Raw genomic sequence first — 112,104 nt, 5'->3', positions numbered from 1 at the left:
CGCGTTCAGCCAGCGAGCCTGATCGACCCTCCGGACGCGGTCTCCGACGTTGGCATCCTGCGCGTCCGTGGTGCCGAACTCGCGCCAGGGCGCGATTCCCTCGTCACGGAGGTTGATCAGGTTGCCCTCGTGATCCCGCAGCCACAGGCCGCCGGGCACCTGGGCCGGCGCATCCAGCAGCTTCAGCCCCATGCCCTCGATGTGGCGCTGCCACTCCGGCAGGGAGCCCGGTTCGACCGCGAAGGCCACGTGGTGGAGCCGCTTGACCGGCCCTTCCATGAGCACCGTCTGGTCCTGCTCCCGGCCGTCGCAACGGATCACGACCGCGTCGCCGCGTTCCACCGTCTCCAGTCCGAACGCGTTGTAGAAGCTCGCGCCCGTATCCAGCGAGGGCACTTGGAGTCCGTAGTGCAGGAGGCCTTTGACACGCAACATTCTGTACTCCTCATGGTTCCGGTGGATCCGCGTCCCTCACGCACCACACCTGGATAAGTGTGTACACCCTTCGAGCGCTGCGTCTAGTGGCGGAGCGGACATTTTGCACCCCTTGGCCGGTAGCCCACCCCTTCCGTGGACCAATGTGTATGCACTATGGTTCTGCTGCCCTCAGAGAGCCGCGTGTTGGAGGAACCCATGAAACGTCCTGAATGGTCACTGGTGCAGTACCGGGTCGACGACTCGGAGAAGCTCTCCGTCGGTGTGAGCGTCGGGGGGAGCGTCGTACCGGGGCCACCCGGGACGGAAGGTCTGTCTCTGATGGAGGTGCTGGGCCGATGGGACTCACTCGTCCCGCTCCTACGGGAATGGACTCCGGCGGCTTCGGACGTCATCGCCGAGGCACGACTCGCTCCCCCGCTCACCTACCCGGGCAAGGTGCTCTGCGCCGGCGCCAACTACTGGGACCACTGTGCCGAGATGGGCGTCGAGCCCCCTGACGAGCTGGGTGAGCCGTTCTTCTTCCTCAAGCCGCCCACGACGACCGTGACCGGACCGGGAGACCCTGTGCCGCTGCCGTCCTACCCAGGCGCGCGCGTCGACTGGGAGGCCGAACTCGCCGTCGTCATCGGCCGCAGCGGCCGCAATCTCACGCCCGAGCAGGCCCTCGATCATGTGGCCGGCTACCTGGCGGCGAACGACATCTCTGCCAGAGACCGGCTCACCGCCCCCAAGCCGGTGGGCAAACCGTTCACCTACGACTGGGTCGGCCACAAGGGCCAGGACGGCTTCTGCCCGCTCGGCCCGGGAGTCGTGCCCGCCTGGCTGGTCCCCGACCCTCAGAACCTGCGGATCCGGTTGAGCGTCAACGGTGTGGTGAAGCAGGACTCCTCGACGGCGCAGATGATGGTACCGATACAGGAAGTGGTCGCAGCGGCCAGCCGCCTCACCCGACTCGAGCCCGGGGACGTCATCCTCACCGGCACGCCGGCCGGCGTCGGCGCGGCGCGCGGGGAGTTCCTGACCGCCGGCGACGAGGTCGTCGTAGAGATCGAGCGGATCGGTCGCCTGGAGAACCCGGTGGTGGCGTCATGAACAGTACGGCTACTGAACTGGGCTGGCCGGACCTGCTGCCCGTGCCCGAGACGATGCGGGCCATGGTGTTCCACCGGTTCGGACCACCCGAGGTCCTGGAGCGGGCCACAATCGACGCGCCCCGGCCCCGCCCGGGCGAGGTCCTCGTCCAGGTCGCCGCGGTCGGCATCGGCCGACTGCTCGACCTCACGGCCCGCGCGGGCAACCACCCGTACGCCAAGATCCAGCCGCCCCACGTGCTGGGCGCCGACCATGCGGGCGTCGTCGCCGCCCTGGGAGACGGTGTGGACTCCGTGCGGGTCGGGGAGCGCGTGGCAGTATTTCCCGCAGTCGCCTGCGGCAGCTGCGCCTTCTGTGTGGAGGGCCGCGAGGAGGCCTGCCCCGACCTGGAGGTGATAGGCACCCACCGCCCCGGTGCGTACGCCCAGTACTGTGCGGTGCCCGCGCGCAACGTCCACCGGGTCCCGCAGGACATCCCCGCCTCGATGGCGGCATCCCTGGCGCTCGTGGGCGCGGTGGCCGCCAACCAGCTGACCCAGGCGGGGCTGCGCCCCGGACAGTGGGTACTTGTCCAGGGCGCCGCCTCCGCCCTCGGCTCCACCACCGCCGTCTACGCCCAGCATCTCGGCGCGAGGATCATCGCCACCTCGCGCTCGGCGGAGAAGCGCGAGGCTCTGGCCGCGGCGGGCGCCGAGCTCGTGCTCAACGCCAACGACCCGGACTTCGTGAACCGCGTACGCGAGGCCACCGGCGGTCACGGGGTGGACATCGCCGTGGACAACCTCGGTGACCCGGCGATCTGGGACGCCACCCTCGACACCCTGGCCCACGGCGGCACCGTGGTCACCTCGGGTGCGTTCCTCGGCGGCAAGGTTCAGGTCGATCTGCGGCGCCTCTACTCCGCCTGCCACCGCATCATCGGAGTACGCACCGGAAACGCCGCCGCGGTCAACGCACTGTGGACCGAGGTCGAGCACGGATTCCGCGCAGTCGTCGACCGTACGTTCCCCATCGCCCGCGCTGCCGACGCGCACCGCTACATGGAGGACGACAGCAACCTCGGGCGGGTGGCACTCACCCTGGGCCCCGGGGACTGGGACGCGTAAGGACCCCCGGCCGCGGACCGGACCTCAGGCCTGACCGTTGCCCGCGATCCCCAGCGCGGTGCGCGTGGCCGCCGGTTCGTACTCCGGGGCGATGTCCGCCAGCACGTTCAGAGCGGTGCGCGCGAGATGACGGGAGATCACGCGTACCGCTTCGTCCTTGTCGCTCCGACGCAGCGCCTCCAGCAGCGCCTCGTGCTCCGAGTGCGCCCGGGCCCATGAGTTGTGTATGCCCAGTTGCGCCAGTCGGATGTAGCGCTCGCTGTGCTCGCCGAGCGAGACGAGCATCCGCTGCAGATGCGGTGCCACCGACTGCGTGGCGATGCGGTGGAATTCCTTGTGTGCCGCGTGCCAGTCGTCCGGACGGTCGTCGACCGACAGTTCCTGCATGTGCTTCAGTGCTTCGCTCATGCGCTCCAGATCGCCGGGCGCGAGCGACTTGGCCGTCACACTCACAGCGAGCGATTCGAGCATGATGCGAGCCCCGTAGACCCCGTCCAGGTCCTCGGGGTCCACGGTCCGCACCCTCGCCCGCTGATCGGGCTGTGCGTCGATGAGCCCTTCTTCCTGAAGAAGCCGGAACGCCTCGCGCATCGGAGTGCGGCTGACGCCCAGCTTCCGCGCCATCTCGGCCTGGAGCAGCGCGGACCCCGGCGGCAGTGCACCGCTGAGGATCATCTCCCGCAGGCGTCCGTGAACGTCAAGGGCCAGTCGGCGTCCGCCTGGGGCCGACCCGGGTGTCCCTGCCGTCGGTTCGAACGTGACCTGCCGTGCGTCGCTGCCTTCGGCCGCCGACCGTGGTTCCTCAGGGGCCTCGCCCCTCCTCCTGCTCATACCCGGATTCTACCCAGGTGTATGCAGCTGCCGTACGCCGAAACCGGCAGGGAGAAGTCCCTGCCGGTTCGATCCCATGTCGACCGCTCCGGAATGAGGGCGCACTGTATCCACTACCGGAACATGAGCGACTGGAGCGGGCAGGAGGGCTGCCAGGCAGGAGTGAAGCGACGGCGCAGGTCGGCCACCGCCTGGAGGCGGCGCAGAGTCACGTCGGGCGAGGTGGACAGTCCCGCGGGCCCGAGGAGACCGGGTGCCGCGGCCCGGGCGGCACTCTCCGACAGGCCGTGCCGTACCAGCGCCGCTTCGATGCCCGACGCCCCCGAGGTCAGAAGCTCTGTCGTGCTCCGGCGGCAGACGTCCAGGTAGGCGCGGATGTGGCGGGTGGCGGCATCGGTGCGCGGCGCCACCACCACACCGGTGAGGATGTCGGGTACCACCTGGAGGTGGCCGCCGAGGCGCGGATATCCCTTCTCCGCGGCGAGGACGTCGAAGGGCGGATGGAGGGTGGTCCCGTCGACAGTGCCCGTCGGCAGTGCCTGGAACCTCTGCAAGGTGCCGCCCACCGGCACGAGTTGGCCGTCGGTGACCGGCGCGCCGGCGACGTCGGCGAGTACGGCCCGCAGGACGAACGCGAAGGCGCTCTGCGCGTTGTCGACTGCCCATCGATCCGTCGCCGCCGGGGAGCCGGGACGTCGATGCACGGCGAGTTCGCCCATGCCCTCGGCCTGGACGGCCACGGGGTCCCGCTTCAGCAGTCCGCGCAGGAGGTGGTCGGGAGAGGTGTGCATGAGGTCGTAGTCGCCGTCGTTCCAGCCCGCCATCTGCTGGTCGGAGGAGGCGACTTGGACGAGGTTCACCTCCAGTCCCGCTTTCAGGAAGTACCCGGAGTCGAGGGCGTTGTAGAGATGGACAGCACCCGCACCGGGGAAGATCCCCACGGTCAGCCGTCGCGTGACAGAGCCTTCTGAGCCTTGCATGAGACCGCTCCTTCGAGTCAGTGGAGATCGCCCGGCAGCCCGGCAGCCCCGTCTTCACCATCATGCAGCAGAAGTCCCAGATGTGCATACACCTTAGGTCACAGTGCTACATCAAACCGGACTTACAGAACTGTTTCTTGCACTCCACCCTTTACAGGCCCGTGACAGTGTGCACACTTAGCGGTGCGAGGCGAGCCCACACGATGTCTCCCGTACATCGAGGCGCCCCACCCGAGCGAGAGAACCCTCACCGAATCAGCAGAGCCATGTGAGAGGAACCGTCATGCACGAAGACAGCCGCAGAGGAAGTCGTGGCCATGCCACCTGGCCCCCCGTGACACTGCTGGTACTCGCGATCTGCGGGATCACCGTCACAGCCGACGGGTACGACGTCGTCGTCTACGGCGCGGTGATTCCGTCCCTGCTCCACGAACCCGGGTGGCACCTCACTCCCGCCGGTGCCGGTCTGATCGGTTCAATCGCCCTGGTCGGGATGCTCATCGGAGCCACGACCGTCGGCACGCTCACCGACACCCTGGGCCGGCGCAGGATGCTGATCGGCTGCCTGATCTGGTTCTCGGTGATGACAGGCCTGTGTGCGACGGCCACCTCTCCGGAGGTGTTCGGCCTCTTCCGCTTCCTCGCCGGCCTCGGCCTCGGCGGCGTACTGCCGACCGCGAGCGCGCTCGTGGGTGAGTACTCGCACCCCAAGACGCGCAACCTGGTCTTCGCGACCCTCTTCAGCGGCTTCCCCCTGGGCGGCATCATCGCCGCCCTCACCGGAATCTTCGCGCTGCCCCGGTTCGGCTGGCAGGTGATGTTCCTCGTAGGTCTCCTCCCGCTTCTCCTCGTCCTGCCCCTGGCCATCAGGTCTCTGCCGGAGTCGATCACGTTCCTCCGGGCGAAGGGGCGGCACGCCGAGGCGGACAGGATCGCCGACCGCTGGAGCATCACCTCGCCCGACGCGCAGCAAGGCGTCCCGGCGCCGGAGCAGACCCCGTCCGCTACCGACTCGGGCAGCATGTCGCCGGTACGCGCCCTCTTCTCGCGCAGCTACGTCGTGGCGACGGTGTGCTTCCTGGTGATGACGTGCCTGTGCCTGTTCATGATCTACGGCTTCAACACCTGGCTCCCGGAGATCATGCACCGAGCCGGCTACTCCGCGGGCTCCTCGCTCGGATTCCTCCTCGTGTTCAACATCGGAGCCGTCATCGGCACGCTCATCATCTCTCTGGCGGCCGACCGGTTCGGCTCCAAACCGATCATCACCACCACCTACCTCGTGTCCAGCGTGGCCGTCATACTGCTCAGCCTGCGGCTGCCCACGACGGTGCTGTACGCGGCCGTCGCACTGGGTGGCGTCGGGGCGATGGGCACGCAGTCGTTCGTCCTCGCCTATGTCTCCAAGCACTACCCGGCACGTGTGGGCGCCACGGCGATGGGCTGGACCCTGGGGTTCGGCCGCCTCGGTTCGATGCTCGCCCCGCCGCTGCTCGGGCTCATCATCGGAGCCGGGCTGGCGTTCCAGTGGAACTTCTACGCACTCGCCGTACCCGGCGTCCTCGGCGCCCTGCTGGTCGGGCTGGTTCCCCGCACACCGCAAACGGCCGCCGGCTACGGGGGTGTGGGAGGAACCGCTCGTCCGCTCGCGGGGCAGACGTGAGAAACGCACCTGGCGTGACGGCCGTTCGGCCGCCTCACCCTCGCCACCGATAGGACCGCGCATGCGGGCAGGGCCTCGGACGAGGCCCTGCTGCCGCCCTACTCGAGACCGTCGGCATCACGTACGCCGGTCTCGCAGCGCGGGGGCGGAAAGTGGCAAGCGCGCGGACGCGTACGTGCGTTGCGCCGTGGCGGACGCGTGCGTCCGGCTTGATCTCGGCGCCCCGATACGGTCCTGACGCCGGGGCACGCCGTCGTCGCGGCCGCCAAGGCAGAGGGCGATGACCAGACGGGCGAGCCGACCCGGGACGGCTGGATGAGGCTGCGGGAGACCGTGCACGTGTCGCCGGGTGTCGACCTCCAGGAGAGCACGAGCCTCTTTGCCTACGGCAACCGCAGGTGCTGCGCCGGCCGCCGGAGACGGGCATCGAACCGCACGCGCGCTTCGGTCACCGGGTCCGCTCGAGGACGGGGCGCGTCAGCGGACGCCTGCTGTGTCGAGCAGGGTCGTCACCGTGGGTGCGATGAGCCCGGTCAGGTTGTCGGCCTGGATTCCCGCACGGGCGCTGGCGCCATCGAAGATCATGATGAGCTGGCGGGCCAGCAGGTCGGGGTCGCTCGCACCGCCCTGTTCGGCCTCGGAGCGGAAAAAGCCGGTCAGGTCAGCTTTGATCCGGTGAGCCACCTGGCTCGCGGGGTGGGCCTGATTCTTGAGCTCGATCTGCACAGCCAGGTACCGGCAGCCCCGGAACTCGGGGAGACCCGCCTGCGACTCCACTCGCTCGAAGACGTGTAGGATCCGCTCGCGAGGTGAGCGGCCATCGTCCGCCGACGGCAGGAGCGAGGCCACGAAGTCAGCGGCGCGCTCCTCCAGGCTTGCGGCCAGCAGTTCGTCCTTGCTCTCGAACAGCTGGTACATGGAGCGCTTGGACACCCCCGCCGCCTTGCACAGCGCCTCGACGCCGATGCCGACACCGTCTCGGTAGGTAAGCGTGGCCGCTGCCTCCAGCAGCCGCTCTCTGGGACTTGGCTTCACTTTGGTGGTCATACCGCGAGGTTAACTCGCATCGGACGAAATAGAAACCGATCGGTTTCCAGAGAGTGTCGGGCAGGCGACCGGCGCTGTGTGGATGCCTAAGGGCACTCAGAGGCTCGGCGCGGCCGCGAAGAAGAGGCCCTCGCCGAGCCGTGACGCGTCGTACGCGCCGGTTCCGCCAGGCCGGGGCCGCGGTCTTCTCGGGCTCCGTCCCGACCGGGATGCGGTGCAGTCCCTTGCGGTCGTACCAGCCGGTCACACCGAAGCCGAAGAGGGCGGCCGCCGCGAGGCCGACGGCCATCATCACCCAGCCCCGGGTCAGACCGGCGTCGGCCTGGGCGTCGTAGTGGAGGATCGAGCGGATGCCGCCGGTGATCTGCCGCAGCGGCTCGAACTCCGCCAGGAAGCGGTAGAAGCCGGGCAGCGTCTGAAGCGGCGTGGTGGCGTTGGCCGTCGGCACCGCCATTCCGATGAAGACCAGAGTGACCACCAGCATGCCCGGCGTACCGAACACGGCGAGGAAGGTGAGGGCGCCGATCCCGGTGACGGCGATGGCGCACACCGAGTACAGCCACAGCAGCGGCAGGTGTGAGGCGTCCATGCCCATGAGACCCACTGCTCCCGCCATGACCAGCGTGCCCATCAGGAGGGACAGACCGGCCATGAGGGTGCCGGCGACGGCGAGGGTCTGCACCCGCGTGGCCCGGATCAGCGGGCGGTGCAGGCGCAACGCACGCCGAAGCCCTGGCCGTGCAGATCCGCGTCCTGAGCCTGCGGCATGCGGTGCTGACGGCTGTGGCCGAGCGCGGGCTCACTGCCGAAGAGACGGATCTCATGCACAAGCCGGCCCAGCTCTCCGAGGATGAGCGCCGACGTCTGATCGGGGACTTCCTCGATGCAGCCTTCGACAGTCCCGACACCGATGCCCGACAGCCCCCAGGCGGAGCAGCTCCGGGCGTGGGTGGAGTGGGCCGAACTGGCCACAGACCCGGATTTCCGCGCCGGCGTAAGGCGGTTGGCCGAGGACCACGCGGCCGAACAGGCGCAAGGCGACACCACGGGCCCGCACCGCGACCTCGGTGCAATCGTCCGTGACCGGGTCGCCCCCGCCCTGACGGCGGGCATCGCCCCGGCCTCGCACCAAGCTGATCCGATCGTTGCGGCGCTTGCGGCTCACAATGCACACACCCTTGGCCGCCCCGACGAAACCGAGCTGCGCCGCCTGCTGCTGGCCCGGTGGGAGAGTGTGGGCGACCCGCGCCGGGATCGGTACCTCGAGTTGCTCGCAGTGATCAACGGGCCTGCTCCGGAGAGCCTGGTGCCGCTGTTCAACTGGTCCATCGAGGCCGTGCGCGTCCGAGTGGAGCGGTAGTGGGCCGGGGCTCGTCGGCGTGGGGGCGGAGCACTGCCGCATACGATCGGCAAGTGAACGACCCTCGTCCTTCGTCCCTGGTGCGGGGAGGACGTTGCTGCCCTCGTCGACGTGATCCGGGATCCCGCATGTGTCGAGGCCGTACCCGCTCTTGTGCGCCACGCGGCACGAGGCCGGGCTGTCGACCTGGTGCAGGAGTTCCAGACGCTCCAGCGCGTCGCCTCGCATCGCCCTCGTTGTCAACGGTCGAGCCGGTGCGGCGCCGCCGTATTTCCCCCGCGAGGGTCATCTGCACGTACAGCGCAGGGGTGCCTGAGATCTCTTCGGTAAGGCTGCTCAGGCGGCGGAGTCCTCGGGGCGGCGGACCTCTGGGTGCACGCCGTCCGCCCACACGTAGACGTAGTCCCACCACGGACTACAGCCAACGGGCCATCCGTATCGGCAAGTTACCCGAACAGCTCCCTGACGAGCCGAAGTCAGGATCGCGGTGACCTGGTCACCGCGTGGCCTCGGCCCGGTCAGGGAGGAGGGCGAGGAGCTGTTTCGTGTGGCCGGGCAGTTCTGCCTCCGCCAGGCCAGTGACGATGTCGCGCAGCGCCATGGGCTGATCGACCAGGAGGGTGTCGTTGGACAGGAGCCGTGCGGGCGCTGGGGTACTGAGCTCGGCGTCGCTGAGCGCCGCGCCTCCGGCGAGTGCGCACAGGGCGGCTGCCTGGCCGCCGATGCGGTCCCTGAGCCCGGCGTTGCCGCCGGCGTGCGCGATGGTTTGCTCGATGGTCCAGGTGTCGAGGGCGATCCGGTTGTCGTACGTCGTGTTGGCGCCCGCTGCGATACCTGCGACGGCGGCGATGGTGGCGGCGCTGATGAGAGAGACGTGCGCCAGGATCTGGTCGGCGTTCCACTCGCCGTCCGGCGGGGCGGGTTTGGGGTCGTCGGCGTTGGCCACGGTGGCGGCTGCGTCGAGCAGTGCGCGGTAGGCGTCCTGGAGTGGGGCGGTGTCCAGCATGTCTGCACCTCTCTGTGCGGGCGTATGCGGGATGGACAAGCGGGCGGGGAGTCGCGGCTCACGTGTGGGCGGGGGACATCTCCCAGGGCGCCTGCGGCAGGACCTCGCCGGTCTCCAGCATCGACTTGAGGTTCGCCAGCACGGCCGGCCAGCCGGCCGAGATGCCGCCCAGCATCTCCTGGTTGGGGAGGTTCTCGTGGGTCACGGTGAGGCGGACGATGTCCTGATGCGGTTCGACGAGAAAGGTGACGACCGACGGCTCTCTCGGCGATTCCGCCTCGGGGGCGTCGTCAAAAGTGATGACCAGCCGGGTCGGGGGCTCGGTCTCCAGGACACGGCCCACCACGTCGATCTTGCCTGACCCGTCGGCTCGCCGGTGTTCCCAGGCCGAGCCCGGCTGCCAGTCGGAGACGTTGGCGTGCCCCCAGTAGCGCGCCGTCAGGTCGGCGTCGGTCAGGGCTTGCCACACCTGCTCCGCACTGGCGCGGATGTAGGTGACGTATACGTAGTCCGACACCGGTGTGGGTGCGTTGGTCATGGCGTACTCCTCTGCCTGGTGCTTGATGGCGCTGATCGCTTGCAGGCGGGGTCTGTCGAAGCCGGAGATCCAGCGTTCCTCCATCTCGTGGATCGGGGCCGGATTGAGGTAGTGCAGCCGCTCCCGGCCACGCCGTACCACGGTGACGAGGTTGGCCCGCACAAGGATGTCCAGGTGCTGCGTCGCCGACTGGCGCGCCATGCCGAGTCGCTCGCACAGTTCGCGCAGAGTCTGCCCGTTGTGCGCGCGTAGCCGGTCGAGCAGGAGCCGCCGGGTGGGGTCGGCCAGCGCCTTGAACACCGAGTCCATCGCTGTTGGTTCGAGGCTCACACTCCACATTATGCAGGTATTCACCTGCCTATCGTCAAGGGGCGAGGCCGGCCGCGCGAGCCGAGCGCAGCGATGTGCGCGGACGGCCGGGGCCGCACCCGATCCACGGCGCCCCCCCTTGGCAAATCCACGCTCACCGAGCCGGCCTCGGCAGGCGCCGAGGTGACCGGCCTCCCACTGCCGGCGGCCCGGCAGTTCGCCTCACCCCGGGACGCCGCGCTCGACCTGCTGCGCAGGATCGCCACTGCCGAACATGGCCTCGCCGTGTTCCTGCGGCAGCGGGTGTTCGGTGTGGGGCGCATGGCCCTCTCGAACACGGAGAAGGCGGCACGCACGGCCCGGCAATCATGCGACAGGGCGCCGGTCCGCGATCGTCCAGCAGTCCAAAAATCGCGCGGAGTGAGTGCTCACTCATTGACGGAGTGAGCACTCACTCCGTAACCTCGCAGTCATGACAGCACCCAAGGAGAACCAGACCACCCGCCGCCGCGCCCCCGCCATGTCGCCGGAGCAGCGGCGCTCGATGATCATCCAGACCGCGATCCCGCTGATCGCCGAATTCGGCGCCGCGGTGACGACCGCGAAGATCGCCCGCGCCGCAGGCATCGGCGAGGGAACGATCTTCCGGGTCTTCGCCGACAAGGACGAGCTGCTGCGGGCCTGCATGGCGGAGGCGCTCTCCCCCGAGCACGCGATCCGTGAGCTCGACGCGATCGACCTGTCCCAGCCGCTCCCCGACCGGCTCGCGGAGGCGGCCGAGGCGCTGCAGGCGCACCTGGCCAGGATGGGCGCGATCGCGGGCTCGCTGGGGCATGGTGGCGGCAAGCACCCCGGTACGGTGCGCGGCGCGGGCCGCACCGAGTCGACGACCCGTCTCCGCGCGGCACTCGCGGATCTGCTGGAGCCAGACAAGGCCGCCCTGCGCCGGCCGCCCGAGCAGATCGCGGCCCTGTTCTTCGGGCTGCTCTTCACCCAGCCGCGTACGGACGACGAGCCCGACCTCACCCCACAGGAGCTGGCGGAGGTCTTCCTGCACGGGGCGCTCTCCGAGGGCGCCAAGTGAGCGTGAGGAGAAGGCGCCTGGCGGCGGCGGCCCTGGCCGTCCTGGCCCCCGTCCTGGTGTGGCTGGTCGCGGACCCACTGCTGGGGCACCGGCTGCGGATCACCGATGGCGAGCAGACGCTCGACATCGGCGCCGTGCCTGTGGGCTTGCTCGCACTGCTCGCGTCGCTCTCCGGCTGGGGACTGCTGGCCGCCCTGGAGCGGTTCGGGGCGCGGCGGGCCCGCGCCATCTGGACCGGGGTGGCCGGCGCCGTACTGGCCGTTTCCTTCCTGCCGTTCCTCGGCGACGGCATGGACAGCGGCACCCGGGTCTCCCTCGCTCTGATGCACCTGGCAGTGGCGGCGGTGCTGGTGCCGGGGCTGGGCGGCTGGTCCCCCGGGGTGCGATCCGATACCGCTAAGGGGTGACTGCCAACACCAAGTACGCCGCGAACAGCACCAATACAACCGTTCGGGAGGGTGTGAGACCCCGGCGTGGACCGTGGGCGACGGCGTGTGGGTGCTGATCAGGCCGCTGCCGCCGCCGCGACCGGATCGGTCACCGGGCCCTCGCCCGATGGACGAGCGGCCGTAGGACTGCCCCACCATCGGCCGAGTCGCATCAGCGACATCCCCGGGTCGGCATTGTCGGATCGCCCAGGATTCGGGCCGGATCGCGCCCCAGGACCGGACGGGCGGGTGCAGCATCGGTCGGTTACGAGCAGGTCATTTGCCGATGCCTTGGGCGAGGAGACTCTCGGCGGTCTCCGCGATGGTGTCGTCGATGGGACGTGCCCGCCACCCGAGGAGCCGCTCCGCCTTGGCGCTTGTGGCGTCGAGATCCCGGCCGAGCTGGTGCCTGAGCAGTCGCAGTTCCGGGTTCACTGTGCTCAGGGCGCGTGCGAGCCATACGGGTAGTTCACGGGCCGGCGCCTTGGCTGCGCGCTCGCCCAGGCGGTCGCGCAGAATGCGCGCGCTCTCGACGACGCGCAGGCTGTGCCCGGCGATCGCGAGGAAGCGCTCGCCGGCAGCTGCGGGATCGGTCATCGCGCGCAGGTGCAGATCCGCGACGTCGCGCACGTCGACGAAGCCCATCCCGAAGGGAGGGCATGCAGGTACCCGCCCCTCGAGCATTCTGCGGACCAGACGCAGGGATGGCGGGTCGTCGGGGCCGAGCAGCGGCCCAAGGATGCCCACGGGATGAACCGCGGTCAGTTCCAGTCCGCCACCTTCTTCTTCGACGAACTGCCAGGCGGCGCGCTCGGCGAGCGTCTTGGACCGTTGGTAGGGCGGGATGTCGCTAGCGACGTTGGTCCAGTCCTCCTCGGTGAACGGGGTCGAGCGCCGGGGGTGCCCGATCCCGATGGCGCCGAAGGCGCTCGTCAGGACGACCCGACGCACGCCGGCGTCGCGGGAGGCGCGCAGCACTCGCACAACGCCCTCCCGCGCGGGGACCACGAGCTCGTCGTCGTTCGCCGGTGTATGGCGCAGGGTCGGCGAGGCGACGTGAAGGACGAAGTCGCAGTCGGCGACGGCGTCGTCCCAGCCGTCTGCGTGTTCGAGGTCGGCGCGTACGACCGTGAGGCGGTCGTCGTCGAACGGTGCGGCCGCGTGAAGCCAGGAGCGCAGTGCCGGCTCACGCTTCGGGTCGCGGACGGTGGTGCGGACGGTGTGGCCGGTGTCGAGCAGGGCCAGGACTCACCGGCTCCCGACAAGGTGAGGTCCCGTGGTCCGTTCAGACGCCCTCGAGAACAGGGCGCGCATCCTCGCTGCCGCGCGCGAAGCGCTCACAGCCGACGGCAACACGTCGATGAACCAGATCGCCCAACGGGCCGGAGTCGGCGCCGGCACCCTGTACCGCAACTTCCCCACCCGCGAGGCGCTGGTCCTGGCCGTCTACCAGGACGAGGTCGACCGCATCATCGGCACCGTGCCCGACCTGCTGGCCGGGATGCCACCGCTGGAAGCGCTCCGTCACTGGACGACCGATCTGGTCGATGCCATGCGCAGAAAGCACGGCCTCGGCGACGCCCTCAGCCCGAGCGCACACCTGGCGATCAGCGAGCAGAGCTACGGCCCCGTCATCGCGGCGATCACCGAGATCCTCGACGCGGGCAACAAGGACGGAAGCATCCGCGCGGACGCCGACCCCGGCGACTTCCTCCAGCTCACCGCCGCACTCTGGCGCGCCGCGTCCAGCCCCGAAGACCGGGCTCCCCGCATGCTCGCGCTCATCCTGGACGGACTCCGCACGCATCGATAGACGCCGCGCGCCCTTCGTGCGGGTGGCAGGCGCACGCCACTCGGCCAAGAGGACGGTGGCGTCCTCGTCGAGCCGACCGTGGGGTCTGGCGTTCGAAACGTTCGATCAAGATCTCGTCGAGCTACCGGAGAGAGGTCGCTCAGTCGGCGGCGCCCGCGATGTCCAGGAGCTGCTGGTGGAGTCGGGGACGGGCGAACAGTGCGGCTCCGGTGTCGGTCCGGTACTGGCCGGTGAGGTGGCTGAAGGTGCCGCCGGCCTCTTGGACGATGGGGATCAGAGGGGCGATGTCCCAGGGACCGGCTCCCAGGAGGAGGAAGGCATCCAGCTGACCGGCTGCGACGAGGAGGGCGCCGTGACAGGTGCCGGATCCGGCGGACGGTTTGCGGGGGTCCGGCGCGGTGGGGTCCGCTGCGGTCCAGTCGAGCAGCGGTCGGACCTGCGAGACGCCTCCGGCCAGTTTCGCGGCCACGATGTGTTCCTGCTGGTTCAGTCTGGACGGGGGCGGCCAGATGCCGACAGCTGCGTTATGAACACTTGCGCCGTCGGTGAGGACCAGCCGGTGCGCCGGTACAGCCGGCTCGGAGGGGCATGGCCCGGTCCAGGAGCCCGAGTCAGGCCTGGCCCACCACCGGCGGCCCAGAGCAGGGGCGGAGACCATGCCCAGGGTGACGCGGCCGTCCTCCTCGACAGCGATCAGTGTGCTCCACTCCGGTTCTCCGGCGAGGAAGCTCGCGGTGCCGTCGATGGCGTCGATGATCCAGCGCCGTCTGCCATGACCATGGGCGCCGAACTCCTCACCGATGAACGCGTCCTCGGGATGCTCCTGGCGGATCAAGGTGCGAAGGACGGTCTCGATCTCCCGGTCAGCGTAAGTGACCGGGCTCCCGTCGCTCTTGGTCCGGGCTCCGAAGGCGGCAGTCGAGAAGTAGCTTCGCGCGATGGCATCCGCTTGGTCGGCGAGGCAGTGGGCGAGTTCCAGGTCTGCCGGGTTCATCACGAGACTGCTCTTCCCACCCTGGTCCGCTGTTGAAGTGCCGGACAGAGCGTGCAGGTTGGCCGAGTGCCGGACCGCATAGTCGACTACCTCGGTCCGCTGCTGGCGCTCCTTGCCAGACTGACTGACGCGCTGACCCGACCGACCAGCACCTCGTCCCGCGGCGATCCGCCTGCACCGCACACTGCGGGACCGCGGGCTAGCGTTTGCCGACGGTGTAGGTCAGGTGGGTCACCCGGGACGATGCGTCAGTCCGGGTCTGTTCGAGGGCGAGGCGGTCCGGGTCCACGCGGTCGAACAGGCGGATGCCGGTGCCGAACAGCACGGGTGCGAGCGTGATCGAGAACTCGTCGATCAGGCCGCTGTCCAGGTACTCCTGGATCGTCTCGGCGCCGCCGGCGATGCGCACGTCGCGGTCAGCGGCTGCCTCGCGGGCCTGGTCGAGGGCGCTCTCGATGCCGTCGTTGACGAAGTGGAAGGTGGTGCCGCCGGGCCGCTCCCACGGGTCACGCCTGGTGTGTGTGAGGACGAACACCGGGGTGTGGAACGGTGCCTCCTCCGGCCATGCCGGCTCACCGGCGTCGAACATACGCTTGCCCATGACGCTCGCACCGGTGCGCTCGTACGTCGCCCGTGCGATGTCGTTGTCGAGTCCTTCCTCGCCGCCCTCGCCGAGCTTGAGGTTCTCCCGGAACCACCGTTGCGGGAACGCCCACGCCTGCAGTTCCGCCCACTTCGACATCCAGCGCCGGACGCCCGGGTCGTCCTGCTTGTCGGGTGAGAAGACGTCCTCGGGCGGCACGGGCTCGGGTGCCATGAAGCCGTCGAGCGACATCGTCACGCTGAAGAACACCTTCCCGGCCATCAGCTCTCCGCTCCCTTCGGGCTGGTCTCGTTGCGGTCGGCGTCGTTCCGGGTGAGTTCTGCGACGTAGGCCGCCAGGTTGCTCAGGGTCTGCCGACCACCCTCGATCGCGTGGTACTTCTCCACCGCCTCGTCGCGGAGTTCCTTGCTGGGGAACACCGTGCGCATCACGATCCGGGTCTCGTCGCCGGCCGGCTCGAAGGCCAGGAACGACTCGAAGGCGTTGGGATCGTCGCGGGACTCACCGTGCAGCAGCGCGATCCGCTCCGGCGGGACGATCTCCCGCCAGGTGATCCACTCCTGATAGTCGGTCCCGTCCGGCCCGTGCATCACGAAGTCCCAGGCCCCGTCGACGCGAAACTCGAAGGAACGCGTCGTGGTGGTGAACCCTTCCGGCCCCCACCACCGCGACAGGTGCCGGACCTGCGTGAACGCCTCGAACACCAGCTCCCGTGGGGCGCCGATGACCCGGGAGATCACGATCTCGCGGTCCGCGATGGTGTGGTCGGGCTCAGCGCCGCTACTGGTCGTAGCCATCCGTTGGTTCCTCCTGCCTCGCCTGTTCCAGGTCTCGCACGTACTCGTCCAGCCGGTCGAAGCTCTCGCTCCAGAACCGCTCGAAGCCGCCCACCCACTCGTGGACCGGCCGCAGCCCGCGGGCGTCCAGGCCGTACAGCCGCTGTTTGCCCGCCCCACGGACCCGCACCAGCCCGACCTCCCGGAGGACCCGCAGGTGCTTGGACGCCTGCGGCTGGGTCATCCCCAGGTCCCGCGCGAGGTCGGTCACCGGGCGCTCGCCGCTTCGCAGCAGCAGCAGGATCTCCCGCCGCTGCGGTTCGGCGATCGCGTTGAACGCGTCCGAGGTCGTCGCCGCTCGTGCCATGACGCCATCATATGCCCATATGGGCATGCGTCAATGATCCGTGGTCCGGCCGCACCACAGGAGGACTGTGTGACGAATGGCGGGCTGAAACCGTCAGGCAGGCGGAAAACCGCGACACGAGCCCCTCGGTCCTGATCGGGACAGGGCCGGCGGCCTGGTCCCGGCTCGGCCATGCCATGCGGGCCGATCAGCCGGCTCGCCATCGGTCACGGTGTCGCGTGCCGATCCCCCGCCCACCCAGGACCCGACCTCACCTACGAGGTCGGACCCTCCGCGCGTCTTCGGAGTCACTGCCGTCGGACGTCCGAGCCCGCATGCAGGCCGTCACCGATTCGGTCTCGTGCGCCGCGAAAGCCCCACAGCAGCCCGAGACCTGCGATCGCACGCAAGGCCGTGGATCACGCCGACACCGGTGCCGCCCCTTCAGGCGCGACCTGGTCGGCCACCACCCGTCGCCGCCGTACCGGAATGCCCATCGTCGGGTTGCCGACGCTCCAGGCCGCCCCCTTGCAGACCAGCTCCTTGTAGCGGGCCGCGAAGCGACCGGTCAGGGCGTGGTCCACGGAGCGGTCGTCGGCGGTGACGAACTGGATCAGGCCCTCCTTGCGGCCGAGAGAGATGCACTGGTTGAAGTAGCGCAGCGGAGCGCTCGGCAGCTTGCCGCCGGTCAGGCGGGCGGCGATGGAGTCGGCGGCCTGCCACGCCATGGGGGTGCCAGAGGCGCAAGACATGCGCAGCGGCTTGTCGCCGGCGCCCAGTGCGTGACCGGCGTCGCCGATCGCGTACACGTCCGGGTGCGAGACCGAGCGCATCGTCGCGTCGACCACGATGCGGCCGGTGTCCGCGAGTTCGAGGCTGGTGGCCGCGGCCAGCGGGTGCACCACGAAGCCCGTGGTCCAGACGGTGACGGCAGCCGGGAGGGTCCGGCCGTCCGCGGTCGTGACCTGGTCCGCCTCGACCGCGGTCACCGCGGCGTTCTCGTAGACCGAGATGCCGAGCCTGTCGATGACGTTGCGCAGGTGCGCGCGGCCCTTCGGGGAGAGCCAGTCGCCCAGTCCGGCGCGTGTGACGAGCCTGATGTCGAGGTCCGGGCGGGCCTCGGCCACCTCTGTCGAGAACTCCAGGCCGGTCAGGCCGCCGCCCACGACCAGGACCGTCTCGCCCTCGGCGAGCCGGCCCAGGCGCTCGCGCAGCCGGAGCGCGCCGGGGCGGCTCGCGATCTGGTGGGCGTGCTCGGCGACGCCGGGCACGCCGTTGTCGTTGCCGCCGCTGCCGAGGGCGTAGACGAGGGTGTCGTACGGCAGTTCCGCCGTCCCCTCGGCGCTCTCCACCGCGACCGCCTTGCGGTCCACGTCGATCGACGTGACCTTCGCGAGCTTCAGTTCGACTCCCGTGCCCGCGAACATCTCGCGCAGCGGGCGCGGCTTCAGGTCCTGGCCCACGGCCAACTGGTGCATCCGGACCCGCTCGACGAAGTCGGGCTCCGCGTTGACGAGGGTGATGGCGACGTCCTCACGGCGCAGCCGCTTGGCGAGTCGGCCTGCCGCGATCGCTCCGGAGTAGCCGGCGCCGAGAACGATGATCCGGTGCTGCATTTTCCTGCTCCTGTCTGCGCGGGTCCGGTGCCTTCTGGTCCGGTCACGCCCCTTGAACCGGGCAGCCAGCCGATTCCTGACAGGAGGCAAGAGTGACCTGCGTCACACAATGAGTTCAGAGGGCCTCGGTCAGGACCGGAGGACCGAATTCGCCCGCCGCCCAACGCTGCGTCGCCCGTTCCAGCTTGTCCGGGTTGACCTGGCTGCGGACCGCGACGATGCCCTCCTGTGTCCGCTCCAGGCACATGATGCCGAAGACACGGCCGTCAACCACCGCGACGACCGCAGGGCCGCCATTGACCGTGGCGGCGTAGAGGTCGGGGGAACCGCCGGCCAGGTTCCTCTTGGCCGGGGCCGGCTTGAACAGCCCGCGCAGGAACTTCGCCACCGCGCGTGCGCCCTCGAAGGCACTGGCCCGGGCCGGCACCTTGCCGCCGCCGTCGCCCACCGCGACGGCATCCGAAGTGAGCAGCTTGATCAACGGCTGGGTCTCACCACTGGTCGCCGCAGCGAGGAACTCCTCGACGATCCGGCGCACGGCCGCCTCGTCGATCTCGACCCGCGCCCTGCCCTGCGCCACATGCTTCTTCGCCCGGTGGAAGATCTGCTGGCTGGCCGCCTCGCCCAGGTCCAGGATCTCGGCGATCTCACGGTGGGAGTACGCGAATGCCTCGCGAAGCACATACACCGCCCGCTCGTTGGGCGAGAGCCGCTCCAGAAGAACCATCACGGCATACGACACCGACTCGCGCTGCTCGACCGTCTCCGCCGGTCCCAGCATCGGGTCCCCTTCGAGCAACGGTTCGGGCAGCCACTGGCCTACGTAGGTCTCGCGACGCGCACGGGCCGACGTGAGCTGGTTGAGGCAGAGGTTGGTGAGTACCTTGGTCAGCCATGCCTCGGGCACTTCGATGCGCCCGACGTCGGCCGCCTGCCAACGCAGATACGTCTCCTGTACGGCGTCCTCCGCCTCACTCGCCGAGCCGAGCATGCGGTAGGCGATTGCCTCGAGACGCGGCCTGGCCGCCTCGAACCGATCCACGTCGCTGAAGGTCAGGGCCATGCCGGGATCCTAACCGGCGGAGTGCGGTTTCTCGGTCGTACGGCCGTGCGGGACGGGCAGATCTGCAGGACTGCGAGGCTGCGGCTCTTCCCTGTACATGGTCCGCCCTGCCACCTTGCGATCCGGCCACTGTGCACCGGACATGGCAGCCATGACCTTGGCACCGAACACCAGAGACTGCTCGCGGGGAACAGCTGGCTCGGGTTGTCCGTAGTATCTCTATGCCAAGGCAATCTGTGGCAGTTACGGCATCGGCGCTGCCAGTGCAGCCCACGCTGCCCGGTTCAGCGTTGCGCTCCGCCTTTGCGTCACGGCCGCACACCGAGGAAAGGCCAGCATCATGTCCGAGAGCACGACCGACACCACGGGACTGACACACCAGTACAGCGCCCAAGTAGCCGCCGATCTCGAGACCAACCTCAAGGAGCAGGAACGCATCGGCGGTGACATCGCTGCCCTGCAGCAGCAGTTGGCCGCCCTGCAGCATGATCACAGCGTGCTGGTGAACATCCAGCAGGCGCTCGGCGTCACACAGACGACCAAGGAGCCCACGCCCGCGACGGAGACCGCCACGGTGCCGTCTCCCCGGCAGAAGGCCAAGTCCGCACCGCGCAGCAAGCAAACCGCACGGAAGTCCACCGCCGCGCGGGAAGGCACGACGGCCAAGAAGTCCACCGCCGCGCAGGAACGCCCGACGGCCAAGAAGTCCACCGCCAAGTCCGAGACGAAGGCGGCCCAGCCCACCTTGGTGGGGCTCATCCGCCATCACCTCACCGAGCAGGGCGAACCGCGCTCCGCTGCGGAAATCTCCGCCGCGCTCGGCCAGGCCCATCCCGAGCGCGACATCAAGACCAAGGTCGTACGCGTCACCCTCGAGGGGCTCGTGGCCAGGAGCCAGGCCCAGCGCACCAAGCAGGGTTCCTCCGTCTTCTACACCGCACCGGAAGCGGAGACCAAGCCGGGGGCCGAGGCTCAGCCCGAGGACACCAGCAGCTGAACTTGCCGGAGCGGGACGGCTCATGGGGGTGTGTCGCCGTATCGGGCGCGGGTCGTCCCCACCCCGCGAGTGCTGCGGAGCGGCCGGGGTCGGCCGGGCGGGGAAGGGTTCCGCGTCCCGGTACAGCCCGCCCGAGTCGCCGCGGGCGGCACAGCCTCGGTCAGTTCGGCGAGTCGGTACCCGGCTCGCTCTCCAACTGAGCAGCCATCCGCAGGCAGATGCCGGGCAGTTCCGGGGCGTTGCGGATCCGGTCCTCGGCGTCGATGCCGGCCACCCCTCCCGCCGTCCACTATGTCGCCAGCAGCCGCCTCGCCACCTCGCACTCCGGAGCCATGGTTCTCGGGGCGGCGCGCCGTACGGCCACCGTGGCTTGTTCGATCAAGGCCGACGCCAGCAGCCAGCGGACTCCCGCACCGGCCTCCACGAGAAAGCCGGCGTAGATCGCCATGCCCAGATGACCAGCCAGCGTCCCCCGGCGGGGTGCGCCGTTCACCATTGGTCATGTCCGCTCACCCCATCGGGCTCCAGCCGGGCATCACGAGCTGCGGTCGAGCCCGGTGCGGTTCCCGCGCCGCCCGTCGGCAAGGGCGTGGTCCAGGGTGTCGTGGACGGGCACCACGTCATCGAACGCGACAGTGCGCAAGACCGCGCGGAGCCGTCGGCGGGTGGCCACCACCCGGACGGGAACACCGCGTTCACCGGCCTGTCTGCGGAAGAAGCCTCGTCAGGGCACATCAGCAGTGTCTGTTCGCCGGCGACCGTGAGGTCGGGCCCCAAGAGAAGTCCTGGCCCTTGGTGGCAGCTCGCCGCGGCGCAGTCGGCCCGGGCGTCAGCGTCGTCGGGGTTGCCGCGGTCGCCTCTGCCACGGCACGCCGATCACGGGGCATCAACGACACTGCGGCAAGTGCCTCCGGTCCGGACGCCGAAGGGGGTGTCCCGGAGGGCGCCACCGTGCCACGGGCAGAGGCCATGGCGGCCCCGTTCAGCGCCTCCAGCACTGTCTTGTCCTGCTACGGCTGCCACAGCTGGAATCACTACAACCCGAGGCCGGTCACACGTGGAAAGCCTGCCGCCCCATCGGCCCAGTTCACTGTGCGCGGGCGACCACGGCTGCCGGTGCCGATGTCGACGAACCCCTCGCCCAGCCGAGAACCTTCTCCTCCCCGGGCACCGCGCCACGCAGCCTGTCGGTCAATCGCGACCCGCAAGACGAACTCCGGCCACGCCCTCACTGCTCGGGTTCCGCGCCGATGAGGACGAACGCCACCGTGGCCGGTTGCCCGCTGCGGTTGCGCCAGGCGTGCCGGGTGCCGTTCTGGATCACGATGTCGCCCGCCGAGAGCGGGGTGCAGTTTCCGTCATCGAGTTCGAGGACGATCTCGCCGCCGAGCACGATGCCGTAGTCCACGGTCGGCGTCGCGTGCATGCCGTCGGGCTCGATGAGTTCGGCGATACCGGGCGAGTCCGCCCGCTGTTCCCGGTCGAAGGCAACTGGGTCGAACGCCGGGTCGGTCAACGCGGCCTCCGGCGGGAAGGTCAGGATGATGAACCGGGTGCCGCCGGGCGCCGGAAGAAGAGTGGTGACCTTCGGTGTGGGATCCTCTCCCGTCCTGCTGACCGGTTCGCCGGGGTCGGTGGCCCACGGCAGTCGGGACACCCAGCCCGGCAGGCTGGTGAATTCCCGGCTGCGCGGGATGGGGCCGTCGCTGACGACGACCGACTTGCCCTTCTCGTCATGGCCGGTGACGACTCTGCGCATGGTCTCTCCTCCTTCGGTCTGCCGGATCCATCGGACGACCGGTCAGGCGGGTCGGTGGCGGTCGGTCTCGGCCTGGGGCTGGGTCTGGGTCTGGGTCCGGACCTCGGTCTCGGTCTCGGTTTCCGTCTCGGTCCGGGTCTCGGTCTGACCCTCCAAGGCAGTCACCCAGGCGTCCAGCACACCGGCCACCGTGGCAGCGGGCGCCCGCAGCAGGGCCGACGCCACCGTCCTGACGAACAGCCGGTGCCGGCCGTCCGTGAGGTACTCCACCGGGGACTTGCCGTCCACACGGGCGAGCAGCAGTGCCGGCAGCAGCGAGGCGGTCCGTGTCTCCAGGGACGATCGGGGTTCCCAGTCGACTTGCCGCAGGTACTGCTCGGCCAGCGCATGGGCGGACCCCAGGATTTCGGCGCGGCGATTTGGCACGACGAGACTCTTGAGGAGCAGGTGGTTGACGCAGAAGGCCAGATCGAAGGCCGGGTCGCCGTACCAGGCGCACTCGGCGTCCAGCAGCACGGGCCCCGACGGGCCGACGAGAATGTTCTTGGGGCTGACGTCGCCGTGCACCAGGGCGAGGCGGGTGCCGGCCGTGCGGTCGGCGAGGCTCTGGAGGATGTCGGCCAGGCCGGGGTGCGCCGCTGCGGTGGCCAGAAGGTACGGCTCGATGCGCAGGGCGTGGAAGTTGGTGTCCGTGGCGAACTCCGCGGCCAGGACCTTGTCCCCCGCGCTCGCCGCGTGCAGGGCGCCGAGGACCTCTCCGACGGCCGCCGCGGTCGCCACCTCCACCTCGCCGGCCAGGAGTTGGGACTTCCACATGGGGTACGCCTCGGCGGGCAGGTACGCCATCGCGAACAGGCCGGCTTCGGGGTCGTGTGCCAGCAGTTCGGGCACGCTGTCCGGCCGGTGCAGCGAGGCGAACCGCATCCACGCCCATTCGTAGGCGTTGCGTGACACCGGCGCCTCCCAGTCGGCCGCGACCCGCAGCCGGGCGAGGGCCCGCTTGACGCACAGGGAGCGCCCGGGCAGGTCCACCCGCCACAGGTCGGAGGAGACCCCTCCGGCCAGCGGCGTCCACTGCGCGGCTTCGCCGGGACGTGCGAGCTTGTGTGCGGTCAGGAAATCGGACAGGACGGGGTCCGGGTTCTCCGGCGCCGCTGTGGGGCTCATCGCCGGTCACCCGGTCCGGCAGGCAGGCCGCCGGGGTGGTTGCAGGGGTGTGCCGGGGCCTCGCCCGCCAGGATCCGGACGACCTCCTCGGCGGCGCGGCGGCGCAGTTCCGTGACCGAGGCGTCGGAGGAGAAGGCGACGTGGGGGGTGAGCAGCGCACCGGGCTGGTCCAGCAACCCGGCGGGGACATGGGGCTCGCTCTCCAGGACGTCGAAGGCGGCTCCGTCCAGCTGACCGCCGTCCAGGGCCTTGATGACCGCGTCGGTGTCCACCAGGCCGCCGCGGCTGACGTTGACCAGCAGCCCGCCCGGCTTCATCAGCGCCAGCTGATCGGCGCCGATGAGGTGGTGGGTGTCGGGTGTCAGCGGTACATGGAGGATCACTGCGTCGCTTCGGCGCAGCAGCTCCTGAAGATCCACCACCTCGACTCCGGGGGCGTCCTTCGGAGGATGAGGGTCGTGGGCCAGGATCCGGCAGCCGAACGCGCCGAGCTTGCGGGCGGTGGCGCGTCCGATCCGGCCGAAGCCGACGATGCCGCAGGTCAGCGTGGACAACCGGCGCAGCCGGGCGCCTGCCGGGTCCCAGCGACCCCTGCGGACCTCGCGGTCGAGGACGGCCAGGCCCCGCGTCCAGGCAAGCACCATGCCGACGGCGTGGTCGGAGACCTCGTCGACGCAGTAGTCCGGCACGTTGGTGACCCACACGCCCCGCTCGGTGGCGGTGTCCACGGCGATGTTGTCGAGGCCCACGCCGAGCCTGGCCACGATCCGAAGATCGGGGGAAGCCTCTACGGCGAGGGAGGAGACGGGCGCCCAACACGTGAGGATGCCGGCGGGCCGGTGCTCGGCGACCAGCTCCTCGATGGTCTCGGCCGAGGCGGGTTCCGCGGGGCCGGACACCAGGGTGTGGCCCGCGCCCTCGATGACGGATCGCTCGACGGAGTCGTCGGGCCAGGCGTAGTCGGTGAGCAGCACGGTGTCTGGGCGGCTCGGTGGTGTCATGGCAGATCGTCCTCGCAGAATCGTACGGCCGCCGTGAACGACCGGGCGTGAAGCCCGGTCGCGTCCGATCAGCAGGTCTGAACATCGCCCGGGAGGGCGGCCGTCGGCTTGTCCGATGGTCCACGGCCGCCATGGGTGCGGGTGAAGAGTGTCGCCGGCGCTCTCCGACTCGTGGTCGGAAGGCGCCGGCACAGGCCCCTGGAACTGGGTCACGCGATGCCGGGGCACGTCGAATCACTTTGTCACAGCCACGTTGTGCTAACGATAGCACTATGGGTCTGCGAATCGTCAAGAACGCGGCCTACGGCGGCTCACCCGCGCCCCGCTCCCCAGGCCTGCGGCCCCACTCATCACAGGAAAACGGTGGAATTCCAGGAAATCCGTGCGTACGTCTTGACGCGCCGGGCGCATCCCTTCATGGTTTCAGCCAACCCGACCGTGCGGCCGACACGTATCCGCACAAGGTCCGGTCGTCGAAGACGCCATAGCCACGGACGTCCCGACGGGCGCATTCCGGCTGAATTCCGCGTGCGGTGTCCGACCGCGCGATGGCCGATCGCCCGCATTCCGTCAGACGGCGCCGATTTCGCCGTCGCCGACTCGAGTCCGTGTTCAGCTCACCGCTTCTTGTCATCTCCGCACGGCCTCCGTGCGGAGATGGATCCGCCGCGGCCTGCCGTGGCCCATTCCTCATCAGGAGCCGCTATGACTCACGCAGCGCAAGCCGACACCAGTGCAGTGCCCGTCAAGGACACACAGGAAAGCCGCCGGCCCCCCGTCTCCCGGACCATGATCGGCGTGGGCTTCCTGTTGGTGGTCCTCTCCTACATGGTCAACGCGATGGACCGTCAGGTCTTCCCTCCGCTGCTGCCCAACATCCGTGCGGAATACGGGTTCTCCCTGGAACAGGGCGGCCTGCTGGCGACGAACTTCACCCTCGGCATGGCCCTGGCCGGCCTGCCCGCGGGGTATCTGCTGGACCGTTTCCGACGCAAGACCGTCCTGCTGGTCAGCATCGTCATCTACTCCCTGGGCACGATGGCCACCCCGCTGGCGACCGGCTTTGCCGACATGACCCTGTACCGGGTGGTCTCGGGCTTCGGTGAGGGCATGCAGTCCGCGGCGATCTTCGCGGCTATGGGGGCCTTCTTCGTCCAGCGGCGCGGCCTCGCGTTCGGCTTCATCGGCATGGGCTACTCCGTCGGCGTGTTCGTCGCCCCGCTCATCGGGGTCAAACTCGCCGGCGCGCACGGCACCTGGCACTCGCCCTTCTACCTGTTCGGCACGGCCGGGCTGCTGATCGCCGCCGCCTCCCTGTTCTTCGTGAAGGCCGGTCTGACCGAGCACTCCGCCGAGAAGGCCGTCTCCACCGCGACCTACGAGTACATGCCGGCCTCCGCCTACAACCGCAACACCATCGCGCTGGCCGTCCACTCGGTCGTCAGCGGTGTGGCCATCTACGGATTCCTGGGCCTCTACCCGACGTACCTCATCACCTCGCTGCACTACTCCTCCGAGCAGGCCGCGCTGGCGATGAGCTTCCTCGGTTTCGGCGGCATGACGGCCCTGTTCGGCGGCTGGCTCGGCGACCGTGTGAACCAGCGCAACCTGCTGATCCTGAGCCTGCTGGCCGTCTCCGCCATCAGCGTGTGCATCTACGACACCCAGGCGGGGGTCGGCGTGCAATGTGTGTTCGCCTTCCTCATGGGCGCCTTCGGCCTGGGGTTCATCTATCCCAACAGCAACAGTGCGATGCAGCGGGCCGTCCGTCCGGCGCAGATCGGACGCGCCTCCGGCCTGTTCGTCACCAGCTATTACGGACCGGCGGCGTTCTCGGGTCTGCTCTTCGCCGCCCTGGTGGACTCCTTCGGCTGGGACCGGGCCGGACTCCTGCAGGTCACGCTCCTGCCGCTGGCCGGCGTCCTCGCCCTGGTCTTCGTCCGTCCCGCGCAGTTCAACAGCGCGGTCCGCTGACACACCAAGGGGGCTGCCCACCGCCGAGCGGTGGGCAGCCCCCTTGTGCGGTCTCCCCGCGGGCCTTTGCGGTCAACGGCTCTCGGCCACGACCGGGTTACGCAGAACGCCGATGCCCTCGACTTCGACCTCGACCTCGTCTCCGGGGCGGATCGGCCCGACGCCGGCAGGCGTGCCGGTCATGATCACGTCTCCGGGGAGCAGCGTCAGGTAGCGGGTGAGGTAGCTGACGAGGTCGGGGACGGGGAGCAGCAGGTCGGCGGTGCTGGCCGACTGCATGACGCGGCCGTTCACACGGGTCGTCAACGACAGCGCGGACGGGTCGAGTTCGGTGGCGATGACCGGCCCGAGGGGAGCGAAGGTGTCCTGGCCCTTCCCGATCAGCAGCGTTCCGTATGTGCTTTCCTTGCGCTGGACGATGCGGTCGCTGACATCATTTCCGCAGGTATAGCCGAGGATGTACTCATGAGCCTCGGAGGGCTTGACATGGCGGGCTTCCTTTCCGATGACCACGACCAACTCGCCCTCGAAATGGATGAGTTCGCCATCGGCCGGATAAACGATGGCGTCCCCCGGCCCCACCACCGCCGTGCTCGGCTTCATGAAACACACGGGAACCTCCGGAATCTCACGGTCGGTCTCGCCGACGTGTGAGGCGTAGTTGTACGCGAACCCGTAGATCCGGGGTTTCTCGACCGGCGGGAGAATGACGACGTCGCTCACTTCGTCGACGTGGCCCGCAAGGGACAGCCCCGTAAAGGGATCACCCTCGAATCGGGCGATGGTGACGTCACCGGGTTCGAGTTCTCCGTAGTGACACACACCGCCGACGGCATACCTGACGATCCGCACGGACACCTCCGTACTTTGGGCAGCCATGGGCGGCTGCACGGCCCATCCAGCAATGCTAACGTTAGCACAACAGGTCGCGCCCGAGCCCGCCGCCCCTCTCCCCGACCACGCAGAGCAACATGAATGCTATCGTTGGCACACGGAAGGTGACGACCGCGGGACCAGTCAGCCGGAGGGGACGCTCAACGTGATCACGACCAGGGACATCGCCGAACGTCTCGGGATCTCCGTCTCGACGGTCGGCCGGGCGCTCGCCGACGACGCGCGCATCAGCGAGGAGACCAAGTTCCGGGTCCGCCAGACCGCTTCCGAGATGGGGTACGTCGGCAACCGGGCGGCGCGGATGATGCGCGGAGCGTCCAGCAACGTGGTCGCGCTGGTGATCCCGGACATCCGCAACAGCTTCTACTCGACCATCGCGCACGAGCTCTCCAAGAACATGGCAGCCGAGGGCTTCCAGTTGATGCTCTCGGAGACCGACGACGACCGGATGGTGGAGCTGCGTCATCTGCGGGAGCTGTCCGCGAACCGCGTGGCCGGCGTCATCATCGTGCCCACCGCGCGCCCGCACAGCGAGTCCGTCAAACTCCTGCGCGCCGTACCGCACCTGCAGTTGCTGCGCCGCCACCCCTCGCTCGGCTCCCAGTGGTTCGGTGTGGACGACCGCGAGGCGCTGCACCGGGCCACGGCACACCTGGTGGCGCTGGGACACACCCGCATCGCCTACCTGGGCGGCCCCGAGGAACTGCCCACGGGTGCGGAGCGTCTGCGCGGCTTCCGTGCCGCCCTTGAGGAGGGCGGCCTTGCGGACGACGCCGGACGCGCCGAGCTGGGGCCGCCGTCGTCCGTGCACCACGGGCGCGAGGCGGTGCGTCGGCTGCTGCAGGAGCCGGCCGCTCCCACCGCGCTCGTGCTGGGATCGATCCAGCTCACCCTGGGCGTTCTGGAGGAGCTGTCCGCGCAGGGCGTGAAGGTGCCCGGCGAGCTGTCCCTGGTCGGGTTCGGGGACGAGCCCGGGTTCTCCTGGTGGGGGCCCGGGCTCACCACGATCGGCCTGCCGATCCAGGAGATGGCGACCAGCTGCGCACTGTGGCTGCTGCGCCGCCTCAAGAACGGGCCGGAAAACGACGGCCCGTACACGTCGGTCTCCCCCGGATCACTGGTTCTGCGCGGCAGCACGGCACCCCCCGACGGAAAGGCTTCGTCCAAGTCCTCCTGAGCGGGTCGCACCTCGAGCCGCGTCAGTGGGCTCCGCTGCGCAGCCGGCGCATGATGGTGGCGGTGCGCGCGAGTTCCTCGAGCATCTGCTCGGCGGCCGCCTCGTGAATCTTGCCGGGGCGGAAGGCGCCGTCCTCGACCTGTTCGTTGACGAAGGGGATGCTCACGGTCGGCCCGATCGGCAGCATCCTGAGGTTGGCCACGACCTGCTTGGCCATCTGCACCGCCCGGGTGCCCGCCGAGACGCCGCCGTAGCTGACGAACGCCGCCGGCTTGTGCTGCCACTCCACCACGAGGTAGTCCCACGCGTTCTTCAAGGGGGCCGGAAAGCCTCCGTTGTACTCGGGGGTGACGAACACGAACGCGTCCGACGCGTCGACGATCCGGCTCCAGGCATGGGTGTGACTCTTCGTGTACTGCCTCAGAGCGGGCGGATGCGGCTCGTCGTAGAACGGAAGGTCGAGTTCGCGCAGGTCGACCAGATGTGATGCGAACTGGTCGCACTCGGCGACCCGGGAGGTGAACCAGTCCGCGACGGACCTGCCCACACGTCCGGGACGCGTACTGGCCACCACCGTGGTCAGGGTCATGGGTGCCACCGAGGGCTCGGATGTCATGTCGGGCTCGTTTCCTGTCGACCGCGATCGGCCCGGCGAGCCCACGCCGCCTGTGCTGTCCGTTCTTCCAGGAGGAGTGGGCCCGCCGGAGTTCTGGCCACCGCCACGGGTTGTGCGAACGATAGCATTGGCGCGCCGACGACCCGGGCAAAGGCAAACGGGCAACACGTAGCCGGAATGGAACACTCCCCGCCCCTTGACAGGACGGCTTCACAGTTCGCACGATTGCGCTATCGATAGCACGGTGGAGAGCGCAGCGGACGAGCACTCCTCGTTTCTCCCGCTCCCCCTCACCACTCCCCCGGGGCGCCGCACCGATGCGGGTGCCGCCCCGAGAGGTCGGTCCGCGCCCGTTCGCCGGTTGACAGGCACGGGCATCACGCAACGCCTCGACCGTCCGACTCCGAAAGGTTGCACCGCAATGACAGACGCGCGGATCGCCCAGCTCTACGGCCGCAGGGTGTGGGACTCACGCGGGCGGCCCACCGTCGAGGCCGAGGTGCACCTCGCCGACGGAGCGGTCGGGCGGGCCATCGCACCGGCGGGCGCCTCGACGGGTCAGGGCGAGGCGCTCGACCTGCGTGACGGCGGCCCCCGCTTCGGCGGACTCGACGTCCGTCGCGCCGTCGATGCGGTCAACCAGGAGATCGCACCCGCCCTCCTGGACCTGCACGCGATCGACCAGGAGGCCGTCGACCGGCTCCTGGTGAACCTCGACGGCACCCCCGACCGCAGCCGCCTGGGCGGCAACGCCATCGTCGCCACGTCCATGGCGGTGCTGCACGCCGCCGCCGCCTCGGCGGGCGTACCGCTGTGGCGGCATCTGTCGGGCGGCCGGCCGGTTCGCATCCCCCTGCCGGAGATCCAGATCTTCGGCGGCGGCGCGCACGCGGACCGTCGCGTGGACGTCCAGGACTTCATGGTCGTCTGCCCCGCGGCACGCAGCTTCTGCGAGGCCCTCGACTGGACGGCGGAGATCTACCGGGCGGCCGGCAGCCTGATGCGCAAGGCGGGCAAGGCACAGGGCGTGGCGGACGAGGGCGGCTTCTGGCCCGCGTTCGACTCCAACGAGGAGGCGCTGGAGACCCTGACCCTCGCCATCGAGACCGCGGGCTTCACGCCCGCCACCCAGGTCGGCATCTCCCTGGACATCGCGGCCTCACAGTTCGGCACCGGTGGGCGCTACACACTGGCCCTGGACGACCGCACACTGGACACCGCGGCGCTGATCGACCTGCTCGGCGGCTGGATCGAGCAGTACCCGATCCTGTCCGTCGAGGACCCGGTGGGCGAGGACGACCACGAGGGCATGGTGGAGTTCACCCGGCGATTCGGCCACCGCTGTCAGGTGATCGGCGACGACTACCTGGTCACCAACGCCAAGCGCGTGGAGGCCGCGGCCACCAACGGGGCGGCGAACGCCGTCCTCGTCAAGCCGAACCAGGCGGGCACGGTCACCGAGGCCCACCAGGCCCTGCACGCGGGAAAGGACGCCGGCTTCGCCACCATCGTGTCGGCCCGCTCCGGCGAGAGCGAAGACATCACCATCGCGCACCTGAGCGTCGGATGGGACGCGGGCCAGCTGAAGGTGGGCTCCTTCACCCGCTCCGAGCGCATGGCGAAGTGGAACGAGGTTCTGCGCATCGAGGAGGCTCTCGGTGATTCCGCGGAATTCAGCGGCTGGTCCGCCTTCACATTCGCCGATTCCACCCCTTCCGCGACCAAGCCGTAAAACAGCCCAGAGCATTACAGTCATCGAAATCAAGAGCCGAATCGGAGCACGGAGCCCAGCATGCTGCCACCCGTCAATCTGCGACCGAGTTTCAACATCACCCGCTCCAGTCATGTCCGGCTCACGGTCGCGGACCTGGCCGAGAGCCGGAACTTCTACGTGAGCGCCCTCGGGCTCGTCGTCAGCGACGAGGACGAGCGCACCTGCTATCTCCGCGGGCTCGCCGAGGCATGCCACCACAGTCTCGTCCTGGAGCTGGACGAGGAGGGCGCCGGTTCCTGTCAGAGGATCGGTTTCCGCGTCTTCTTCGACGAGGACCTCGACATCGCCTACGCATGGTTCCGCGACCGGGGGCTGCCCGCGGAGTGGGTCGACATGCCGTATCAGGGCCGCACCCTGCACGTCAGCGACCCGGTCGGCACACCGCTGGAACTCTGCGCCCACATGGAGACGCGCCCGCGGCTGCACATCGACTTCGAGCACTACAAGGGCGCCCACGCGCAACGTCTGGACCACTTCCAGACCTTCGCGCCGAACACCTATGAACTGACCGCGTTCTACGGCGAATTGGGCTTCCGCAACTCCGAGTACCTGGCACACGGCGACACCCTGCTGAGCGCGTTCATGTACCGCAAGGGCACGTGCCTGGACCTCGCGATCGTGGAGAACACCGGCCCAGCCCTGCATCACTTCGCTTACACCGTCTCCGAGAGCCGCGACATCTTCACGGCCTGCGACTGGGCGGGCATCCTCGGCTACGGCGAGGGGGTGGAGCGGGGTCCGGGACGGCACGGGCCGGGCGGGATGCTCTTCACCTACCTCCGCGACCCCGACGGTCATCGGGTGGAGGTCTTCAACAGCCACTACCAGACCATCGACACCGAGGTCGAGCCGGTGCGCTGGGACGCGGGATCGCTGAGCACCAACGTGCGCTGGGGACTTCCAGCCCTGGAGAAGTGGTACTTCGAGGCCTCGCCCTTCGTGGGAGTGAAGCAGATCCCGCCGGCCCAGGGGCCGCAGCCCATGACCCTCGAGCGGTTCCTGCTCGAGCAGTCCGCCCACTGACCCTTCCGTCCCCCGAGGAGACGACATGGCACGCGTTCCCTACCTGCGCCGCGAGGACGCGGACGAGGCGCAGAAGCCCCTGTACGACCGGCTCGAAGCCGAACGCAAAGTACCGACGGCGAACATCTTCCTCGCCCTCGCGGGCGCGCCCGAGCAGTTGGACGGGTTTCTGACCTACGCCAACTCGCTGCGGGCCGCCGACCTCAGCCCCAAGCTGCGTGAGCTGGCCATCCTGACCGTCGGGTTCGCGACGCGTTCCGCCTACGAGGTCGCGCACCACCAGTCGCACGGACTCAAGGCCGGGCTCACCGGGGAACAGCTCGCGGCGGTGGCCGACTTCGAGTCGTCCGAGCTGTTCGACGCGACGGAGAAGGCGGTCATGCGCCTCGCCAAGGAGTCCACACTCCACGTCGATGTCTCTGAGGAGACATGGCGTGCCGCCGCCGATCACCTGACGGACCGGCAGATGGTCGAACTGTCGTTGTCCATCGCCTGGTACAACTCCGGAGTCCGCATCATGGGTCTGCTGGACATCGACCTTGAGGACGCTTACCCGAACCCTTTCCAGAATTCTTAGCTCTCGGCACCGTACTGCCCATCAATACCGGAGTATTTCAATGGCGAAGATGCTCGCTGCACGACTGCACAAGCTCGGTGAGCCGATGTCCGTGGACACCGTCGACGTGCCCACCCCCCGGGCGACCGACGTGCTGGTGCGCGTCAAGGCATGCGGAATCGTGCCGAACATGGCCAACGTGATCAACAACTGGCCCACCTGGTACCCGCACCAGCCGCTGCCCGAACTGCCCGCGATCTTCGGCCTGGATCCGGCGGGCGTGGTCGAGGCGGTCGGCGAGGCGGTGCTGAACACCAAGCCCGGCGACCGGGTCTATGTGAGCCCGCTGCGCTCCTGCGGCAGTTGTCAGGTGTGCCGCGGAGGCGAGCTCAGCCGGTGCCGCTACTTCACCCTGAACGGCTACTTCAGCACCTCCCGCGACGGACAGCGCATCTTCGACCTCTACCCGTACGGTGGGTTCTGCGAGTACATGACGGCGCCGCAGCACGCGATCGTCAACATCCCCGACAACATGACGTTCGAGCAGGCCGGCAAGCTCGGTTACATCGGCACCTCCTACAGAGCCCTCAAGTACGCCGTGGCCGGACCCGGCCAGGTCGCGCTGATCGACGGAATCACCGGCACCCTCGGCGTCGCCTCCACCCTCCTCGCGCTGGCCTCAGGCGTCTCCAGGGTGCTCGGAACCGGCCGCAACGAGGAACTCCTCAAGCGTGTCAAGGAACTGGCCCCCGACCGGATCGAGGTCATGCGGCTGGGCGAGGGCTCGACCGGCGCGTGGGCGAAGTCCCGCACCGGAGGCGAGGGAGCGGACTTCGTCATCAGCGCTCTGGGCGCCAAGGCCCCGGTGGAGACGATGCTCGATTCCATGCAGGGCGTCCGCCGGGGCGGCAGGGTGGTCAACGTCGGGGGCGTCGCCGACCGGTTGCCCGTGGACGTGAAGTGGCTCATGGACGAGCAGGTCCACCTGATCGGCTCCAACTGGTTCTCCACCGCGCAGGGCCAGGAGGTCGCCGACATGGTGGCCACCGGAGCCCTGGACCTGTCCTACCTGATCACCAAACCCTTCCCGCTGTCCAAGGTCAACGAAGCGATCTCGGGGCGCGCCACGGACCTCGACGGCGGATTCAGCAACTACGTCGTGCTTCCCTGAGCCCACGGACCACCCACACTCACCCCGCGGCGATCCTGTTCTGCCCTGACTGCGCCGCGGGGTGCCCGCACCACAGGACGGAGGAGCCGGTGGAACTGCGCTGGCTGGAATCGTTCGTCGTCGTCGCGGAGGAACTGCACTTCGCGCGGGCGGCGGATCGTCTGCACCTCGCGCCGTCGGCACTCAGCGCCCAGGTCAGGGCGCTGGAGTCGCACCTGGGTGTGCGGCTGATCGACCGGGGGCGACGCACCCGTCCGGCGCTGACCAGTGCCGGGCAGTTGTTCCTCGAAGAAGCGCGGCTGACCCTCGCACAGGCCGCCCGAGCCGTGGCGGTGGGCCGACGGGCAGGTCGCGGGGAGCTGGGGCACGCTCAGATCGCGTACGTCGCCTCAGCCGCGTTCTCCGGGGTGCTCACCGAGGTCCTCACCCGTTGCGCGGCTCCTGGCACCGATCTGACGGTGCAGGTACGCGAGTTGGAGACACCGGCCCAACTGGAGGCGCTTGCCTGCGGTGACATCGACGTCGGCTTCCTGCGTTGGCGGCCGGAGTACCCGCCCGAGGTCATGGCCACCTGCCTGCTCAGCGAGGACGTCGTCGTGGCACTGCCGTCCGGCGCGCCCCTGGCGGCGTACGAGACGATTCCCGCGGCCATGCTGCGTGACGAGAACTTCGTGGCCCCGCACTTCGACGAGGAGTACGGCTGCCGCGACCAGATCCTGGAAGTCGCCGAGCGGGGAGGTTTCAGTCCCCTGTGTGCTCCCCCTGTGCGGGACTACGTTGCCGCGCTGACGCTGGTGGGTGGTGGCCTCGCGGTGGCCCTGGTCCCCGACTCGCTGCGGCGCGTGCACATCCCCGGGGTTGCCTACCGTCCGCTGGCGGACGTATCGCTCACCACCCGGCTGGTCGGTGCCTACCGCAGGGGTGAGACCTCGCCCGCTGTGCGCGGCGTGATCCGCCGGCTGCGGGAGGCGGCGGTCTCGACGGCGGCCGGCTGAGGCCCTGATGCCGATGCCGTCCCGTCCGTCCCGGGCGGGCCGTTCGTCGTGGTCCGCGCAGCGCCGCGCAGGGTAGGCCGGTCGACGTCGAACAGACGCATGTTTGTGCGCGGATGACGCACTGTTTTCGCAGGTCAGAGTATGTACGCCGGTCTACGCTCAACACGACATCACACACCGTGGCGGCGTCGGTCGACCGCTGCCCGACGGAGGGACAGGCGGAGAAGCACATGACAGCGATCAAGCACGTGGGTGTCGTAGGCGCGGGCCAGATGGGCCGGGGCATCACCGAGGTCTGCGCACGGGCCGGGCTGCACGTCACGTTGTGCGACGTGACCGAGGACAGGGCCCGGGCCGGGCTGGCGGGTGTGGCGGACTCCCTGCTCAAGGCGGAGAAGCGTGGCGCGATCACCCCCGAGGACCGCGCACTCGCCCTGGCCGGGGTCTCGGTCACCGACGATCTCTCCCGCCTGTCGAGGGCGGACCTGGTGATCGAGGCCGCCGTGGAGGACGAGCAGGCCAAGACCGAACTGTTCCGGCAGCTGGACGAGGTGGTCACGGACCCGGCCGCCGTGCTGGCCAGCAACACGTCCTCCATCCCCATCGCCAGGCTCGCGGCGGCGACCGGCCGGCCGGAGGCGGTGGTGGGCCTGCACTTCTTCAACCCTGTTCCCGTCATGCCCCTGGTCGAGGTGATCCCCTCGTTGCACACCTCGAAGGCCACGGAACTGCGGATGCGCGCCTTCGCGGGCGAGATCCTGGGCAAGAAGACGGTCGTGGCGCAGGACCGCGCGGGTTTCGTGGTGAACTCCCTGCTGGTCCCCTACCTGTTGGCGGCCGTGCGGATGGTGAGCTCCGGTACGGCGACGGCGGAGGACATCGACACGGGGATGACCGCCGGTTGCGCTCACCCCATGGGCCCGCTGCGTCTCGCCGATCTCATCGGGCTCGACACCGTCGCGGCGATCGGTGAAGCACTGTACGAGGAGTACCGGGAACCGCTGTACGCCCCGCCCCCGCTGCTGCGCCGCATGGTCGAATCGGGGCTGCTGGGCCGTAAGTCGGGTCAGGGTTTCTTCAGCTATCGGGCGGCCTGAGGCGGGCGCTCCAGCGGGCCGACTGCCGCCGCGAGCAGACGGCTACCGTGCGCCGACCGGCCGCGGCACAGCCTTCCACCAGCCGACGTCATCCACGGGCCGTGCGCGCCTCCCGGGGGCTCATGCCGTAGACCGCCTTGAAGGCGTGGCTGAAGTGGGCCGGGTCCGGGAAACCCCAACGCGCGCCGATGCCACCGACCGGAAGGTGGTCCATGGTGGGATCGACGAGGTCCTGCCGGCACCGGGCGAGACGCTGTTCCCGGATCCAGCCCGCGACGGTGTACCCCTGCTCGGCCAGCAACTTGTACAGGTAGCGGCGGGATATGCGGTGGGCTGCCGCGATGCCCTCGGGGCTCAGCCCGGGGTCGGGGAGACGCTGCTCCATGTACACGAGGATGCGCCGGGTGAGCAGGTCCGGGCCGTCGTCCTCGACTGCCCGCTCCACGCCGGCGCGCTCCGCGAGCAAGGTTCCGATCAGGTCGACCACGTTGTCGGCGAGCCGGGGCGTGCCGCGGGACTCCAGGTGCTCCACCTGCTGAGCCAGCCCGTGCAGGAAGGGCAGTACAGCCTGGCCGAGCCCGTCGTGGCGCGACACCGGAGTCGCCGTCACTCGCGCCAGATCGCGCTCCGCCATCTTCAGCATGACCTGCGGAAACATCAGTACGAGGCCGCTGTGGCGCTGATCGAGCTCGTAGGTGAAGGGACGGCGAGTGTCGTAGATCACCAGTTCGCCCGGACCCACCCGAACTTGACGGCCCCTCTGGGTGAGGACGCCCTGCCCGGAGAGCTGCAGAGTGAGCTGGACGAAGTCGGGTGCGTCGGAGCCGATGTGCCTGCGGGTGCGGGCGATGCTGTGCGGTTCGGCGGTGATGAGGGACATCAGTACCTGGCCGAACCGCGCGGCGTGGAGTGATGCGTGGAAGTCGGAGCACTCGCGCGGCAGCACATCCAGGGGCGCCAGATTCCGACTGACGGCGTCACGCCAGCATTCCAGTCTCTCGGTGGCCGTGCCATCGCTCGGCGTCGTTATCCGGGGCATGCGGCTCACCTCCTGGCGCATCCGGTCCCCGAGGAGAAGAGCTCGAACTGCTCTTCTACTGACAAGGATCTTAAATCGAACCGGACGATCCGTAACGGGCCTTCACGAAGGGTCTTTCGGCTGTCGCCGACGTCCAGGGAACGGTGCTCAGCCAAGCAAATTGCCTGTGCTCCCGTACACAAGCAGGACATGTGCCTCTCCCCACATCATTCGGGCAGTGACGAGGAGGCACCAGCCGGGGTCCGTGCGGGACGAGCACGACACGACCCCGTCAACCGCCCCGCCGGAACCTCGCTGCGCAGTCCTCAGTCGGGAGCGTCCCGGAGGACCGGGCGGCCCTTCTCTTCAAGCCGTTGAGGCAACCATCCATCAGCCGCACCAGGTCCCCCCGGACCAAGAGCATTCTCAAGGACCGATCATGACGACATTGCTCCAGCCCACTCCGTCCCAGGACCGGACGACCGACGACAGCGTGCTGGGCCGGGTGCGCGCACACCTGCCCGAGATCGCGGCACGGTCCGCCGAGGCCGAGGCGGCCCGGGCGGTCCCCGCGGAGATCATCACCGTGCTGCGCGAGGCCGGTGTGTTCCGGATGAGCCTGCCCCGGGCCTGGGGCGGTGAACAGCTCGATCTGGTGGAGAGCGCCCAGGTGGTCCGGGAGATCTCACGGGCCGACGGCTCGACCGGCTGGACCGTCCAGGCGGCCTCGATGGCCTGGTTCTTCGTACGGTCGCTGCCACGGGAGACGTTCGAGAAGGAGGTATTCGGCAACGGCGGCGACCTGATGCTCCGTGGGGCGATCGCTCCGAAGGGCAAGGCGACGCCGGTGGAGGGCGGTTACCGGATCAGTGGCCGCTGGCCGCTGGCCAGCGGCTCGTTCACCCCTGACTGGGTGCTCGCGGGCTTCGTGGTCGAGGGGGCGCCCCCGCTGCCGGACGGCCGCCCGGACATGCGCGTCGCGCTGGTCCGCCCCGAGCAGGTCACATTCCTCGACACCTGGGACGCGGTGGGTCTGCGGGCCACGCAGAGCACCGACTTCACGATGGACGACGTCTTCGTGCCCGCACACTTCACGGGCCCCCTGGCGGGCGGCAACAACATTCCCGCGCCCTTCTACCGCCTGCCGTACACCGCCACCGGTGCCTCGCACGACGCCGTCATCATCGGCTGTCTGGAGGGCGCGCTCGGCGATCTCGCCGAACTGGCCGCCACCAAGCGGCCGGCATTCAACCCCGGGGTGGTCATCGGTGAGGACCCGGTGTTCCAGGAGAAGTTCGGCGATCTGCACCTGCGCACGGCTGCGCTGTCGGCCTTGATGGAGCAGACCGGCCGCACCGTCATGGACCGGGCGCTGGCGGGCGAGGAGCCCACCCCGACCGAGTGGTTCAGCTACACCGGCGGCCACCAGCACATCCACCACGAGGGCATCCGGCTCCTCAACGAGATCATGACGCTGTCGGGCAGCGCTGGGCTCTACAGCTCCAGCCCGATGCAACGTCGCTGGCGCGACGTCCGCTGCGTCTCCCAGCATGTGGCGGGCAACAACGGCTCGCTGCGGCGCCTGGGCGCGGTTCTGTCGGGTCAGGAGGACGTCCGATGAACCCGCTCGTCATGACACCGTCGGATCCCGCCGGGCTGCGCCAGGCGTTCGGCTGCTTCCCGTCCGGAGTGACGGCCCTGTGCGCACTTGACTCCGGTACGCCGGTGGGGATGGCGGCGAGTACGTTCACTCCGGTCTCCCTCGAACCCCCCTTGGTGTCGGTCTGCGTCCAGGACACCTCGTCGACCTGGCCGAAGCTGCGGAAACAGAGCCGCCTGGGCCTGAGCGTGCTGGCCGAGGGGCAGGACCTGATCTGCCGTTCACTGGCCGGAAAGGACGGTAACCGGTTCTCGGACGTCGACTGGGAGGCGAGCGAGGGCGGCAGCGTGTACGTCCACGGCGCCAACCTCTGGCTGGACTGCTCCGTCCACTCCGAGTTCCCCGGCGGCGACCACACGATCGTCGTCCTGGAGATACACGGTCTGAAGGCCGAACCCGACCGTGAGCCACTGGTGTTCCACGGCAGCCGGTTCCGGCGCCTGGCCGTCTGATGAGCCCATAGCCGCCACGGGAGCCCCTCGACCCCCGACGTGCAAGCAGCGGGGGTAGAGGGGCTCCGCGCGGGAATCATCCTGGGCGAACTCCTCGAAGGCCGCCGTGACCGCTTCGTCCAGGCCACCCACCACGCAGGGTCTCGGTCGCCTTCTTCGGCGTGCGCCTTGATGCCGTACAAGGTGGCTTCCATGTTCGCGCGCAGCTCGGCGAGCCGGAAGGCCACGATCTGCTCCTCCCGCTCCGGCGTACGGTCGATTGCCAGGTTGATCCCTCAGCGGCCCGGCCCGATCCGGGCGAACTGCCGCAGCCGAGTACCGCTGCCCTCGGGCTCGAGCGCGAAGCACCACGTGGCCAGGGGCTTTTCGGGTCCGGGGCCGGGTCACCGTACCGGCCGTCGGGGTCCACGACCGCCCAGCCCAAGACCCGCCGCTCCTCCAGGACCACGATGTGCGAGACGGTACGCCAGTCGCCGGTCATCCGGTGACGGTTTTATCGCGCGAAACACGCCCCCACGGCGGGCTTCTCGGCGCTGTCGGGCCATTCCGCACGCTGCAGTTCAGGGCTCAGGCGGGCCGGCAGACCGATGTCCGTCACCAGGTCCCATTACCCGCGATGGGTCCGCCTCGACATAGACGTCACAGCAGACCTTCGGCCCCTTGGAACACCGCACGGCGTCCCTCCCCCATGGTCCGGACCGGACGGTCCGGACCATCGAACTGCTCAGGCCCGCGCGGCACGTCAGCGGGCTGCGCGGCGGGCGGCCACTTCCTCCGTGAGCTGGGGAGCCACCGAGAACAGGTCGCCCACCACGCCGTAGTCGGCCACACCGAAGACCGGCGCCTCCGGGTCCTTGTTGACCGCCACGATGGTCTTGGACGTCTGCATCCCGGCAAGGTGCTGAATGGCCCCGGAAATACCCAGCGCGATGTACAGCTGAGGCGAGACGGACGTGCCGGTCTGCCCCACCTGGTACTGGTGGGGGTAGTACCCGGCATCGACCGCGGCCCGGGACGCGCCCACCGCACCGCCCAGGACATCGGCCAACTCCTCCACCACCTTGAAGCCTTCCGCCCCCGCGACACCGCGTCCGCCGGAGACGACGACGCTCGCCTCGGTGAGCGCGGGACGGTCGCCCGTGAGCGGGGCGCGGCGTGCGGTGACGCGGGCGGATGCCGCGGGGTCGATCGGCGCCAGGACGAGCTTGTGCTCCACCGCCTGCGCGGGATGTTCCTCCGGCTCGAAGGCGCCCGGCCGCAGGGCGATCACCGGTACCCCGTGGGTGACCTCGGAGCGCACGGTGTACGACCCGCCGAAGGCGACCTGGGTGACCACCCCGGAGGCGTCCAGGTCGACCGCGTCGATCAACACCCCGCTGTCCAGCCGCGCCGCGAGACGCCCGGCCACCTCCTTGCCGTCGGTGGTCGCGGAGACCAGAACGGCGGCGGGAGAGACCTTCCGTGCCGCCGACTCCAGGGCCTCGACGGCGGGCGAGCCGAGAAACTCGCCGGCCTGCGTGGATTCAGCCGCGTAGACGCTGGCGGCGCCGTGACCGGCGAGGGAGTCCTTGAGGCGGGCCGCGGTGCCGGGAGTTCCCACGAGCACGGCGGCCGGGTCGCCCAACCGCCGTGCGGCGGCGAGGAGTTCGTACGTTGACTTGTGGACGCGTTCCCCGTCGTGGTCGACGAGGACGAGGACGTCGGGCATGGGTGTGCCTGCTTCTTGGTCGGGGCGGTTCAGACGAGTTTCCGGGCGATCAGGTGGTCGGCGAGCTGCCGGCCGGCCAAGCCGTCGTCCACGACACGGATGCCGGCGGACCGCGCCGGACGCGGGACGGCCTCCACCACTCGTGTGCGGCTCACCAGGAACCCGGTGTCGTCCGCGCCGGGGAACAGGCCATCGAGGCCGATCGTCGCGACGGGCTTCTTCTTGGCGGCCATGATGCCCTTGAAGGAGGGATAGCGCGGCTCGTTGATCTTCTCGGTGACGCTGACCAGCGCGGGCAGTGGCGCCTCCAGTGTCGTCTCACCGCCCTCGGTCTCGCGCTCGGCACGCACCCGCTTCGCGTCCAGGACGAGTTCGCGTACGTGGGTCAGCTGCGGCAGGCCGAGCAGGTCCGCGACGATGGCCGGGACCGCACTTGCCTGTCCGTCGGTCGCCGCGTTGCCGGCGAGGACCAGGTCCACGTCCGCCACCGTCCGCACGGCGGCGGCCAGGACCCTCGCGGTGGTCACCACATCGGCGCCCTGAAGCCGGTCGTCGCAGATGTGGATTCCACGGTCGGCTCCCATCGCCAGGACCTTGCGGATGGAGTCGAGAGCTGAGTCTGGTCCCATGGACACGACGGTAACCTCGGCGTCCGTCGTCGCCTTGAGCCTCAGGGCTTCCTCCGCGGCGCGCTCGTTGATCTCGTCCAGGACGAGGTCGGTGTTCTCCCGGTCGAGGGTGTGGTCCCCCTCGGACAGAGCGCGTTCGGCAGCGGTGTCCGGGACCTGTTTGACGAGTACGACGATGTTCACGGTCGTCTTCCTTCGGCCGGGGCGGTCAGCGGTACGCCGGGTAGCCGGTGATCGCCTGGCCGACGACCAGCGTGTGCATCTCGCTGGTGCCTTCGTAGGTGAGGACGGACTCCAGGTTGTTGGCGTGGCGCAGCGGCGAGTACTCCAGGGAGATGCCGTTGGCGCCGAGAACGGTGCGGCACTCCCGCGCGATCGCGATCGCCTCCCGCACGTTGTTGAGCTTGCCGACGCTGATCTGCTCGGGGCGGATGCGGTGCTGGTCCTTCAGGCGCCCCAGGTGTACGGCCAGCAGCGCGGCGCTGCCCACGGACACGGTCATGTCGGCGAGCTTCTTCTGCGTGAGCTGGAAGGCACTGATCGGCTTGTCGAACTGGACCCGGGAGTCGGCGTAGTCGATGGCCGCCTGGATCGAGTCGCGGGCGGCGCCGACCGCGCCGAACAGAATGCCGAAGCGGGCCTCGTTCAGGCAGGACAGCGGGCCGCGGAGGCCCTCCGCGAGCGGCAGCCGCGCCGAGTCGGGCAGCCGTACATTGTCGAAGTACAGCTCCGAGGTGATGGATGCCCGCAGCGACATCTTCTGCTTGATGTCCTGGGTGGTGAAGCCGGGCGTCCCGCGCGGCACGAGAAAGCCGCGGATGCCCTCCTCGGTCTGCGCCCAGACGGTGGCGACGTCGGCGATGCCGCCGTTGGTGATCCACATCTTCGAGCCGTTCAGGATCCAGTCGCCGCCCTCGCGGACGGCCTTGGTACGCATCCCGGAGGGGTTGCTGCCGAAGTCGGGCTCGGTCAGGCCGAAGCAGCCGATCGCCTCACCGGCGGCCAGCCGCGGCAGCCACTGGAGCTTCTGCTCCTCCGAGCCCCACTTCCAGATGGAGAACATCGACAGCGAGCCCTGCACGGAGACGAAGCTGCGGAAACCAGAGTCCGCCGCTTCCAGCTCCAGGCAGGCCAGCCCGTAGCTGACGGCGTTCGTGCCGGCGCAGCCGTAGCCTTCGAGATGCATGCCGAGCACGCCCAACTTGCCGAGTTCCGGCGCGAGTTCGCGAGCGAAGTGGGCGTTCTCGAACCACTGGCCGATGTGCGGGCGGACCCGGTCCTCGAGGAACCTGGCTACGGTGGACTGGATCTCGCGCTCCTCGTCGGTGAGGACGGAGGCGATGTCGAACAGTTCGAGGGGGTCCTTCAGCGGCTTGGCGCTCATGTCGTGCTCCTTGTGATCAGGGTCAGGTGAAGGGGGTTGGTTCGGTCGACGTGCCGAGGCCGCGAACGGTCCGGTGACCGCTGCGTGTCACGCGGAGGTGTGGTCGGCCTGTCCGGACGGGTCGGTGAGAATCTGCGCGGTGTGCTGGCCCAGGCGGGGCGGGGGGAGGCGGTACCGCGCGGGGGTGCCACTGAGCCCGATGGGATGAGCGACCTGGCGGCAGAGCCTGGCTCCTTCTCCTTCGGCAGCATCGACGGGCATGTCGACGATGCCGGGAAGGCCGAGCCGGTGGGCGAAGGCGAAAGCCTCGTCGAGGGTGTTGACCGGTCCGGCGGGCACCCCGGCCGCCAGCAGGACGGCGGACCAGTGGTCTGCGCCCGCAGCGCCGAGCCGCTTGGCCAGGACGTCCCGCAGTTCGACACGATGAGCGACCCGGTCGGCGTTGGTGCGGAAGCGGTCGTCGAGAGCGAGACCGGGATCTCCGACGACCTCGGCGAGTGCCGCGAACTGCCGGTCGTTGCCCACCGCGAGAGCGATCGGCCGATCCGCGGTCGGCAGGGTCTCGTACGGGGCGATGCTCGGGTGCGCGTTGCCCATGCGGCCGGGAACCACACCGGCTACGGCGAAGGCCGACGCCTGGTTGACCATGGCCGACAGCAGCGAACCGAGCAGGTTCACCTCCACCAGCTGCCCTTCGCCGGTGGCGTCCCGGTGCCGTAGGGCGGCGAGGATGCCGAGCGAGGCGTGCAGTCCGGTGATCACGTCGACCAGGGCCACGCCCGCCTTCACCGGTTCGCCGTCCGCGGTCCCGGTCACGCTCATCAGGCCGCCGACGGCCTGTACGAGCAGGTCGTAGCCGGGGATCGCGGCGCCCGCGCCGCTGCCGAAGCCGCTGATCGAGCAGTAGATCAGCTCCGGGTGCCGGGCACGGAGTTCGCGATGGCCGAGGCCCAGCCGTTCCATCGTGCCGGGACGGAAGTTCTCCACCACGACGTCGGATTCGGCGATCAAGGAGCGGGCCTGTTCGAGGCCGGCCCGGGTGGTGAGGTCCAGAGCGACGGACCTCTTGTTCCGGTTGACGCTCAAGAAGTACGTCGAGGTGCCGTCCTGGTCCGCCGGCGGGTGCCAGGCCCGGGTCTCGTCCCCGATGCCCGGGCGCTCCACCTTCACCACGTCGGCGCCGAGGTCGGCGAGGAGCATGGTGGCGTAGGGTCCCGCGAGAACCCGGGAGAAGTCGGCGATGCGCAGCCCGTGCAGCGCGGCGCGCTCTGCTGCGTCGACAGCGCCGGCTTGCTCGTCGGGTGCGTCGTGCTGGGTGTCCACGCGCCCTCCTCTCTCTTCATGCCGCCTACGGGAACTGACATGACCGGTGCCGTGTCCTGTCACCACCAGCGCCCCAAGGGCGTTGCCCGGTAGGTGAGTTCGACGAGGGGAAGTCCCTGCTCGCGGGGGGCCACGGCTCGCACGACGCGTACTCTCGCCCCGATCCCGGCCACGGCCGGTTCTGTCCTGGCGATCTGACAGACCAGGGTGAAGCCCTCGTCCATCGCGGCGAACCAGGTGTTGAGCGGCGATTGGCCGATGCGGCGAACGAGGACCCCGGCGCCCGTGCTGCGCTCCCGCTTGAAGGCGGTGGAGCCACAAGCACGGCAGAACGAACGGCGGTAGGCGGCAGTGCCGCACCAGAGGCAGCTCTGGAAGAGCAGTTCGTCGCCGACGTCCAGCGCGGACGGGTCGGCGGTCCCGGTCGTGGCCGCGTCAGGCACGTCATGGCCTGTCCGGAACTCGTTGGGTCCGCGGCTGTCCGTCTGGAGCATCACAGCCTCCTGTACTCACTCCGGTGACCGGAACGGGCGATCGGATTCCGATATGACTCCTTCACCCTGGCCCGCCCGTGAATCGCTGGTCAACGACGAGCTGACGCATGTTTGTGCGTCGAAAACGTTCTGTTCGGCAGGGCGACCCGTGCGGTCGGCCTGCGCGTTCAGGGGGTCAGCATCCGGTCCTGCTCCAGTGGAGGTGTGCCGTCGTGCCAGGGCAGGGCCTTTCCGAAGCGGACCAACTCGCCGTACAGGGTGGGATCGACGTGTTCGGCGAAGACCAGGTCGAGTACGGCCGCCGCAGCCTGAGCCGGTGACTGTGCACCGCTGTAGTCGCTGAACCAGGGGCGTGAGGTGGCGGTGTCGACCATGCCGGGACACACGGACGCGAGCAGAGTGCCGGTGGCCAGGTCGTGTCGGCGGCGTTCGGCGGCGAGGGCGCGGACGGCGGCGACCTGAGCCACTTTGGAGGGCACGTTCAGCCAGACGGGCCAGCCCGCCTCCTGCGCGGTCTTGTGGTGGATGGCGCTGCGCCACGACTCGACGGCGTACTCGACCTGCTCCAGGCTCGCCCCGTCGAACAAGTGGTGCAGCCGCGGGTCGAGATGGCCCAGGGTGCCCAGGCTGCTGGCCACGACGAGCAGTCGGCCGCCCGGGCGAAGGACAGGGCCGAAGGACCGCAGGATCGCGTGGGTGGCGGTGTTCGAGACGTCGATGAACTCGTCCGCCCGCGCGGCCTGCGATTCCTCGGGCAACAGGCGGGCCACGGCGTTGGAGATGACGGCGTCGACTCCTCCGTGCCGGGCGCGGAGGTCCTCGGCGAGGCGGGCGATGGCGTCGGTGTCCGTGACGTCCAGGACACGGCCCTCCACGCGGGCACATGTGCCGGGCAGCAGGGCGACCTCGCGGGCGGCGTCGGCCACGCGCTGGTGGCTGCGGCCGGTGAGCAGGACCAGGTCGTCGTGGTGCATACGGGCCGCCAGTCCTTCGACGAGGGCACGGCCGAGTCCTTGGTTGGCGCCCGTGACAAGGGCGATGTGTGAAGCGTTCATGCCTGCCACGCTAGGAACCCGACGCTCATGAGTCCAACGAGAGTTCGGCACGACTAGTATGCGTAAACGTCATGGACTTCTCGGATGTGTCACTCACCGCCCTTCGCGTCTTCCACGCCGTCGCCGAACAGGGCACCTTCACCGCGGCCGCCGCGTCACTGGGATACACCCAGTCCGCGGTCTCCCGGCAGATCGCCGCGATCGAACGGGCCGCGGGCGCGGAGCTGCTGGAACGGCGACGCGAAGGAGTGCGGCTCACCGCGGCCGGCCGCGTCGTCATGCGCCGCGCGACGGTCGTGATCGACGAGATCGACGCGACCGCACGCGAGCTGTCCGGTCTGCCCGAGCAGTCCGGCACGGTCCGCCTGGGCTGGTTCCCCAGCGCCGGCGCCGTGCTGGTGCCCCGCGCCCTGGCCGGGCTGCGCCGTACGGATCCCGGCCTTCGGATCGTCGGCCGGGAGGGCAGCACCCCGGCCCTGGTACGGGCACTGCGGGCCGGCAGCCTCGATCTCGCCCTGCTCGCCTCGGCGCCCCCGTTCCGGCCGCCGGACGCCGAGTCACCCCCGCTCGCACTGCAGACCCTCACCGAGCGCGCTCTCTGCCTGGCGGTGCCCGCCACCCACCCGCTGGCCCGCGGCGACTTCGTCGACGTGGCGGACCTGCGCGGGCAGCGCTGGATCGCGGGCTCCTCCTCGGGCGAGGACCGGCTGATGGGCGTGTGGCCGGGCCTGGACGAGCGGCCCGACATCGCCCACACCGCCCGCGACTGGCTCGCCAAGCTCCAACTGGTCGCCGCGGGCTGCGGACTGACCACCGTGCCGGCCCTACTCGCCTCCGCCGCACCATCGGGCGTCCGCGTCCTGCCCGTCCGCGGCGGCCCCCAGGAACAGCGGCGACTGCTCCTGGCCCGTCTCCCCCACCCGCCGACCGACCCGAGCATCCGAGTGGCCACCGCACTCCGCGCGGCAGCCCTCGACGCCGACACACCCGCTCCCTCCTCGCCCCCCACGTGACGAAGCAGCGCGCCCGTACGACCGCCCGCACCGGCGTGCCCGACAGGTGCCGGGACCGCCAATCCAGCCTCATCATCGACACCCTGGCGCGGGAGCCCAGTCGGGTCGACATGAAAGTGCGTATGGCGCAGGGTTCATCTCATGTCTGATCTTTCCTCGAAGTTGATGCCGGCCGGGTACCGGAGCCGACCGGCAACAACCGCTGATGTCCACGCAGTTCACTGTTTGATCACCACATGCGAGAACGAGCTGCATGGCTGTGCGACGACCGGCTCCGATCACGTGGCCGCTGATCTCAGCCTGCCAGGCCTGGAACTGACGTCCGACACGGTGCTCGTCCACGACTCCAAGGGAGAGTTGGCGGGCTGGAGCTGGGTGAAGGGACGACGAGCCACGGTTCACGTCCGCCCCGGTCACCAGGGGCAGGGTCTTGGTAGTTGGCTTCTGGCCTGGGCCGAGGCACGGGCCAGGCAGCTGGGAAGCGACCGCACCGCCCAGACGGTCTCCGACAGCGATGACGCGGCGATCGCGCTCCTGCGGTCCCGTGGCTACTCCCCGCTCGTCACCGAGTGGCTCCTGGAGATCGCGATGCCCGTCGAACCAGAGGTGCCCGAGCCGCCGGCAGGTATCACCGTCCGAGCGTTTCGGCCTGGCGACGAACAAGCGGCGTACCAGCTCACCGAGGACGCGTTCGACGAGTGGCAGCAGCGGCGCAAGACCTACGCGGAGTGGGCCCGGCGCACCGTCGAAAGAGCAACGTTCGAACCTGCGGCCTCACCGGTGGCCTTCGCCGACGACCAGATGGTCGGCGCGGTACTGTCGCTGGACATCCCGGGCAACGCCGAAGGGTACGTCGAGCGGGTCGCGGTACGACGCGACCACCGCGATCGAGGGATCGCCCGCATGTTGCTGCGAGAAGCGTTCCGCGCCTTCCACCGCCAGGGGAAGCAGACCTGCACACTGTGGACGCACTCGGACACCGGCGCGCTGTCGCTGTACGAGCGGATCGGCATGACCGTCCAGCGCAGTTCCATGGTCTACGGCAAACCGCTCACCGCCGGGTAGCCGATGGGCTGCTCCTACGGTGACATCTTGAGGGACGAAATGCGCCGCGGCATGGGACCGGTTGGCCCCGCAGCTCACCGACCCGCGGCTCACGAGCTCAGGATGTGGGCGTAGGACGGGCCGTTGAGGTCGGGGGCCGCGTGCAGCATCTCCGTCGGCGGGCTCCTTGCGTGATGGCGGAGCGGCATCGCGGGCAATCCCACCGTCGGTACGGTGTCAGTCCGCCGTCTGTGCCGGGCCCTCCGTGACCTTCCGCAGCAGTGGCCTGCTGCCGGTGATCGCGGCGAGCATGGCCAGCGTGCCGACGGCCAGGCAGATCACCAGTTGTATGACACCGGAGGTGTTGATCGTGGTGCCGGCCGCCTTGTTGAGCTGCATGGCGCCGAAGGCACCCATGGCGGTGGTGCCGCCTGCCAGGACGGCCAACGGGATGACGGTCTCGCGGATCCGGGCCCCGTCCAGCACCTGGAGCGGGGTGCCGGCCAGCCGCAGCAGGCCGTACATCCGGCGTCGGTCGAGGACGTTCGCGGCGGCTGTGAGGCCGGCGGAGGCAGCTGCGACGAGGAAGCTCAGCACCAGGGTGGCGGTGCTGACGGTGGCCACGCGGGCGATGACTATGTCGTCCGACGCGGACACGTACTCCTGGGTGAACGGGTAGCGGCCCGATCTGAGGCGGGTGAGCGCGGTGACGCCGGTATCGATGCGGTGCTGGCCGCCGGAGACGTGGGCGATGACGCCGTCGACACCGCCGAGCAGGCTGTCGTAGTCGTCCTCACTCGTGACGGTGACGGTCGCGGTGACGCCCGCCTGCCGCAGCACCGTTCGGGCCTGGGTGGCGGTGTGCCGGGCGTCGGCGGCGTTCGCGGTGATCACCCCGACCTGGTCGCGGTGGCTGGGACCGTCGAAGTCCAGCGTGCTGACGGAGAAGAACCCGGCAACGAACCCGGCGAGCACCAAGCCGCTGACGGTGCGCCAGACCGCGCGCGGGTCGTCGCTGAGCCGGCGCGCGGCCAGCAGCGTGGCCGGGCGCCTGGCGCGGCGGCCCACGATCCGGCCCAACCGGTCCACGACCCAAGGGCCGAACAGCCAGAACGCGCCGTAGAAGAGCGCCAGCAGGGCGAGCAATTGCCGGGGCTTGAGCTGTCCGCTGTCGCCCGTGGTCGCCCAGATGTAGCCCAGGACCGCGACGAACAACAGCAGACGGATCGCACGGGTGCGGCGCGGGTTCGCCTGCTGGGCGACGCCCAGGGGTGAGGTGGCCACCTGGCGCAACATGGTCACCGCGCTGACGGTGATCAGAGCCGTGACGGTCAGCACCACGGCCGCCAGCCAGGGCAACCCCACCCACAGCCGGCCGGTGTACCAGGTGCCGACGCCGTACGGGATTTCGGCGAGCGCGGGCAGCAGTGCCATGTAGGCGAGCGCACCGGCCGTTGCGCCGGCCGCACCGACTCCCGCCGCTTCGAAGGCGGTCATGGCGAGGATCTGTCGCGGCGTCGCCCCGGCCAGCCTCAGCGCGGCCAGACGCTGTTCACGCCGGGCCGCGCCGAGCCGCCCGGCCGCCGACGCCAGCACGACGACCGGCATGACGAGCAGCACCACGCCCAGCAGCACGGTCCCCTGGTCGCTGCCGGTGAACACGTCGGCCTTGGAGCCGGAGAACCCGGAGACCAGTGCGCGCTCGGTCAGCCCGTCGTCGTAGTAGTTCTGCTCTCCGGCCGCCTTGGAGACGGCCGCGTCGCCGGGCGCCCGTCCGATCACCGCGACCAGCTCGTCGGGCGAGGCGAGACCGGCGGCGCCGATCGTGCCGTAGGAGCTCACTACCGGGAAGCGGTCGGCGAGTTGGGCGGCGGGGAGCTTGTGCAGCAGCTCGGCCAGGGCGGGAGAGACGTACACCTGACCCTGTTGCGGGAAGTGGCTCAGACCGGGTGGCGCGGGGGTCTGTCCCCGGCCGGGCAGGCGGGCCAAGTTCACGACGGTCACAGGTCCCTGGCGTACGTATGTCGTGGTCGTGGCCTGGACCGCCGTCGCTTCCCTGGCCGATACGGCGTCGGGGGTGCGCCACGTCGTGTGGCCGGCGCGAGCGCCCGCACCCAGGGCGGCGGCGATCATCAGCAGCAGGAGAAACGAGCCGACGGCGGCGGCACCGGCCGCGAGCAGCTGGGACTGGAGGCCGCGACGGCCGGAGGCCCTGGCGAGGTGCCAGGTCAGGGGCAGGACAGGGGAACGCATGGCAACTGGCTCCAGGGGAGATCAGGCGACGGTGTACTGGGAGTGGCCGCTGATGCGGCCGTCGCGGACCTGGAGGATCCGGTCGCAGTGCGCGGCCACGTCGGCGTCGTGGGTGACCATCACCAGGGCGGCGCCCGTCTCCCGGGTGGCGAAGGTCAGCAGCTGGACGACTTCCGTGCTGGTGCGCTGGTCCAGGGCACCTGTGGGTTCGTCGGCGAACACCACGTCCGGCTCGCCGGCCAGGGCACGGGCGATGGCGACGCGCTGTGCCTGGCCGCCGGAGAGCTGGCCGGGACGACGGAGCTCCAGCCCGTCCAGGCCCAGCGGGGTGAACCAGCGGCGGGCACGGGCGACGGCCTCACGACGCGGCATGCCCTCCAGCATCAGCGGGAGCGCCACGTTCTCCTCTGCGGGCAGCTCCGGCAGCAGCTGGCCGAACTGGAACACGAACCCGAACCGCTTGCGGCGCAGGGCGCTGAGCTTGTTCTCGCCCAGGTTGTCGATGCGCTCGCCGCGCAGCAGTACCTGACCGTCGTCGGGCCGGACGATCCCGGCGAGGGTGTGCAGCAATGTGGACTTGCCGGACCCGGACGGGCCCATGATCGCCAGCGAGTCGCGCTCGTGGACCTCCACATCCACCCCGGCCAGGGCGGTGGTGGAGCCGTACTTCTTGACCAGGCCGGACCCGGCCAGAACGGTGCTCACGGTGTCTCGTCGCTCCTTCTCAGCGCTCGAACTTCCAGGTGACGCTCTTGGCGTCGGCCTTGGTCACCCGGACCGGTATCTCGACGCTTTCGCCGTCGCTCTTCTCGCCGGTGCAGGTGATGGTGGCTCCGGCCACGGCCTTGAGCCCGGTCGGGCAGGTGACACCGGAGACCTTGTCGCCGACCCAGGGCAGTGGGTGGAACCTGCTCTCGGTGCGCCCGGCGACGACGTTCGCCGCGAGCGCCTTGTGGCCGTCCACCGACGCCGTGCTGTACTCGTCCAGGCGACTGGTCGACTCGGTGCCGGCCAGCAGATGGGTACCGAGGCCGCCCAGCCCAACCACTGCGGTCACGCCTCCGACGACGCCGACGAGAACCTTGCTGCGCTGCATCGCGTACTCCTGATGTCCGTGGTGAGGATGCAGACCCACCCTCGCCCGCGGGCCCGGGAGCACGCCTCGGCCGAACGGTCGGGATCTCGGGCGGACCCTCGGCCGTTCGGCCGATAGCACAGCCGGGGCTCTGGCTTACGGTGATCGGTATGCGGACGGGGCGGTCCAGGCGTGTGAGAGGGCATTTGCGCGGGCCCGACCGACGACTGCACGGCCAACTCCTGTGACGGGCATCGCTGTTGCGGTGAGACCCGGGGGCATGCCGGCCTACCTCTGCGGGCGCATGGTGATCACCGGTGTGCGTCGGCGGAGGGAGCGATACGTCAGCTCGGCGGGCGATGTGAGGCCCCGTCAGTCACGGGACGCTGGAGAGACGCCCGCAGGACACGGGCGTCATCCACGAGGAAGGAATCGGTCATGAGCCGCAGTGCGTCAGCCTCCGCCCGTATCCGTGTCGCGGCAGGTGCCGCCGCCCTGATCGCCGTCGCCCGCACCGCCTCCGCCGCCGCCTCTGGCCGTTCGCCAGGGTCCGACGCCCCCGGCGCGTCCCGGGAAGCCGCGGCCCTCACCGGGTCCGCCAAGCTCGCGCGGACGCTCGGGGACGACATCACGTTCACCTTCGACGCGCATCTCGCCGCCCGGCATCGGATGGATCCGGCGAAGGCCACCGGGACCTTCCGCTTCAGCCACTACCTGGACGGCGAGGGCGCCTGGGCCAAGGGGCGGATCGACTGTCTGGTGACCGGCGGGAAGGTCGCGGTCGCCACCGGTGTCATCACCGGCAGCGACCTGCCAGGAGCGAAGGGCAAGCGGGTGGGCTTCACCGTGCACGACGTGGGCCGGCACGACCGGTTGGGCTACAGCTGGGCGTCCGTGGGCAGCCCTGTCGAGACCGAGAACCTGCCCAAGTGCGTGAGTTCGGCGCCGTTCGAGCGAGTGAAGAACGGCACCGGTGACTTTCGGGTGCTGCCCTGGCAGCCGGACCTCGTCGGGTAGGCGGCGCGCCGGGTCCCCTTCCGGTCAGGGGGTCGGCACCCGAAGTCGGACCGGGGCCGGTGGGTTCAGCGCACGGGGAAGCCGTAGGAGTAGCCCTGTTCCTTGAGCCGCGGCAGGATCTGGCGCAGGGCCTCGACGGTCTGGGAGCGGTCGCCGCCCGCGTCGTGGAAGAGGATCGTCGGGCCGCCCGGCAGCTCCCGTTCCACGGTGGCGACGATGGCCGCCGTGCCCGGCCGTTCGAAGTCCTTGGAGTCCACGTTCCAGCCGAGCGGGCGCATGCCCCGGGAGGCGGCGAGGTGGCGGCTGTAGGGGGTGAAGGCGCCGCCGGGGGCCCGGTAGTACATCGGCCGTACGCCCCCGGACGCCTGGGTGATCATGCGTTCGGCGTCCAGAATCTGCTCGGCCTGGTAGGCCTGGGATTTCTTGTCCATGGTGGTGTCGTGGGACACCGAGTGGTCGCACAGCCGGTGCCCGGCCGCGACCACTTGCTTGACCAGGTCCGGGTGGGCCTGCGCCTGCGTGCCCACCATGCAGAAGGTGGCCTTGACTCCGTACTGGCGCAGCACATCGAGCACCTGGGGGGTCCACACGGGGTCGGGGCCGTCGTCGATGGTGATGTTGACGCCCCGCGCCCCCTGGTCCGAAGCGTGCACGATGCCCTCCGCGACCGGCTTGAGGGCACTTCCCCGTGTGGCCGACGTGGTCGCCTTGGCTGAAGGGCTGCCCAACGCTCCGGCCTGCGCGGTCCACACCGAGGCACCGGCAGCGAGCAACGTCACCCCGAGCGCCGCCCCGAGCACCTTGCTGTTCCAGCCCCGCCCGCCGTGCCGTGCCATGTCCGTCCCGCCTTCACGCAGTTCCTCGCCGATTCCCTGGTCACCTTGCGACCACCTGGCAGGACGAGCGACGGCGGCCGCAGGATGCGTCCGTTACCGATCAAGGACAATTCCGGGGGAGTTCGCGGACAACCGGGCCGACAGCGGCCGCATGCAGGCCGGTTGGCGTGACCACGATGGTGGTCGGCCGGGTGGGCCTGCTCTGCGAGGGTCGGCTCCAGGCTCCCGCACAGGTGCACTGCGCCTTGCAGGCGAAGCCGGTGCCCCCCGAACCGGCACGCCGGGTCATTCCGAAGAAATGCGGAACTCGAATTCGGGACGGTCCCATGGCACGGCGGGCGGGTTGGCGAACGCCGTACCGGTCCGCACCGCACCAACGCGGTGGTAGAAGTCCTCGGCGGGAAGATGCGACACGACCTTGAGACGGTCGAGCCCGGCGGCACGGGCTTCGGACCGCATGTGCGCGACGAGCAGCCGTCCGATACCCCGTCCTTGCGCTTCGTCGGCGACGAACAGCAGATCGAGCTCCGGTGGAGCGAGGACGAGCGAGTAGAACCCGAGGACCCGGTCTCCATGCTCGTCTGCGCCGACGGCCACAAAGGTGCGGTGGGCCTCGATGTAGTCAGGACCGACCCGGTAGCCCGCGACTGCGGCTGCGTACTTGCCCTGATAGGCGCCTGAGCCACGCACGAGCCGGGTGAGCCGTTTGGCATCCCGCGCGACGGCCCTCCGTATGGTGATCGGCTGGCTGACCGGGGAGGTGCGTGAACTCATCGGGAGAGTATGTCGCACCCGGGGAGTGCCTTCGAGCAGCGGGTCGACCGCTCGGGCAGGCGTTCCTGCACCGCTCCCGGGAACCTCTCATGACGTACGAAGGATGCCCGCCATCCCACAGAGGGATGGGTGTCAGAGATGGCGCGGGACACGTGCCCGCTACCGCTCCCCCACCGGCACGCGCCACACCAGCGTGCTGCCACCGTCGGGCGGGCTGCGCAACTCCAGTTCGCCGCCCAGCTGTTCGGCCCGTTCGGCCATGTTGGACAGTCCGCTGCGGCGGCCGTCGGCCGGGATGCCCACACCGTTGTCGGCGACCGTCAGCCGCAGGTGGCGGCCGTCGCACTCCAGCGCCAGATCGGCGCGGTCGGCGTGGGCATGCCGGGCGATGTTGGTGAGGGCCTCGGAGAGCACCGCCAGCGCGTGGTCGGCGATCTCGCGCGGCACGTCGGTGTCGAGCAGTCCCTCCATGCGCACGCTGGGCGTGAAGCCCAGCACCGGGGCCGTCTCACCGACGGCCCGTACCACCCGGGCGCGCAGTCCCGTCCCGGCCCCGCCGTCACGCGCTCGCAGCCCGAAGATCGTCGACCTGATGATCTTGATGGTCTCGTCCAGGTCGTCCACCGCCCGGACAACACGCTCGGACGCCTCGGGATGCTCGATGAACCGGCCCGCGCTCTGCAGGGTCATCCCCGTGGCGAACAACCGCTGGATCGCCAGGTCGTGCAGGTCCCGGGCGATCCGGTCACGGTCCTCGAGCACCGCGATCTGCTCGGCGTCCTGGCGTCGCTCCGCCAGTTCCATGGCGACGGCGGCCTGCGCGGCGAAGCCTTGCAGGGTCTCGGTCTCGGTCGTGGTGAACTGCGGCCGGCCGGCCTCCCGCGCCAGCAGAAGCACGCCTCGGACGCCGTCCTCGCCCGTGCCGATGGGCACGGCCACGGCGGGGCCGAGTCCCTGGAAACGGGGCGGTTCCGGGGTAACGCGTTCGTCGTGGGAGACGTTCGTACTGACGGCAGGGGCGCCGGTGGAGAAGGCCAGCCCCATCAAGGTCGCGTCCATCGGGAGCACGAGACCCTTGTGCGCGTCGGAATCCAGCCCGACGGCGATCTCCACGGCGAGTGACCCGGTGTCCTCCATGGGCAGCGCGACCGCGGCCAGCGCCGATCCGGTGATCTCGGCGGCCCGCTCGGCGATCAGGCCGAGCACTTCGGTGCGCCCGCCGCCGGACATGAGGCTGTGGGTGACCTCCGCGTTCGCCTGGAGCCAGCGCTCCCGCAGCCGGGAGTCCTCATAGAGGCGGGCGTTGTCGATGGCGACGCCGGCCGCCACCGCCAGCGTCGAGAGAACGGACTCGTCGTCCTCGTCGAACTGCGCGCCGCCCCGCTTCTCGGTGAGGTACAGGTTGCCGAAGACCTGGTCGCGCACCCGGATGGGCACGCCGAGGAAGCTGTTCATCGGCGGATGGTGGTCCGGGAAGCCGTATGACGAGGGATGCTCGGAGATCTTCGTCAGGCGCAGCGGCTCGGGATGGCGGATCAGCTCACCGAGAATGCCGTGGCCCTCGGGGAAGGGGCCGATCCGGGCGATCTGCTCCTCGGTGACCCCGACCGTGTGGAAGGCGGAGAGACGCCGGCCGTCCGGACCGATCACGCCGAGGGCCGCGTACTCCGCGTCGACCAGCACCCCGGCGGCTTCGACGATGCTGTGCAGCGCCTGCTCCAGATCCAGCTCGCGGCCGACCGAGAGCACCGCCTCCAGCAGGCTGTGCACCCGGTCCTGGGTTCCACGGGCCGCGTCCAGCCGCGCCTGAAGCTCCTCCAACAGCTCGTCCAGCCTCAGCTGCGGCAGCCGTACACGGGCCTCGTGGGGCTCCTGGGGGCTTGCCACCTGTGTCTCCTCGGGTCCCTCGGACGGGCTGACACCGGCCGCTCCGGTCGTGGACCACGCTACCGGCCGACGGCGGGCGACGGTACACGGTTCGGATCCGGCGGCGGAGGATCCGGTGGTCGCCTCGGCGCACCCGCGACCCGGCCACGGGCCGGCCCGCCCGGCCTGTACGGTGACCGACTGGTCGACGCACAGGCCGAGGAGGTCGGCGGCGGCACGACGGCGTGGGGCGGCTGACCGGGATCACGGGGTGCGCGGCACTGTCCGGCGCCGAGGGCAGCGACAGCCGCTGAGGGCACCCGTACGGGACCGGCGGCGCTCACCGAACGAGCACAAACAGGGGATCACATGACCGACGGGGAAGTCAGGCCAAGGTCGACGTGGCCTGCACCGGGCTTCCGGCACCAGGTCCTGCCGTGGTCCGCCGGGGCCGAGGACCGGGTGGGCGGCCGCCTCGTCGTCGCACACCTACGGGAAGCCGACGCGCACGCGCTCGCGTACGGGCTGGACCGGTTCCGCGCCTGGGGCGGGGGTTCCGCTCCGGATGAGTGAGGGCCGTCCGGGCCCTTGTCGGGGACCATCGGCCCTTGGCGCGGCCCTGGGCCGGACAGAAGCTTGAGGAAGGAGCGGCACCGATCCCCCGCGGTGTCGCTCCGCAGGTATTCCGACCGGGCAGCAAGCCACGAATCCCAACGGAAAGTCCGTCATGGCCCACAACGCCAGACGGCCGGCCCTCGCAGGACCGCGCCGCCGCATCGAGCTGGACAGCGCCGAGGCACTGCGACTGCTGGGCAGCGTGTCCCTGGGGAGGGTCGTCTTCACGCTGCACGCGCTGCCGACCGTCCGCCCGGTCAACCACGTCCTGGACGGCGGCGACATCGTCATCCGCACCCACGAGGGCACCGCGCTGACTTCGTACACTCAGCGGTTCGACGGCCCCGGTGTCGTCGTCGCCTACGAGGCTGACGACATCGACGCGACGACGCGTCTCGGCTGGAGCGTGGTGGTGACGGGGTACGCCCGGCCGGTGACCGACCCCGGTGAACTGGACCGCTACCAGGCGATACTGGAGCCGTGGGTGCAACAGCCCATGGACCACGCGATCCGCATCAGACCCGAACTGGTCACGGGCATCCTGCTCACGGTCGGCGGCCGGCCGGGCGAGGACTGAGCGTCGGCCGAGTGCGGAAATCTGTCGTTGGCGTGCGTCAGCCACCCGTCTCTGTCCGTGTCACACGTCGATCCGACGTCCCGTGATCGTGTCCGGCTCCACACGCATCCACAGATCACGGCTCCCTCCCGCCCAGGGCTTGCTGTACGCCTGGTCCGCGAGCCGGTGTGCCTCGTCGGAGTCCGTCACGGTCCGAGCGCGTCCGCGCACCAACACGCTCCAGCCCCGGCTGAAGGCGTCATCGATGCGGTCGACCTCGAAGGCCACCTGGTGGCCGGACGCCGGCGACGGTGTCGTACCGGAGGCGGTTCGAAAGACGATGGCGCCTTCGGTGACGCTGTAGTTGACGGGAACGATGCCTGGCCCGGACTCGGTGGTCACCGCGATTCTCCCCACGCCGTGTGTTCCGAGCAGAGCTCTGCACTCGTCCGTGCTCAGCTCGGTGAACTCGGGGGCACGGGCCGCCTGTTCCAGGCCCGGAGGGAGGTCCGTGGCTGCGCCGGTGAGCTCCGGCACGGTGGTCTCCAGTGCCGCGGCCAGGCTGAGAAGTGTTCCCCGGTTCGGCGTGGCACCGGGGTTCTCCTCCAGGTGCCTCAAGTAGCCGGGCGCCAATCCCGCCTTCGCCGCCGTTTCCTGTCGGCTCAGACCGAGTTGTGCGCGACGCATGGCGAGACGGCGGCCCAGGTCGCCCAACGGCCTTTCGGCCTGCATCCGTTCGGCCATGGTCGTCACGTCCTTTCCTCAGGGTGGCCCCGGCCCGGCTGGACGCCGCCCGACGGCTCGGCGCCGATGCCGTGGCCGGTGCCAGGGAAACCCCCGAGCAGCTGAGTCCACTCGAGCGGCTGCGGAGCCCGGGCCCGGCGGTGCGGTGGGGCTTCGGCTGCCGGTGGCAGCCTGGGCGCCGTTTCCGCGCCGGATCTACCCCGCAAGTCCAGCCTGGCCCACGTGCGCGGAGACCGCTTGGGCCGGTTGGGCCCCTCTCCTGACCGACAGGGCATGTTGCCTACGGTCGTCACGAGCCGTTCGTGGGCCGACCTGGCCCGGCGGTCAGGGACTGTTCGGCCCTTCCGCGTCGTCCGTCGGCACGGCTTCGGTCTCACCAGACGCAGCACGGCCGACTCCGGCTGGTCAGCGACAGCGGCCGCCTGCTGCGGTCCCCCTGTCCACCGGTCCGGGCGTATCATCGAAAGACGCCCGCTTGTCAATGGCCCTGACCACCCACACGCCGACCGTCGGGTTTCTCCTTGTCGCAGTGGGACGACCCGTACAGCGATGCACGCGTCTCACAGGCTGCGGCAGTCATGGGCCGAACGGCCCTCTCCCCGGCCGGAAACCTGTCCCGTGCGGCCCGTGAGCGCAGCCCCCTCGGCCCATGCCGCCGCCCGTCCGGAGCTGCCACCGTCGACGGTGTGCCGACCGGAGGAGGTGCGAAGCCATGGCCCACGGCAAACGGACGAAGAAGTGGTTCTGGCGCTGGCGGAACAACCCGTTGAGGCGGCGCGAGGACATCGCCGAGGCCTGGCTCATGCTGGCACTGTGTGCACTCGTCGCGGTGGGAGGCACCGCTGCCGGCCTGGTGACAGCGCACGCCACCGACGAGACACTCGCACAGCTGCGTTCCGAACGGCGCTCCACCCACGCGGTGCTCCTCACCGACACGTCGGAGCACGTGTCGGCGGTGCGGTCGTCGGGCGACAAGGTCTCGGCCTCCGTTCGCTGGAGGACCCCCGACGGCTCCGCCCGCACCGGGCGCACCCTGACCGACACCGGGCTGAAGGCCGGAACTCCAGTCGTGGTCTGGCAGGACAGCCACGGCAAGCTGACCACCGCACCGCCGAGTGCCGGGGAAGCCGCTGTCGAGGCGGGCGTGCTGGGCACCGCCGCCGGACTCGCCCTCACCGGCGCGGTCCTCGGCGTGGGAGCCGTCGTCCGGTGGCGGCTCGACCGGCAGCGCATCGACAGCTGGGGCCGGGAGTGGGACCTGGCGGGTCCCCAGTGGGGGCACAGGACTGGATGAAGCCTCGAAATCCTCTTGAGGGGGGCACAGAACGTCATGGAACGAGCCATCGTTGCCCGTGTTCAAGGCTCGACGCACCACGAGTCAGTCGTCCGCTGGGCCCGTCAGGAAGCGACACGACGCGGACTCGCGCTCCGGGTCGTCCGCGACGGGCCGGCCGACGGGCTGAACGACGCGCAGCTGGTCGTCGCCGGCGCACGAGATCCGGACGGCGTCATGTTCCCTGCCTGCCCTGTCGTATTGGTTCCTGAGACGCCCGCCGCTCAGCGCTCCGCACTCCCCGGCGCCGAGATCGTGCTGGGCGTGGACGCCCGTGAACCCGCTCAGGCGGCTGTCGGCTTCGCCTTCGACACGGCAAGGATGCGGGGCGTGCGGCTGCGTGCCGTGCATTCCTGGAGGTTCCCTGCGTGCGCCGCCGAGTTGCGCTTCGGTGTGCCGGAGGAGGACCGGGCCACCTGGGAGGACCACGAGGTGCAGTTGCTCGCCGACGCACTGCGACCATGGCGGGAGAAGCACTCCGACGTGCACGTGCTGGAGGACGTCCGGCTGTTGCCTCCGGCCCGGGCGCTGAGCCGACGTTCCGCGAGCGCCGGGCTGGTGGTCGTGGGTTGGAGTGCGGAGCGCGAGCCGGGGCCAACCCTGCGGGCAGTCCTGGCCGAGGCCCTGTGCCCCGTTGCCGTGGTGCCCACGTAGGCAGGGCTCGGCAGGCGGCCATGGTGTCCGGAACTCGGGCACCATGGCTTCCGTCCGCTATTCACCCGCCAGCTCGGCGGCCACGTGCGCCGCCCATTCCTGGATCGCGGTGAAGTCCCTGAAGTCCCCGCCCTTCCCGGAGCGCAGGATCATCCGTGCGACAGCACCCTTCGCGCCGTCCTCCAGGCAGCCGCCGAAGGTGGTGTGCTCCCTGGCGTCGAGCCGGGTCATGACCCGTTGTACTCCCGGCACGGGCGGAATGTCCCGCTCGGAGGCCGAGGCGTCGAGCGGCCCGCTGCTGAAGAGCCAGAGCGGGCGTTCGGCGAGGTCGCGGCGGTGTCGCCGGACAAATCGGCGGGCGTCCTTGTGCCAGCGTCCGGCGTACAGTGCTCCGCCGACCACGACGGCGTCGTACGCGGACACGCTCGCCACCGACCGGGCGGGCAGCACGTCCACGGTCAGCCCGTCCTTGTGCAGGACCTCGCCGATGGTCTCTGCCACCTGCGCGGTCGACCCGTTGGTCGTTCCATAAGCCACCAGCACCTTGCCGATCATGCCGGTCATGGTGGTCCGCCTCCTCTCACAGCTTGCGCGGCCGGTCGTCGGCCACGCCGTACAGGACTTGCTCGTCGGTCATCACCTCCTTGGGCGAGCAAGGTGTGGCCCCGAGGGCCGGGTGGGCGCGGTGTCCATCACGGGCGTCGTCCCCTCCAAGACTCTCGGCACTTCGAGCATCCAGCGGTTCGGCGAGGGGGCCCATGGGCTGTCCGGGGCGCCTCGGGGGCCGATCGGCCCCATGTTTCGCGCCGGTCGTCCCTGGTGCGGAGGAGGAGACCGGTGATCGGCGGCACCGGTCTCCCGTCCGGGTGGGTCAGTCGTCGAAGATGCAGGCCTGGCTGATCCCTTCCGTGGTTGTCTCACGGTTCAGGACCACGGCGAGGTTCGTGCGCCACCAGGTGGGCTCGTGATCGCAGGCAAGTGGGGCCGATGCGGCCGAAGCCGTCGATGCCGACGCGCATGGCCATGGCATTGGCTTCCTCTCGGAGGCAGGGTGTTCAGGCGTTCCAGGCCCAGTCCGCGACCTCGGGCAGGTCGGTGCCGTGTTCGCGGATCCACGCATGGTGGCGGGTGCGCGCGTCGGCCATCTGCTGACGCAGGGCGGCGGCACGGACGGCGAGGCCGGGGACGCGGTCGATGACGTCCATGACCAGGCGGTAGCGGTCGAGGTCGTTGCGGACGACCATGTCGAAGGGGGTGGTCGTGGTGCCGGACTCCTTGTAGCCGCGCACATGCAGGTTCTTGTGACCGGTGCGGCGGTAGCTGAGGCGGTGGATGAGCCAGGGGTAGCCGTGGTAGGCGAAGATCACCGGCTTGTCGGTGGTGAACAGGCCGTCGTACTCGAAGTCACTCATTCCGTGCGGGTGTTCCTCGCGGGGCAGCAGCCGGGTCATGTCGACGACGTTGACCACGCGGACGGCGAGGTCGGGCAGGTGGCGGCGCAGCAGCTGGGCGGCGGCCAGCACCTCCTGCGTGGGTACGTCACCGGCGCAGGCCAGGACGGCGTCGGGTTCGTGGGAGCCGTCTTCGGTGCCCGCCCAGTCCCAGATCCCGGCCCCGCGGGCGCAGTGGGCGCGGGCCTGGTCCATCGACAGCCAGTCGAAGCAGGGCTGCTTGCCGGCGACGACGACATTGACGTAGTCGCGGCTGCGCAGCACGTGATCCGCCACGGAGAGCAGGGTGTTGGCGTCCGGCGGCAGATAGACGCGGACGACCTCGGGGCTCTTGTTGAGGACGTGGTCGACGAAGCCGGGGTCCTGGTGGGAGAAGCCGTTGTGGTCCTGGCGCCAGACGTGCGAGGTCAGCAGGTAGTTGAGGGAGGCGATGGGAGCGCGCCAGGCCAACTCCCGTGATGTCTTCAGCCATTTGATGTGCTGGTTGACCATGGAGTCGACGATGTGGACGAAGGCTTCGTAGCAGGAGAACAGTCCGTGTCGCCCGGTGAGGAGGTAGCCCTCCAGCCAGCCCTGGCAGGTGTGTTCGGAGAGGATCTCCATCACCCGGCCGTGCCGTTCGAGGTGTTCGTCGACCGGGAGCAGCTCGGCCTGCCAGGCCTTGCCGCTGGCGTTGAAGACGGCCTGGAGGCGGTTGGAGGCGGTCTCGTCGGGGCCGACGACACGGAAGTCCCGGCGGGCCGAGGTGTCGTGCATGACCTGTTCGAGGAGGTCGCCGAGGACCCTGGTCGGTTCGTGCAGAGTGGTGCCCGGCTTGTCGACGGGTACGGCGAAGCGGTCGAGAACCGGGACGGGCAGCTCGCGTACGAGCAGGCCTCCGTTGGCGTGCGGACTGGAACCGAGGCGCTTGGTGCCCTCGGGCACGCAGGCGAGGACGTCCGCCACGGGGCGGCCGTCGGTGTCGAAGAGCTGCTGCGGGTGGTACGACCGCAGCCAGGCCTCCAACTGCCGCAGGTGCTCGGGGTTTTCGCGCACGTTGGCCAGCGGGACCTGGTGGGCACGCCAGGTGCCCTCGACGGGCACGCCGTCCACCTCCGCCGGGCCCGTCCATCCCTTGGGTGTGCGCAGCACGATGACGGGCCAGTGCACCCGCTCGCTCACGCCGTTCTCGCGGGCCGTCCGCTGCATCACCCCGATCCGGTCCAGGGCCTGGTCGAAGGCGTGCGCCATGGCACGGTGGACGGTCATCGGGTCGTCGCCGGTGACATGGATCGGGTCGTGGCCGTAGCCGCGCAGCAGCGCGTCGAGTTCGGACTCCGGCAGGCGGGCGAGCACGGCCGGGTTCGCGATCTTGTAACCGTTGAGGTGGAGGATCGGCAGGACCGCGCCGTCGTGCACCGGGTCGAGGAACTTGTTGGAGTGCCAGGCGGCGGCGAGCGGCCCGGTCTCCGCCTCGCCGTCGCCGATCACACAGGCGACCAGCAGGTCCGGGTTGTCGAAGGCCGCTCCGTACGCGTGCGAGAGGGAGTAGCCGAGCTCACCGCCCTCATGGATCGACCCCGGGGTCTCCGGGGCGACATGGCTGGGCACCCCGCCCGGGAAGGAGAACTGCCGGAACAATCGCTCCATCCCCTGCCCGTCGCGCGGTACGTCCGGGTAGGTCTCGCTGTAGCTGCCCTCCAGCCAGGAATTGGCGAGGACCGACGGCCCGCCGTGCCCCGGACCCCACACGCACAGCGCGTCGAGCCCGCGCGCCTTGATCACGCGGTTGAGGTGGGTGTGGACGAGGTTCAGTCCGGGCGAGGTGCCCCAGTGTCCGAGCAGCCGGGGCTTGATGTGCTCCGGCTTCAGGGGCTCGGTCAGCAGCGGGTTGGCCATCAGGTAGATCTGCCCGGCGGCCAGGTAGTTGGCGGCCCGCCAGTGCGCGTCCAGGGTGCGCAGTTCGTCGTCGGAAAGTACGGTGGCGTCCTGGTGTTCGACGCGTTGTGCCTCGGACATGGGATGGCTCCGTGTGTAGGTCATCGGGCGGTGGAGGCGGCATGGCCGGCAAGGCCGCGGCGAGGGTGCCGCGCAAGTCGTACGAAAAGGAACTGCTGCGTCTTCAGACGGAGTTGGTGAGGCTTCAGGAGTGGGTGCGGGCCGAGGGCGCCCGAGTGGTCGTCGTGTTCGAGGGGCGGGACGCGGCGGGCAAGGGCGGCACCATCAAGCGGGTCGCCGAGCATCTCAACCCCCGCGTCGCCCGGATCGCGGCGCTCCCCAAACCGACCGAGCGCGAGCGCACCCAGTGGTACTTCCAGCGGTACGTCGAGCATCTGCCGGCCGCCGGAGAGATCGTGCTGTTCGACCGGTCCTGGTACAACCGGGCCGGGGTCGAGCATGTGATGGGCTTCTGCACCAGGGAGGAGTACCAGCTCTTCCTGAGGCAATGCCCGATCTTCGAGCGGATGCTGGTCGAAGCGGGGATCGTGCTGCGCAAGTACTGGTTCTCGGTGAGCGACACCGAGCAGCAGGAGCGGTTCCGCAAGCGGCTGGAGGATCCGCTGCGACGCTGGAAGCTCTCGCCGATGGACCTGGAGTCGATCACCCACTGGGAGGCGTACTCGCGGGCCAAGGACGAGATGATGGTGCACACCGACATCTCCGAGGCGCCGTGGTACGTCGTGGAGAGCGACGACAAGCGGCGGGCGCGCTTGAACATGATCTCCCACCTGTTGGGTTCGCTGCCGTACCGCGATGTGCCGCCGCCGGTGCTGGAGCTGCCGGTGCGCCCGGAGTCGACCGGCTACGAGCGCCCGCCGCGCGATCTGCAGACCTTCGTCCCCGACCACGCGGCGAGCCTCTGAGCAGCCGGTCACCACGGTCGCCGTCGCCACGATCACCATCGTCACACCGGTTCGGGCACGACGGCGACCGGGCAGTCGGAGTGGTGCAGTACCCCATGGGCCACGCGGCCCAGCTGGAGCCCGAAGTGCCGCGGGCGGCGCCTGGCCCCGATGATCAGGAGGTCGGCGTCGCGCGAGGCCTCCACCAGGACGGTCCTGGCGTGGCCCTCCACGGTGCGCCGACGCACCACGACATCGTCGGGAGCCTCCTTGAGTGCGGCTTCCAGCGCGTCCACCGCGTGCTGCTCGTGCAGCCGGGCGGGTTCACCGGCGAGCAGCGGGTGATCCGTGGTCTCGTGCGCGGGGCACCGCCAGGCCTGTACGGCCTCCAGTACGGCGCCTCGTCGCCGCGCCTCCTCGAAGGCGAAGCGCATCGTCGCCGGGGCGGCCGGAGTGTCGCCGACGCCGACGACGACGCGGCCATGCCGTCCGGGGCGGTCCCGGTCGTCCTGGTCGCCGCGCACCACGATCATCGGGCAGTGCGCGTGCCCGGCCACGGTCAGGCTCACAGAACCCAGCAGGGCGCCGGCAAGGCCGCCGCGGCCCCGGGTGCCCGTCACCAGCAGGGCGGCCCGGCGGCTCTCGCGCACCAGCGTGTACTCGGGCTCCTCGGGCAGCACCTCGGTGGAGATCTTCACGTCGGCCCGGCGCAGGGAGGCTCGCCGGGCGGCGGCCGCCACGATGTCCTCGGCCCGCACCTGTTCGGACGGCCGGCCCAGGTCCTCGGCGGGCCGGGAGCCCTCGTACCGCTCCCACAGCGAGGCGTACACCACGCGCAACGGCAGCCCGCGCAGGGCGGCCTCGTCGGCCGCCCAGTCGACGGCCCGCAGTCCGGGCTCGGAGCCGTCGACCCCGACGACGACCGGCAGGTCCATCGCCCTCACCGTCCCACGCCGAGGTCGAAGACGATCCGGGCCTTGACCTGGCCGCGCAGGACGTCGTCCATGGACTCGTTCACGCTCGCCAGCGGGCGGGTCTCGTGAATGACCCGGGTACGGCCGGCGGCGTGCAGCTGGAACACCTCGGCGAGGTCCTGCCGGGTGCCGACGATCGAACCGATCACGCTCGTGCCGTTCAGGACGGTGTCGAAGATCGGGACCTGGATCGTGCCGTGTGCGGGCAGGGCGACCATGACGAGCTTGCCGCCGCGCCGCAGCCCGGAGTTGACCGCGGTGAACGCTTCCTCGTTCACCGCGAGCGCGATCGCCGCGTGGGCGCCGCCGTACCGCTTGAGCACCTCGGCCACGTCGTCCTTGCGAGCGTCGATCACCACGTCCGCGCCGAGCTCGGCGGCGAGTTCCAGCTTCTCGTCGGTGACGTCGATCGCCGCGACCTGCGCCCCGGCGATCTTGGCGTACTGCACGGCCAGGTGACCGAGTCCGCCGACGCCGGAGACCGCGACGAGCTGCGCGGGCCGGACACCGGCAACCTTGAGCGCCTTGTACGTCGTCACGCCGGCGCAGGTCAGCGGGGCGGCGTCGAAGGCCGTGACGCCGTGCGGCACCGGCTGCGCGAAGTCGGCCCAGGCCAGCATCTTCTCGGCGTACCCGCCGTCACAGCCGTAGCCGGTGTTGATCTGCCGCTCGCACAGCGTCTCCCAGCCGGACAGGCACTGTTCGCACCGCCCGCACGCCTTGCCCAGCCAGGGCACGGCGACCCGCTGCCCGACGCTCAGGTGGGTGACACCCTCGCCGAGCTTCTCGACCAGGCCGACGCCCTCGTGACCGGGGACGAACGGCGGTGTCGGCTTGACGGGCCAGTCGCCCCGGGCGGCGTGGATGTCGGTGTGGCACAGCCCGGAGGCCTCGACGCGGACGCGGACCTGGCCGGGGCCGGGCTCGGGGTCGGGCCGGTCCTCGATGACCAGAGGTTCGCCGAAGGCTCGTACGACCGCTGCCTTCATGGTGTCTGCTCCTTGGGGTGAAGGTCAGTTGTGCGGGACGACGGCGACGGGGGCGGCGGAGTGGTGCAGGACCGTGTGGGTGACCGAGCCGATATGGGCGCCGAACGGGCTGCGGCGGATGCGCCGTCCCACGACGACCAGTGAGGCCTCGCGGGAGGCGTCGACGACGTGGTTGCCGGGGCTGCCGTAGGAGGACTCCTCGCTGACCTCGACGTCCGGGAACTTCTTGCGCCACGGGAGCAGGACCTCGGCCAGGGCGGTGGTCTCGGAACGGGCCAGTTCTCCGTGGAGTTCCAGGTCGACGGAGAGCCCGTAGGCGTAGTACGGCGGTGGGTTCCAGCCGTGGACCACGCGCAGGGATGTGGTCCGGCGGACGGCGGCCGCGAACGCGAAGGCGATCAGCTCCTCGTCGGGGCTCTCGACGTCGAGGCCGAGGACGACGGGGCGGAACGGGGCTGCGGCGGACGGGATGCCGACCGGGTCCATCTCGTGCTCGTCGGCAGCCTGTTCGCCGGCCCTCACCAGCACGACCGGCCGCTCGGAATGCGCCACGACGGACAGACCGACGGAGCCGACCATGAACCCGCCGATTCCGCTCAGCCCACGGGAGCCCAGGACCAGCAGCTCGGCGTCCTTCGCCGCACCCGCCAGCGCCTCGGCGGGCCGACCGGACAACTGCTCGGTGATCACCTCGAGGCCGGGGTGGCGCAGTCGGATGCCTTCCGCTGTCTCCCGGGTTGTCCGCTCGGTCCAGTGCTGGTGGGTCTCGGGACCGAGCAGCGGCGCCTGGGCCATGGGCGCCGGCACCGGCTCCCAGACCTGGACCAACTTCAGCGGCAGGCCGAGCAGTTGTGCTTCACGGGCGGCCCACTCGGCCGCCGCGCGGCTCTCGGGCGAGCCGTCGAGGCCGGTGGTGAGGGTACGGGTCATGATCTCCACCTTCTGGATCGGGGTGTCCCGCTCCGAGCTTTGCCTTCGGACGCGGGCCCCGGCAGGGGCCACAGGTCCCTGCCGGGGGCCGACCGGCCCTGGCGGTGTCGACGTGGTGCGGCTCCCGCGCTCGACGCAGCCAGCGGCCGCGACGAACCAGCGGGGGCTTGACCCAGACCTGGCCGAGGTTGAAGGTGTCGCCGCCGGAGGCGGCGGAGGCGGCCAGGGCGATCAGGGCGACGGCGTAGATGAGGTGGTGGTCCGCGAAGGGGTTCGTCGACAGGCTCGGTGAACCGTCGGAGAGCACAGAATGGTCGATCAGTTCCTGTGCCCGTATCTGTTCGGCGAGTTCCTCACGGTCGCGGATCTGGGTTGCGTTGCCGCGCGCTTCAGCGGGGCGTCGGTCTGCAGGCCGACAAGCAGTTCGCGGTCGCGGTCGAGGTGACCGGAGACGTGCGCGGTGATCGCGGAGGGCACGGCGGTGTCGAGGTCGAGGACACCTCTGCGCCCATGCCCTCGCCGGACGCCCCCTCCTCCCACGCCCAGATGGTGATCCGCCTCGGGTACGGCCCCTGGGACCGGCTTCAGCCCGCACCAACAAGGCCATGCCGTTCTCGGAAGAGGCTTGACCGGCTGCACCGCTGTCAGACGCGAGCGAGTTCCGCGGCCCCGAACGAGACGTCGAAACGGTCGCACCAAATGCTCACGCTGTTGTAGCTCGACGGATCCACGCCCCTGGGCAGGGCGTAGTTCTGGCTTCCCTTGTTGCCTTTGAGCTTGCCCAGGCTGACGTACTTCCCGTCGTCGAAGACATGCCAGCCCGCCTCCCCCTCCTTCACAGGAGCGTCGGTCAGCAAGACACGCAGGTCCGGTCCGTTGCTGGTGTCGAGGTTCTCCACCCGGACTACGTGGGAACCATCGGCCAGCCGTATGAGCTGCACCGTGCCCGAGGTCGCATGCTCGTGGCTGATCAGCTCACCCGTTGCCAACGTCTGCGGATCGGTGGCCGAGGGCCGCTCGGAGGGCTTGTACGAGGGCGCCTCGGCAGGTGGAGCAGAAGTCGCCACCACCCCGGGCAGGGCCTCCTCCACGGTCTTGTCCTGCCACAGCTTCCACGGCTGGAACCAGTACAGACCGAAGCCGACCCCGCCGACCGCCGCCACCAACACCGCGATGACCAGCGGCCTGGTCAGTACCTTGCGCCCGCGCCCCATCCCTACCTCGTCTCCTGGGAGGTGCTTGTCCGCCCATTCAACGGCGACGGGCGGCCGTCCCGAACCCCGCAGGTGATGACGGAATCCTTACGGCGTGCGACACAGGCGAGCGGCGGCGATGATCATCGCGGGGCCGGTGTTCGGTGCGGCCGGGACAATGGCCGCCGTCGGTGTGGTCATCGGCGGCCCGGTCGCGGTGGAGCAGGTCGGCGGTGAGGGCCCCGGTGAGCAGGGCCCAGGTCGCAGCGGCGGGGCCGGCCTGGTGCCGACCGAACAGCGGACGAACGGTCGGCCGTGCTGCGCGGTCGAGGTGCGTCAGGCGAGGGCGAGGAAGAGTTTCTCGAGTTCGGCTTCGCTCATCGGGGGTGTGTCCTCGTCGGCGGCGGTCATGCATTGGCGCATGCCACTGGCGACGATTTTGAAGCCGGCGCGGTCCAGGGCGCGGGAGACGGCGGCGAGCTGAGTGACGACGTCCTTGCAGTCGCGGCCGGCCTCGATCATGGCGATGACACCGGCGAGCTGTCCCTGGGCGCGACGGAGGCGGTTGAGTACGGCGGTGCTGGCTTCCTCGTCGACCTTCACGGGCGGCTCCTCCTTGCGGGTTACTTACGGCCGATCGTACCCCCTGGGGTATCGGTGGACCGGCCCGGGCGGGACCGGGGCCACCGGGACGGGATCGGTCAGTCGTGGGAGAAACGGATGTCGGGCAGGACCCTGCGCAGCCACGCGGGACTCCACCACGCGGCACGGCCGGTGACGCGGAGCAGGGCGGGGAGCAGAACGAGTCGGATGAGGAAGGCGTCGAGGAGGACGGCGGCGCCGAGGACGATGCCCATCTCCTTGGGCGGGAGCGGTTCGGCGAGGGCGAAGGTGAAGAACACGGCGACCATGACGCCCGCCGCCGCGAAGATGACGCGGCCGGAGTGAGCGAGAGCGGCGGTCATGGCCTTACGGGGGTCGCCCGTGTGCTCGAAGTGCTCCTTGGCGGAGGAGAGCAGGAAGACGGTGTAGTCCATCGCGATGGCGAAGATCATCGCGAAGAAGAAGACCGGGCCCCAGCCGTCCAGGAAGCCCTGCGGGTCGAAGCCGAGCAGCCCGGAGCCGTGGCCGTCCTGGAAGATCAGCCGGGCGACGCCGAAGGCGGCGGCGGTGGCGAGGAGATTGGTGAGCACCCCGAGGGCCGCGATCAGGGGGGCCTGGAGGGCGATGAGCAGCAGGACGAAGCCGAGGGCCAGGATGACGCCGATGACCAGCGGGGCCTTGTCGTCCAGGGCCTGCTTGAGGTCGAGGTTCTCCACGGCCGCGCCGCCGACCGACGCCGGGGTGGGGAGTTCGGTCCGGAGGGTCTTGACGGTATGACTCAATGACGCGTCGGAGGGGTCGACCGAGGGCATGGCCTGGATCAGGCTCCAGTGCGAGCCGTCGGCGGCCGGCTGGGCGGGCAGGACGACGGCGATGCCGTCGGTGGTGGCGAGGGTGCGGGCTGTGGCCTGCGCCTGTGCGGTGGGCGTGATGATCTGGAGCATGCCGGGGGCGCCCTTGCCGAGGGCCTGCTGCACCATCTCGTAGCCCTGCCGTGAGCTGTCGGCGGCGGGGACGACGGTGATGGACGGCATGGCGGTCTTCAGCCCGAACGCCGGGACCGCGAGCGCGACCAGGACCAGCACCACGGGCACCCCGTAGCGCAGCGGGTGACGCCACAGCCGCTCGCCCCAGGCGCCGAAGCGCGGGGAGACGACCTGGTCGCTGCGGGTCCGGGGCAGGGCGAGCTTGTTGACGCGCGGGCCCAGCCTGCCGAGGACGGCGGGCAGCAGGGTCAGAGTGGCGGCGAGCACGAAGACGACGGAGAGCATGATGCCGACGGACATGGTGCGGACCGCCGGGGCGGGCACGAGCATCACGGCGGAGAGGCTGACGAGCACGGTCAGTCCCGACAGCAGGACGGCCTTGCCCGCGGTGTCCATGGTCTCCTCCACCGCGCGGCGTGGGTCGCCGTGGCGGGCGAGGGCGCCGCGGAAGCGGATGACGAGGAAGAGCGCGTAGTCGATACCGAGCGCCAGGGCGAACATCAGAGCGAAGTCCATGGCCCAGATGGAGATCGGCGTGACATGGCTGATCAGGACCAACGAGCCCACGGAGGCGGCCAGCCCGGCCATGGTGAGCAGCAGAGGGAGGCCGGCGGCGACGAGCGAGCCGAAGGCGATCACCAGGACGACCAGGATGACCGGCCAGGACAAGATCTCGGCGTGGATCATCGCGTCCAGGTTGGCGGTGTTGAAGTCGCTCCACAGGACGGACGCACCGGTGGCCCGCACGGCGATGCCGTCGGTGGACAGCGCGCGCAGCGGTTCCTTGAGGTCATCGGAGGCCCGCACCATGTCGTCCGGGTTGGCCTTGGCGCCGCCCAGCAGTACCGCGGTCCTGCCGTCCCGGCTGATCGTCGCCCCGGACCGGGGCTGGACGACCTCGGAGATCCGGTCGTCGGCCGTCAGCAGCTTGGTCGCCTTGGCGAGCACGCTCTGCACGGCGGGGTCGGTGACCGGCCGGTCGGCGTGGACGACGACCTGGATCGCGGTGGAGCCGGTGCCGCCGAAGTGCTGCTGGGCCAGCTCACGGACCGCGACGGACTCCGATCCGTTGCTCTGCCAGCCCGCACCGGACAGCGCGGTGGTCACCTGCGGCGCGAAGACACCGAGCGCGGCGACCACGATCACCCACCCCGCCAGCACGGTCCTGAAGCGGCTCGCTGTCCAGTCGCCGAGGCGCCCCAGCAGTCCGGGGCGGGGAGGCGGGAGGGGCGGGGCCCCGGTCTTCGGGGCGTGGTCGACGCTCGTCATGGAATCCTCCTGATATACCCCGGGGGGTAATTTGGCTGCGCCGATGAGCGTACACGATACCCGGGGGGGTATTATTGGCCGTGTTCGCACACGTGCCCATCAGTGGAGAATCCCGTGAGCTACGACCGCACCGTCCGTCTGACCAGCGGCTTCGCCGCCACGGTCGACGCCGTACGCGAAGCCCTCGCCGCCCAGGGCTTCGGCGTCCTCACCGAGATCGACGTCACGGCCACCCTCAAGGCCAAGCTCGGCCACGACATGGAGGACTACCTGATCCTCGGCGCCTGCAACCCCTCCCTGGCCCACCGCGCCATCGATGCCGACCGCGCGATCGGCGTGCTGCTGCCCTGCAACGTCGTCGTACGGCGAGAGGGCGACCACACGATCGTCCAGGCTCTCGACCCGAACACCATGGTCACTCTCACCGGCCTGCCCGCCCTGCAGCCCGTCGCACAGGAGGCCACCGCCCGACTGGACGCCGCTCTCGCCTCGCTCGACTGACCGCCGGCGAGATCCCCTCCTGGCGCGGCACGACCTGACGCGCCACCGCTGATTGCCTCCAGGCACGGACGGCCCTCCTCGCGGTCGTATACCTCTCGGCGAGGATCGAGCGAAGGCAAGGGCCCACGTCGGCGGCCCGAGCCGCAGGCGCCATGGCGCATTTCGGCCGCCGCACCGGTTCGGTGAGTGATCGCGTCCCGCCTACGCGGCGGGGAACCGCCCCAAGCGCGAGGAACTCCGGTACCGGATCATCGAGGTCATCGGCGTCGACATTCGCCAGCGCGGCACCGCCGCCTCGCTGTGTGCCCGAAGTCACGGTCCGCCGATGAGCACGCGGCGGTGGGGCCCTCTTCACCACGATCGCTGGCCGGTCGCTCTCCCACGACCAGCACCCGGCACGACCTCCTGGCCGTGCACAGCAGCGCGCGCCAGGGTAGCCGGGCGGCGAGGAGCGGCCCGTACGCCGACGACCGCGAGCGCCACGATGATGGCGGCGGGGGTGCCGGGGCCGACGTGCGGCTCCCCATGGCCGTACAGCGGCGGCCGGCTGGCATGACGCTTTACGTAGCGGTGTTCCAGGACGGTGCCGATCACAGCCGCCGTCGCGACGAGCAGCGCTGCGGCGAGGGGAGAGGCCGGATGAGACGCCGGTGAGCCTTGACGTCAGCGATTCGTCATTTCTCCCGGTTTCTGGCGCGCGCAGCTCTCCCCCGCAGACCTGGTGCCTTGTGAACAAGGAGATCCCGCGCCCGCAGCCGAGGAGCGGCGCTTGCCGCCCGCGGACAGGACCGGGCCGGAGCCGGGCCCCGGATCACCTGCAGGTGATCCGTCCCGACTCCTGACGTGCTGGTCGGAGAGGCACTGTCACACCCGCGTGGGACCGTGAGGGTTTGGACAAGCGGCGTGCGGTCGACGCCCGCTCCGGGGGCATGCCCGTGCCGCCCGGCAGGCAGGAGTATCCGCACGGCTGCGGGCCGGTACCAGCCGACACGACAGCCACCGCGCGCCCCGAGCCGAGAAAGGCCGCGTCATGACCGACATCGACACACAGTTCCTGCGCAGCCTGTTCGACGAGGAAGGCAGCCTGCACACCGCCGGCCGCACCGCCCTGTACCGGCTCCACGGCCCCGAAGGTCTGCTCTACGTCGGCATCTCCACCTGTCCGCTCACCCGCATCCGCACCCACCTGCAGCAACAGCCCTGGGGCCGCCGCGTCATCGCCATCCGGATCGACTACCCCGACGACGCGCACGCAGCCGAACGCGAAGCCGTCCAAGCCGAACGGCCCCTGCACAACGTCGTCTTCAATGGGATGACCCCTCCCCCGCCACCCGACCGGGCCTCACGACTGAGGTCCGAACTCGCCGCGCAACAGCGGCGGCTGGAGGAACTCGAGGCGGCCGTACCCGAGTCCACTACCCACCTACGTCTCATCCTCCGCGGCATCGACGCAGCACAGACAAAAATCGTGAAACTCGCCAGAAAAGCCGAAGAAGCCGAGGCCGCACAACCCTCACCCGGACGGCCGACCAGACGGGCCAAGCCGTAGACGGCGTATCAGAGTCCAGCGTGCTGCGCGGCAGCCGTGGGGACTGCCGCGCCGGACTGTCGGAGCGGTCTGTGATGCGCACGTACGGCGGCTGCCACCCGACGGCGCAGAACTCTCTTGAAGTCGGCCTGGCGCCGGCCGCGTGAGAAGCTGCCGCCGCTCCCCGCCACGTCCCTCCAGCCGATCATGCTGGGCACCGAGGCCGCGATGGCCGGGCTCGGGTGGGGCGCACCCTGGCGACGAAGCTCGCCGGCAAGCCGCCCGAAGCCACAGAGCAGACGCAACTGCCCCAGGAAAGTGGCCCACTACGGCCGTGCCGATGCCGTTCCCGTCGACGCGCTCGACCCCATGGAGCTCGACCAACAGACCGCTGACAGCCGTGCCCACGCCCCGGACCACCTAGGCTCAGCCCGACGCGTCCATCAGGGTGGCAACGTAGGCATCCAGCCGCTCCTCCACAATCCGTGCCGTCAGCTCTGTCCTGCCTGCGCCCCGCCATGGCAGCGACACCTGCTGCACTTCTTCTGAGACCGCCAGCGCGTCCCGCACCTGCCAGTACAGCCGGTCGCTCGCGGCCGCCGCCAGCACTCCGCCGGCCTTCTCATACGCCCCAGCGAACCGCACACCCCACGCCGGCCCATGCAGCAGCGCGAGATTGGTGCAGCAACGCGCGACATCGAGGTCCGCCGGGCCCCAAGAAGCTCCTGCCCAGTCGACGACGCCGGTGATTTGGAGGGCTGTCGGACTCGGCGACGGCACGTCCAACAGCACGTTGCCCGGGTGGAAGTCCCGGTGCAGAAACCGCCCCTCATAGGCGGGTGCGGGCTCTCGGATCACGTCGACCGCCGCAGCCCATGCCGCCGCGTCGGCGCCCTTCGGTGTCACGACCGTGTCGGCGGTCGTCAAGGTCACGAACCCCGGGGGCCGCTCGGCGGGGGCGGGTCGCACCGCGTGGATCGCCACGAGCTCACGGGCGAGCAGAGGGACGCGCGCCTCCACTCCCTCGTCCTCGAGGACCGTCCGGCCCGCCAGATGAGTCATCAGCAGCGATGGATACTCGCAATGCACGGCCTTGCGATCAACCGCGACCAGTCCAGGAGCCGGCACGCCGGCCCCCGCGAGCAGGGCAACGGCGCACCGCTCCCTGTTCAGCCAGTCGTCGGCGTACTCCACATCGACGAACGTCCGCAGCACCAGGTCACGGGTGCCTCCGTCCCGCCCACCGACGGTCAGACGCCGCATCTCCGCGGTGATACCCCCGTGCAGCGCCTCGGTTTTGACGACCCGTTCACCCATGTCGAGATGCCGGCCCACCCAGGCCAGCGTCAACGGCCGGACGGCCCCCGCCCCATCGTGGTCTGCCACCTCGCCACCCCATCATCCGGACGGCCACACGCGGACGCTTTTGCTCACTGCTGATCCGACGGGTTGCCCGACTGGCGCAGGTGCCCGTCGATCAGGGCGAAGGTGGCTTCCGGCTGTTCGATCTGCGGAAGATGGCCGGCCTTGGGGACGACTTCGAGTCGGCCGTCGCCGAATGCGTCGGCGTACGCGGCGCCGTAGGCGGGGGTGACGATGCGGTCGCTCTCACCCCAGAGCAGAAGGGAAGGCACCTGGACCTGTCCGAGCCGGCGCAGCAGCGTGGGGTCGTGCATGTAGGGATCGCCGGCGAGGATGCGCATGGTAGCCATGTTGGCTTGTCTGCGTGCGAGTTCTTCGGCCGGGAGGCCGGCCGGGTCGAGGTAGTAGCGGTCCGGGTCGTGCCAGGAGTGCTCCGCGACGCCGCGGGCGTCGAGGGCGAAGAAGTCGGTGATGTGTTCCGACTCGACCTGCACGCCTACCGCGTCGATCAGGACGAGGCCGGTGATGCTGCCCTCGCTGTCACGTGCGGCCATCTCGGCGGCTGTCCAGCCTCCGAGGGAGGAGCCGACGACGAGAACATCGCGCAGCCGGCGGTCGCGCAGCATGTGCAGATAGGCGAGGGCAAGGTCGTCGATGCCGGTGAGCCAGGCGGGGCGCCGGGTGCCGTCCCAGCCGGGGTGCACGGGTGTGATCGTGTGGGCGGTGCGGGAGAGGTGCTGGGCGAGGCCGGCGACGGTGGCGGGGCCTCCGCCGCCGTGCAGGACGAGGACCGGCCTTCCTGCTCCGGCCTCGGACAGAGTCAGGGACAGATCGGCGTACATGGCTGATGCGTTGGTGGACATGCCGACCATAGTAACTAAACATCTTTATATAAGCTAGCTTGGTCATGACGTAGACTCGATGCATGGACGTTGAGCTGCAAGAACTAGGCAGAGCGGTCAAACAGGCTCAGTACCGACAGCATCGGGCCCTGGACAGCGCCCTCCAGACCATCGGCACGACACTGGCCCAGTGGGACGCCTTGCGCGCGATCAGCCGCTCCCCCGGAGCGTCCGCCCGCGAACTGGCCGCGGCCACCTTCCAGACCGAACAAGCCTTCGGAACACTCGCCGGCCGCCTCACCGCCCAGGACCTCGTAGAACGCCGCCCAGGACACGGCCGACGCATCGAACACCACCTCACACCCACCGGCCGAAAAACCCTGACAGCCGGACACAAGATCGCCGACGAAGTGCTCGCCGACTGCTTCTCCGCCCTGCCGAACGCGGACCGCGCGACCCTCCTCTATCTGCTTCAGCGCCTCGCCGCGGCACCAGACGGTCCCTGAGCCGCCTCGGGTCCGATGGCGGCTTGGGACTCTCCCGGGCGACTTGAGCCTGACCGCCACAGCGGCTTCGCGGACGCAACGGGTGTGAGTGGTGGAGTTCGTGATCGCCGGAGCGTGACGGAAGGGCGAACAGGGTTACCTGATGGGGAAGTCGGCGTGAGCGGACAGCGGCTTCTCATGTCACAGCCGGTGTCCGAGCGACCCACCAAGGTGATCAACGTCGGTATGAGATTCGTGTGGGAACTGGTGGCTCTGGCCCACTTCGACTCTGGGCATGGGCCACCCTGCCTGCTCCCCTTCGGTATGTCTGCCTCGTTGCCGTTCCCATGGTCGTGGCCGGGCTGGGGCATCGCAGACGGCCTGCGCGACCGGCTGACTCGTCTGGGCGTACCTTTCCTCGGCGGACTCCCTGCCGGACACGGCCTGCACCCTACGACCATCCCGCTCGACACGTCGGCCACCATCGACACCGCCGCGAGGACGCTGACAGTTGGACGACGGCGCCGTAGCCGGCCGACGAGTCACCCGGCGGGCTTGATGCGGAGGACGGCGGCCGCATCCATGATGCTGACGACCTTCAGGCTCATGGCGTCGTTGATGGTCGCAGCGGGGCCCTCGCCGCAGCTGAAACCGACACCGCCTCCGCCGTCCGACGACACGCTGCCGCCACCGGAACAACCCGAGATGCTGTAACCCGAACCTGCCAGCTGGGCGACCATGTCCACCTTTCCGCCGGCGATCGCGGTCACCTTGATCGGCCCGAGGCCGTATGCTTCCGGAACCGTAACGGCGTCTCCCACTGCGACCTTGAGCTCACACGTCCCGTCAGCACACGGTCCCGTTGGGGAGGGCGACGGCGTGGCCGTCCGTGGGTGATCGGATGCCGACCCGGATCCGGAGCTGCTTGGCCGGCCGTCCGCGGAGGACCCGTCCGAAGAGTCCGAGGAACACGATGTAAGAACGGCGAACACGGAAGCGACGACAACGGCAACGACGGCGGTGGACGACATTCCTCTACGCATCATGATTGCCATTAGACCTCTGCCCCCGCCGCCCGGGCGGGTGCGCCACAAGACCTCCCCGGGAACGTTCGGCACCGCCACAGCAGGCTGAACGCGTCGGCAGAGAGCAGCACTTGCCCTACCGACCGGCCGGAGGCATACGGACGACCGCTGTTCCGCCCTCCAGATCCACCATGGTGCGGTTCGGTGGTGCCCCGTCCTCCTCGTCGTCCCTGAGTATGAGCGCCGACTGGCGCTCCTTCAGTTCGCTCTGCTTGCCCGGCGAGAAGCTCGCATGAAGCTGCTCGAAGCCGGTTGCAGAGATCTGTCCCTGTCTGGCGTTGTTCCGCCAGGGCAGCAGCCCAGCTCGACCTGCGCGCAGAAGCAGCTGATCAGCGAAGGCCACGGCGGTCAGCACGATGACCAGTCCGGGCAGGGTCATGAAGACGGCGAATCCCATGCGCCCAGTATCCGTAGTGAAGACACACGCACACGCTGACTTCGGAAACCCTTTTCGCCCACCCCCGCACCCCTCGGCGCCGTCCCGGCGTCACCGAGAAGAGCATGTTCGGCGGCCTCGCCTTCCTGTACCAGGGCAACATGGCCGTCGGCGTGACCGGCGACGAGCTCATGGTCCGCGTCGGTCCCGACACCGCCGACGCGGCCCTCGCCCGCCCCGGGGCGAGGGTCTTCGACATGACCGGCCGCCCCATGCGTGGCTGGATCGTGGTCGCCGGGTCCGCCGTGACGGAGGACGAGGCCCTGGGAGCGTGGATCGACGAGGGACGCGTTTTCGCGGCGAGCCCGCCGCCCAAGTAGAGGCCCCGGCCGCCGCCGCGGCGAGCGGACCAGTGGCACGTCGGCGCGGCCTTGGGGTGCGGTGGGTTCGCAGTCCTGGCGGGAGCGCGTCCTCCTACCACCGCACCGGACCACTCCCCCTGGCCGCGGCGGCCGCGCCAGACGCCGATCAGACGGTCACTGGCCGGCTCCCGGACTTCAGTTGCGCGGCCCCACCGCATCGAGTACGGCCTCCAGTTGCCGTAGCGGATCCGGGCCGGCGATCCGCAGGACGACCGTGTCCGCGCCGGCCGTGGCCAGAGAGCGGAGACGCTCGGCGGCCTGTGAGGCGGGGCCCGAGACGGTGAAGACCTCGTGCGGTGGGCGGCCGAGCCAGGCGCCGTGGCCCTCGATGTGCGGGTGCAGGACCCCCGCCACCTCGTCGGCGTCGTCACCGACGCAGGCGAAGGCGAAGACCGTCAGGGCATGGTCGGACGCGGCGCCGCCCTTGGCGGTCAGCGCGCGGGCGTTCTCCAGGTCGCGCGGGCCGTGGCCCTCAGTGATCACGGTGCCGTCCGCGACCCGGCCGGACAGTTCCAGGGAGCGAGAGCGCACAACGCCCGCGACAATCGGCGGCACCTCAGTCGGCGGATGTGTCAACTGGACTCCGTCCAGGCGCACTTCACGGCCCGTCAGTTCCACGCGCTCCCCACGCAGCAGCGCGCGTACCGAGGTGATCGTCTCCTCGAGCAAGGCCAGCGGGGAACGGGCCGCGGCGCCCACCTGGGCCATCCACTCCTGCACCCCGTGCCCGATCCCGGCCACCAGTCGTCCGGGGAACACCCGTGCCAGCGTGGCCAGTTCCATCGCCAGAAGCGCCGGGCTGCGCAACGGGGCGGGGGCGATGCCGATACCCACCTTGATGCGTTCCGTGGCTCCCAGGGCCACGGCCGCCGCCGACACCCCGCCGTTCCACCCGAGGTCCTCCACCACCCACACGTCGTCCACGCCGAGCGCCTCTGCCCGCCGCGCGAAGTCGGGAAGCCCTTCCGGGGCCCAGTCTCGGTCGTACATCACGCCGATCCGTACGTTCGTCATACGCGGAACCTATGTGGCGGTGGCAGCTCGTTCAACGGGGTGTCCCGGCACCAAGGCCCTGATCGTTCTGCGGACCTCGAACCGGCGGTGGACCTACGTGAGCCCCACCCGCTGCACCATCGGCTACCGGAGACCGGAGCACAGATCACCGTGGGGGAATTCATGAACTCCCCCACGGGCTGTCGTTTCACCATCAGCCATCCCGAACGGCCGGCTGCTGCCAGCCCGTCGGCATGGTGGATCGGGTTCTGGTCATAGCCGTCACGGCAGTGCGGCCACGACGACGCCCAGGAGCTTTCGGAACCGCTCCGGCTCAGCCTCCGCTCTTTCGCCGGAACGACCGCTGGCTCGCAGCCGGGCCGTGCGCCCCACGGATCTTCGAGGCCTGGGGATTGGCAGCAAGGTCGGCGGCGTCGGCCTGGGCACCACGCTTGCGTGCCAGGGCCTCGCGGAACTTGCGCTTGAGGTCGTAGTTGCCGTCGCTGTCGGGCGCGAGTGCGGACGTCTCGGGCTCGGCCGGCTCCGAACCTTCTGGGGATGCAGCTTCTGCGGTCATCGTGACCTCCTGGGTTCGGGCAGTGGGAATCACAGCTTGTCATGCCGGGCGCGGTACGGGGCGCCAGTGTCCCTTCTCAGGCGTACGGGGGCGGTCATGACCGGTCGCGAGGCTCCGGGGAGGCAGAGCTGTGACGGCGACGCCTTCTCCGGTGGAACCCCGACGGACTGGACCTGTAGCCCATGAGACGAACGTACGGCCACCGCCTCCTCCACGCCCCCGAAGCGCATCGGTCCGGCCAGGCCATCTCTTTCGGATCACCCTCCCGGGCGTGCGATAGGTTGCCCGCCATGACTGAACTCGCTGTCGTCGCCTGGCCAGTTGCCCCGATCACAACCGAGCGGCTCGTGCTCCGCGAGTCCGAGGCCCGGGACCGTGCGGCGTTCATCGAGCTGCTCGCCTCGCCGGATGTGCATACCTACCTCGGTGGTCCTCAAGCGCGTGATGAGCTCGAGCGCTCGGTGCCTGAGACGCCCGGCCGGCGCCCTGGCCATTTCGTGATCGAACTCGACGGGGCGATGATCGGCACCGTCGAGGTCAGCCGGCGCGAGGCGGAGCGTCGCGGCAACGTCCGTCCGGACGCCGGGGAGGCCGAGCTCAGCTACCTGTTCCTGCCGGAGGCGTGGGGGCGCGGGTACGCCGCCGAGGCGTGCGCGGCGGCACTCGACTGGTTCGCCGATGCGCTTCCCGATGTGCCGGTGGTGCTCTATACCCAGACCGCCAATGCCCGCTCGATGCGCCTCGCGGCCAAGCTGGGGTTCACCGAGGTGCAACGGTTCGAGAAGTGGGACGCCGAACAGTGGATGGGCGAGTGGTCCCCGGTCACACCGCCCGCTTGAGGGCAACCACCCCATGGCTCGCATCGACCGCCGTTGCCGGGCTGGTGCGCGGGTGCCTCCAGCGGGCAGGACCGGCCGAGCCGTCACCGGCGCCCTGATCACGACCTCACGGCGAACCCTGTGACCCGTTGTCAGCCGTCCTGGATCATCGCCGCGTCGAGGAGGGGGCCGAGCTCGCGGGCCACGGTCGTCAGTGGACGTATGTCCCGCTCCGCCCGGGCCATGACGATCGCTCCTTCCAGGGCGCTGACCATGAGGGTGGCCAGCGCGGCCGCTCGCTCCTCGGGCACGCGCATGTCGGTCAGCGCCCGCGCCACCGGAGCGGTCCAGGTGGCGAACGCCTCCGCCACGGCCGCCCGCGTCGACGCGGTCGACTCCGCACAGTCCACCGTGGCGGCGGCGACGGGACAGCCACCCGCGAAGCCGACGCTCTCGTACTCGTCGGTCCACTGGCGCACCATTTCCGCGAACAGTCCGCTCGGTGTCGGTTCGGGCAGGGCGGCAAGGAAACGGGCGACTCGGTCGGCGGCGTATCGGCCTGCCCACTCCACCGCCTCGTTGACCAGTTGCTCCTTGCCGCCGGGGAAGTAGTGCTGGAGCGAACCGCGCGGTGCGCCGGCGTGGGCGGCGACCTCGCGCATGCCGGTGGCGGCGACCCCGTCGCGCCGGATGAGCTGAGCAGCGCTGAAGACCATCCGCTCCCGTGCGCCCCTCTCGGGCACCGCCATCGCCGACCTCCCTGTGTGGTGCGTGCGCGTCCACTCTATGACCGCCGTCATAGGAGCACTTACTATGACCGCTGTCATAGCGTGCGGCAACGGCTCGGCTTCGGCGTGAGTCGGAAAAGGCGGTGCCTTGTGTACGTGGGATTCATCGGCCTCGGAACCATGGGGCAGCCCATGGCCCTCAACCTCCTCCGGGCCGGGACGCCTCTCGTCGTGTGGAACCGCACCCCCGGCCGGTGCGAGGCCCTGCGCGCCGCCGGAGCCGAGGTCGCCGCGAGCCCCGCCGAGGTCTTCGAGCGGGCCCGGACCGTGGTCCTCATGCTGGCCGACGAGGCTGCCGTGGACGCCGTGCTGGGGCGTGACACCCCGGACTTCGCCGGCCACGTCGCCGGACGGACCGTCGTTCACATGGGCACGACCTCGGCCGAGTACTCGGGCGGTCTGCAGGATGTTGTCCGGGCCGCGGGCGGAAGGTATGTCGAGGCTCCCGTCTCCGGCTCCCGCATCCCCGCCGAGCAGGGGGAGCTGGTGGGAATGACGGCGGGTGACGACGACGCCGTCGCGGCCGTACGCCCTCTGCTGGCCACGATGTGCCGGGCGACGTTCGACTGCGGCGCGGTCCCCGGCGCGCTGCTGATGAAGTTCTCGGTGAACCTGTTCCTGATCACCCTCGTCACGGGGCTGGCCGAGGCGTTCCATTTCGCCGACCGGCACGGACTCGACCAGCGCCTGCTCCGGGACGTCCTGGACGCGGGCCCGATGGCAAGTGCCGTCTCACGGGTGAAGGGGCCCAAGTTGCTGGCCCGCGACTTCACCGTGCAGGCCGCCGCCACCAACGTCCTGGAGAACAACCGTCTGATCGCCGAGGCCGCCCGCAAGGCCGGTCTGGCCTCCCCGCTCCTCGACGCCTGCCACGCCCTGTACGGCGAGGCCGTCGAAGGGGGCCACGGCGACGAGGACATGGTGGCCGTGCTGCACGCCCTGGAGGCCCGGACCGACGGCACACCCGCACCCGTCGGACAGCCGGAGGACCAGTCGAGACGGCCCTGCGCTGGACGAACGCCTGCCGCCGCACCGCCACCGTGACGCTGCCGCACGCGGCTCAGCGGCGCGGCGAGTCGTGGATGAACTGGCGCGTAACCGGTGCGCGCGTCCCGGTCCACCGGAGGCGTGCCGTGCTGCTCGCGGCCGGTGTCCTCGTGGTCTCGGCAGGGGTCACGGTGCCGGACTCGCTGCCCTGTGCCGTGTGAGCCAGTCCCAGCCTGAGACGAACCGGTCCAGGTGCCCGGCCCCCGAAGCCGGTGACCGAGCAGGATGGTGGCGCATTCGCGCGACTCGAAAACCGTATTGGGGGAACCGGGAGAGGTGCCCTGACCCACGAGAGGGAGGCGGGTGCACGAGGCCCGGATCCCTGCACCGGAGGAGAGGCCATAATGGCGCGCGAACAGGACTCCCGGCAGGCCGTCCCGAACACGCCGGGCATGCGCCCCGACACCGACGGTGTCACCCGTCGTCGGCCACTGCGGAGGCAGCACGTCGAGGAGACGGTCGAGGTCGCCGTGCCGGTGCGGACGGCGTACAACCAGTGGACGCAGTTCAAGACCTTCCCCCGGTTCTCGCCCGTGGTGCACGGCGTCGAACAGGTCAGGCCCACCGTGACCGCCTGGACCATCGGCTACGGGCCGCTGCGCCGCCGTTTCGCGGTGGAGATCGTGGAGCAGGACCCCGACTCCTACCTGGCCTGGCGCGGCCTGGAGCAGCGCCCCTCACATCAGGGCGAGGTCGAGTTCAGGCCGACGGAGTCGGACGGCACGGCCATCACCGTCCGGATGCTGCTCGAGCCACGCGGGGCCGCGAAACGGCTCACCGGCTCTTCCAAGATCACGCAGGTGACCGCCCGGCTGGTCCGCCGCGAGCTCCAGCACTTCAAGCAGTTCATCGAGGGGCTGGGACAGGAGGGCGGGGCCTGGCGCGGCACCATCCGCAACGGCCGGGTACAGCACGATCACCCGGAACCGCCGAGGAGCCGTGTGGCCCAGTGGCCCGTCGGCTGACCCCGCGTATCGCAGGCGGCAGGACGGACGCGGCAAGAGAAAGGTGAAGCGATGCAGAACCCGCACGGCGAGGAGCCGGAGACCACCCTCTCCGTGACACCGCCGAAGAAGTGGGCGGCCGGGGTCCCCGCGGTCGTGCACGCGCTGGAGTACTCCCTGGAGCAGACCACCCCGCGCAAGACCGCGGTGGACCTGCTGGCCATGAACCAGGTGGGCGGCATCGACTGTCCCGGCTGCGCCTGGGCGGATCCGGCCCCGGGACAGCGCCATCGCAACGAGTACTGCGAGAACGGCGCCAAACACATCAACGACGAGGCCACGAAACGCCGGATCACCGCCGACTTCTTCCGTGAGCACAGCGTCTCCGACCTCGCCGGGCGCTCCGACATGTGGCTCAACCAGCAGGGCCGGCTCACCGAACCCATGATCAAGCGGCCGGGCTCGGACCACTACGAGCCCATCAGCTGGAACGACGCCCTGGGTGTGCTCGCCGGGGAACTCACCTCGCTCGCCTCCCCGGACGAGGCCGTCTTCTACACATCGGGCCGGGCCAGTAACGAGGCCGCCTTCGTCCTGCAGCTCTTCGCCCGCGCCTTCGGCACCAACAACCTGCCCGACTGCAGCAACATGTGCCACGAGTCCAGTGGCTTCGCCCTGAGCGAGACGCTGGGCACCGGCAAGGGCACCGTCAGCCTCGACGACCTCCACCACGCCGACCTGATCTTCCTGGTGGGGCAGAACCCCGGCTCCAACCATCCGCGCCAGCTCACGGCCCTGGAGGAGGCCAAACGCAACGGTGCCCGCATCGTGGCGGTCAACCCGCTGCCCGAGGCCGGGCTTCGGCGCTTCAAGAACCCGCAGAAGCCACGAGGGGTCGTCGGACGGGGCACCCAGATCGCCGACCGCTTCCTGCACATCAAGCCCGGTGGCGACCTCGCCCTCTTCCAGGCCCTCAACCTCCTGCTGCTGGAAGCCGAGGACGCCCGGCCCGGCACCGTCCTGGACCACGACTTCATCGACGCCCACACCGCCGGCTTCTCGGAGTTCGCGGAGCATGCCCGCACCGTCGACTGGGACGACGTGCGCGAGGCGACCGGACTGACCCGCGAGGAGATCGAGAAGGTCCTCGACGAGGTCCTGCGCAGCGAACGTGTCGTCGTCTGCTGGGCGATGGGCATCACCCAGCACAAGCACGGCGTGCCCACCATCCGGGAGATCGTCAACTTCGTGATGCTGCGCGGCAACCTCGGTCGCGCCGGCACCGGCGTGTGCCCCGTACGCGGGCACAGCAATGTCCAGGGCGACCGCACGATGGGCATCTGGGAGCAGATGCCGGACACCTTCCTCGACGCGCTGCAGAAGGAGTTCGGCTTCGATCCACCACGCCCGCACGGACTCGACTCGGTGAACGCGATCAAGGCGATGCGCGAGGGCCGCGTCAAGGTGTTCCTCGCCCTGGCCGGGAACTTCGTACGCGCCGCTCCCGACAGCGAGGTCACCGAGGAGGCCATGCGTTCGTGCCGGCTGACCGCCCACATCTCCACCAAGCTGAACCGCTCGCACATCGTGTGCGGTGATACGGCGCTGATCCTGCCGACCCTCGGCCGCACCGAACGCGATGTACAGGCCGACGGCGAGCAGTTCGTCACGGTCGAGAACTCCATGAGCGAGGTGCACACCTCCCAGGGGCGCCTCGAACCGGCGTCCCCCCTGCTGCTGAGCGAGGTCGCGATCCTGTGCCGGCTGGCCCGCCGCACCCTCGACGGCAAGCCGGACATCCCCTGGGACCGGTTCGAGGGGGACTACGGCACGATCCGTGGCCGCATCTCCCGCATCGTGCCGGGATTCCACGACTTCAACGCGCGGGTGACACGACCAGGGGGTTTCCAACTGCCCAACCCCGTCAACGAGGGCGTGTTCAACACCTCGGCCGGCAAAGCGCTGTTCACCCGCAACGAGCGCGTGATCCCCAAGGCGCCCGAGGGGCACCTGCTGTTGCAGACCCTGCGCTCGCACGACCAGTGGAACACCATCCCCTACACGCTCGACGACCGCTACCGCGGCATCCACGGCAGCCGCCACGTCGTGCTCGTCAACCCGGCCGATCTGCGCGAACTCGGCCTCTCCCAGGGCGACCACGTCGATCTGGTGAGCATCTGGGTGGACGGCACCGAGCGCCGCGCCGAGAACTTCGAGGTCGTCCCGTACCCGGCCGCACAGGGATCGGCCGCCGCCTACTACCCCGAGACCAACGTCCTGGTGCCGCTGGACAGCGTCGCCGACATCAGCAACCAGCCCGCGTCGAAAGGCATCGTCGTCCGCCTCGAGCCCACCCCCGCCTGACCGAACGCAACCGGACCTACGTGTCCGCGGGGCGGGTGAAGGCGTAGGCGCGCTCGACCTTGGCCACGTGGAGCGCGAACGAGGCGTACCAGTGCTCGCGTCCGTACGCACGAGCCAGGGCGTGCTCCGCGTGATCCCGCCATGCGGCGATCGCTTCCTCGTCCCGCCAGTACGACACCGTGATCCCCAAGCCGTTCGCACCGCGAGCGGCATCGACACCGAGGAATCCCGGCTGGTCGGCAGCCAGTTCGAACAACCGCTGGTCCATCTCTCCATAGCCGTTGTCGCCGGCGGTCCGCACTGCCGTGAACACCACCGCGTAGTAGGGCGGGGCGGGCAGCGACGCGGGCACGGGATCGGTCACGCGAGTCCTCCGACGGACGACACCAGCAGGATCGCCTCAAACGATCTCGCGCATCCGCCCGAACCCACAACCCTGCCGACCCACGCTCCCAGGGACCGCGATCGGCCGAATGCCGTCTGTCCACGGATCGGTGAAGGCCCATAGCGTGTGCGGCCTTCGCGTTCTGGGAGGTCTCGTGAACGGTCTCCGTGCGGTCGTCGTCTGCTTGGTGATCGCGTGTGCCGCGGTGGTGTCGCCGGCTGCGGCCGTGACACCGAACCCTGCCGTGACCCCGAGCTGGTCGGCGCTGCCGGTACCGGCGGCGGCCCCGCCCGTGACCGTGTCCGATCTGGCGGCCCGCGGGCCGTCCGAGGCGTGGGCGACCGGGTACGAACAGGCCTCCGACGGACTGCGGCCGATGTTGTACCGGTGGAACGGAACGGCGTGGAGCCGGGACACCACCTTCCCCGGTGCGAGTGAGCCAGGCTGGCTCGGCAAGGTGCAGTTCGTCGGCACCGACGTGTGGATCCTCCACAACCGCGCGGGAGAGGGCGAGATCCTGCGCCGGTCGGCGGGAGGGTGGAGTGCCCTTCCGCTGCCGCAAACCCTGTGGACCTACCAGGACTTCACCGCGACGCCGGGTGCCGCGTGGGTGGTCGGTGAGGACGACACCGGGCTGAAGGTGCTGCACTACGACGGTTCCCGCTGGACCGCACAGGCCACCCCGGCCGACGTGCTGTACCTGATGGGAGTCACCGCGCGTACCGCCGACGACGCCTGGGCCTGGGCGGACACCAGCACCGGGACCGCCGTTCTGCACTGGGACGGCACGGCATGGCAGGACGCGAAGGTGCCGCTGCCGCCGGACAGCAACGTGCACACGCTCCTGCTCGAACCGTCCGGCCGGATCACGATCGGTGGCAGCCAGTACACCGACGGCGTGGCAAGCACCTACCTGATGACCTTCAACGGACACGCCTGGCGCACCGCCCACCCGCCGCTGGGCGACACCTCCACCGAGGCCATGGTGCGCGGCCCGGACGGCGCGCTGTGGCTGCCGGTGCGCAGCAACCGCGCGTTCCAGTCGAGGTACGCGCGGGTGGACGGCCCCCGCACCACCTTCTCCTACGGCCCGGAGCGCACGAACGCGATCGACGTCAAACCGCGTGCGCTGACGAGGGCCGGGTCCTCACTGCTGTCCTTCGGCACCGTCGAGATCTACGGCTCGAAACCGAACCTGATGAGCGAGCGGCTGGGAGGCTGAGCATGACCAGAAGGCTTCTCGTCGCGGCCCTCGCTGTCGCCATGGCCCTCGTCACCGCCATGGGCTCGGCCGCGGCGCAACCGCTGTCCTGGCAGCACGTTCCGGTTCCGGCACAGGTACGCCCCCAGGCCGCCCTGAACGAGGCCGTGGCAGTCAGCCCGGACCGGGCGTGGGCGGTGGGCGCCGACGCCGTGGGGCGCGAGGCTCCCGGCTTCCCGCTGGTGCTGCGCTGGGACGGAACCGCGTGGCACCGCCAGAGCCTGTCCGGGATCGGCTGGCAGGGAGAGCTGCTGTCCGTCGCCGCCAGCTCACCGACCATGGTCTGGGTGGTCGGTCGCGATGCGGCGGGTGGCGCCCGTCTGCTCCGTTTCGACGGCATCGCCTGGTCCGAGAGCCGGCCGCCGCCCGGTGTGGCGCTGACCGGAATCGTCGCCGGCGGCGGTGAGGCCTGGCTGATCGGTTCGCGCGACGGTACCCAGGTACTGCTGCGCCGGGACGGGAGCGCCTGGCGGGACGTGCCCGTGCCACCGGGATCGGTGTACGGGCTGCACGTCAAGGCGGCCGACGACGTCTGGGCAGCGGGCGCCACCGACTCGGGTGCGGCCGTGTCCCATTGGGACGGGCAAGCGTGGCAGCAGACGATCGTGGACGGGTTCCCGCGGTCGGCCGTGGGCAGTGTGCTGGCGGTCTCGCCGACCGAGGTGTGGGCGGGTGGCACGGCCGGGTTCGTCGGCGGCCCGCCGGGCCGGCCGATTCCCCCGCTGCTGCTCCGCTTCGACGGGCAGACGTGGAGCCGGGTGAGCGTCCCCACCGATTTCGGCTCGATCAGCTCACTGGCGGCCTCCATGTCCGGCGGACTGGCCTGGGTCTCGGTGGCCCGTTCGCAGAAGTGGGGCCCGGCCGGCAGCTCTCCCCCGCTTGTCCCCGGGCCGGACTTCCTCGCCTGGAACGGCCAGTCGTTCACCGAGTACAGCGAACCGGCGGTGGCCGGAGAGGGAGACTCGCGGACACTGCGGCTGGCACCGGTCCCAGGCACCGACACGGTGTGGTCGGTCGGCCGCGCCGACGGCCCCGAAGGCACCTTCGCGCCCCGTACGTTGCGCTTCGGCTGAGCAGAAATCCCTCCCCTTCCCCGGATGGCTCCGCACATGCACGGCTTCCCTCGTTCGAGAGACATACGGCACACGCACCGAAGAACTCGCCGTGACGGGGTACCCGAGCTCGAGTAAGGGCGGTCAGACGCACTGTTGCCGTTTGACAACAAAAGCCGGGAAGCAACACAGTAACCGTGTCGGACGTACGGGGAAGGACCTGGAATGCCCCGGTGGACGGAGACCACTCCGTGTGCTGGTCACCCATGTCGAGAGGTGACAAAGACGCTGTCGGCGCGATCGTCGGTTCAGGCGGTCCGGCTGCCGGAATCCGCCGCGTCGTCGTGTATCTGCGTGGCTGCGGCGACGCAGAACGCCTCCAGCCCCTCCAGCAGCGCGCCCCGCTTGGCGGCAGGCATGTCGGCCAGCACGGTCTGCAACTCCCTCTCCCTGCGAGCGCGCAGGTCGACGAGGAAGGCGCGGCCCGGGCCACTGAGATGCAGCCGCACCTCACGCCTGTTCTCCTCGCTCACGACCCGCTCGACGAACCCGGCCGCCACCAGCCGGTCGCAGAGCCGACTGGTGGACGGCGGGGTCGAGGCGAGGGACTCGGCGAGGGTGCGCAGGTTGATGCCGTCGTGGTGTTCGAGGATGTGCAGCACCCGAAGCTGCGACGCGGAGGTGGGCGCGGTCGAGGCCCGGCCCCACACGACCTCCAGCAGCTCGACGGCTGTGGTGGTCACGCGTGCGACCTCATCGCGCTCTGAGCGGCGGCGGAAGTCAGTCACGATCACACTCTCGCAGGCACTGGGCTGCTGTCAGCGTACTAGGCACGCGCGCTGACCACACGGGACCGGGATGGTCGAAGCGGCCCACCGGGGGGCGACCTCGCGAGTGGGACCCGTACGTCGTCCGGCGAAGGACAGGTGTATTTCGCATCATGAAGAGATTCTTGGCCGTTGAACGCGCTCTGCGCACAGCGGCCCCCCACGAGTTGCTCGACGCCATCCGCGCCGTACTGATCGAGCAGTACGGCGCGGAGGACGTCGAGCTGTTCATGGCCGACTACAGCCTGAGCGTGCTCCAGCCGGTGTCGGTGCTGCCGTACACGCTGGAGCCGGTGTCGGTGCACAACAGCCCGGCCGGCCGGGCCTTCGGTTCCCAGCAGCCGTACCGGGAGGAGGGGCGGAACGGGCGGACCCGCCTGCATCTGCCGGTCAGTGTGCGCGGCGACCGGCTCGGCGTGCTGTCGCTCACGCTGTCCGACGGCGACGCCGCGCACCGGTGGGAGTCCGAACTGGCCGACATCGCCGACGTACTGGGGCACGAGGTGGTCGTGGCCGAGCGCGACACCGACGTGTATCTCCAGGCTCGGCGCAAGGACCGGCTGACGCTGGCCGCCGAGATGCAGTGGCAGCTGTTGCCCGGCCGCGCCTGCTCCCGCCCCGAGTACGACCTGGGGGCCCAACTGGAGCCAGCCTACGCCATCTTCGGCGACAACTTCGACTGGTCCGCCACCGCCGACCACCTGATGCTGTACGTCACCAACGGCATGGGCGAGGGCATAGAGGCGTCCCTGCTGACGAACCTGGCCATCAACGCGCTGCGCAACGCACGGCGTGCCGGGCTCTCCCTCGCGGACCAGGCGGCCCTGGCGGACCAGGCCGTCTACGCCCACTACCGAGGGCACTGCTACTTGTCCGTCCTGATGTTCGACTTCGATCTGGCCACCGGCCGGGCGAGCGTCGTGGACGCCGGCTCCCCGCAGTTGCTGCGTCTGCGCGGCGGGACCGTGGAACGGGTCGACTTCGACGCCCAGCTCCCGCTGGGCATGTTCGAGGAGACCGACTACATGGCGCAGGACTTCCACGTCGAGCCCGGTGACCGGCTCGTCTTCGTCAGCGACGGCGTCCATGCCGTGGCCTCCCCCAGGGGAGAGGCGTACGGGGAGGCGGCGCTCGCCCGGGCCATCCACTCCACGCGACTGCTGCCCGCCGCAGAGGTGCCGCGCGCCATCCTGCGGGAGCTGACCGGCCACCGCGGCGAAGCCATGCCGGACGACGACGCCCTGATTGTCTGTCTGGACTGGCGTGGCAGGCCCGAGTGCGAGTGACAGGCGAACCGCCCCCGTGGCGGCGACCGCATGTTGTTCGCCCCACACGCTCGCGTTAACGTTTGCCATGCGGCAATAATTGCTACATAGCCTGACCGCCCGGCGGGCCCTACGGCCACGCAGGCAAGGAGACGATGCAGGTGGCGGACCACGACACGGCCCCCGGAACGGCGAAGGAGCTGGGTGCCTTTCTGGAACGGCGTCGTGAACAGATCGCCCAACGCTGGGCGGACGCCGCCCTGTTCCGTACGGTCTTCACCGTCTCCCGGGACGAGGCGGTCGAGGCGTGCAAAGCGGTGCTGGACGCCCTGGCCGACGTGTCCCGCTCCGGACGGCTGGAGGATGTCGAGGCTCCGGGATTCGGCACCGTGAGAGACCAGCTCGGCCGGATGGCCGCGGCCCGGGCCCGGGCCGGGTTCACGCCGGTGCAGATCGCCGGCGAGGTCGCTGGACTGCGGGAGCCGGTGACCGCACTGCTGCGTGCCGAGTTCCAGGACGACGCCGACGACGAGCGGGTCACCGCGTGCACGCAGGCGCTGGCGGTCCTGACCTCCACACTGCGTCTGGTGATCATGGAGACGACGGTGAGCGCGGGCGAGGAGCTCATCGCCCGGCAGCGCCAGCAGCTGCTGGAGGTGGCCACCCCTGTCATCAAGCTGTGGGACGGCGTCGTCGCCGTACCGCTGATCGGCACCCTGGACAGCGCCCGCAGCCAGGTCGTGATGGAGAGCCTGCTGGAAGCCATCGTGGACCAGAGGGCGGCGTACGCCATCCTCGACATCACCGGCGTCCCCACCGTCGACTCGCTCGTGGCCCAGCACCTGATGAAGACGGTCGCCGCGGCCCGGCTCATGGGCGCCGAGTGCATCGTCTCCGGGATCCGTCCCGCCATCGCGCAGACCATCGTCCAGCTCGGCATCGACCTCGGGTCGATCATCACCCGGGCCGGCCTCGCCGACGCGCTGGCCTACGCGCTCACCCAGCAGGGCATCGTCGTCTCCGCGCGCCCGGTGACGGAGGCGGGCCCGCGGTGACCGGCCTCCCCGCCATGCATCCCGGCCCGGGCCCCGTACCGGTACTCGCGCTGGGAGACGTCCTGCTGGTCACCCTGCAGGGAGAGCTGCACGACGGGGCGGCCGAACAGCTCCAGCACGACATCTCCCGGCGCATCGCGTCCAGTCCGGTGCCCGTGACCGGTGTGGTCATCGACCTCTCCGGGGTGGAGATCATCGACTCCTTCCTCGGCCGCGTCCTGGCCGAGATCGCCGCGAGCGCCCGCCTGCTGGCCGCGCGCACCATACTGGCCGGCATGCGTCCGGCGGTGGCCATCACCCTGGTCGAACTGGGTCTCACCCTGCCCGGCCTGAGCACCGCCCTGAACGTCGAGAAGGCCCTGTCCCTGCTGGGCCGCGCCTCCTCGGCGGCTCCGACCGCTCACCTGGAAGAGGGTGCATGATGCATGCCCCCATCACCTCGACCACGCGTCTGCCCATCGGCTCGGACGCCGACCTGGCCTGGGTACGGCAGCAAGTGCGCCAGGCCGCTGCCGACCTCGGCTTCAATCTGGTCCAGCAGACGAAACTGGTGACGGCCGCCAGCGAACTGGCCCGCAACGCCCTCGTGCACGGCGGCGGCGGGCACATGGAGATGACGGTGCTGGCAGAGGGCGCCCACCGCGGACTGCGGCTGTCCTTCGTCGACGCGGGCCCCGGCATCCGGGACGTCGAGCTCGCCATGACCGACGGTTACACCACCGGCGGCGGCCTGGGCATGGGGCTGAGCGGGGCCAAGCGGCTCGTCAAGGAGTTCACCCTCGACACTCGCCCCGGCCAGGGCACCACCGTCACCATCGTCGACTGGGTCTCCGGCCTGCCCGCGCCCCGCACAGGTGCGCCTTGAGCAGGGTGTGGGACATCCCGGTGCAGGACAGCACCCGGGTCCGGGACGTACGCGTCGCCGCCGAAGCCGCCTGCGCCGACGCGGGGCTGGACGCGCATTCCACGGCGGTCGCGGCGCTGGTGGCCACCGAGTTGGGCACCAACCTCGTCAAGCACGCCGGCGGTGGCCACGTCCTCATCAATCTGGCCGCCCCCTCCGACACGAGCGCCGAGGACGTGCCCTGCGTGCAGATCGCCTCACTCGATCACGGACCGGGCATCGACAACGTCCCGGCAGCGATGCGGGACGGTCACACGACCGCCCCTTCCTCCCTGGGGGCGGGCCTGGGCACCTGCCGACGTGTCTCCAGCGAGTTCGACCTGCACAGCCAACCGGGTCGGGGCACCGTCGCGGTGGCACGCATCGCCCCGGCCCGGGCGCCCGGCGGCCCTCAACCCCGGGAGATCCTCTCGCGTACGGGCACCCGGGCCGGAGGGATCACCACCTCCCTCGCCCATGCCGAGCACTCCGGAGACGCCTTCAGCCGGGTGCGCTCCGGGCCACGCGTCACGCTGATGCTCGTGGACGGGCTCGGCCACGGGGAGAAGGCGGCCGAGGCGTCCACCGCCGCCGTGGAAGAACTGCGCCGGTGCGCCGATCTGCCGCCGGCCGAAATCCTGCGGCACCTGCACGCAGCGCTGCGGGCCACGCGAGGCGCGGCCGTCGGCGTCGCACAGCTGGACGAGGACAGCGACCGGCTCTCGTTCGCCGGTGTCGGCAACATCGGCGCCAGGCTGCGCACCGACGGCGCGTGGCGGCCCCTCATCTCCCACCCGGGCATCGTCGGCGCCCACTTCCCCGCCACCGTGCCCCTGACCGCGACCGACTGGGCGCCGGACAGTCTGCTCGTCCTGCACAGCGACGGACTCCCCAGCCGCTGGGCGCCTCCCAACGACCCCCGACTCGTCGTGCACGACCCGGCGGTGGTGGCCGCGGTCGTCCTCAGGGACGCCGGCAGCGCTGCCCGCCCCTTGCGCGACGACGCCAGTGTGGCCGTACTGACTCCTGCTCCCCGGACGGACCCGCATGACCGTATCCCCTGACGTCTGGAACATCGCGTCCGTCGCCGACGCCGCCCGGGCCCGCGCCGCCGTCGACCGCATCGCCACGGACGCCGGGGCACCGACGCTGGAACGAGCCCGCCTCCTGACCGCGCTGACGGCGCGGCTGCGCCGCTGCCTCGGCCGGGGCGGAGAGTGGGAACTCCTGCTCCACGTCCAGCAGTCCGCCGGGCAGACCGGTCGACTCGAGGCTTCGCTGAGCCCGGTGGGCCATTGCGGGCCTGGCCCACTGGACGAAGCGCCCTCACTGACCTGCTCTCTGCCTCACCAGCCCGCCCAGGACGGTGCGAGCGTCGCCACCTCGCTGCCGGAGGCCCTGCTGCGCGCCGACGAGAACACCGCGGCGGTGCTGAACCTCCTCGACGAGCAGGAAAGCCTGGTCCGGCTGCACCGGGAGGAGCTCCACCAGACCAACCAGGGCGTTCTGGCGCTCCATGCCGACCTGGAGGCCGCGGCACGCGCGCAGCGCGACCTGCTGGAAGCCGAGCGGACCGCGCGCGCCGAGGCGGAACGGGCCCGGCGCCTGCTGACCTTTCTCGGTGACGCCAGCGCCGCCATCACGTCGTCGCTCAGCCATACGGCCATCCTGCACCGCCTCTCGGACATACTGGTGCCGGACTACGCGGAGCATCTGGACGTCTGGCTCTTCGACGAGGAGGAGTACGCGGACCACGAGGACGACCGCGCACCCCACGTCCGGGAGCACTCGGCGGCCGCCGTCGCCGCCGCCCGCACGGGCCGTCCCCAGCACGCCGCGGCCCATCCCGGTGCCCTGCCCGGCGTCGACGACCTCCCGCCCTCGGCCCTGTCCCCCCAGCGGCCGCTGCTGGCCATCCCGCTCGTCGCACAACGCCTGCTGGGCGTCCTCACCCTCACCGCCCCCGGCCCCCGCTTCGACGAGGACACCTCCGTCATGCTGGTCGAACTCGCCCGTCGCGTCGGCGTCGCCCTGGACCACGCCCACCGTTACCAGCAGTCCCGCAACACCGCCGAAGCCCTGCAGCGCGCCCAGCTCACCGAGTTGCCCACGCCGCCCGGCCTGCTGCTCGCCGCGCGCTACCTGCCCGCCACGTGGGGCATGAACATCGGCGGCGACTGGTACGACGCCTTCCTCCAGCCCGACGGCAGCCTGCTGGCCGTCATAGGGGATGTCACCGGCCACGGACTGCACGCCGCTGTCGTCATGGGGCAGTTGCGCACGGCCCTGCGCGCCTACGCCGTCGAGAACGCCACCCCCGGCGAGATCCTCACGCGCCTGCACCGCATGCTCGGCCACCTGCAGCCGGACCTGTACGCCACCGCCCTGATCGCCCGCTTCCGGCCGGGCGAACCGGAAGTGGTCTGGGCGTCGGCCGGCCATCCGCCCGCCGTCGTGCGCGCCGCCGACGGCACCGTACGGGTCCTGGACGCCAAACCCGGCGTGATGCTCGGCATCCCGCTGCACTACGTGTACACGGATCAGCGGGCCGACCTGCCCGCCGGTTCCTCCCTGGTCCTGTACACCGACGGCCTGGTCGAACGCCGGGGGCAGGGTATCGACCCCGGCATCGGGCGTCTGAGCCACGCCCTCGCGGCGCTGAACACACCGGAGTTGGAACAGGACCTGGACGCCGCCGCCGACGCCCTGCTCAAGCCTCTCCTGCGCGACTCCGAACGGGACGACGACGTCTGTCTGTTGCTGTGCCACACCGTGGCCCTTTAACGGACACGAGGTCACCGCCGCGGGCCGCGACGACCGGACCGACCGCCGGGGCTGACCGTCCGCTCAGCGTTCGGGGCCGTCGATGTCCCTGCCGGTATCGCCCTGTGCGGTCAGAAAAGCCCGCAGGCCGCCGCCCAGCGCCGCCCGCTCGCCCGGTTCCATCGCCGCGAGCACCACGGCAAGGGCCTCGGATCTGCGCGCGGCGACTTCGCTGAGGATCTGCCGGCCGCGGCCCGTGAGAACGAGCTGCACCTCACGTCGCCGGTGCGGATGCAGCAGCCGCTCCAGCAGGCCGGCCGCCTCCAGCCGATCGCACAACCGACTGGCAGTCGGCGGCCCTATGTCCATGCTCTCCGCCAGCGTGGTGAGATTGAGCCCCGGTTCCGACTCGAGCACCCGAAGAGCTCTCAGTTGGTGCGGCGACAGCCTCAGACTCGCCCCCTGGGCCGCCACCGACCACACGTTCGTGAGACCGTCCACGGCATCGGCGATCTCCAGCGCGACGGAGAGTGGGTCAACACCCGGTCCGCTCGACCGGCCGTCCCCCGAGCCACTGAGACGAGTCACCCACGCATCGCTTTCAGTAATCGCCTGGCCATGCAGATACCGCCCTCATTCAAACGCGGTACCCGATGAGTCGTCGAGCAAGCACATGGTCGCTCCTCAACCAAACCCGGGCGCCACTGGCGGCGATCACATCAGGGTGCTCGGCCACGGGAAATGGCAAAGGCAAGGAGAGAACTCTCCTTGCCGCTCTCAAGTTATAGCGCGCAGGGGGGCTTGCGGCAAGACCCGGGTCACCGCGCACAATCGTCGGCCGAGGCCACAACCTGCGGAAATGGGGAAACGACTTGTTGTCGACCAACTCGTCGACGGGGAACGCAAACGGGGACGGTACCGCGAGGAGCGAGCGGTACGTGCTGGATCTTCAGGAGATTGACGAGAGTCAGATCGCCGTAGTCGGCGGCAAGGGCGCGCACCTGGGCGCCCTGTCCCGGATCGAGGGCATCCGCGTACCGGCGGGCTTTTGCGTGACGACGGACGCCTTCCGGCGAGTCGTGGCGCAGACGCCGTCGATCGACGATCGGCTGGATCAGCTGTCGCGGGTGAACGCGGACGACCAGGAGGCGATCCGCACACTGAGCGCGGAGATCCGCCGGACCATCGAAGAGATCGCCATCCCGGGCGATCTCGCGGCGGCGATCACTCAAGCGCTCGCCCGGTCCGGCGAGCGGGCCGCCTACGCCGTGCGATCCAGCGCCACGGCGGAGGACCTGCCGACGGCCTCCTTCGCCGGCCAGCAGGACACGTACCTGAACGTCGTGGGAGCGACGGCGATCCTGCAGCACATCAGCCGGTGCTGGGCCTCACTGTTCACCGAACGGGCCGTGGTCTACCGCCGACGCAACGGCATCGACCACCGTACGGTCCACATGGCCGTGGTCGTGCAGCAGATGGTCTTCCCGCACGCGGCCGGCATCCTGTTCACGGCCGACCCGGTCACGGGCGACCGGACGGTCGCCACCGTGGACGCCGGTTTCGGCCTCGGCGAGGCCCTGGTCTCCGGTCTGGTGAACCCGGACGTCTTCAAGGTGCGGCACGGGGAAGTCGCGGCCAGGACGATCTCCGCCAAACAGCGTGCCGTTCACGCCCTGCCGTCCGGCGGCACTCAGGAAGTGGGGATCGACTCGCAGCGGCAGGAGCAGCCGGCGCTGACGGATGCGCAGGCGGTCCGGCTCGTGCAGCTCGGGCGGCGGATCGAAACGCACTTCGGCCGCCCGCAGGACATCGAATGGTGCCTGGCCGACGACGGTTTCCACATCGTGCAGAGCCGGCCGATCACCACGCTGTTCCCCGTCCCCGAGAGCGGCGACCAGGAGCACCACGTCTATGTCTCCGTCGGACATCAGCAGATGATGACCGACGCGATGAAGCCCCTGGGGCTCTCCATGTGGCGGCTGACGGCCATGGTGCCGATGCACGAGGCCGGCGGGAGGCTGTTCGTCGACGTCACCCGGCGTCTGGCCTCGCCCGCGAGCCGCGCCGGCCTGCTGGACCTCATGGGGAAGGGCGACCCGTTGGTCCGGGACGCGCTGGAGACCGTCCTCGACCGCGAGGACTTCGTCCCGTCGCTTCCGGACGCGTCTCCCGGCGCGCCGTCGGCCGCCGTCCCGCCTGCCTCGATCGCGACCGATCCGGCCGTAGTCACCGGACTGATCGAGCGCAGCCAGGAGTCCGTCGCCGCCCTCCGGCGTGACGTCCGGACCAAGACCGGCCCGGCGCTGTTCGACTTCCTGCTGGAGGCCTTCGAGGAGCACAAACGCGTCCTCGGTGATCCGCTGAACCTTCAGGTGATCATGGCGGGAATGGAGGCCACGTGGTGGCTCAACGAGAAGCTGGAGGAGTGGCTCGGCGAGAAGAACGCGGCTGACACGCTGACGCTGTCCGCCCCCGGCAACATCACGTCCGAGATGGGACTCGCGCTGCTCGACGTCGCGGACGCGATCCGCCCGCATCCGGAGGTGGTCGGGTTCCTGGAGGGCGTCGAGGACGACGGCTTCCTCGACGAGCCGGCGAAGCTGCCGGGCGGGACCGAAGCGCGCGATGCCATCGAGGCCTACCTCGACCGGTACGGCATGCGCTGCGTCGGCGAGATCGACATCACGAGGCCACGTTGGCGCGAGCGCCCCAGCACCCTCGTTCCCGTGATCCTCGACAACGTCAGGAACTTCGAACAGGGCGCGGCCCAGCGGCGTTTCGAGCAGGGGCGCCAGAAGGCGCAGCAGAAGGAACAGGACGTGCTGTCACGCCTGCGGACCCTGCCGGACGGGGAACGGAAGGCCGACGAGACCAAGGGCATGATCGAGCGGGTCCGCACCTTCATCGGATACCGGGAGTACCCGAAGTACGGCATCATCAGCCGCTACTTCGTCTACAAGCAGGCCCTGTTGGCGGAGGCCGAGCGCCTCGTTCAGGCGGGAGTGCTGGCCGACAAGGAGGACGTCTTCTACCTCACCTTCCAGGAGTTCCACGACGTCGTGCGCTCGAAGCAGCTGGATGACCAGCTCGTCCAGCAACGCAAGGACGCGTTCCGCTCGTACCAGGCGCTCACACCTCCCCGTGTTCTCACCTCGGACGGCGAGGCTCTCACCGGGGCGTACCGGCGCGACGACGTGCCGGCCGGCGCACTGGTCGGCCTGCCTGTCTCCACCGGGACGGTCGAGGGAAGGGCCCGCGTCATCCTCGACATCGCGGAGGCCGATCTCGAAGAGGGCGACATCCTGGTCACGACGTTCACGGATCCCAGCTGGTCGCCGCTGTTCGTCGGCATCGCGGGCCTGGTGACGGAGGTGGGCGGTCTGATGACCCATGGCGCGGTGATCGCCCGGGAGTACGGCTTGCCGGCCGTCGTGGGCGTGGAGCAGGCCACCCGCCGGATCCGGGACGGACAGCGGATCCGCGTGCACGGAACCGACGGGTACGTCGAGATCCTGGCACCGTCTGCCGCAGCTCAGTCCAACGGGGTGGCGACCGCGTCAGGGTGATCGGTGAGGTAGTCCTGGAGCACCGACAGGAAGCTCGGGTCGGGGCCGAGGCCCAGTGCGGCGGCGCGTTGGTCGGCGAAGACGGCCGGCCATGAGCCGACGATCGCTTCGACCGCCGGGTCGGGGGCGACCGTGACCCGGTCGGCGACGGTGTCACCGGCCACCTGTCGCAGGGTCGCGAGCATGTCGGCGACCGAGACGGTCAGGGCGGGCAGATTGACCGGCAGCGGGCCGTCCAGGCGGCCCGGCCCGCTGCCGCGTTCCGCCTCGGCGACGCGGAGGATCCCCGCAACGGTGCGCCGTGGGGAGGACAGGGCCACTTTCAGGCCGGGATCCACCGGGCAGACGGCGGGCACGCCCGCGAGCGGCTCGCGGACGATACCGGACAGGAAGCCGGAGGCGGCCGCGTTGGGCCTGCCCGGACGTACCGCCACCGTCATGAGCCGCACGACACGCCCGTCGACGAAGCCGCGGCGGGTGCAGTCCGCGATCAGGTGTTCGCACATCAGCTTCTGGGTGCCGTAACTCGACCGCGGTACCGGCACCGTCGTCTCGCTGACCGCCGGTGGCAGAGGCAGGGCCGGGTGGGAGCCGTAGACGGCGATACTGCTGGCGAACAGCATCCGCACCACCGGCCCGCCCTCCCGGGACTGCGCCCGCGCCGCCTCCAGCAGCGCGCGGGTGGCGTCGACGTTGGCACGCATCCCGAGATCGAAGTCGGCCTCGCACTCGGCCGATACCGCGGCGGCGAGATGGAACAGCACGTCCACCGGCTCGGCGAAGACCGTGTCCAGGTGGTCGAGCAGTTCCCCTCGCACCGCCTGCACCGGCGTCCCGGCACCCTGCGAGTCGTCGGGCCAGGCCACGCGGTCCACCAGCACCAGACGGCTGATCGGTTCACCGCCGAAGGCCTCTGCCCGCAACAAAGCGCCGACCAGCAGTCGTCCGAGGAACCCGGACGCACCTGTCACGACGATCCTCACCCGTTCACCCTCTCTCGTGATGCTGTAATACGTTACGACTGTGATCGACCACGACGCGGAGATCGAGCGAATACCGGACGGACCGCCGAGCAAGCTCGCGTTCCGTGCCCTGTGCGCCGCTCTCGTCCGTGCGGGCAGTCCTGCGGGCCTCGTCTCCCAATGCCACGAGCGGCTGGCTTCGTGGCCCGACCGGATGCGGGAGCACCGTGGTCCTGGCTCGCTGCTCTGGAGGCCGGTCACACGAAGTCGGCTTGGGGGTTTGTACGGTCCCTGGAACCATGGAGCACTCGGAGGAGCTGCGGTCGATCCAGGTCGGCGGTCTCACCGACATGGACGGCGTGTTGCTCACGAGACTCGCCGGCCGCGCCGCTCTCGCGCGGCTCGAGTCGCTGGACCTGGTGAGCGTTCGCGAGGACATGTGGCATTTCAAGAAGCCGCCGTTCCGACCGCCCGTTGGGCAGGCGTGGCGGCTGCGGCACGCGGGGCTGCGGGCACCCGACCTGGTCCACTTGATGCGCTCGGGGCTGGTTCCTGACCTGCGCTCCGCCGACGTGCTCGTGTGCGACCTCGGTGAGGCGAGGAATCTCGCAGACTGTGCGGAACTCGCCCGGCTGGAACGGCTGTCGATCGGGTTCGGTTGCGGGAAGAACGGACGCCAGCCGCTGTGGAAGCCGTACTTCGGCAACGTCATCGATCAGGACGACGAGGCGTGCGAGGCGTTCTTCGCGTGCGCCGATCTGGCGAGCCTGCGCAGTCTCACGGTGCGGGGCACGTCGATGGGACTCGGCCGGGAGGGGCTCGGTGCCCGCGGCATCGACGCCATGATCGGCAGCGGTGTACTGCGACAGCTGACCGAGCTGGCCCTCGAACTGCTGCCCGTCGGCGACGCGGCCATCTCGGCCGTACTCGAAAGCCTCGACCGCGGCCGCATCGAGAAGCTGAAGCTCGCCGATCTCGTCGCCACCGACATCACGGCCGCGGCCTTCGCAGCCGCCGGCGCCTTTCCACGCCTGCGCCACCTCGATGTGAGCCGTAATCACCTCGGCGCGAAGGGGGCCCAGCAGCTGGCCGCCGACGTGCGGATGCCCGTACTGGAGCACCTCGACCTGAGCAGACGGGAAAGCGGCTCGCCGTACTACGGGCGGCCGGAGGTCCAACCGGTCGGTGACGCGGGCGCCGCGGCCTGGGCTTCGTCCCCCAACGCCGGCACGCTGACCTGTCTGAACATGGCGGCCACCGGACTCACCGTGAACGGGCTGACCGCGTTGATGACGTCCGAACGGCTGCACAGGCTGGGCGGCCTCGACCTGGCGTGCAGTCCGGTCGGCAGCTGGCAGACCTGGACGACGCCCCCGTCTGGCGCACCCTGCGCACGGTCGACGCCGCCGACTGCGGGCTCGGCGACGAGGACGTCGAGGCCCTCGCAACCACCGTCTCGGCCCCATGTCTCCACAGCGTTTCCCTGGCCTACCACACCATCGGCCCACGCGGCGCGAGAGCGCTCGCCGCGTGGGCCGCCCTGCCTCAACTGCGGGAACCGAACCTGCGCGACAACGTCCTGACGGACGACGGGTGACCGCACCGGCCTCCTCCGGGGCAGCCCAGCGCCTGCTCGAACTCGACCTGGAACAGGACTCCGGAACGCCCACGCGCGCGGAAAGCCGACACAGTCGGCCGCGCTGTTGCTCGACCGTGCGGCGTTCCCCAGCCTCGACGCCGTCTTCCTCGGCATCGTCGACGAGTACCACGGCGCGCGGTACTCCAGCGGATTCCCCTCCCCCAGCCGGCTGGAGCTCGCGTCGACCCCCACCACCCGGCCCGAACTGGCCGCGTTCCTCACCCACCTCGACATGGAGCAACTCGACGACGACGAGGACGACGCCGACACCGGCGGCTCGGACGACGAACGCGCCGGGTACGACTTCCGGACCGAACGTGCCGTACGGCACGCCGAGTTCATCGCCGTGGCCGAAGACTTCGCCCGCAGCATGAGCGAGGGCGACATCGGTTGGCCCCCGCCACTCACGTCGGACGCTTCCTGAACGTGCCCGCACCCTGTCGTGGCCGTATGCGGATATCAGGGCAGAACTCGCAAGCCAGGACGCCGCCGTGTGCCGAACTCGTGAAAGATTGACGGGAGTTGTGAAGAGCGACAAGAATGCGGCTCGCTCGCTGTCACTCAAGTGAGCGAAGTGACGCGAGTGGCCCAGGCGCGGGTGCATTCCCATTCTCCGCCTACGGCGGCTGCTCGCGTCCTGCCACCTCCCACACTCACGAATCCGCCAGGACATATCTTGACGCGCCTTTCACGTTCCAGAACGTCGGCCGCTGTTGCCGCAACCGCCTTCATCGCCACTGCCACTCCCCTGTTCGGGGCCGCTGCCGCCAGTGCCACACCCGCGGGCGGCTGCCAGACGGCCACGGTTCAGTACCGCCTCGTCGACGCCGCCGGAAAGCCGGTCGATGCCGACTGGACCTCACAGGGCGGCTTCCACCAGTGGTCCACCGCCCCTGGCACCGTCGAGGTGCGGCTGGCTCCGGGACAGACGGTCGGCGACGGCTGCAAGTACCCGGTCTCACTGGCCGAATACACCACCGAGGGCCCCAACTGGTACACCTCCGGTCTCCAGACCCTCACCGACCACGCCACGGTCTATCTCGGCGCCGAGGACCTCCCCGGCGCCGACGACGCCAAGCGGACCTGGCAGAAGCTCACGGTGAAGACGCCGGACTGCTACGGGCAGATCGACCTGTACGGCGACGACGTCATCTACGACGGCGGGTCGGGCGAGGGCCATGGTCCCGCGCCCTACCAGCCCGACAACGTCGTCACGCCCTACCACCTGATCGCGGCGTGGAACGGTGGCGACAAGTCGTGCACCCCCGAGCAGCCGAACTCCCCCACTCCCCCGGCCTCCCCGTCCACACCGGACAGCCCGAGCAGCCCGCCCGCCAGCCAGCCGCCCGCGGACCAGACGACTCCACCCGCCACGCCCACGACCCCGCCCCCCAGCTCCTCCACTCCGCCCACCACCCCGGACGTCCCTCCGCTGGAGTCGACGCCCCCCACCTCCCCGGCGCCCTCGCCCAGCGACAGCACCCCGCCGCTGGCCGAGACCGGTTCCAGCGCACCGGTCGGCCTGATAGCCGGCGGCGCGGCCGCGGTGATCGCCCTCGGGGCGGCCGCCCTCTACGGCACCCGCCGCACCCGGCGCTCCTGACCAGGACCGCAGCCGGCACCGCCACGCGGTGAGACATCCGGCAGTTTCGCCCCAGGCACTGGACACACCCGGTCGGCCGGGACATGGGCCTGGGGCGAAGCGTTTTCGCTGGGAAGACCGCCCCCGCCAACCCGTCACCGGAGAGCTCATGCCAGCGGTGCGCGCTTCGGCGAGGTCCAGGCTGGGCATGCCGAAGAGCCAGGCGGAGTAGATCCAGGCGCAAGACCCCGCAGGACGGCCGGCACCTGCTCGTCGGCGATCCGGCCGAGCTTGCGCGGCCGGCTCGGTGGAGGACAGGTCGGCCAGTGTCGGACGGAGTCCGAGTTCGCGGCGCACGTGACGGCGATGCCCTCGGCCAGTTCCGGAGAGAAGAAGGTGCTCGACGCGAGCGAACCTGCTGGTCGATGAGGTTCAGGTAGTCGTGATGAAGGATCAAAGCGACGTCAGTGCCGCGAAAGTCGACAACTCGCCGCTCGGGCGCCGGATGCGATCCATTTCGAGCCGACGACCCCGCCTTGTCTGCGGTCGGCTCGGCGACTACTGGGTCGCTCTCTGGCCGATCGGTGAAGGGGCACAGGACATAGCCGCGACCCTCACGCAGGGCGCGATCGGCTCTCACGTTCACGCGGTTGTGGCCCCGGCCGGCGGTTCGGAAGACCTGGCCAGGGCGTTCCGGATGGCACGCGGCGCGCTTGAACTAGGCGGCTCCCAGGCTCCGCTGGGTCGCACCATCGAGGACCTGGGGTGGTGGGCCTGTTGCTCCAGCTGGAGGACCAGAGGGCCGTCGCCGAGCTTCAGTGATCGCGTGCTGGGTGCACTGCGCCAGAGCGATCTCGAGCGCTCGACGGACCTGATCCTCACCCTGCGAACCTACTTGGCCCATGATTGCCGCGCCGACGTGTCCGCTCAGAAGCTCTTTGTTCACAAGAACACGATTTCCCAGCGGCTTCGGCGTATCGAGAAGCTGACAGGACTCTCTCTCACAAGTCCTTCGGACGTCTTGCAGTTCAGTGCCGCCTTGGCGGCAGACGACATCCGGTCAGCATCGGCTCCGTCGGCGATGTCAGAGTGAGGCCCCGGCGCACTGGACGAGTTGCTGTCCGGTGATCGCTCCGCCGTCCGGGCCGAGGAGGAACGAGGTCAGGCCGGCGACCTCGTCGGGAGAGACGAACCGACCGAGTGGCGGGTGTGCCGGGGGCGTGCGGGCGCGGCCGGGGTCGGACAGCATCGGCGTGTCCGTCGGGCTGGGCGCGATCACGTTGACCACGACCACGGACGCCACCTTCAGGGCATCGGCCAGACGGCGCAGGGCGACCCGGGCGCGTGCCTCGGTGTCCGGAGACTTCCTGGCCTTGCCCGTTGGCCACCGCGACGGAGGGCGTGTGGTGCGGGCGCGGACGATCCGCTCGACGGCCGGCGTCGACAGGCCCTGCTCCGTCATCTCGCAGTCGTCCAGCGTGAACCACTCGGTTTCCCGTGCGAAGGCCTCCGTGCCGATCCGGACCTTGCGGGTGGTGCCCTCGCTGTTCAGCCGGATGCCATGGACGTACCAGCGGTCGATCAAGGTATCCCGGTCCACCGGCACCGACATCCCGAGCACCGGCTCGAGGCCGTCCTCATCCCACGTGGGCTCCACCGCCTGGTCCAGGTGCACGCGCAGCCCATGGTGCTGGAACTGGATGTCCACGACCGAGCCGATCGGCGCTCCTTCGGGCTGGGCGAACTCGAAGTCGGCCTGAGGGGCCCGGTTGCGGAGCCAGTGGGCGGCCGCGGACTTGACGTTCCCCGTCAAGTACTTGGGTTCAGTTGGGCCGGCTGACCAGGGCCAGTCTGTCTCTTCGATCTTCGGAGATCTCTCGTGATCGAGGTGGTGTAGCCCCTACGCTCCGGGAATGCGGGAGTTGACGTTGCGTATCCGGGTGGCTGCCTACGTCCTGCGCCGGCGCGCGGGACGGCCGGTGGAGTTGCTCGTGTTCGACCACGACGCGGACCTGCCGCCCGGCACGCACGTCCCGGCGGGGGGTGTGGCTCCGCAGGAGCCACTGGAAGAGGCAGTGTTGCGGGAAGTCACGGAGGAATGCGGGCTGACATGCGTTCGGGTGCTGCGCCCCCTCGCGGAGGAGCACACCCCGCACCCGATCCGCCACTTCCCCCGCCACACCACCTTCTTCGAACTAGAGGTGGACGGCGACGCAGTTGTTCCGGATGCGTGGGACCACCACGTGACGGGCGCGGGACGCGACAACGGCATGACGTTCCACTGCCGCTTTGAGCCGCTACCCCTGGCCTTCCCTTTGGCGGATGGCCAGGACGCCTGGCTGGATCGTCTGGAAGCATAAGTAGGCGGTGTGCGTGTCGCTTCTCTGACCTGCTCCGTCACCGGCGCAAACCGGTCCCGGGCGAACGAAGTGGCGTTGGACGCCGACGTGAAACGGCTTTCTGCCGCATGAACGCGGCATGCCGGTTCCCGCAGCCAGGACTGCGGGAACCGGCACCGAATCCGGCAGAGGCACCCTGTACGCGCTGTGCGCGCAGCCCCGCTACGGCTACGGAGCCGGGGAGCCGAGCGGTGCTCGGGATCAGGTGCGGCTGTCGGTGAGGTCTGCCAGGAGTGCCGTGATGCCGCGGTCGGCGGAGGCGACCATGGCGAGATTTGGCAACTCTCGTGTTGCCTGAGATCGGTCGGTTAGTAGAGACCGGAGATCCGTGGGAGCCGTACCGGCTACTCGATCCTTCGGGTGAGCGCATCGAGCCGACTGCGGTGTACTTCGCAAATACGGCGAGCTCACTGATCACCTGGGGCACGAGCCCGGTGATCAGTGAGCTCGCCCTCCAGCGCGGACTCCAGCACCCGTCTGGTCAGCTGCTGCAGGAGGCCGCCCCCCGGCCTGAGCCCGGGCCACCATAAGCCGACCCCGCCGAGGAACTCGGCCACCTTCGGGGACGCTGCACAGCTGCCTTGCCGTCCTCGGTGTCACTCGTCACGTCAGTCAACGCAGCCGGTCGACCAGAGCGAAGGCATCCTCGGTTTTGGGGTGGGTCCGGCCCAGCCGGGCCTGCAGGATCTGTGCACCCCGGCGCGCGAAATCCACGGCGGTCGGGTTGTTCATCGCGTGCAGGACCTGGGCCTGGAGGATGAGGACGTAGCCGATGTACAGGTGGTCCGGCGCATAGACGGCCTCGCGGATCTGCAGTGCCCGCGAGATCAGCGGCAGGGCTGCCTCGTGGTCGCCGAGGTCGACATGGACATTCGCCAGTGCAATCAGGTCGAAGCTCACGTACGGGTCGTTCGGCCCGAGTGCCGCCTCGTCGATCTGCAGCGCCCGCTCGGCCAGTGGCAGCGCCGCACGGTGTTCACCGAGGAGGCACAGCGTACGCGCGAGCGTGGCCAGGTCCGTTGCGATGGCGGGATCGTTCGCCGGCAGGCAGGACTCGTGCAGCCGCAGCGCGCGTTCCACGAGTGGGCGGGCCCTCTCCGGCTCGTGGAGCTCCCGGTGGATCTGCGCCAGAGTGATCAGATCGAAGCCGGTCTCCGCATCCCGGCCCTCGATCGACTCGTCGATCGCGAGGGCACGCTCACACAGAGGCAGAGCCATCTGGTAGTCCCCGATCTGGATGAGGAATTCCGACGCCAGCCTGAGCAGCACCGCCGTCTCCGCAGCGCACTCGGCCGGTGGATCGTCCTTGGTCACCGCCAGGACGTGCGAGAGTAACTCCTGCCAGCGCGGCCGCGCGTCCGGGTCACCGTGGACGTCGTGCGGCACGGCCGCGACCAGCGCCCGGCACAGCTGGACCCGGGCGTCGGCATGCGCCTCCTCCGGCATGTCGGCCCGGACGGCGGCCTGCACCAACCGGTGCACCACCAGGGACGCATTCCCGCGCCGCGCGAGTCCCAGACCGGCCAGGGCACCGACCGTCGTGTCCCACACCAGCGGATCGGCGGCGCCCACGTTCAGGATCTCGGGACTACGGGTGAACAGGTCCAGCGGGATCGGTTCCGGCGCCAGTAGGGCACACAGCCTCAGCATCCGCACTGCCTGCGGCCGCTCCGCCTCCAGCCTTCGCACACTGAGCTGCCACAGGGCCCCGACCATCACCGCCGACCGGTCGCCCGGCGCGCCCAGCGATATCATCTCCTCCAGCCGGGACGTCAGCAGCCTCACGTAGTCATCGGGCGCCGTCTGGTTGTACTCCATGTACCCGGCTGCCTGCTCCAACGCCAGCGGCAAGTCCCCCAGTTCCTCGGCGATCCGGTCCGCTACCGCCGCGGTCATGCCGGGCACCCGACGCATCAGCAGGCTCACCGACTCCTGCCTGGTGAACACGTCCAGGCCGATCACACCAGCACTGCTCGACCAGTTCCTCACCCTGGTGGTGACGATGACATGGCCGTTGGTCGCCAGGCCACCCGACGGCAGCGCGTGCGTGAGAGTGTTCTGTTCCTCCCCGTTGTCGAAGATGATCAGCCAGGGCCTGCGGTCCGCCAACTTGCCGTACACCCGCGGGATGACCTGGTCGAAGCTTGCTTCCGCCAGCCCCAGCTCCCTGGCCAGAGACACGAACTGCGACGCCACCCGATCGGCGTCCCCGGCATGCACGAACGCGATAAACCGGTACTTCTCGAGATGTCGGTAGGCGTATTCGACCGCGAGTTGGGTCTTGCCGACACCGCCCATCCCACGCACGACCAGCATCGCGACACCGCTCGCCGAGGTGAGGCGCTGCCGCAGTTCCCGCAGCGTGGCGTCGCGGGCAGCGAAGTCAGTGTTGCGCGGCGGCAGTTGGTACGTCATGGGCGCGGGCGGGTTCTGCCCGCGGTCGCGGCGCGGCGCCTGCCACAGCCCGATCAGCGACACAGGTATCAGGAGGAGGAGCACCAGCCACGGGTGGACCCGCACAAGATCGAGCGGTCCTGGCCAATGACTTTGCCCGGACGCCGCGTTGAAGGCGAGACTACCGACGAACAGCACGAGCAGACCGGACACCACACCGGCCAGCGTTCGCCACATGGCTCCCTCTTCAGTATCACCGCTTCCGCGACGACCAACAGCCTGCGTGATCTTATCCCAGGAGCCGCTGACGAAACCGATGAATGAGCCTGCCGAAGAGACAGAACTGAGTTTGTCCTACGTTTCTAGCGCGGGCCCACGCCGGTCATTCGTAGGGTCGGTGAGCCCGAGGACTCCGGGTATGGCAGTCAGCTTGTCGCCGCTCGATGGCTGAGCCGCTGAGCACAAGCAGCATCGGCAGGAACCAAGCGCGCATCATGGTGATGCAGGCTATCGATGAGTCGAAATGCTCCTCGAACTAGTACTCCAGCAGCGGTTCGCTATCTGGCCTGGTCAGAGGCATCGTCGGGAGTGTAGTTGGCCGTTGGCATGTCAGGGGCGGTCTTTCCGGACCGCCCCTCCAACGCATGACATCGTCGTCGGTAGTGACAGTGCCGGGCCACGGCCTGACGCCTTCGCCGCCATCGCGACCATCTCAGCGCATGTACGCGATGTGGCGGGCGGGGCCGGTGCGCGGGGCCAGTTGCCAGGAGCCGGCGGACTCTCGGCTGCCTGTTCGGTGATCACGACCCGAGGCTTCCCAGGGCACGGGGCGACCTTGCCGTCGTGGGCACTCCTTCGAGGGGTGTGCGGGCAGAAGCCGTCCGTGACGGCATCCTGCCCGCTACACTCCCACCGCTCGACGTTTCCGCAGGTCAAGCCACGAACTACTGCTGGAGTACTAGTACTCCAGCAGTAGTTCGTGATCTCGATGGTGAGGAGGGCCGAGGAGACGGCTGGTCAGTGTCGATCATCTGGATGAGACCGGCCACGCCATCAGGAACCACCGTTCCTTCTCCGCCTACTCGAATCCACCGAGACGGAGGGCGTCCCTTATCTCGCTCAGCTTCGCGGTCGTCGCCGGGGTCCACTCCTTCGCCTGTCCACCGAGGCGGAGGGCGTCCTCAATCTCCTTGAGCTTCGCGGAGGACAGGGCGCCCGCCCGCTCGATCAGGTCGTCCCGGGACACGGTGGTCAGCCATGTGCAGGGGGTAAAGCCCGGACGCGGGAACGCGAACCGCAGCACGCCTTCAAAGGGCAGTCCTTCCATGGCGCCTACTGCCACTTCGACGCCCAGGCCGCTGATGTCGACGCCCGCCGGTGCGACGATCTGCATCACCCGGATCCCGGACGCGTCGTCTCCCGACAGCAGTACGACCAGCCGCCGCTCGTCGAACTCGGCCCACCAGACTTCGCCACGTTGCACATGTCCTCCTGACACAGGACGGCAGACGGTCGCCGCACGACCCTGACGCGCTGTGGAGACGGGTGCGGCCACCGTTGATCATCGGTGTGTGAAGACTGAAGGTCATGCGGTGGCCGCAGGTTACAGCGTAGATCCTGCCCGCTGGCAGGAGGCGTTCGAGGGTTTGATGGGCCGGATCGCAGGCCGGTTCACCCGGGTCGAACCCCGGCGGTGGGTCCGGCGGTTGGTACTCGGTCTGCTGTCGGATCTGCCGCGAAAGAACTGCTGGACCATCGCCGAGCGGGCCGGGGAGGCCACCCCGGACGGCATGCAGCACCTGCTGGGGCGGGCCAAGCGGGACGCCGACCAGGTTCGCGACGACGTGCGTGGCTACATGGTGGAACACCTGCACGCCGACCAGGCGTTACTGGTGGTCGACGAGACCGGCGACGTCAAGAAGGGCACCGTCGGCGTCCAGCGCCAGTACACCGGCACCGCCGGCAGGATCGAGAACGCCCAGGTCGCCGTCTACCTGGTCTACGCGAGCCGGCGCGGGCACGCCACGGTGGACCAGGAACTATACGTTCCACGCTCTTGGACCTCCGACCCCTGCCGCTGCCGCGCCGCGGGGCTTGCCGAGGAGACCTCCTTCGCTACCAAGCCGGAGCCGGCCGCACGCATGATCGCCCGGTTCCTGGACGCCGGACACCACGCGTCGTGGGTCGCGGGCGACGAGGTTTCTGGCGGTAACCCGAAGCTGCGAACCGCGCTGGAGGAACGCGGCACCGGCTACGTCCTCGCGGTGGCCTGCTCACACGAAGTCACCACAGGCGGGGGGAAGTTCCGCGCGGACACCCTGGCGAAGAAGGTGCCCAAGCGGGGCTGGCAGAAGCTGTCCGCCGGGGCCGGAGCCCAGGGGCACCGCTTCTACGACTGGGCTGTCATCGACCTGACCGGCCCCCGGCCCGGCAGTCGCCAGTTGCTGATCCGCCGCGACCGCTGCACCGGCGAACTCGCCTACTACCGCTGCTACTCACCCACACCCGCACCGCTGCCGAGCTGGTGCGAGTCGCTGGATCGAGATGACGGGTGGAGGAGTTCTTCCAAGCTGGCAAGGGCTTGGCCGCACTGGACGAACACCAGGTCCGCCGCTACCCACCGCCCGAATGGGAAAGGCCTGACGGCTTGAGCATTGAGCTGTCAACAATATTGCTGATAGTTCTCTCGTCCAGCGCGCGCGTCCCGGACGCCGCCGTCCGCAGAGACGACGCAGCGTTCCCACCCTTTCTTCAGGGAGTGTTCGTGAGCAGAGAGAGAACCCGTGGGGCTCGAAGCCGACGGACTTGGCGGGGTATGGCGGGCGTGGCCGTCGGCGTAGTCCTCGACCTGTCCACCGGCCGGCTCGTGACCAGCCTTCTCGGCTTCAACCTCGGCATCGAACTGGTCCAGCTCCTGCTGGTCTGCCTGGCCCTGCCCTCGCTGCTGGTGCCGGCACGCCTGCGGGTGCAGCCCGCGCTGCGGCTGACCGGCGCGGTCCTCTCCGGCACCGCGGCCGTCGGCTGGCCGGCCGACCGGCTCGGCCTGTCCAACCCCGTCGCCCGGGCGGCCGACGGCGCCGGATCCCACACCAGACTGCTGCCGGCCACCCTCACGGTGACCGCACTCGCCGCCACGGTCCGGACCGGACGTCGCCGACTCAGCGGCGACCCGAAGCCGTTGGGTGCCGCGAGCGGATGAAGGACACACCCTGTCGGTTCCGGCACTTCCCGCGGAGCGCTCGGTCAGTACGCCGCCGCGGTCACCGTTCCTCTCGCGTGATGTCCGGTCCTCCCGTAGGGTCACGGTGCCGCCATGGCAGCAGGGCCCTACGGCCCGGGTCGCCCGTCGGCCGCAGGCCGCGGAGATGAGGAGTGCCCATGTCCGGACAGTTCGAAGCGGTGGTGGAGGTCGATCGGCCCGTGGAAGAGGTGTTCGCCTACCTCGCCGACGGGCGCAACGATCCTCAGTTCAGCCCCCGGGTCCTCACCATCGAGAGGATTCCGGACACTCCGACCGCTGTGGGCACGGTCTTCCGCAGCACCGTCAAGGACGCGGGCATGAAGACCGCCCGGGAGTTCCGCGTCACCGAACTCGAAGCGCCGGTGAAGCTCCGCTGGGCCGAGGTGTCCAAGAACAGCGTGACGGTGCGTGAAGGTGGCTACGACCTGGAGTCCCTGGCCGACGGCAGGACTCGCGTCCGTATCTTCAACCACCTCGAGGGCCACGGTCCGGGCAAACTGCTCGTCGGCCTGGCGCTCGCCGCGGCCCGCAAGGACGCCCCTTCCTTCGGCACCCGGATCAAGACGGCCGCAGAGAAGGCGATCGTCCCCGGCTGATGCCCGCACGCGCAGCCGAAGACCGCCCTCGGAGCCGGCGGCGACCGGCTGCGCCGCCGGGCCTCCAGGACGGCCCCCGGGCCGGGACACGGTCTTCTGGTGTCCACGGCCGTCAGCCGCGAGGCCCGTTCAGAAAGAAACGTCCTGCTGCGGGTCGTCGAACAGCGCGAGGCGGGCAGTGATGCGCTTGCCGACGGGCTCTCGGCGTACCTCGATCCCCTGTACCACCGCCATCACGATCTCCAGACCGTGCTGGCCCACCCGGCCGGCGTCGGCTGCGCGGGCCAGAGGAAGCGTCGGGTCCGTGTCCCACACCTCGATCTCCAGCATGGCGTCGGCGATGCGCAGCTGCAGCAGCACCGGCCCGGGCGCGTATTTCAACGCGTTGGTGACCAGCTCGCTCACCACCAGCTGCCCCAGGTCCATGGCGCGGGCCGACACCGGCAGCCCGTACTCGCCCTGCACCCGCGTCAGGAACTTCGACGTCTGGGCCCGAGCGTCGGCGATACAGCCGTCCGCTCCGTCCAGGGCCACGGTCACCTCGGCAGGTGCGGCTTCCGGCATCCACGCACACTCCTCAGGCAGGACCCGCAGCCTGCCGACCATCTCCAATACCCCGTTCATGGGCGCGCGGATACCCCGTCATCCCCGCCTTACTCCTGTACCGCGCCTTTCTTGTGCTGCCCACGAACCAGAGGGCCGTCTCATGCATTGTCCTCGGGCATCCTGGGCAACGGTGGCACCAAGGACGTGACGGCCCCCATCGAGTGCGCAGAGGACGCAAGTGGCAGACAACCGGGAAGCAGTGGGACACGGCAGACTGTCCGTGGTCCGGACCGAAACCGACGGCATCACCGTGCTCGGCCTCAACGGAGAGATCGACCATCAGAGCGTGGGTGGCCTGACGCATGCCCTGTCTGTGGCCGGTGCCCCTGAGGGGCGCCGGGTGGTCATCGATCTGAGCCAGGTCACCTTCATGGACTCCAGCGGTGTCAACGCTCTGATCGCCGCCTTCCAGTCCGCTCAGGCCGCGCGGGGATGGCTGCGGCTCGTGGTGGTGCGCGGCGCCGTGCTGCGCACCTTGCAGCTCGTGGGGCTCGACACCGTCGTCCCCTTTCACCCGACCCTGGAGGACGCCCTCGCGTCGGCGCAGCCAGGCGCGTGAAAATCGAGCCGGGTACCCGGAATCACTCCCCCCATGCCGGATTCATGACGTCTGTTTTCGGCCTGCCACAACGCTCCCACCAGGCTTTTGTCGCTGCCGCGCACCTGGGTTAATCTTCGACGGATTTCTCACCGGGCAGTTCTGTGGGGTGCAGAATTGTCGCTGGTGAGCGGGCCCTTGACGAGCCCGGCACGGTTCCGAGTCCTCGTGCGGGGGCTCTTGGGGAGCGGAACGAGGGTGGGCATGAGCAGCACGTCGACTCAGGACCGGGAGAAGGCTCCGGGCGAGCAGGAGCTACGGCAGTTGCTGGCCGGGCTGACCGCCGTGCGCGACGGCGACTTCGGTACCCGGCTGCCGTCCGACGGACAGGGCCTGCTGGGTGACATCGCCACGGTCTTCAACGGCATGGTCGACCAGCTGTCCGTGTTCACCTCGGAAGTCACACGGGTGGCCCGCGAGGTGGGCACCGAGGGCACGCTGGGCGGCCAGGCCGAGGTGCCGGGAGTCTCCGGCACCTGGGCGGATCTGACCGACTCGGTCAACGCGATGGCGGGCAACCTGACCACCCAGGTCCGTGACATCGCCCAGGTGGCGACGGCGGTGGCCAAGGGCGATCTCTCGCAGAAGATCGACGTCCCCGCGCGCGGGGAGATCCTTCAGCTGAAGGAGACCGTCAACACGATGGTCGACCAGCTCTCCGCCTTCGCCGACGAGGTCACCCGCGTCGCCCGCGAGGTGGGCAGCGAGGGCCGCCTCGGCGGACAGGCCCAGGTGCCCGGCGTGGGCGGTGTGTGGCGGGACCTGACCGATTCGGTCAACTTCATGGCGGGAAACCTCACCTCCCAGGTCCGCAACATCGCCCAGGTGACGACGGCGGTCGCGCAGGGCGACCTCTCCCAGAAGATCACCGTCGACGCCCGCG

The 112,104-nt window shown here is 70.0% G+C and carries 109 protein-coding genes and 3 pseudogenes (2 of these 112 cut by a window edge); 54 read left to right on the top strand and 58 right to left on the bottom strand.

Annotated features, from left to right (window positions below; all coding sequences use genetic code 11):
- Nucleotides 1–435 carry the beginning of a VOC family protein gene (locus AQJ46_RS38225; protein ID WP_059209929.1) on the bottom strand. 480 nt of this gene lie to the left of the window's left edge, so the window shows 435 of its 915 coding nt (coding positions 1–435); it begins with the start codon at nt 433–435; its stop codon lies beyond the left edge, outside the window.
- A 198-nt stretch (nt 436–633) separates the two neighbouring features.
- On the opposite strand from AQJ46_RS38225, the gene AQJ46_RS38220 reads away from it, so the two are divergent.
- Together AQJ46_RS38220 and AQJ46_RS38215 are read left to right on the top strand one after the other, a co-directional pair.
- The gene (locus AQJ46_RS38220; RefSeq protein WP_059209928.1) at nt 634–1,530 is read left to right on the top strand and encodes a fumarylacetoacetate hydrolase family protein; all 897 of its coding nucleotides are present in this window, start codon (nt 634–636) and stop codon (nt 1,528–1,530) included.
- Nucleotides 1,527–2,636, top strand: a complete 1,110-nt coding sequence (locus AQJ46_RS38215; protein WP_059209927.1) for an alcohol dehydrogenase catalytic domain-containing protein — start codon at nt 1,527–1,529, stop codon at nt 2,634–2,636. The genes AQJ46_RS38220 and AQJ46_RS38215 overlap by 4 nt, the downstream gene beginning before the upstream one ends.
- Before the next feature lie 24 nt (nt 2,637–2,660).
- On the opposite strand, the gene AQJ46_RS38210 is transcribed toward AQJ46_RS38215, so the two are convergent.
- Together AQJ46_RS38210 and AQJ46_RS38205 are read right to left on the bottom strand one after the other, a co-directional pair.
- Nucleotides 2,661–3,467, bottom strand: a complete 807-nt coding sequence (locus tag AQJ46_RS38210) for a GntR family transcriptional regulator (RefSeq protein WP_079072594.1) — start codon at nt 3,465–3,467, stop codon at nt 2,661–2,663.
- Nucleotides 3,468–3,580: 113 nt separating this feature from the next.
- Nucleotides 3,581–4,447: an ABC transporter substrate-binding protein gene (locus tag AQJ46_RS38205; protein WP_059209926.1), complete on the bottom strand. Its 867-nt coding sequence runs from the start codon at nt 4,445–4,447 to the stop codon at nt 3,581–3,583.
- A gap of 334 nt (nt 4,448–4,781) precedes the next feature.
- On the opposite strand from AQJ46_RS38205, the gene AQJ46_RS38200 reads away from it, so the two are divergent.
- On the top strand, nt 4,782–6,110 hold the full coding sequence (locus AQJ46_RS38200; RefSeq protein ID WP_059209925.1) for an MFS transporter: 1,329 nt from the start codon (nt 4,782–4,784) through the stop codon (nt 6,108–6,110).
- A 477-nt stretch (nt 6,111–6,587) separates the two neighbouring features.
- Here the strand turns inward: AQJ46_RS38200 and AQJ46_RS38195 are convergent, their stop codons facing one another.
- The gene (locus AQJ46_RS38195) at nt 6,588–7,157 is read right to left on the bottom strand and encodes a TetR/AcrR family transcriptional regulator (RefSeq protein ID WP_059209924.1); all 570 of its coding nucleotides are present in this window, start codon (nt 7,155–7,157) and stop codon (nt 6,588–6,590) included.
- 169 nt (nt 7,158–7,326) lie between these two features.
- Nucleotides 7,327–7,875, bottom strand: a pseudogene (locus tag AQJ46_RS38190) (DUF3533 domain-containing protein); the annotation flags it as partial.
- Between AQJ46_RS38190 and AQJ46_RS52930 the strand changes: the two are divergent.
- A pseudogene (locus AQJ46_RS52930) lies at nt 7,872–8,517 on the top strand (MerR family transcriptional regulator); the annotation flags it as partial. The pseudogenes AQJ46_RS38190 and AQJ46_RS52930 overlap by 4 nt on opposite strands.
- A 496-nt stretch (nt 8,518–9,013) precedes the next feature.
- Here AQJ46_RS52930 and AQJ46_RS38175 read toward each other — a convergent pair.
- Complete coding sequence (locus AQJ46_RS38175) at nt 9,014–9,523, bottom strand: hypothetical protein (protein ID WP_059209921.1); 510 nt, start codon at nt 9,521–9,523, stop codon at nt 9,014–9,016.
- Between the two features lie 58 nt (nt 9,524–9,581).
- The gene (locus AQJ46_RS38170; RefSeq protein ID WP_059209920.1) at nt 9,582–10,370 is read right to left on the bottom strand and encodes an ArsR/SmtB family transcription factor; all 789 of its coding nucleotides are present in this window, start codon (nt 10,368–10,370) and stop codon (nt 9,582–9,584) included.
- A 472-nt stretch (nt 10,371–10,842) separates the two neighbouring features.
- Between AQJ46_RS38170 and AQJ46_RS38165 the strand changes: the two genes are divergently transcribed.
- Nucleotides 10,843–11,454 (top strand): TetR/AcrR family transcriptional regulator, encoded by a 612-nt coding sequence (locus AQJ46_RS38165; protein ID WP_059209919.1) that lies wholly within the window; start codon nt 10,843–10,845, stop codon nt 11,452–11,454.
- A complete protein-coding gene (locus tag AQJ46_RS38160; protein ID WP_059209918.1) occupies nt 11,451–11,861 on the top strand; it encodes a DUF6069 family protein in 411 nt (136 codons plus the stop codon). Before AQJ46_RS38165 ends, AQJ46_RS38160 begins: the two co-directional genes overlap by 4 nt.
- Nucleotides 11,862–12,158: 297 nt before the next feature.
- On the opposite strand, the gene AQJ46_RS38155 is transcribed toward AQJ46_RS38160, so the two are convergent.
- Nucleotides 12,159–13,127: an NAD-dependent epimerase/dehydratase family protein gene (locus tag AQJ46_RS38155; protein WP_167368254.1), complete on the bottom strand. Its 969-nt coding sequence runs from the start codon at nt 13,125–13,127 to the stop codon at nt 12,159–12,161.
- 31 nt (nt 13,128–13,158) lie between these two features.
- On the opposite strand from AQJ46_RS38155, the gene AQJ46_RS38150 reads away from it, so the two are divergent.
- Entirely contained in the window at nt 13,159–13,695 is a 537-nt protein-coding gene (locus AQJ46_RS38150) for a TetR/AcrR family transcriptional regulator (RefSeq protein WP_059209964.1), read from the top strand.
- 139 nt (nt 13,696–13,834) lie between these two features.
- On the opposite strand, the gene AQJ46_RS38145 is transcribed toward AQJ46_RS38150, so the two are convergent.
- The 6 genes from AQJ46_RS38145 to AQJ46_RS38120 form a co-directional block, all read right to left on the bottom strand.
- A complete protein-coding gene (locus tag AQJ46_RS38145; protein ID WP_225887492.1) occupies nt 13,835–14,689 on the bottom strand; it encodes an inositol monophosphatase family protein in 855 nt (284 codons plus the stop codon).
- 199 nt (nt 14,690–14,888) lie between these two features.
- On the bottom strand, nt 14,889–15,554 hold the full coding sequence (locus AQJ46_RS38140; RefSeq protein WP_059209916.1) for a dihydrofolate reductase family protein: 666 nt from the start codon (nt 15,552–15,554) through the stop codon (nt 14,889–14,891).
- Nucleotides 15,554–16,090 (bottom strand): SRPBCC family protein, encoded by a 537-nt coding sequence (locus AQJ46_RS38135; RefSeq protein WP_059209915.1) that lies wholly within the window; start codon nt 16,088–16,090, stop codon nt 15,554–15,556. The genes AQJ46_RS38140 and AQJ46_RS38135 overlap by 1 nt, the downstream gene beginning before the upstream one ends.
- A complete protein-coding gene (locus AQJ46_RS38130) occupies nt 16,074–16,436 on the bottom strand; it encodes an ArsR/SmtB family transcription factor (RefSeq protein ID WP_059209914.1) in 363 nt (120 codons plus the stop codon). Before AQJ46_RS38130 ends, AQJ46_RS38135 begins: the two co-directional genes overlap by 17 nt.
- Nucleotides 16,437–16,834: 398 nt before the next feature.
- Nucleotides 16,835–18,031, bottom strand: a complete 1,197-nt coding sequence (locus tag AQJ46_RS38125; RefSeq protein WP_059209913.1) for an NAD(P)/FAD-dependent oxidoreductase — start codon at nt 18,029–18,031, stop codon at nt 16,835–16,837.
- A 115-nt stretch (nt 18,032–18,146) separates the two neighbouring features.
- The gene (locus tag AQJ46_RS38120; protein WP_059209912.1) at nt 18,147–19,094 is read right to left on the bottom strand and encodes an RNA polymerase sigma-70 factor; all 948 of its coding nucleotides are present in this window, start codon (nt 19,092–19,094) and stop codon (nt 18,147–18,149) included.
- A 340-nt stretch (nt 19,095–19,434) separates the two neighbouring features.
- Between AQJ46_RS38120 and AQJ46_RS38115 the strand changes: the two genes are divergently transcribed.
- Complete coding sequence (locus AQJ46_RS38115) at nt 19,435–20,091, top strand: hypothetical protein (protein ID WP_059209911.1); 657 nt, start codon at nt 19,435–19,437, stop codon at nt 20,089–20,091.
- Nucleotides 20,092–20,380: 289 nt separating this feature from the next.
- Here AQJ46_RS38115 and AQJ46_RS38110 read toward each other — a convergent pair whose 3' ends face one another.
- The 5 genes from AQJ46_RS38110 to AQJ46_RS38095 form a co-directional block, all read right to left on the bottom strand.
- On the bottom strand, nt 20,381–20,539 hold the full coding sequence (locus AQJ46_RS38110; protein WP_159064103.1) for a hypothetical protein: 159 nt from the start codon (nt 20,537–20,539) through the stop codon (nt 20,381–20,383).
- An 87-nt stretch (nt 20,540–20,626) separates the two neighbouring features.
- Nucleotides 20,627–20,764, bottom strand: a complete 138-nt coding sequence (locus AQJ46_RS56635) for a hypothetical protein (protein ID WP_208617044.1) — start codon at nt 20,762–20,764, stop codon at nt 20,627–20,629.
- A 555-nt stretch (nt 20,765–21,319) separates the two neighbouring features.
- Nucleotides 21,320–21,850, bottom strand: a complete 531-nt coding sequence (locus AQJ46_RS38105; RefSeq protein WP_059209909.1) for a cupin domain-containing protein — start codon at nt 21,848–21,850, stop codon at nt 21,320–21,322.
- A 42-nt stretch (nt 21,851–21,892) separates the two neighbouring features.
- Nucleotides 21,893–23,017 carry a phosphotransferase family protein gene (locus AQJ46_RS38100; protein ID WP_079072592.1) on the bottom strand — a complete coding sequence of 375 codons (1,125 nt, stop codon included), beginning with the start codon at nt 23,015–23,017 and terminating at the stop codon, nt 21,893–21,895.
- The gene (locus AQJ46_RS38095; RefSeq protein ID WP_059209908.1) at nt 23,014–24,018 is read right to left on the bottom strand and encodes a C-terminal binding protein; all 1,005 of its coding nucleotides are present in this window, start codon (nt 24,016–24,018) and stop codon (nt 23,014–23,016) included. The genes AQJ46_RS38100 and AQJ46_RS38095 overlap by 4 nt, the downstream gene beginning before the upstream one ends.
- A 705-nt stretch (nt 24,019–24,723) precedes the next feature.
- Between AQJ46_RS38095 and AQJ46_RS38090 the strand changes: the two genes are divergently transcribed.
- Entirely contained in the window at nt 24,724–25,992 is a 1,269-nt protein-coding gene (locus tag AQJ46_RS38090; protein WP_059209907.1) for an MFS transporter, read from the top strand.
- A 72-nt stretch (nt 25,993–26,064) separates the two neighbouring features.
- On the opposite strand, the gene AQJ46_RS38085 is transcribed toward AQJ46_RS38090, so the two are convergent.
- Nucleotides 26,065–26,844: a fumarylacetoacetate hydrolase family protein gene (locus AQJ46_RS38085; RefSeq protein WP_059209906.1), complete on the bottom strand. Its 780-nt coding sequence runs from the start codon at nt 26,842–26,844 to the stop codon at nt 26,065–26,067.
- 187 nt (nt 26,845–27,031) lie between these two features.
- On the opposite strand from AQJ46_RS38085, the gene AQJ46_RS38080 reads away from it, so the two are divergent.
- Nucleotides 27,032–28,063 carry a LacI family DNA-binding transcriptional regulator gene (locus tag AQJ46_RS38080; RefSeq protein ID WP_059209905.1) on the top strand — a complete coding sequence of 344 codons (1,032 nt, stop codon included), beginning with the start codon at nt 27,032–27,034 and terminating at the stop codon, nt 28,061–28,063.
- 22 nt (nt 28,064–28,085) lie between these two features.
- Here the strand turns inward: AQJ46_RS38080 and AQJ46_RS38075 are convergent, their stop codons facing one another.
- The gene (locus AQJ46_RS38075) at nt 28,086–28,679 is read right to left on the bottom strand and encodes an NADPH-dependent FMN reductase (protein WP_079072591.1); all 594 of its coding nucleotides are present in this window, start codon (nt 28,677–28,679) and stop codon (nt 28,086–28,088) included.
- Between the two features lie 421 nt (nt 28,680–29,100).
- Here AQJ46_RS38075 and eno point away from each other — a divergent pair, with 421 nt between their 5' ends.
- From eno to AQJ46_RS38045, 6 genes are all read left to right on the top strand, one after another.
- Entirely contained in the window at nt 29,101–30,411 is a 1,311-nt protein-coding gene (eno, locus tag AQJ46_RS38070; protein ID WP_059209904.1) for a phosphopyruvate hydratase, read from the top strand.
- 60 nt (nt 30,412–30,471) lie between these two features.
- Nucleotides 30,472–31,476 carry a VOC family protein gene (locus AQJ46_RS38065; protein WP_059209903.1) on the top strand — a complete coding sequence of 335 codons (1,005 nt, stop codon included), beginning with the start codon at nt 30,472–30,474 and terminating at the stop codon, nt 31,474–31,476.
- Nucleotides 31,477–31,501: 25 nt separating this feature from the next.
- Nucleotides 31,502–32,053 (top strand): carboxymuconolactone decarboxylase family protein, encoded by a 552-nt coding sequence (locus AQJ46_RS38060; RefSeq protein WP_059209902.1) that lies wholly within the window; start codon nt 31,502–31,504, stop codon nt 32,051–32,053.
- 49 nt (nt 32,054–32,102) lie between these two features.
- On the top strand, nt 32,103–33,203 hold the full coding sequence (locus AQJ46_RS38055; RefSeq protein ID WP_059209962.1) for an alcohol dehydrogenase catalytic domain-containing protein: 1,101 nt from the start codon (nt 32,103–32,105) through the stop codon (nt 33,201–33,203).
- 89 nt (nt 33,204–33,292) lie between these two features.
- Nucleotides 33,293–34,198 carry a LysR substrate-binding domain-containing protein gene (locus AQJ46_RS38050; RefSeq protein WP_059209901.1) on the top strand — a complete coding sequence of 302 codons (906 nt, stop codon included), beginning with the start codon at nt 33,293–33,295 and terminating at the stop codon, nt 34,196–34,198.
- 230 nt (nt 34,199–34,428) lie between these two features.
- The gene (locus AQJ46_RS38045) at nt 34,429–35,295 is read left to right on the top strand and encodes a 3-hydroxybutyryl-CoA dehydrogenase (RefSeq protein ID WP_059209961.1); all 867 of its coding nucleotides are present in this window, start codon (nt 34,429–34,431) and stop codon (nt 35,293–35,295) included.
- Nucleotides 35,296–35,383: 88 nt separating this feature from the next.
- Here AQJ46_RS38045 and AQJ46_RS38040 read toward each other — a convergent pair whose 3' ends face one another.
- On the bottom strand, nt 35,384–36,334 hold the full coding sequence (locus AQJ46_RS38040; RefSeq protein ID WP_059209900.1) for an AraC-like ligand-binding domain-containing protein: 951 nt from the start codon (nt 36,332–36,334) through the stop codon (nt 35,384–35,386).
- A 418-nt stretch (nt 36,335–36,752) separates the two neighbouring features.
- On the opposite strand from AQJ46_RS38040, the gene AQJ46_RS38035 reads away from it, so the two are divergent.
- A complete protein-coding gene (locus tag AQJ46_RS38035; RefSeq protein ID WP_059209899.1) occupies nt 36,753–37,934 on the top strand; it encodes an acyl-CoA dehydrogenase family protein in 1,182 nt (393 codons plus the stop codon).
- Nucleotides 37,931–38,425, top strand: coding sequence for a flavin reductase family protein (locus AQJ46_RS38030; RefSeq protein WP_059209898.1), 495 nt, complete (start codon nt 37,931–37,933; stop codon nt 38,423–38,425). The genes AQJ46_RS38035 and AQJ46_RS38030 overlap by 4 nt, the downstream gene beginning before the upstream one ends.
- 742 nt (nt 38,426–39,167) lie before the next feature.
- Here AQJ46_RS38030 and AQJ46_RS38025 read toward each other — a convergent pair.
- The 6 genes from AQJ46_RS38025 to AQJ46_RS38000 form a co-directional block, all read right to left on the bottom strand.
- On the bottom strand, nt 39,168–40,133 hold the full coding sequence (locus tag AQJ46_RS38025; RefSeq protein WP_059209897.1) for an electron transfer flavoprotein subunit alpha/FixB family protein: 966 nt from the start codon (nt 40,131–40,133) through the stop codon (nt 39,168–39,170).
- Between the two features lie 29 nt (nt 40,134–40,162).
- Nucleotides 40,163–40,945 carry an electron transfer flavoprotein subunit beta/FixA family protein gene (locus tag AQJ46_RS38020; protein WP_059209896.1) on the bottom strand — a complete coding sequence of 261 codons (783 nt, stop codon included), beginning with the start codon at nt 40,943–40,945 and terminating at the stop codon, nt 40,163–40,165.
- 25 nt (nt 40,946–40,970) lie between these two features.
- Entirely contained in the window at nt 40,971–42,146 is a 1,176-nt protein-coding gene (locus tag AQJ46_RS38015; RefSeq protein ID WP_059209895.1) for an acyl-CoA dehydrogenase family protein, read from the bottom strand.
- 87 nt (nt 42,147–42,233) lie between these two features.
- Nucleotides 42,234–43,469: a CaiB/BaiF CoA transferase family protein gene (locus tag AQJ46_RS38010; RefSeq protein WP_059209894.1), complete on the bottom strand. Its 1,236-nt coding sequence runs from the start codon at nt 43,467–43,469 to the stop codon at nt 42,234–42,236.
- A gap of 59 nt (nt 43,470–43,528) precedes the next feature.
- Entirely contained in the window at nt 43,529–43,963 is a 435-nt protein-coding gene (locus AQJ46_RS38005; protein ID WP_059209893.1) for a PhlB family protein, read from the bottom strand.
- Between the two features lie 167 nt (nt 43,964–44,130).
- Nucleotides 44,131–45,018: an SDR family NAD(P)-dependent oxidoreductase gene (locus tag AQJ46_RS38000; protein WP_059209892.1), complete on the bottom strand. Its 888-nt coding sequence runs from the start codon at nt 45,016–45,018 to the stop codon at nt 44,131–44,133.
- Nucleotides 45,019–45,089: 71 nt separating this feature from the next.
- Here AQJ46_RS38000 and AQJ46_RS37995 point away from each other — a divergent pair, with 71 nt between their 5' ends.
- Nucleotides 45,090–46,031, top strand: a complete 942-nt coding sequence (locus AQJ46_RS37995; protein ID WP_059209891.1) for a LysR family transcriptional regulator — start codon at nt 45,090–45,092, stop codon at nt 46,029–46,031.
- A gap of 282 nt (nt 46,032–46,313) precedes the next feature.
- Nucleotides 46,314–47,096 (top strand): GNAT family N-acetyltransferase, encoded by a 783-nt coding sequence (locus AQJ46_RS37990; RefSeq protein WP_225887491.1) that lies wholly within the window; start codon nt 46,314–46,316, stop codon nt 47,094–47,096.
- 216 nt (nt 47,097–47,312) lie between these two features.
- Here the strand turns inward: AQJ46_RS37990 and AQJ46_RS37985 are convergent, their stop codons facing one another.
- The 3 genes from AQJ46_RS37985 to AQJ46_RS37975 are packed head-to-tail and all read right to left on the bottom strand — an operon-like array spanning nt 47,313 to nt 50,424.
- On the bottom strand, nt 47,313–49,328 hold the full coding sequence (locus AQJ46_RS37985) for a hypothetical protein (RefSeq protein ID WP_059209889.1): 2,016 nt from the start codon (nt 49,326–49,328) through the stop codon (nt 47,313–47,315).
- A 21-nt stretch (nt 49,329–49,349) separates the two neighbouring features.
- A complete protein-coding gene (locus AQJ46_RS37980) occupies nt 49,350–50,033 on the bottom strand; it encodes an ABC transporter ATP-binding protein (RefSeq protein ID WP_059209888.1) in 684 nt (227 codons plus the stop codon).
- 19 nt (nt 50,034–50,052) lie between these two features.
- On the bottom strand, nt 50,053–50,424 hold the full coding sequence (locus AQJ46_RS37975) for a DUF4333 domain-containing protein (RefSeq protein WP_059209887.1): 372 nt from the start codon (nt 50,422–50,424) through the stop codon (nt 50,053–50,055).
- A gap of 417 nt (nt 50,425–50,841) precedes the next feature.
- Here AQJ46_RS37975 and AQJ46_RS37970 point away from each other — a divergent pair, with 417 nt between their 5' ends.
- On the top strand, nt 50,842–51,420 hold the full coding sequence (locus AQJ46_RS37970; protein ID WP_059209886.1) for a hypothetical protein: 579 nt from the start codon (nt 50,842–50,844) through the stop codon (nt 51,418–51,420).
- A 65-nt stretch (nt 51,421–51,485) separates the two neighbouring features.
- Here the strand turns inward: AQJ46_RS37970 and AQJ46_RS37965 are convergent, their stop codons facing one another.
- The 3 genes from AQJ46_RS37965 to AQJ46_RS37955 all read right to left on the bottom strand — a co-directional run bounded on the left by AQJ46_RS37965 (nt 51,486) and on the right by AQJ46_RS37955 (nt 54,917).
- A complete protein-coding gene (locus tag AQJ46_RS37965; protein ID WP_059209885.1) occupies nt 51,486–52,256 on the bottom strand; it encodes a polysaccharide deacetylase family protein in 771 nt (256 codons plus the stop codon).
- 285 nt (nt 52,257–52,541) lie between these two features.
- A complete protein-coding gene (locus AQJ46_RS37960) occupies nt 52,542–53,030 on the bottom strand; it encodes a GNAT family N-acetyltransferase (RefSeq protein ID WP_057613432.1) in 489 nt (162 codons plus the stop codon).
- Nucleotides 53,031–53,189: 159 nt separating this feature from the next.
- Nucleotides 53,190–54,917 (bottom strand): GAF domain-containing sensor histidine kinase, encoded by a 1,728-nt coding sequence (locus AQJ46_RS37955; RefSeq protein ID WP_059209884.1) that lies wholly within the window; start codon nt 54,915–54,917, stop codon nt 53,190–53,192.
- A gap of 348 nt (nt 54,918–55,265) precedes the next feature.
- Between AQJ46_RS37955 and AQJ46_RS37950 the strand changes: the two genes are divergently transcribed.
- Together AQJ46_RS37950 and AQJ46_RS37945 are read left to right on the top strand one after the other, a co-directional pair.
- Nucleotides 55,266–55,469, top strand: coding sequence for a hypothetical protein (locus AQJ46_RS37950; protein WP_059209883.1), 204 nt, complete (start codon nt 55,266–55,268; stop codon nt 55,467–55,469).
- A 154-nt stretch (nt 55,470–55,623) separates the two neighbouring features.
- On the top strand, nt 55,624–56,088 hold the full coding sequence (locus AQJ46_RS37945) for a pyridoxamine 5'-phosphate oxidase family protein (RefSeq protein WP_059209882.1): 465 nt from the start codon (nt 55,624–55,626) through the stop codon (nt 56,086–56,088).
- Nucleotides 56,089–56,148: 60 nt separating this feature from the next.
- Here the strand turns inward: AQJ46_RS37945 and AQJ46_RS37940 are convergent, their stop codons facing one another.
- On the bottom strand, nt 56,149–56,820 hold the full coding sequence (locus AQJ46_RS37940; RefSeq protein ID WP_059209881.1) for a helix-turn-helix domain-containing protein: 672 nt from the start codon (nt 56,818–56,820) through the stop codon (nt 56,149–56,151).
- Nucleotides 56,821–57,523: 703 nt separating this feature from the next.
- Between AQJ46_RS37940 and AQJ46_RS37935 the strand changes: the two genes are divergently transcribed.
- Complete coding sequence (locus AQJ46_RS37935; protein ID WP_059209880.1) at nt 57,524–58,105, top strand: Rv1733c family protein; 582 nt, start codon at nt 57,524–57,526, stop codon at nt 58,103–58,105.
- A 36-nt stretch (nt 58,106–58,141) separates the two neighbouring features.
- Nucleotides 58,142–58,798, top strand: a complete 657-nt coding sequence (locus tag AQJ46_RS37930; RefSeq protein ID WP_107117400.1) for a universal stress protein — start codon at nt 58,142–58,144, stop codon at nt 58,796–58,798.
- 57 nt (nt 58,799–58,855) lie between these two features.
- Here AQJ46_RS37930 and AQJ46_RS37925 read toward each other — a convergent pair whose 3' ends face one another.
- Nucleotides 58,856–59,353, bottom strand: coding sequence for a flavodoxin domain-containing protein (locus AQJ46_RS37925; protein WP_057614060.1), 498 nt, complete (start codon nt 59,351–59,353; stop codon nt 58,856–58,858).
- Nucleotides 59,354–59,853: 500 nt separating this feature from the next.
- On the bottom strand, nt 59,854–62,247 hold the full coding sequence (locus tag AQJ46_RS37920; RefSeq protein WP_059209879.1) for a phosphoketolase family protein: 2,394 nt from the start codon (nt 62,245–62,247) through the stop codon (nt 59,854–59,856).
- 41 nt (nt 62,248–62,288) lie between these two features.
- On the opposite strand from AQJ46_RS37920, the gene ppk2 reads away from it, so the two are divergent.
- Nucleotides 62,289–63,092 (top strand): polyphosphate kinase 2, encoded by an 804-nt coding sequence (ppk2, locus tag AQJ46_RS37915; RefSeq protein WP_059209878.1) that lies wholly within the window; start codon nt 62,289–62,291, stop codon nt 63,090–63,092.
- Between the two features lie 41 nt (nt 63,093–63,133).
- Here ppk2 and AQJ46_RS37910 read toward each other — a convergent pair whose 3' ends face one another.
- From AQJ46_RS37910 to AQJ46_RS37885, 6 genes are all read right to left on the bottom strand, one after another.
- Entirely contained in the window at nt 63,134–64,006 is an 873-nt protein-coding gene (locus AQJ46_RS37910) for a universal stress protein (protein WP_059209877.1), read from the bottom strand.
- Between the two features lie 5 nt (nt 64,007–64,011).
- Nucleotides 64,012–65,034: a zinc-dependent alcohol dehydrogenase gene (locus tag AQJ46_RS37905; RefSeq protein ID WP_059209876.1), complete on the bottom strand. Its 1,023-nt coding sequence runs from the start codon at nt 65,032–65,034 to the stop codon at nt 64,012–64,014.
- Between the two features lie 24 nt (nt 65,035–65,058).
- On the bottom strand, nt 65,059–65,964 hold the full coding sequence (locus AQJ46_RS37900) for a universal stress protein (protein ID WP_059209875.1): 906 nt from the start codon (nt 65,962–65,964) through the stop codon (nt 65,059–65,061).
- A 644-nt stretch (nt 65,965–66,608) separates the two neighbouring features.
- Nucleotides 66,609–67,178 carry a DM13 domain-containing protein gene (locus tag AQJ46_RS37895; RefSeq protein ID WP_059209874.1) on the bottom strand — a complete coding sequence of 190 codons (570 nt, stop codon included), beginning with the start codon at nt 67,176–67,178 and terminating at the stop codon, nt 66,609–66,611.
- Between the two features lie 315 nt (nt 67,179–67,493).
- Nucleotides 67,494–67,760, bottom strand: coding sequence for a metal-sensitive transcriptional regulator (locus tag AQJ46_RS37890; protein ID WP_057613992.1), 267 nt, complete (start codon nt 67,758–67,760; stop codon nt 67,494–67,496).
- Nucleotides 67,761–67,858: 98 nt separating this feature from the next.
- Nucleotides 67,859–70,015: an MMPL family transporter gene (locus tag AQJ46_RS37885; protein WP_059209873.1), complete on the bottom strand. Its 2,157-nt coding sequence runs from the start codon at nt 70,013–70,015 to the stop codon at nt 67,859–67,861.
- Between the two features lie 114 nt (nt 70,016–70,129).
- Here AQJ46_RS37885 and AQJ46_RS37880 point away from each other — a divergent pair, with 114 nt between their 5' ends.
- Together AQJ46_RS37880 and AQJ46_RS37870 are read left to right on the top strand one after the other, a co-directional pair.
- Nucleotides 70,130–70,516: a DUF302 domain-containing protein gene (locus AQJ46_RS37880; protein WP_059209872.1), complete on the top strand. Its 387-nt coding sequence runs from the start codon at nt 70,130–70,132 to the stop codon at nt 70,514–70,516.
- 1,030 nt (nt 70,517–71,546) lie between these two features.
- Nucleotides 71,547–72,065, top strand: a complete 519-nt coding sequence (locus AQJ46_RS37870) for a GIY-YIG nuclease family protein (RefSeq protein ID WP_059209870.1) — start codon at nt 71,547–71,549, stop codon at nt 72,063–72,065.
- 405 nt (nt 72,066–72,470) lie between these two features.
- On the opposite strand, the gene AQJ46_RS37865 is transcribed toward AQJ46_RS37870, so the two are convergent.
- Together AQJ46_RS37865 and AQJ46_RS37860 are read right to left on the bottom strand one after the other, a co-directional pair.
- Nucleotides 72,471–73,430 carry a phosphotransferase family protein gene (locus AQJ46_RS37865; RefSeq protein ID WP_225887490.1) on the bottom strand — a complete coding sequence of 320 codons (960 nt, stop codon included), beginning with the start codon at nt 73,428–73,430 and terminating at the stop codon, nt 72,471–72,473.
- A 44-nt stretch (nt 73,431–73,474) separates the two neighbouring features.
- Nucleotides 73,475–74,269: an alpha/beta fold hydrolase gene (locus tag AQJ46_RS37860; protein WP_079072603.1), complete on the bottom strand. Its 795-nt coding sequence runs from the start codon at nt 74,267–74,269 to the stop codon at nt 73,475–73,477.
- Nucleotides 74,270–74,331: 62 nt separating this feature from the next.
- On the opposite strand from AQJ46_RS37860, the gene AQJ46_RS37855 reads away from it, so the two are divergent.
- Nucleotides 74,332–74,754 carry a MarR family winged helix-turn-helix transcriptional regulator gene (locus AQJ46_RS37855; RefSeq protein ID WP_059209869.1) on the top strand — a complete coding sequence of 141 codons (423 nt, stop codon included), beginning with the start codon at nt 74,332–74,334 and terminating at the stop codon, nt 74,752–74,754.
- Between the two features lie 521 nt (nt 74,755–75,275).
- Here the strand turns inward: AQJ46_RS37855 and AQJ46_RS37850 are convergent.
- Nucleotides 75,276–75,554, bottom strand: coding sequence for a hypothetical protein (locus AQJ46_RS37850; RefSeq protein WP_059209868.1), 279 nt, complete (start codon nt 75,552–75,554; stop codon nt 75,276–75,278).
- 340 nt (nt 75,555–75,894) lie between these two features.
- Nucleotides 75,895–76,215: a DUF6191 domain-containing protein gene (locus tag AQJ46_RS37845; protein ID WP_059209867.1), complete on the bottom strand. Its 321-nt coding sequence runs from the start codon at nt 76,213–76,215 to the stop codon at nt 75,895–75,897.
- 35 nt (nt 76,216–76,250) lie between these two features.
- Here AQJ46_RS37845 and AQJ46_RS37840 point away from each other — a divergent pair, with 35 nt between their 5' ends.
- Nucleotides 76,251–76,574, top strand: a complete 324-nt coding sequence (locus tag AQJ46_RS37840) for a TfoX/Sxy family protein (RefSeq protein WP_059209866.1) — start codon at nt 76,251–76,253, stop codon at nt 76,572–76,574.
- A gap of 177 nt (nt 76,575–76,751) precedes the next feature.
- Here the strand turns inward: AQJ46_RS37840 and AQJ46_RS37835 are convergent, their stop codons facing one another.
- Both AQJ46_RS37835 and AQJ46_RS37830 read right to left on the bottom strand, forming a co-directional pair.
- The gene (locus AQJ46_RS37835; protein ID WP_059209865.1) at nt 76,752–77,630 is read right to left on the bottom strand and encodes an LLM class flavin-dependent oxidoreductase; all 879 of its coding nucleotides are present in this window, start codon (nt 77,628–77,630) and stop codon (nt 76,752–76,754) included.
- Nucleotides 77,631–77,943: 313 nt separating this feature from the next.
- On the bottom strand, nt 77,944–78,186 hold the full coding sequence (locus tag AQJ46_RS37830) for a DUF5302 domain-containing protein (RefSeq protein WP_059209864.1): 243 nt from the start codon (nt 78,184–78,186) through the stop codon (nt 77,944–77,946).
- 290 nt (nt 78,187–78,476) lie between these two features.
- Between AQJ46_RS37830 and AQJ46_RS37825 the strand changes: the two genes are divergently transcribed.
- Nucleotides 78,477–79,025: a GNAT family N-acetyltransferase gene (locus tag AQJ46_RS37825; RefSeq protein WP_059209863.1), complete on the top strand. Its 549-nt coding sequence runs from the start codon at nt 78,477–78,479 to the stop codon at nt 79,023–79,025.
- Between the two features lie 131 nt (nt 79,026–79,156).
- Here AQJ46_RS37825 and AQJ46_RS37820 read toward each other — a convergent pair whose 3' ends face one another.
- Nucleotides 79,157–79,753, bottom strand: a complete 597-nt coding sequence (locus tag AQJ46_RS37820; RefSeq protein ID WP_059209862.1) for a TetR/AcrR family transcriptional regulator — start codon at nt 79,751–79,753, stop codon at nt 79,157–79,159.
- A 129-nt stretch (nt 79,754–79,882) separates the two neighbouring features.
- Here AQJ46_RS37820 and AQJ46_RS37815 point away from each other — a divergent pair, with 129 nt between their 5' ends.
- The 4 genes from AQJ46_RS37815 to AQJ46_RS37805 all read left to right on the top strand — a co-directional run bounded on the left by AQJ46_RS37815 (nt 79,883) and on the right by AQJ46_RS37805 (nt 84,147).
- Complete coding sequence (locus tag AQJ46_RS37815; protein ID WP_059209861.1) at nt 79,883–80,836, top strand: NAD(P)-dependent oxidoreductase; 954 nt, start codon at nt 79,883–79,885, stop codon at nt 80,834–80,836.
- A gap of 38 nt (nt 80,837–80,874) precedes the next feature.
- Nucleotides 80,875–81,000, top strand: a complete 126-nt coding sequence (locus AQJ46_RS58540; protein WP_263972891.1) for a hypothetical protein — start codon at nt 80,875–80,877, stop codon at nt 80,998–81,000.
- 183 nt (nt 81,001–81,183) lie between these two features.
- A complete protein-coding gene (locus tag AQJ46_RS37810; RefSeq protein WP_059209860.1) occupies nt 81,184–81,804 on the top strand; it encodes an SRPBCC family protein in 621 nt (206 codons plus the stop codon).
- Nucleotides 81,805–81,855: 51 nt separating this feature from the next.
- The gene (locus AQJ46_RS37805) at nt 81,856–84,147 is read left to right on the top strand and encodes an FdhF/YdeP family oxidoreductase (RefSeq protein ID WP_059209859.1); all 2,292 of its coding nucleotides are present in this window, start codon (nt 81,856–81,858) and stop codon (nt 84,145–84,147) included.
- Nucleotides 84,148–84,163: 16 nt separating this feature from the next.
- Here AQJ46_RS37805 and AQJ46_RS37800 read toward each other — a convergent pair whose 3' ends face one another.
- Nucleotides 84,164–84,511 carry an antibiotic biosynthesis monooxygenase family protein gene (locus AQJ46_RS37800; protein WP_059209858.1) on the bottom strand — a complete coding sequence of 116 codons (348 nt, stop codon included), beginning with the start codon at nt 84,509–84,511 and terminating at the stop codon, nt 84,164–84,166.
- Between the two features lie 175 nt (nt 84,512–84,686).
- Between AQJ46_RS37800 and AQJ46_RS37795 the strand changes: the two genes are divergently transcribed.
- Nucleotides 84,687–85,754, top strand: a complete 1,068-nt coding sequence (locus tag AQJ46_RS37795; protein ID WP_059209857.1) for a hypothetical protein — start codon at nt 84,687–84,689, stop codon at nt 85,752–85,754.
- A 2-nt stretch (nt 85,755–85,756) separates the two neighbouring features.
- Entirely contained in the window at nt 85,757–86,866 is a 1,110-nt protein-coding gene (locus tag AQJ46_RS37790; protein ID WP_059209856.1) for a beta propeller repeat protein, read from the top strand.
- Between the two features lie 287 nt (nt 86,867–87,153).
- Here the strand turns inward: AQJ46_RS37790 and AQJ46_RS37785 are convergent, their stop codons facing one another.
- On the bottom strand, nt 87,154–87,588 hold the full coding sequence (locus AQJ46_RS37785) for a MarR family transcriptional regulator (RefSeq protein WP_057614012.1): 435 nt from the start codon (nt 87,586–87,588) through the stop codon (nt 87,154–87,156).
- A 197-nt stretch (nt 87,589–87,785) separates the two neighbouring features.
- Here AQJ46_RS37785 and AQJ46_RS37780 point away from each other — a divergent pair, with 197 nt between their 5' ends.
- From AQJ46_RS37780 to AQJ46_RS37755, 6 genes are all read left to right on the top strand, one after another.
- Nucleotides 87,786–88,958 carry a PP2C family protein-serine/threonine phosphatase gene (locus AQJ46_RS37780; RefSeq protein ID WP_059209855.1) on the top strand — a complete coding sequence of 391 codons (1,173 nt, stop codon included), beginning with the start codon at nt 87,786–87,788 and terminating at the stop codon, nt 88,956–88,958.
- Nucleotides 88,959–89,092: 134 nt separating this feature from the next.
- On the top strand, nt 89,093–89,992 hold the full coding sequence (locus tag AQJ46_RS37775; RefSeq protein ID WP_059209854.1) for an STAS domain-containing protein: 900 nt from the start codon (nt 89,093–89,095) through the stop codon (nt 89,990–89,992).
- A gap of 14 nt (nt 89,993–90,006) precedes the next feature.
- Entirely contained in the window at nt 90,007–90,414 is a 408-nt protein-coding gene (locus AQJ46_RS37770; protein ID WP_059209957.1) for an STAS domain-containing protein, read from the top strand.
- On the top strand, nt 90,414–90,857 hold the full coding sequence (locus AQJ46_RS37765; RefSeq protein ID WP_079072602.1) for an ATP-binding protein: 444 nt from the start codon (nt 90,414–90,416) through the stop codon (nt 90,855–90,857). Before AQJ46_RS37770 ends, AQJ46_RS37765 begins: the two co-directional genes overlap by 1 nt.
- On the top strand, nt 90,854–91,939 hold the full coding sequence (locus AQJ46_RS37760) for a SpoIIE family protein phosphatase (RefSeq protein ID WP_059209852.1): 1,086 nt from the start codon (nt 90,854–90,856) through the stop codon (nt 91,937–91,939). Before AQJ46_RS37765 ends, AQJ46_RS37760 begins: the two co-directional genes overlap by 4 nt.
- A complete protein-coding gene (locus AQJ46_RS37755; protein ID WP_059209851.1) occupies nt 91,923–93,659 on the top strand; it encodes a PP2C family protein-serine/threonine phosphatase in 1,737 nt (578 codons plus the stop codon). The genes AQJ46_RS37760 and AQJ46_RS37755 overlap by 17 nt, the downstream gene beginning before the upstream one ends.
- A gap of 63 nt (nt 93,660–93,722) precedes the next feature.
- Here AQJ46_RS37755 and AQJ46_RS37750 read toward each other — a convergent pair whose 3' ends face one another.
- Nucleotides 93,723–94,226, bottom strand: a complete 504-nt coding sequence (locus AQJ46_RS37750; protein ID WP_059209850.1) for a MarR family winged helix-turn-helix transcriptional regulator — start codon at nt 94,224–94,226, stop codon at nt 93,723–93,725.
- A 350-nt stretch (nt 94,227–94,576) separates the two neighbouring features.
- On the opposite strand from AQJ46_RS37750, the gene rph reads away from it, so the two are divergent.
- Entirely contained in the window at nt 94,577–97,204 is a 2,628-nt protein-coding gene (rph, locus tag AQJ46_RS37745) for a rifamycin-inactivating phosphotransferase (protein WP_318656734.1), read from the top strand.
- Here the strand turns inward: rph and denD are convergent.
- Nucleotides 97,171–98,187 (bottom strand): D-erythronate dehydrogenase, encoded by a 1,017-nt coding sequence (gene denD / locus AQJ46_RS37740; RefSeq protein ID WP_059209848.1) that lies wholly within the window; start codon nt 98,185–98,187, stop codon nt 97,171–97,173. The two genes, rph and denD, sit on opposite strands and share 34 nt — an antisense overlap.
- A gap of 278 nt (nt 98,188–98,465) precedes the next feature.
- Between denD and AQJ46_RS56630 the strand changes: the two genes are divergently transcribed.
- From AQJ46_RS56630 to AQJ46_RS37725, 4 genes are all read left to right on the top strand, one after another.
- Nucleotides 98,466–99,749: a leucine-rich repeat domain-containing protein gene (locus tag AQJ46_RS56630; RefSeq protein ID WP_208617042.1), complete on the top strand. Its 1,284-nt coding sequence runs from the start codon at nt 98,466–98,468 to the stop codon at nt 99,747–99,749.
- A gap of 120 nt (nt 99,750–99,869) precedes the next feature.
- Nucleotides 99,870–100,229, top strand: coding sequence for a hypothetical protein (locus AQJ46_RS56625; protein WP_208617041.1), 360 nt, complete (start codon nt 99,870–99,872; stop codon nt 100,227–100,229).
- A 252-nt stretch (nt 100,230–100,481) separates the two neighbouring features.
- A complete protein-coding gene (locus AQJ46_RS37730; RefSeq protein WP_059209847.1) occupies nt 100,482–101,408 on the top strand; it encodes a hypothetical protein in 927 nt (308 codons plus the stop codon).
- 424 nt (nt 101,409–101,832) lie between these two features.
- Nucleotides 101,833–102,480 carry a PucR family transcriptional regulator gene (locus AQJ46_RS37725; protein ID WP_159064102.1) on the top strand — a complete coding sequence of 216 codons (648 nt, stop codon included), beginning with the start codon at nt 101,833–101,835 and terminating at the stop codon, nt 102,478–102,480.
- Here the strand turns inward: AQJ46_RS37725 and AQJ46_RS52905 are convergent.
- Nucleotides 102,472–103,200 (bottom strand): SDR family oxidoreductase, encoded by a 729-nt coding sequence (locus AQJ46_RS52905; protein WP_059209845.1) that lies wholly within the window; start codon nt 103,198–103,200, stop codon nt 102,472–102,474. The two genes, AQJ46_RS37725 and AQJ46_RS52905, sit on opposite strands and share 9 nt — an antisense overlap.
- A 100-nt stretch (nt 103,201–103,300) precedes the next feature.
- Here AQJ46_RS52905 and AQJ46_RS37715 point away from each other — a divergent pair, with 100 nt between their 5' ends.
- Nucleotides 103,301–103,747: an NUDIX domain-containing protein gene (locus tag AQJ46_RS37715; RefSeq protein WP_059209844.1), complete on the top strand. Its 447-nt coding sequence runs from the start codon at nt 103,301–103,303 to the stop codon at nt 103,745–103,747.
- 651 nt (nt 103,748–104,398) lie between these two features.
- Here AQJ46_RS37715 and fxsT read toward each other — a convergent pair.
- Nucleotides 104,399–106,417, bottom strand: coding sequence for an FxSxx-COOH system tetratricopeptide repeat protein (gene fxsT, locus AQJ46_RS37710; RefSeq protein WP_079072586.1), 2,019 nt, complete (start codon nt 106,415–106,417; stop codon nt 104,399–104,401).
- Nucleotides 106,418–107,258: 841 nt separating this feature from the next.
- Entirely contained in the window at nt 107,259–107,663 is a 405-nt protein-coding gene (locus AQJ46_RS37705) for a type II toxin-antitoxin system PemK/MazF family toxin (protein WP_059209843.1), read from the bottom strand.
- Between the two features lie 166 nt (nt 107,664–107,829).
- Here AQJ46_RS37705 and AQJ46_RS37700 point away from each other — a divergent pair.
- The 3 genes and pseudogenes from AQJ46_RS37700 to AQJ46_RS37690 all read left to right on the top strand — a co-directional run.
- Nucleotides 107,830–108,818, top strand: a pseudogene (locus AQJ46_RS37700) (IS701 family transposase); the annotation flags it as partial.
- Between the two features lie 186 nt (nt 108,819–109,004).
- A complete protein-coding gene (locus AQJ46_RS54615; RefSeq protein WP_225887497.1) occupies nt 109,005–109,379 on the top strand; it encodes a HupE/UreJ family protein in 375 nt (124 codons plus the stop codon).
- A gap of 179 nt (nt 109,380–109,558) precedes the next feature.
- Nucleotides 109,559–110,017 (top strand): SRPBCC family protein, encoded by a 459-nt coding sequence (locus AQJ46_RS37690; RefSeq protein ID WP_059209841.1) that lies wholly within the window; start codon nt 109,559–109,561, stop codon nt 110,015–110,017.
- A gap of 129 nt (nt 110,018–110,146) precedes the next feature.
- On the opposite strand, the gene AQJ46_RS37685 is transcribed toward AQJ46_RS37690, so the two are convergent.
- Nucleotides 110,147–110,641, bottom strand: coding sequence for an ATP-binding protein (locus tag AQJ46_RS37685; RefSeq protein WP_079072585.1), 495 nt, complete (start codon nt 110,639–110,641; stop codon nt 110,147–110,149).
- A gap of 202 nt (nt 110,642–110,843) precedes the next feature.
- Between AQJ46_RS37685 and AQJ46_RS37680 the strand changes: the two genes are divergently transcribed.
- Nucleotides 110,844–111,182: an STAS domain-containing protein gene (locus AQJ46_RS37680; protein ID WP_225887489.1), complete on the top strand. Its 339-nt coding sequence runs from the start codon at nt 110,844–110,846 to the stop codon at nt 111,180–111,182.
- A gap of 243 nt (nt 111,183–111,425) precedes the next feature.
- Nucleotides 111,426–112,104: the start of a HAMP domain-containing protein gene (locus AQJ46_RS37675; protein WP_059209839.1), read on the top strand. 3,596 nt of this gene lie beyond the right edge of the window; 679 of the gene's 4,275 nt are visible here — the first part of the coding sequence; it begins with the start codon at nt 111,426–111,428; its stop codon lies beyond the right edge, outside the window.

This window comes from Streptomyces canus, from assembly GCF_001514145.1.
GTDB classification, from domain to species: Bacteria; Actinomycetota; Actinomycetes; order Streptomycetales; family Streptomycetaceae; genus Streptomyces; species Streptomyces canus.
This window is presented reverse-complemented; position numbering and strand designations above follow the sequence as displayed.

Bases quoted from the DNA above. Each gene is read 5' to 3' on its own strand.
- AQJ46_RS38115 (WP_059209911.1), top strand. From the start codon at position 19,435: ATGTCCGAGAGCACGACCGACACCACGGGACTGACACACCAGTACAGC.
- AQJ46_RS38100 (WP_079072592.1), bottom strand. From the start codon at position 23,017: ATGAGCCCCACAGCGGCGCCGGAGAACCCGGACCCCGTCCTGTCCGAT.
- AQJ46_RS37845 (WP_059209867.1), bottom strand. From the start codon at position 76,215: ATGGGATTCGCCGTCTTCATGACCCTGCCCGGACTGGTCATCGTGCTG.
- AQJ46_RS37855 (WP_059209869.1), top strand. From the start codon at position 74,332: ATGGACGTTGAGCTGCAAGAACTAGGCAGAGCGGTCAAACAGGCTCAG.
- AQJ46_RS37765 (WP_079072602.1), top strand. From the start codon at position 90,414: ATGCATGCCCCCATCACCTCGACCACGCGTCTGCCCATCGGCTCGGAC.
- AQJ46_RS38105 (WP_059209909.1), bottom strand. From the start codon at position 21,850: ATGCGCAGAGTCGTCACCGGCCATGACGAGAAGGGCAAGTCGGTCGTC.
- eno (WP_059209904.1), top strand. From the start codon at position 29,101: ATGACAGACGCGCGGATCGCCCAGCTCTACGGCCGCAGGGTGTGGGAC.
- AQJ46_RS38175 (WP_059209921.1), bottom strand. From the start codon at position 9,523: ATGCTGGACACCGCCCCACTCCAGGACGCCTACCGCGCACTGCTCGAC.
- AQJ46_RS37930 (WP_107117400.1), top strand. From the start codon at position 58,142: ATGGAACGAGCCATCGTTGCCCGTGTTCAAGGCTCGACGCACCACGAG.
- AQJ46_RS38040 (WP_059209900.1), bottom strand. From the start codon at position 36,334: ATGCCCCGGATAACGACGCCGAGCGATGGCACGGCCACCGAGAGACTG.
- AQJ46_RS37860 (WP_079072603.1), bottom strand. From the start codon at position 74,269: ATGTCCACCAACGCATCAGCCATGTACGCCGATCTGTCCCTGACTCTG.
- AQJ46_RS38075 (WP_079072591.1), bottom strand. From the start codon at position 28,679: ATGACATCCGAGCCCTCGGTGGCACCCATGACCCTGACCACGGTGGTG.
- AQJ46_RS37905 (WP_059209876.1), bottom strand. From the start codon at position 65,034: ATGAAGGCAGCGGTCGTACGAGCCTTCGGCGAACCTCTGGTCATCGAG.
- AQJ46_RS38125 (WP_059209913.1), bottom strand. From the start codon at position 18,031: ATGCAGCACCGGATCATCGTTCTCGGCGCCGGCTACTCCGGAGCGATC.
- AQJ46_RS38060 (WP_059209902.1), top strand. From the start codon at position 31,502: ATGGCACGCGTTCCCTACCTGCGCCGCGAGGACGCGGACGAGGCGCAG.
- AQJ46_RS37900 (WP_059209875.1), bottom strand. From the start codon at position 65,964: ATGACCCGTACCCTCACCACCGGCCTCGACGGCTCGCCCGAGAGCCGC.
- AQJ46_RS37870 (WP_059209870.1), top strand. From the start codon at position 71,547: ATGACCGACATCGACACACAGTTCCTGCGCAGCCTGTTCGACGAGGAA.
- AQJ46_RS38215 (WP_059209927.1), top strand. From the start codon at position 1,527: ATGAACAGTACGGCTACTGAACTGGGCTGGCCGGACCTGCTGCCCGTG.
- AQJ46_RS37805 (WP_059209859.1), top strand. From the start codon at position 81,856: ATGCAGAACCCGCACGGCGAGGAGCCGGAGACCACCCTCTCCGTGACA.
- AQJ46_RS38030 (WP_059209898.1), top strand. From the start codon at position 37,931: ATGAACCCGCTCGTCATGACACCGTCGGATCCCGCCGGGCTGCGCCAG.
- AQJ46_RS58540 (WP_263972891.1), top strand. From the start codon at position 80,875: ATGAACTGGCGCGTAACCGGTGCGCGCGTCCCGGTCCACCGGAGGCGT.
- AQJ46_RS37830 (WP_059209864.1), bottom strand. From the start codon at position 78,186: ATGACCGCAGAAGCTGCATCCCCAGAAGGTTCGGAGCCGGCCGAGCCC.
- AQJ46_RS37925 (WP_057614060.1), bottom strand. From the start codon at position 59,353: ATGATCGGCAAGGTGCTGGTGGCTTATGGAACGACCAACGGGTCGACC.
- AQJ46_RS37685 (WP_079072585.1), bottom strand. From the start codon at position 110,641: ATGAACGGGGTATTGGAGATGGTCGGCAGGCTGCGGGTCCTGCCTGAG.
- AQJ46_RS37920 (WP_059209879.1), bottom strand. From the start codon at position 62,247: ATGTCCGAGGCACAACGCGTCGAACACCAGGACGCCACCGTACTTTCC.
- AQJ46_RS38130 (WP_059209914.1), bottom strand. From the start codon at position 16,436: ATGGCACGAGCGGCGACGACCTCGGACGCGTTCAACGCGATCGCCGAA.
- AQJ46_RS38135 (WP_059209915.1), bottom strand. From the start codon at position 16,090: ATGGCTACGACCAGTAGCGGCGCTGAGCCCGACCACACCATCGCGGAC.
- AQJ46_RS37770 (WP_059209957.1), top strand. From the start codon at position 90,007: ATGCATCCCGGCCCGGGCCCCGTACCGGTACTCGCGCTGGGAGACGTC.
- AQJ46_RS37885 (WP_059209873.1), bottom strand. From the start codon at position 70,015: ATGACGAGCGTCGACCACGCCCCGAAGACCGGGGCCCCGCCCCTCCCG.
- AQJ46_RS38065 (WP_059209903.1), top strand. From the start codon at position 30,472: ATGCTGCCACCCGTCAATCTGCGACCGAGTTTCAACATCACCCGCTCC.
- AQJ46_RS37965 (WP_059209885.1), bottom strand. From the start codon at position 52,256: ATGGCACGGCACGGCGGGCGGGGCTGGAACAGCAAGGTGCTCGGGGCG.
- AQJ46_RS37725 (WP_159064102.1), top strand. From the start codon at position 101,833: ATGAAGGATCAAAGCGACGTCAGTGCCGCGAAAGTCGACAACTCGCCG.
- AQJ46_RS37970 (WP_059209886.1), top strand. From the start codon at position 50,842: ATGAGCCGCAGTGCGTCAGCCTCCGCCCGTATCCGTGTCGCGGCAGGT.
- AQJ46_RS37715 (WP_059209844.1), top strand. From the start codon at position 103,301: ATGCGGGAGTTGACGTTGCGTATCCGGGTGGCTGCCTACGTCCTGCGC.
- fxsT (WP_079072586.1), bottom strand. From the start codon at position 106,417: ATGTGGCGAACGCTGGCCGGTGTGGTGTCCGGTCTGCTCGTGCTGTTC.
- AQJ46_RS38000 (WP_059209892.1), bottom strand. From the start codon at position 45,018: ATGAACGCTTCACACATCGCCCTTGTCACGGGCGCCAACCAAGGACTC.
- AQJ46_RS37780 (WP_059209855.1), top strand. From the start codon at position 87,786: ATGAAGAGATTCTTGGCCGTTGAACGCGCTCTGCGCACAGCGGCCCCC.
- AQJ46_RS38145 (WP_225887492.1), bottom strand. From the start codon at position 14,689: ATGAACCCGGCAGACCTGGAACTCGCCCACTGCCTCGCCGACCAAGCG.
- AQJ46_RS38140 (WP_059209916.1), bottom strand. From the start codon at position 15,554: ATGGCCGGGAAGGTGTTCTTCAGCGTGACGATGTCGCTCGACGGCTTC.
- AQJ46_RS37775 (WP_059209854.1), top strand. From the start codon at position 89,093: ATGCAGGTGGCGGACCACGACACGGCCCCCGGAACGGCGAAGGAGCTG.
- AQJ46_RS38005 (WP_059209893.1), bottom strand. From the start codon at position 43,963: ATGCTCCAGACGGACAGCCGCGGACCCAACGAGTTCCGGACAGGCCAT.
- AQJ46_RS37995 (WP_059209891.1), top strand. From the start codon at position 45,090: ATGGACTTCTCGGATGTGTCACTCACCGCCCTTCGCGTCTTCCACGCC.
- AQJ46_RS37945 (WP_059209882.1), top strand. From the start codon at position 55,624: ATGGCCCACAACGCCAGACGGCCGGCCCTCGCAGGACCGCGCCGCCGC.
- AQJ46_RS37910 (WP_059209877.1), bottom strand. From the start codon at position 64,006: ATGGACCTGCCGGTCGTCGTCGGGGTCGACGGCTCCGAGCCCGGACTG.
- AQJ46_RS38090 (WP_059209907.1), top strand. From the start codon at position 24,724: ATGACTCACGCAGCGCAAGCCGACACCAGTGCAGTGCCCGTCAAGGAC.
- AQJ46_RS38165 (WP_059209919.1), top strand. From the start codon at position 10,843: ATGACAGCACCCAAGGAGAACCAGACCACCCGCCGCCGCGCCCCCGCC.
- AQJ46_RS38035 (WP_059209899.1), top strand. From the start codon at position 36,753: ATGACGACATTGCTCCAGCCCACTCCGTCCCAGGACCGGACGACCGAC.
- AQJ46_RS38055 (WP_059209962.1), top strand. From the start codon at position 32,103: ATGCTCGCTGCACGACTGCACAAGCTCGGTGAGCCGATGTCCGTGGAC.
- AQJ46_RS38120 (WP_059209912.1), bottom strand. From the start codon at position 19,094: ATGGCCCTGACCTTCAGCGACGTGGATCGGTTCGAGGCGGCCAGGCCG.
- AQJ46_RS37755 (WP_059209851.1), top strand. From the start codon at position 91,923: ATGACCGTATCCCCTGACGTCTGGAACATCGCGTCCGTCGCCGACGCC.
- AQJ46_RS38220 (WP_059209928.1), top strand. From the start codon at position 634: ATGAAACGTCCTGAATGGTCACTGGTGCAGTACCGGGTCGACGACTCG.
- ppk2 (WP_059209878.1), top strand. From the start codon at position 62,289: ATGGCCGGCAAGGCCGCGGCGAGGGTGCCGCGCAAGTCGTACGAAAAG.
- AQJ46_RS37810 (WP_059209860.1), top strand. From the start codon at position 81,184: ATGGCGCGCGAACAGGACTCCCGGCAGGCCGTCCCGAACACGCCGGGC.
- AQJ46_RS37820 (WP_059209862.1), bottom strand. From the start codon at position 79,753: ATGGCGGTGCCCGAGAGGGGCGCACGGGAGCGGATGGTCTTCAGCGCT.
- AQJ46_RS38195 (WP_059209924.1), bottom strand. From the start codon at position 7,157: ATGACCACCAAAGTGAAGCCAAGTCCCAGAGAGCGGCTGCTGGAGGCA.
- AQJ46_RS37690 (WP_059209841.1), top strand. From the start codon at position 109,559: ATGTCCGGACAGTTCGAAGCGGTGGTGGAGGTCGATCGGCCCGTGGAA.
- AQJ46_RS38110 (WP_159064103.1), bottom strand. From the start codon at position 20,539: ATGGCGATCTACGCCGGCTTTCTCGTGGAGGCCGGTGCGGGAGTCCGC.
- AQJ46_RS37950 (WP_059209883.1), top strand. From the start codon at position 55,266: ATGACCGACGGGGAAGTCAGGCCAAGGTCGACGTGGCCTGCACCGGGC.
- AQJ46_RS38095 (WP_059209908.1), bottom strand. From the start codon at position 24,018: ATGACACCACCGAGCCGCCCAGACACCGTGCTGCTCACCGACTACGCC.
- AQJ46_RS37790 (WP_059209856.1), top strand. From the start codon at position 85,757: ATGACCAGAAGGCTTCTCGTCGCGGCCCTCGCTGTCGCCATGGCCCTC.
- AQJ46_RS38170 (WP_059209920.1), bottom strand. From the start codon at position 10,370: ATGGACTCGGTGTTCAAGGCGCTGGCCGACCCCACCCGGCGGCTCCTG.
- AQJ46_RS37975 (WP_059209887.1), bottom strand. From the start codon at position 50,424: ATGCAGCGCAGCAAGGTTCTCGTCGGCGTCGTCGGAGGCGTGACCGCA.
- AQJ46_RS38025 (WP_059209897.1), bottom strand. From the start codon at position 40,133: ATGCCCGACGTCCTCGTCCTCGTCGACCACGACGGGGAACGCGTCCAC.
- AQJ46_RS38015 (WP_059209895.1), bottom strand. From the start codon at position 42,146: ATGAGCGCCAAGCCGCTGAAGGACCCCCTCGAACTGTTCGACATCGCC.
- AQJ46_RS56630 (WP_208617042.1), top strand. From the start codon at position 98,466: ATGGAGCACTCGGAGGAGCTGCGGTCGATCCAGGTCGGCGGTCTCACC.
- AQJ46_RS37825 (WP_059209863.1), top strand. From the start codon at position 78,477: ATGACTGAACTCGCTGTCGTCGCCTGGCCAGTTGCCCCGATCACAACC.
- AQJ46_RS37835 (WP_059209865.1), bottom strand. From the start codon at position 77,630: ATGACGAACGTACGGATCGGCGTGATGTACGACCGAGACTGGGCCCCG.
- AQJ46_RS38045 (WP_059209961.1), top strand. From the start codon at position 34,429: ATGACAGCGATCAAGCACGTGGGTGTCGTAGGCGCGGGCCAGATGGGC.
- AQJ46_RS37935 (WP_059209880.1), top strand. From the start codon at position 57,524: ATGGCCCACGGCAAACGGACGAAGAAGTGGTTCTGGCGCTGGCGGAAC.
- AQJ46_RS37960 (WP_057613432.1), bottom strand. From the start codon at position 53,030: ATGAGTTCACGCACCTCCCCGGTCAGCCAGCCGATCACCATACGGAGG.
- AQJ46_RS37985 (WP_059209889.1), bottom strand. From the start codon at position 49,328: ATGCGTTCCCCTGTCCTGCCCCTGACCTGGCACCTCGCCAGGGCCTCC.
- AQJ46_RS38210 (WP_079072594.1), bottom strand. From the start codon at position 3,467: ATGAGCAGGAGGAGGGGCGAGGCCCCTGAGGAACCACGGTCGGCGGCC.
- AQJ46_RS37895 (WP_059209874.1), bottom strand. From the start codon at position 67,178: ATGGGGCGCGGGCGCAAGGTACTGACCAGGCCGCTGGTCATCGCGGTG.
- AQJ46_RS38205 (WP_059209926.1), bottom strand. From the start codon at position 4,447: ATGCAAGGCTCAGAAGGCTCTGTCACGCGACGGCTGACCGTGGGGATC.